106 protein-coding genes and 3 pseudogenes (2 of these 109 only partly in view) are annotated in these 112363 nt (G+C 71.1%); 52 read left to right on the top strand and 57 right to left on the bottom strand.

What is annotated here, in order from left to right:
- A protein-coding gene (locus tag PX701_RS11845) for a DeoR/GlpR family DNA-binding transcription regulator (protein ID WP_231431893.1) crosses the window boundary here: on the top strand, positions 1 to 725 show its 3' portion. 25 nt of this gene lie to the left of the window's left edge; the window shows 725 of its 750 coding nt (coding positions 26-750); its start codon lies beyond the left edge, outside the window; its stop codon occupies positions 723 to 725.
- Entirely contained in the window at positions 722 to 2053 is a 1332-nt protein-coding gene (locus PX701_RS11840) for a 6-phospho-beta-glucosidase (RefSeq protein ID WP_275506393.1), read from the top strand. The genes PX701_RS11845 and PX701_RS11840 overlap by 4 nt, the downstream gene beginning before the upstream one ends.
- Here the strand turns inward: PX701_RS11840 and PX701_RS11835 are convergent.
- Positions 2043 to 2672 (bottom strand): VOC family protein, encoded by a 630-nt coding sequence (locus PX701_RS11835; protein WP_275506392.1) that lies wholly within the window; start codon positions 2670 to 2672, stop codon positions 2043 to 2045. The two genes, PX701_RS11840 and PX701_RS11835, sit on opposite strands and share 11 nt — an antisense overlap.
- A 192-nt stretch (positions 2673 to 2864) precedes the next feature.
- On the opposite strand from PX701_RS11835, the pseudogene PX701_RS11830 reads away from it, so the two are divergent.
- Positions 2865 to 3578 (top strand): annotated as a pseudogene (locus PX701_RS11830) (DUF2306 domain-containing protein); the annotation flags it as partial.
- A gap of 120 nt (positions 3579 to 3698) precedes the next feature.
- On the opposite strand, the gene PX701_RS11825 reads toward PX701_RS11830, so the two are convergent.
- Positions 3699 to 4466 (bottom strand): DeoR/GlpR family DNA-binding transcription regulator, encoded by a 768-nt coding sequence (locus PX701_RS11825; protein ID WP_231431896.1) that lies wholly within the window; start codon positions 4464 to 4466, stop codon positions 3699 to 3701.
- A 47-nt stretch (positions 4467 to 4513) separates the two neighbouring features.
- Between PX701_RS11825 and PX701_RS11820 the strand changes: the two genes are divergently transcribed.
- Positions 4514 to 4903, top strand: coding sequence for a DUF4406 domain-containing protein (locus PX701_RS11820; RefSeq protein ID WP_275506391.1), 390 nt, complete (start codon positions 4514 to 4516; stop codon positions 4901 to 4903).
- A 16-nt stretch (positions 4904 to 4919) separates the two neighbouring features.
- Here the strand turns inward: PX701_RS11820 and PX701_RS11815 are convergent, their stop codons facing one another.
- Entirely contained in the window at positions 4920 to 5543 is a 624-nt protein-coding gene (locus PX701_RS11815; RefSeq protein ID WP_275506390.1) for a CGNR zinc finger domain-containing protein, read from the bottom strand.
- A 63-nt stretch (positions 5544 to 5606) separates the two neighbouring features.
- Here PX701_RS11815 and PX701_RS11810 point away from each other — a divergent pair, with 63 nt between their 5' ends.
- Positions 5607 to 6935 (top strand): MFS transporter, encoded by a 1329-nt coding sequence (locus PX701_RS11810; RefSeq protein WP_275506389.1) that lies wholly within the window; start codon positions 5607 to 5609, stop codon positions 6933 to 6935.
- Between the two features lie 24 nt (positions 6936 to 6959).
- Here PX701_RS11810 and PX701_RS11805 read toward each other — a convergent pair whose 3' ends face one another.
- Positions 6960 to 8357, bottom strand: coding sequence for a hypothetical protein (locus PX701_RS11805; RefSeq protein ID WP_275506388.1), 1398 nt, complete (start codon positions 8355 to 8357; stop codon positions 6960 to 6962).
- A gap of 10 nt (positions 8358 to 8367) precedes the next feature.
- A complete protein-coding gene (locus PX701_RS11800; RefSeq protein WP_231431901.1) occupies positions 8368 to 8826 on the bottom strand; it encodes a MarR family winged helix-turn-helix transcriptional regulator in 459 nt (152 codons plus the stop codon).
- 96 nt (positions 8827 to 8922) lie between these two features.
- On the opposite strand from PX701_RS11800, the gene PX701_RS11795 reads away from it, so the two are divergent.
- Entirely contained in the window at positions 8923 to 9576 is a 654-nt protein-coding gene (locus PX701_RS11795; RefSeq protein ID WP_275506387.1) for an FMN-dependent NADH-azoreductase, read from the top strand.
- 71 nt (positions 9577 to 9647) lie between these two features.
- On the top strand, positions 9648 to 10214 hold the full coding sequence (locus tag PX701_RS11790; RefSeq protein WP_275506386.1) for a hypothetical protein: 567 nt from the start codon (positions 9648 to 9650) through the stop codon (positions 10212 to 10214).
- Between the two features lie 122 nt (positions 10215 to 10336).
- On the opposite strand, the pseudogene fosX reads toward PX701_RS11790, so the two are convergent.
- Positions 10337 to 10768: pseudogene (gene fosX, locus PX701_RS11785) on the bottom strand (FosX/FosE/FosI family fosfomycin resistance hydrolase); the annotation flags it as partial.
- Between the two features lie 143 nt (positions 10769 to 10911).
- Here fosX and PX701_RS11780 point away from each other — a divergent pair.
- Positions 10912 to 11766, top strand: a complete 855-nt coding sequence (locus PX701_RS11780) for a class I SAM-dependent methyltransferase (RefSeq protein ID WP_275506384.1) — start codon at positions 10912 to 10914, stop codon at positions 11764 to 11766.
- A 204-nt stretch (positions 11767 to 11970) separates the two neighbouring features.
- Here PX701_RS11780 and PX701_RS11775 read toward each other — a convergent pair whose 3' ends face one another.
- Positions 11971 to 16488, bottom strand: coding sequence for a beta strand repeat-containing protein (locus PX701_RS11775; protein WP_275506383.1), 4518 nt, complete (start codon positions 16486 to 16488; stop codon positions 11971 to 11973).
- A 186-nt stretch (positions 16489 to 16674) separates the two neighbouring features.
- Here PX701_RS11775 and PX701_RS11770 point away from each other — a divergent pair, with 186 nt between their 5' ends.
- The 4 genes from PX701_RS11770 (at position 16675) to PX701_RS11755 (ending at position 20416) form a co-directional block, all read left to right on the top strand.
- The gene (locus tag PX701_RS11770; protein ID WP_231431906.1) at positions 16675 to 17070 is read left to right on the top strand and encodes a YybH family protein; all 396 of its coding nucleotides are present in this window, start codon (positions 16675 to 16677) and stop codon (positions 17068 to 17070) included.
- Between the two features lie 13 nt (positions 17071 to 17083).
- Entirely contained in the window at positions 17084 to 18472 is a 1389-nt protein-coding gene (locus PX701_RS11765; RefSeq protein WP_275506382.1) for an NAD(P)-binding protein, read from the top strand.
- Positions 18473 to 18612: 140 nt separating this feature from the next.
- Positions 18613 to 19428, top strand: coding sequence for a CPBP family intramembrane glutamic endopeptidase (locus PX701_RS11760; protein WP_275506381.1), 816 nt, complete (start codon positions 18613 to 18615; stop codon positions 19426 to 19428).
- 643 nt (positions 19429 to 20071) lie between these two features.
- Positions 20072 to 20416, top strand: coding sequence for a hypothetical protein (locus PX701_RS11755; RefSeq protein WP_275506380.1), 345 nt, complete (start codon positions 20072 to 20074; stop codon positions 20414 to 20416).
- Between the two features lie 101 nt (positions 20417 to 20517).
- Here the strand turns inward: PX701_RS11755 and PX701_RS18560 are convergent.
- Positions 20518 to 20682 (bottom strand): annotated as a pseudogene (locus PX701_RS18560) (hypothetical protein); the annotation flags it as partial.
- Between PX701_RS18560 and PX701_RS11750 the strand changes: the two are divergent.
- On the top strand, positions 20682 to 21362 hold the full coding sequence (locus tag PX701_RS11750; RefSeq protein WP_275506379.1) for a hypothetical protein: 681 nt from the start codon (positions 20682 to 20684) through the stop codon (positions 21360 to 21362). The pseudogene PX701_RS18560 and the gene PX701_RS11750 sit on opposite strands and share 1 nt — an antisense overlap.
- 131 nt (positions 21363 to 21493) lie before the next feature.
- A complete protein-coding gene (locus PX701_RS11745) occupies positions 21494 to 21868 on the top strand; it encodes a hypothetical protein (RefSeq protein ID WP_275506378.1) in 375 nt (124 codons plus the stop codon).
- A 113-nt stretch (positions 21869 to 21981) separates the two neighbouring features.
- On the opposite strand, the gene PX701_RS11740 is transcribed toward PX701_RS11745, so the two are convergent.
- Positions 21982 to 24546, bottom strand: coding sequence for an ATP-dependent Clp protease ATP-binding subunit (locus PX701_RS11740; RefSeq protein ID WP_275506377.1), 2565 nt, complete (start codon positions 24544 to 24546; stop codon positions 21982 to 21984).
- Between the two features lie 170 nt (positions 24547 to 24716).
- Here PX701_RS11740 and PX701_RS11735 point away from each other — a divergent pair, with 170 nt between their 5' ends.
- Both PX701_RS11735 and PX701_RS11730 read left to right on the top strand, forming a co-directional pair.
- Complete coding sequence (locus tag PX701_RS11735; protein WP_275506376.1) at positions 24717 to 25895, top strand: DUF262 domain-containing protein; 1179 nt, start codon at positions 24717 to 24719, stop codon at positions 25893 to 25895.
- A complete protein-coding gene (locus PX701_RS11730) occupies positions 25892 to 27280 on the top strand; it encodes an AAA family ATPase (RefSeq protein WP_275506375.1) in 1389 nt (462 codons plus the stop codon). Before PX701_RS11735 ends, PX701_RS11730 begins: the two co-directional genes overlap by 4 nt.
- A gap of 301 nt (positions 27281 to 27581) precedes the next feature.
- Here PX701_RS11730 and PX701_RS11725 read toward each other — a convergent pair whose 3' ends face one another.
- Positions 27582 to 28469 (bottom strand): hypothetical protein, encoded by an 888-nt coding sequence (locus PX701_RS11725; RefSeq protein WP_275506374.1) that lies wholly within the window; start codon positions 28467 to 28469, stop codon positions 27582 to 27584.
- 471 nt (positions 28470 to 28940) lie between these two features.
- Positions 28941 to 29795, bottom strand: a complete 855-nt coding sequence (locus tag PX701_RS18555) for a DUF6602 domain-containing protein (RefSeq protein WP_420831074.1) — start codon at positions 29793 to 29795, stop codon at positions 28941 to 28943.
- 311 nt (positions 29796 to 30106) lie between these two features.
- Between PX701_RS18555 and PX701_RS11720 the strand changes: the two genes are divergently transcribed.
- On the top strand, positions 30107 to 30502 hold the full coding sequence (locus tag PX701_RS11720; protein WP_275506373.1) for a hypothetical protein: 396 nt from the start codon (positions 30107 to 30109) through the stop codon (positions 30500 to 30502).
- A 6-nt stretch (positions 30503 to 30508) separates the two neighbouring features.
- On the opposite strand, the gene PX701_RS11715 is transcribed toward PX701_RS11720, so the two are convergent.
- The 3 genes from PX701_RS11715 to PX701_RS11705 form a co-directional block, all read right to left on the bottom strand.
- Positions 30509 to 31546 carry an IS481 family transposase gene (locus PX701_RS11715; RefSeq protein WP_275506372.1) on the bottom strand — a complete coding sequence of 346 codons (1038 nt, stop codon included), beginning with the start codon at positions 31544 to 31546 and terminating at the stop codon, positions 30509 to 30511.
- Positions 31539 to 32294, bottom strand: coding sequence for a dienelactone hydrolase family protein (locus PX701_RS11710; protein ID WP_231430149.1), 756 nt, complete (start codon positions 32292 to 32294; stop codon positions 31539 to 31541). Before PX701_RS11710 ends, PX701_RS11715 begins: the two co-directional genes overlap by 8 nt.
- 649 nt (positions 32295 to 32943) lie before the next feature.
- Positions 32944 to 33144, bottom strand: a complete 201-nt coding sequence (locus tag PX701_RS11705; protein ID WP_275506371.1) for a hypothetical protein — start codon at positions 33142 to 33144, stop codon at positions 32944 to 32946.
- A gap of 234 nt (positions 33145 to 33378) precedes the next feature.
- On the opposite strand from PX701_RS11705, the gene PX701_RS11700 reads away from it, so the two are divergent.
- The 3 genes from PX701_RS11700 to PX701_RS11690 all read left to right on the top strand — a co-directional run bounded on the left by PX701_RS11700 (position 33379) and on the right by PX701_RS11690 (position 36335).
- Positions 33379 to 33858, top strand: a complete 480-nt coding sequence (locus PX701_RS11700; protein WP_275506370.1) for a hypothetical protein — start codon at positions 33379 to 33381, stop codon at positions 33856 to 33858.
- 245 nt (positions 33859 to 34103) lie between these two features.
- Complete coding sequence (locus PX701_RS11695) at positions 34104 to 35540, top strand: HNH endonuclease signature motif containing protein (protein WP_275506369.1); 1437 nt, start codon at positions 34104 to 34106, stop codon at positions 35538 to 35540.
- Between the two features lie 204 nt (positions 35541 to 35744).
- Positions 35745 to 36335 (top strand): hypothetical protein, encoded by a 591-nt coding sequence (locus PX701_RS11690; protein WP_275506368.1) that lies wholly within the window; start codon positions 35745 to 35747, stop codon positions 36333 to 36335.
- Between the two features lie 23 nt (positions 36336 to 36358).
- Here PX701_RS11690 and PX701_RS11685 read toward each other — a convergent pair whose 3' ends face one another.
- Together PX701_RS11685 and PX701_RS11680 are read right to left on the bottom strand one after the other, a co-directional pair.
- A complete protein-coding gene (locus PX701_RS11685) occupies positions 36359 to 36937 on the bottom strand; it encodes a VanZ family protein (protein ID WP_275506367.1) in 579 nt (192 codons plus the stop codon).
- Complete coding sequence (locus tag PX701_RS11680) at positions 36934 to 37908, bottom strand: LysR family transcriptional regulator (protein ID WP_275506366.1); 975 nt, start codon at positions 37906 to 37908, stop codon at positions 36934 to 36936. The genes PX701_RS11685 and PX701_RS11680 overlap by 4 nt, the downstream gene beginning before the upstream one ends.
- Before the next feature lie 73 nt (positions 37909 to 37981).
- On the opposite strand from PX701_RS11680, the gene PX701_RS11675 reads away from it, so the two are divergent.
- On the top strand, positions 37982 to 38929 hold the full coding sequence (locus tag PX701_RS11675) for an EamA family transporter (protein ID WP_275506365.1): 948 nt from the start codon (positions 37982 to 37984) through the stop codon (positions 38927 to 38929).
- Here PX701_RS11675 and PX701_RS11670 read toward each other — a convergent pair.
- The 4 genes from PX701_RS11670 to PX701_RS11655 all read right to left on the bottom strand — a co-directional run bounded on the left by PX701_RS11670 (position 38926) and on the right by PX701_RS11655 (position 41542).
- Positions 38926 to 39096 (bottom strand): hypothetical protein, encoded by a 171-nt coding sequence (locus tag PX701_RS11670; RefSeq protein WP_275506364.1) that lies wholly within the window; start codon positions 39094 to 39096, stop codon positions 38926 to 38928. The genes PX701_RS11675 and PX701_RS11670 overlap by 4 nt on opposite strands.
- Before the next feature lie 138 nt (positions 39097 to 39234).
- Positions 39235 to 39849 (bottom strand): response regulator transcription factor, encoded by a 615-nt coding sequence (locus tag PX701_RS11665; RefSeq protein ID WP_275506363.1) that lies wholly within the window; start codon positions 39847 to 39849, stop codon positions 39235 to 39237.
- Positions 39846 to 41012: a sensor histidine kinase gene (locus tag PX701_RS11660; RefSeq protein WP_275506362.1), complete on the bottom strand. Its 1167-nt coding sequence runs from the start codon at positions 41010 to 41012 to the stop codon at positions 39846 to 39848. The genes PX701_RS11665 and PX701_RS11660 overlap by 4 nt, the downstream gene beginning before the upstream one ends.
- Before the next feature lie 56 nt (positions 41013 to 41068).
- On the bottom strand, positions 41069 to 41542 hold the full coding sequence (locus tag PX701_RS11655) for a DUF6069 family protein (protein ID WP_275506361.1): 474 nt from the start codon (positions 41540 to 41542) through the stop codon (positions 41069 to 41071).
- A gap of 297 nt (positions 41543 to 41839) precedes the next feature.
- Here PX701_RS11655 and PX701_RS11650 point away from each other — a divergent pair, with 297 nt between their 5' ends.
- The 4 genes from PX701_RS11650 to PX701_RS11635 all read left to right on the top strand — a co-directional run bounded on the left by PX701_RS11650 (position 41840) and on the right by PX701_RS11635 (position 45215).
- Complete coding sequence (locus tag PX701_RS11650; protein ID WP_275506360.1) at positions 41840 to 42487, top strand: hypothetical protein; 648 nt, start codon at positions 41840 to 41842, stop codon at positions 42485 to 42487.
- Positions 42484 to 43257: a PspA/IM30 family protein gene (locus PX701_RS11645; RefSeq protein WP_231431925.1), complete on the top strand. Its 774-nt coding sequence runs from the start codon at positions 42484 to 42486 to the stop codon at positions 43255 to 43257. Before PX701_RS11650 ends, PX701_RS11645 begins: the two co-directional genes overlap by 4 nt.
- 60 nt (positions 43258 to 43317) lie before the next feature.
- Positions 43318 to 43785: a hypothetical protein gene (locus PX701_RS11640; protein ID WP_275506359.1), complete on the top strand. Its 468-nt coding sequence runs from the start codon at positions 43318 to 43320 to the stop codon at positions 43783 to 43785.
- A 71-nt stretch (positions 43786 to 43856) separates the two neighbouring features.
- Positions 43857 to 45215 (top strand): low temperature requirement protein A, encoded by a 1359-nt coding sequence (locus PX701_RS11635; protein WP_275506358.1) that lies wholly within the window; start codon positions 43857 to 43859, stop codon positions 45213 to 45215.
- Positions 45216 to 45240: 25 nt separating this feature from the next.
- Here the strand turns inward: PX701_RS11635 and PX701_RS11630 are convergent, their stop codons facing one another.
- The 8 genes from PX701_RS11630 to PX701_RS11595 form a co-directional block, all read right to left on the bottom strand.
- Entirely contained in the window at positions 45241 to 45591 is a 351-nt protein-coding gene (locus tag PX701_RS11630; RefSeq protein ID WP_231431928.1) for a metallopeptidase family protein, read from the bottom strand.
- Between the two features lie 26 nt (positions 45592 to 45617).
- The gene (qcrB, locus tag PX701_RS11625) at positions 45618 to 47228 is read right to left on the bottom strand and encodes a cytochrome bc1 complex cytochrome b subunit (protein WP_338029118.1); all 1611 of its coding nucleotides are present in this window, start codon (positions 47226 to 47228) and stop codon (positions 45618 to 45620) included.
- 82 nt (positions 47229 to 47310) lie between these two features.
- Positions 47311 to 48105, bottom strand: a complete 795-nt coding sequence (locus PX701_RS11620; protein WP_275506357.1) for an SDR family NAD(P)-dependent oxidoreductase — start codon at positions 48103 to 48105, stop codon at positions 47311 to 47313.
- 128 nt (positions 48106 to 48233) lie between these two features.
- Entirely contained in the window at positions 48234 to 49136 is a 903-nt protein-coding gene (locus PX701_RS11615; protein ID WP_231431930.1) for a TerC family protein, read from the bottom strand.
- Between the two features lie 18 nt (positions 49137 to 49154).
- Complete coding sequence (locus PX701_RS11610; protein ID WP_231431931.1) at positions 49155 to 49634, bottom strand: nitroreductase/quinone reductase family protein; 480 nt, start codon at positions 49632 to 49634, stop codon at positions 49155 to 49157.
- 112 nt (positions 49635 to 49746) lie between these two features.
- Positions 49747 to 50622: an RNA polymerase sigma-70 factor gene (locus PX701_RS11605; RefSeq protein WP_231431932.1), complete on the bottom strand. Its 876-nt coding sequence runs from the start codon at positions 50620 to 50622 to the stop codon at positions 49747 to 49749.
- Positions 50619 to 51233, bottom strand: a complete 615-nt coding sequence (locus PX701_RS11600) for a carboxymuconolactone decarboxylase family protein (RefSeq protein ID WP_275506356.1) — start codon at positions 51231 to 51233, stop codon at positions 50619 to 50621. Before PX701_RS11600 ends, PX701_RS11605 begins: the two co-directional genes overlap by 4 nt.
- 159 nt (positions 51234 to 51392) lie before the next feature.
- Entirely contained in the window at positions 51393 to 51842 is a 450-nt protein-coding gene (locus PX701_RS11595; RefSeq protein WP_275506355.1) for a nitroreductase family deazaflavin-dependent oxidoreductase, read from the bottom strand.
- 81 nt (positions 51843 to 51923) lie between these two features.
- Here PX701_RS11595 and PX701_RS11590 point away from each other — a divergent pair, with 81 nt between their 5' ends.
- Together PX701_RS11590 and PX701_RS11585 are read left to right on the top strand one after the other, a co-directional pair.
- Positions 51924 to 52787: a sigma-70 family RNA polymerase sigma factor gene (locus tag PX701_RS11590; RefSeq protein ID WP_275506354.1), complete on the top strand. Its 864-nt coding sequence runs from the start codon at positions 51924 to 51926 to the stop codon at positions 52785 to 52787.
- A gap of 85 nt (positions 52788 to 52872) precedes the next feature.
- On the top strand, positions 52873 to 53175 hold the full coding sequence (locus tag PX701_RS11585) for a hypothetical protein (RefSeq protein WP_231431936.1): 303 nt from the start codon (positions 52873 to 52875) through the stop codon (positions 53173 to 53175).
- 32 nt (positions 53176 to 53207) lie between these two features.
- Here PX701_RS11585 and PX701_RS11580 read toward each other — a convergent pair whose 3' ends face one another.
- Entirely contained in the window at positions 53208 to 53948 is a 741-nt protein-coding gene (locus tag PX701_RS11580; protein ID WP_275506790.1) for an alpha/beta fold hydrolase, read from the bottom strand.
- Between the two features lie 73 nt (positions 53949 to 54021).
- Here PX701_RS11580 and PX701_RS11575 point away from each other — a divergent pair, with 73 nt between their 5' ends.
- The gene (locus PX701_RS11575) at positions 54022 to 54720 is read left to right on the top strand and encodes a helix-turn-helix transcriptional regulator (RefSeq protein WP_275506353.1); all 699 of its coding nucleotides are present in this window, start codon (positions 54022 to 54024) and stop codon (positions 54718 to 54720) included.
- A 22-nt stretch (positions 54721 to 54742) separates the two neighbouring features.
- Here PX701_RS11575 and PX701_RS11570 read toward each other — a convergent pair whose 3' ends face one another.
- Entirely contained in the window at positions 54743 to 55981 is a 1239-nt protein-coding gene (locus PX701_RS11570) for an ROK family transcriptional regulator (RefSeq protein ID WP_275506352.1), read from the bottom strand.
- A 346-nt stretch (positions 55982 to 56327) separates the two neighbouring features.
- On the opposite strand from PX701_RS11570, the gene PX701_RS11565 reads away from it, so the two are divergent.
- A complete protein-coding gene (locus PX701_RS11565) occupies positions 56328 to 58688 on the top strand; it encodes a glycoside hydrolase family 84 protein (protein ID WP_275506351.1) in 2361 nt (786 codons plus the stop codon).
- 216 nt (positions 58689 to 58904) lie between these two features.
- Here PX701_RS11565 and PX701_RS11560 read toward each other — a convergent pair whose 3' ends face one another.
- On the bottom strand, positions 58905 to 59807 hold the full coding sequence (locus tag PX701_RS11560; RefSeq protein ID WP_275506350.1) for an aminoglycoside phosphotransferase family protein: 903 nt from the start codon (positions 59805 to 59807) through the stop codon (positions 58905 to 58907).
- 53 nt (positions 59808 to 59860) lie between these two features.
- Entirely contained in the window at positions 59861 to 60397 is a 537-nt protein-coding gene (locus PX701_RS11555; RefSeq protein ID WP_231431940.1) for a dihydrofolate reductase family protein, read from the bottom strand.
- Positions 60398 to 60642: 245 nt separating this feature from the next.
- On the opposite strand from PX701_RS11555, the gene PX701_RS11550 reads away from it, so the two are divergent.
- The 3 genes from PX701_RS11550 to PX701_RS11540 all read left to right on the top strand — a co-directional run bounded on the left by PX701_RS11550 (position 60643) and on the right by PX701_RS11540 (position 62774).
- Positions 60643 to 61524 carry an RNA polymerase sigma-70 factor gene (locus PX701_RS11550; RefSeq protein ID WP_275506349.1) on the top strand — a complete coding sequence of 294 codons (882 nt, stop codon included), beginning with the start codon at positions 60643 to 60645 and terminating at the stop codon, positions 61522 to 61524.
- A complete protein-coding gene (locus PX701_RS11545) occupies positions 61511 to 61873 on the top strand; it encodes a sigma-70 family RNA polymerase sigma factor family protein (protein WP_275506348.1) in 363 nt (120 codons plus the stop codon). The genes PX701_RS11550 and PX701_RS11545 overlap by 14 nt, the downstream gene beginning before the upstream one ends.
- Positions 61874 to 62003: 130 nt before the next feature.
- Positions 62004 to 62774, top strand: a complete 771-nt coding sequence (locus PX701_RS11540) for an SDR family oxidoreductase (RefSeq protein ID WP_275506347.1) — start codon at positions 62004 to 62006, stop codon at positions 62772 to 62774.
- A 28-nt stretch (positions 62775 to 62802) separates the two neighbouring features.
- On the opposite strand, the gene PX701_RS11535 is transcribed toward PX701_RS11540, so the two are convergent.
- Positions 62803 to 63510, bottom strand: a complete 708-nt coding sequence (locus PX701_RS11535; protein ID WP_275506346.1) for a response regulator transcription factor — start codon at positions 63508 to 63510, stop codon at positions 62803 to 62805.
- Positions 63503 to 65593, bottom strand: a complete 2091-nt coding sequence (locus PX701_RS11530; RefSeq protein WP_275506345.1) for an ATP-binding protein — start codon at positions 65591 to 65593, stop codon at positions 63503 to 63505. The genes PX701_RS11535 and PX701_RS11530 overlap by 8 nt, the downstream gene beginning before the upstream one ends.
- Positions 65594 to 65788: 195 nt before the next feature.
- Here PX701_RS11530 and PX701_RS11525 point away from each other — a divergent pair, with 195 nt between their 5' ends.
- Positions 65789 to 66289 (top strand): hypothetical protein, encoded by a 501-nt coding sequence (locus tag PX701_RS11525; protein WP_231431946.1) that lies wholly within the window; start codon positions 65789 to 65791, stop codon positions 66287 to 66289.
- Complete coding sequence (locus PX701_RS11520) at positions 66273 to 67808, top strand: multicopper oxidase family protein (protein WP_275506344.1); 1536 nt, start codon at positions 66273 to 66275, stop codon at positions 67806 to 67808. Before PX701_RS11525 ends, PX701_RS11520 begins: the two co-directional genes overlap by 17 nt.
- Before the next feature lie 142 nt (positions 67809 to 67950).
- On the opposite strand, the gene PX701_RS11515 is transcribed toward PX701_RS11520, so the two are convergent.
- The gene (locus PX701_RS11515; RefSeq protein WP_275506343.1) at positions 67951 to 69543 is read right to left on the bottom strand and encodes an ABC-F family ATP-binding cassette domain-containing protein; all 1593 of its coding nucleotides are present in this window, start codon (positions 69541 to 69543) and stop codon (positions 67951 to 67953) included.
- 274 nt (positions 69544 to 69817) lie between these two features.
- Here PX701_RS11515 and PX701_RS11510 point away from each other — a divergent pair, with 274 nt between their 5' ends.
- Together PX701_RS11510 and PX701_RS11505 are read left to right on the top strand one after the other, a co-directional pair.
- Positions 69818 to 71788, top strand: coding sequence for an ABC1 kinase family protein (locus tag PX701_RS11510; RefSeq protein ID WP_275506342.1), 1971 nt, complete (start codon positions 69818 to 69820; stop codon positions 71786 to 71788).
- 41 nt (positions 71789 to 71829) lie between these two features.
- The gene (locus tag PX701_RS11505) at positions 71830 to 72486 is read left to right on the top strand and encodes a CatA-like O-acetyltransferase (protein WP_275506341.1); all 657 of its coding nucleotides are present in this window, start codon (positions 71830 to 71832) and stop codon (positions 72484 to 72486) included.
- Between the two features lie 9 nt (positions 72487 to 72495).
- On the opposite strand, the gene PX701_RS11500 is transcribed toward PX701_RS11505, so the two are convergent.
- Positions 72496 to 73566 (bottom strand): winged helix DNA-binding domain-containing protein, encoded by a 1071-nt coding sequence (locus PX701_RS11500; protein WP_275506340.1) that lies wholly within the window; start codon positions 73564 to 73566, stop codon positions 72496 to 72498.
- Positions 73567 to 73667: 101 nt separating this feature from the next.
- Between PX701_RS11500 and PX701_RS11495 the strand changes: the two genes are divergently transcribed.
- Positions 73668 to 74153: a hypothetical protein gene (locus tag PX701_RS11495; RefSeq protein ID WP_275506339.1), complete on the top strand. Its 486-nt coding sequence runs from the start codon at positions 73668 to 73670 to the stop codon at positions 74151 to 74153.
- A gap of 11 nt (positions 74154 to 74164) precedes the next feature.
- On the opposite strand, the gene PX701_RS11490 is transcribed toward PX701_RS11495, so the two are convergent.
- The gene (locus PX701_RS11490) at positions 74165 to 74959 is read right to left on the bottom strand and encodes an SDR family NAD(P)-dependent oxidoreductase (protein WP_275506338.1); all 795 of its coding nucleotides are present in this window, start codon (positions 74957 to 74959) and stop codon (positions 74165 to 74167) included.
- 62 nt (positions 74960 to 75021) lie between these two features.
- Between PX701_RS11490 and PX701_RS11485 the strand changes: the two genes are divergently transcribed.
- From PX701_RS11485 to PX701_RS11475, 3 genes are all read left to right on the top strand, one after another.
- Positions 75022 to 75612: a TetR/AcrR family transcriptional regulator gene (locus PX701_RS11485; protein ID WP_275506337.1), complete on the top strand. Its 591-nt coding sequence runs from the start codon at positions 75022 to 75024 to the stop codon at positions 75610 to 75612.
- Between the two features lie 90 nt (positions 75613 to 75702).
- Positions 75703 to 77787 carry a galactose-binding domain-containing protein gene (locus PX701_RS11480; RefSeq protein ID WP_231431955.1) on the top strand — a complete coding sequence of 695 codons (2085 nt, stop codon included), beginning with the start codon at positions 75703 to 75705 and terminating at the stop codon, positions 77785 to 77787.
- A gap of 70 nt (positions 77788 to 77857) precedes the next feature.
- Positions 77858 to 79225: a glycosyltransferase gene (locus PX701_RS11475; protein ID WP_275506336.1), complete on the top strand. Its 1368-nt coding sequence runs from the start codon at positions 77858 to 77860 to the stop codon at positions 79223 to 79225.
- Here PX701_RS11475 and PX701_RS11470 read toward each other — a convergent pair.
- The 3 genes from PX701_RS11470 to PX701_RS11460 form a co-directional block, all read right to left on the bottom strand.
- Positions 79200 to 79517, bottom strand: coding sequence for an ArsR/SmtB family transcription factor (locus PX701_RS11470; RefSeq protein ID WP_275506335.1), 318 nt, complete (start codon positions 79515 to 79517; stop codon positions 79200 to 79202). The genes PX701_RS11475 and PX701_RS11470 overlap by 26 nt on opposite strands.
- A complete protein-coding gene (locus tag PX701_RS11465; protein WP_231431958.1) occupies positions 79514 to 79996 on the bottom strand; it encodes an SRPBCC domain-containing protein in 483 nt (160 codons plus the stop codon). Before PX701_RS11465 ends, PX701_RS11470 begins: the two co-directional genes overlap by 4 nt.
- A gap of 121 nt (positions 79997 to 80117) precedes the next feature.
- Positions 80118 to 81179 carry an NAD(P)-dependent alcohol dehydrogenase gene (locus PX701_RS11460; protein ID WP_275506334.1) on the bottom strand — a complete coding sequence of 354 codons (1062 nt, stop codon included), beginning with the start codon at positions 81177 to 81179 and terminating at the stop codon, positions 80118 to 80120.
- A gap of 101 nt (positions 81180 to 81280) precedes the next feature.
- Between PX701_RS11460 and PX701_RS11455 the strand changes: the two genes are divergently transcribed.
- Both PX701_RS11455 and PX701_RS11450 read left to right on the top strand, forming a co-directional pair.
- The gene (locus PX701_RS11455) at positions 81281 to 81973 is read left to right on the top strand and encodes a TetR/AcrR family transcriptional regulator (protein ID WP_231431960.1); all 693 of its coding nucleotides are present in this window, start codon (positions 81281 to 81283) and stop codon (positions 81971 to 81973) included.
- A gap of 80 nt (positions 81974 to 82053) precedes the next feature.
- Positions 82054 to 82521: a VOC family protein gene (locus tag PX701_RS11450; RefSeq protein WP_231431961.1), complete on the top strand. Its 468-nt coding sequence runs from the start codon at positions 82054 to 82056 to the stop codon at positions 82519 to 82521.
- A gap of 273 nt (positions 82522 to 82794) precedes the next feature.
- On the opposite strand, the gene PX701_RS11445 is transcribed toward PX701_RS11450, so the two are convergent.
- From PX701_RS11445 to lysA, 4 genes are read right to left on the bottom strand one after another with little or no spacing between them, the layout of a single operon-like run.
- Positions 82795 to 83604 (bottom strand): amino acid ABC transporter ATP-binding protein, encoded by an 810-nt coding sequence (locus PX701_RS11445; RefSeq protein ID WP_231431962.1) that lies wholly within the window; start codon positions 83602 to 83604, stop codon positions 82795 to 82797.
- A complete protein-coding gene (locus PX701_RS11440; RefSeq protein ID WP_231431963.1) occupies positions 83601 to 84578 on the bottom strand; it encodes an amino acid ABC transporter permease in 978 nt (325 codons plus the stop codon). Before PX701_RS11440 ends, PX701_RS11445 begins: the two co-directional genes overlap by 4 nt.
- Entirely contained in the window at positions 84575 to 85507 is a 933-nt protein-coding gene (locus PX701_RS11435; RefSeq protein ID WP_231431964.1) for an ABC transporter substrate-binding protein, read from the bottom strand. The genes PX701_RS11440 and PX701_RS11435 overlap by 4 nt, the downstream gene beginning before the upstream one ends.
- Positions 85508 to 85550: 43 nt before the next feature.
- Positions 85551 to 86861, bottom strand: a complete 1311-nt coding sequence (gene lysA, locus PX701_RS11430) for a diaminopimelate decarboxylase (protein ID WP_231431965.1) — start codon at positions 86859 to 86861, stop codon at positions 85551 to 85553.
- A 94-nt stretch (positions 86862 to 86955) separates the two neighbouring features.
- On the opposite strand from lysA, the gene PX701_RS11425 reads away from it, so the two are divergent.
- Positions 86956 to 88551: a PucR family transcriptional regulator gene (locus PX701_RS11425; RefSeq protein WP_275506333.1), complete on the top strand. Its 1596-nt coding sequence runs from the start codon at positions 86956 to 86958 to the stop codon at positions 88549 to 88551.
- A 51-nt stretch (positions 88552 to 88602) separates the two neighbouring features.
- On the opposite strand, the gene PX701_RS11420 is transcribed toward PX701_RS11425, so the two are convergent.
- From PX701_RS11420 to PX701_RS11410, 3 genes are read right to left on the bottom strand one after another with little or no spacing between them, the layout of a single operon-like run.
- Entirely contained in the window at positions 88603 to 89676 is a 1074-nt protein-coding gene (locus PX701_RS11420; RefSeq protein ID WP_231431967.1) for an epoxide hydrolase family protein, read from the bottom strand.
- A 56-nt stretch (positions 89677 to 89732) separates the two neighbouring features.
- On the bottom strand, positions 89733 to 90113 hold the full coding sequence (locus PX701_RS11415) for a cupin domain-containing protein (RefSeq protein WP_275506332.1): 381 nt from the start codon (positions 90111 to 90113) through the stop codon (positions 89733 to 89735).
- A 29-nt stretch (positions 90114 to 90142) separates the two neighbouring features.
- Positions 90143 to 91513, bottom strand: a complete 1371-nt coding sequence (locus tag PX701_RS11410; RefSeq protein ID WP_231431969.1) for an NAD(P)/FAD-dependent oxidoreductase — start codon at positions 91511 to 91513, stop codon at positions 90143 to 90145.
- 167 nt (positions 91514 to 91680) lie between these two features.
- Between PX701_RS11410 and PX701_RS11405 the strand changes: the two genes are divergently transcribed.
- Positions 91681 to 92289 (top strand): TetR/AcrR family transcriptional regulator, encoded by a 609-nt coding sequence (locus PX701_RS11405; RefSeq protein ID WP_231431970.1) that lies wholly within the window; start codon positions 91681 to 91683, stop codon positions 92287 to 92289.
- 60 nt (positions 92290 to 92349) lie between these two features.
- Here the strand turns inward: PX701_RS11405 and PX701_RS11400 are convergent, their stop codons facing one another.
- Positions 92350 to 92844: an FBP domain-containing protein gene (locus PX701_RS11400; protein ID WP_231431971.1), complete on the bottom strand. Its 495-nt coding sequence runs from the start codon at positions 92842 to 92844 to the stop codon at positions 92350 to 92352.
- A gap of 278 nt (positions 92845 to 93122) precedes the next feature.
- On the opposite strand from PX701_RS11400, the gene PX701_RS11395 reads away from it, so the two are divergent.
- Both PX701_RS11395 and PX701_RS11390 read left to right on the top strand, forming a co-directional pair.
- The gene (locus PX701_RS11395) at positions 93123 to 93698 is read left to right on the top strand and encodes a GNAT family N-acetyltransferase (RefSeq protein ID WP_275506331.1); all 576 of its coding nucleotides are present in this window, start codon (positions 93123 to 93125) and stop codon (positions 93696 to 93698) included.
- Positions 93695 to 94843, top strand: a complete 1149-nt coding sequence (locus PX701_RS11390; protein ID WP_231431973.1) for a DNA glycosylase AlkZ-like family protein — start codon at positions 93695 to 93697, stop codon at positions 94841 to 94843. Before PX701_RS11395 ends, PX701_RS11390 begins: the two co-directional genes overlap by 4 nt.
- On the opposite strand, the gene PX701_RS11385 is transcribed toward PX701_RS11390, so the two are convergent.
- Positions 94836 to 96440, bottom strand: coding sequence for an aminotransferase class I/II-fold pyridoxal phosphate-dependent enzyme (locus PX701_RS11385; protein ID WP_275506330.1), 1605 nt, complete (start codon positions 96438 to 96440; stop codon positions 94836 to 94838). The two genes, PX701_RS11390 and PX701_RS11385, sit on opposite strands and share 8 nt — an antisense overlap.
- A gap of 93 nt (positions 96441 to 96533) precedes the next feature.
- Between PX701_RS11385 and PX701_RS11380 the strand changes: the two genes are divergently transcribed.
- Complete coding sequence (locus PX701_RS11380) at positions 96534 to 97412, top strand: LysR family transcriptional regulator (RefSeq protein WP_231431975.1); 879 nt, start codon at positions 96534 to 96536, stop codon at positions 97410 to 97412.
- A 146-nt stretch (positions 97413 to 97558) separates the two neighbouring features.
- Complete coding sequence (locus tag PX701_RS11375; protein WP_275506329.1) at positions 97559 to 100756, top strand: glycosyl hydrolase family 95 catalytic domain-containing protein; 3198 nt, start codon at positions 97559 to 97561, stop codon at positions 100754 to 100756.
- 63 nt (positions 100757 to 100819) lie between these two features.
- Here PX701_RS11375 and PX701_RS11370 read toward each other — a convergent pair whose 3' ends face one another.
- Positions 100820 to 101332: a GNAT family N-acetyltransferase gene (locus PX701_RS11370; protein ID WP_275506328.1), complete on the bottom strand. Its 513-nt coding sequence runs from the start codon at positions 101330 to 101332 to the stop codon at positions 100820 to 100822.
- Positions 101333 to 101436: 104 nt separating this feature from the next.
- On the opposite strand from PX701_RS11370, the gene PX701_RS11365 reads away from it, so the two are divergent.
- Positions 101437 to 102414, top strand: coding sequence for a hypothetical protein (locus PX701_RS11365; RefSeq protein ID WP_275506327.1), 978 nt, complete (start codon positions 101437 to 101439; stop codon positions 102412 to 102414).
- Positions 102415 to 102421: 7 nt separating this feature from the next.
- Here the strand turns inward: PX701_RS11365 and PX701_RS11360 are convergent, their stop codons facing one another.
- Positions 102422 to 103411, bottom strand: coding sequence for an ArsR/SmtB family transcription factor (locus tag PX701_RS11360; protein WP_275506326.1), 990 nt, complete (start codon positions 103409 to 103411; stop codon positions 102422 to 102424).
- Positions 103412 to 103563: 152 nt separating this feature from the next.
- Here PX701_RS11360 and PX701_RS11355 point away from each other — a divergent pair, with 152 nt between their 5' ends.
- On the top strand, positions 103564 to 103959 hold the full coding sequence (locus tag PX701_RS11355) for a cupin domain-containing protein (protein ID WP_231431979.1): 396 nt from the start codon (positions 103564 to 103566) through the stop codon (positions 103957 to 103959).
- A gap of 38 nt (positions 103960 to 103997) precedes the next feature.
- Positions 103998 to 104288, top strand: coding sequence for a DUF4287 domain-containing protein (locus PX701_RS11350; RefSeq protein ID WP_231431980.1), 291 nt, complete (start codon positions 103998 to 104000; stop codon positions 104286 to 104288).
- Positions 104289 to 104383: 95 nt separating this feature from the next.
- Here the strand turns inward: PX701_RS11350 and PX701_RS11345 are convergent, their stop codons facing one another.
- Positions 104384 to 105037, bottom strand: coding sequence for a response regulator (locus tag PX701_RS11345; protein ID WP_231432390.1), 654 nt, complete (start codon positions 105035 to 105037; stop codon positions 104384 to 104386).
- Positions 105037 to 106740 (bottom strand): sensor histidine kinase, encoded by a 1704-nt coding sequence (locus tag PX701_RS11340; RefSeq protein ID WP_275506325.1) that lies wholly within the window; start codon positions 106738 to 106740, stop codon positions 105037 to 105039. The genes PX701_RS11345 and PX701_RS11340 overlap by 1 nt, the downstream gene beginning before the upstream one ends.
- Before the next feature lie 235 nt (positions 106741 to 106975).
- On the opposite strand from PX701_RS11340, the gene PX701_RS11335 reads away from it, so the two are divergent.
- On the top strand, positions 106976 to 108466 hold the full coding sequence (locus PX701_RS11335) for a CitMHS family transporter (protein ID WP_275506324.1): 1491 nt from the start codon (positions 106976 to 106978) through the stop codon (positions 108464 to 108466).
- Between the two features lie 33 nt (positions 108467 to 108499).
- Here PX701_RS11335 and PX701_RS11330 read toward each other — a convergent pair whose 3' ends face one another.
- From PX701_RS11330 to PX701_RS11315, 4 genes are all read right to left on the bottom strand, one after another.
- Entirely contained in the window at positions 108500 to 109507 is a 1008-nt protein-coding gene (locus PX701_RS11330) for a CPBP family intramembrane glutamic endopeptidase (RefSeq protein WP_275506323.1), read from the bottom strand.
- Positions 109508 to 109618: 111 nt separating this feature from the next.
- A complete protein-coding gene (locus PX701_RS11325) occupies positions 109619 to 110704 on the bottom strand; it encodes a C45 family autoproteolytic acyltransferase/hydrolase (RefSeq protein WP_275506322.1) in 1086 nt (361 codons plus the stop codon).
- 56 nt (positions 110705 to 110760) lie between these two features.
- Positions 110761 to 111588 (bottom strand): ABC transporter ATP-binding protein, encoded by an 828-nt coding sequence (locus PX701_RS11320; RefSeq protein WP_231431985.1) that lies wholly within the window; start codon positions 111586 to 111588, stop codon positions 110761 to 110763.
- A protein-coding gene (locus tag PX701_RS11315; RefSeq protein WP_275506321.1) for an ABC transporter ATP-binding protein crosses the window boundary here: on the bottom strand, positions 111585 to 112363 show its 3' portion. The gene runs 52 nt beyond the window's last position; 779 of the gene's 831 nt are visible here — the last part of the coding sequence; its start codon lies off the right edge, out of view; the stop codon is at positions 111585 to 111587. Before PX701_RS11315 ends, PX701_RS11320 begins: the two co-directional genes overlap by 4 nt.

Below are 112363 nucleotides of genomic sequence, written 5' to 3'. Positions count from 1 at the left end.
ACATCCTGAACTCCCTGCGCACCGACGGTGAGGTCACGGTCGAAGAGCTCGCCGAGCAGTTCGGCGTCTCGCTCTCGACGATCCGTCGCGACCTCAACGCGCTGAGCGCCGAGGGCCTGCTGCGTCGCGTGCGCGGCGGGGGCAGCATCGAGCCCGACCAGATCCCGTTCACCGACGTCGAGCGCCAGCACGCGCCCGAGAAGTCGCGGGTCGCCGAGCGTGCGGCCGAGCTGGTCGCCGAGGGCGACGTCGTCATCATCGACATCGGCACGACGACGGCCCTGCTCGCGGCGCAGCTGCGCGGCCGGCGCATCACGGTCATCACCGCGAGCCTCGCGGTCATCGACGAGCTCCGCGACGACGACGTGGTGGAGCTCATCGTGCTCGGCGGTGCCGTGCGCAAGAACTACAACTCGATGATCGGCACGCTCACCGAGCAGGCCCTCGCCCAGATCCGCGCGACGACGTGCTTCCTCGGCACGAGCGGCATCCGCGCCGACGGCACCATCTCCGACACCACCGGCATGGAGGTGCCGATCAAACGGGCGATGATCGAGTCATCCCAGCGCACGGTCGTGCTCGCCGACGGCTCGAAGTTCCCCGGCGTCGGCGTGCTGAGCGTCTGCGGCCCCGACCAGATCTCGGCGGTCGTGACGAACGACGATGCGGATGCCTCCACCCTCGATCTGCTCCGCGAGGCGGGAGTCGAGGTGATGGTCGCGTGAAGCTCACCATCATCGGCGGCGGCGGGTTCCGCGTGCCGCAGGTCTTCGAGGCGGTCGCGGCCGACGACGCACCCGTGCGCATCGACGAGCTCGCGCTCTACGACGTGTCGGCGTCGCGACTCGAGACGATCGGGGCGATCGTGTCGCGCCTCGCGCAGGAGCGCCGGCACGTGCCGGCGATCACGACGACGACCGACCTGGAGGAGGCGCTGCGCGGCGCCGACTTCGTCTTCAGCGCCGTGCGCATCGGCGGCACGCAGGGCCGCATCCTCGACGAGCGCACCGCCCTCGACCTCGGCGTGCTCGGCCAGGAGACCGTCGGCCCGGGCGGCCTCGCCTACGCACTGCGCACGGTGCCGTTCATGACCCGCCTCGCCGAGACGATCCGCAGGGTCGCCCCCGACGCCTGGGTCATCAACTTCACGAACCCCGCGGGCATCGTCACCGAAGCGATGCAGCGCGTGCTCGGCGACCGGGTCGTCGGCATCTGCGACACCCCGATCGGCCTCATGCGCCGCGCCGCCGCTGCGACGGGCAGCTCGGCCGACGCCATCGCGTTCGACTACGTCGGACTCAACCACCTGGGGTGGTTGCGATCGATCACGGCCGGCGGAGACGAACTGCTGCCACGGCTGCTCGAGTCGGACGCCTCGCTCGAACGCATCGAAGAGGCGCGGCTCATGGGCTTCGACTGGGTGCGTGCGATCGGCGCCCTGCCGAACGAGTACCTGTACTACTACTACTTCACGCGCGAGGCGACGGCACGCATCCGTTCGGCGGCGGCGACCCGCGGCGAGTTCATCGACCGCCAGCAGTCGGCGTTCTACAGCGCCCCCGGCGACGACCCGCTCGAGACGTGGATGCGTGCGCGGCACGAGCGCGAGTCGAGCTACATGGCCGAGAGCCGAGACGACGACGAGGAGCGCCACGAGTCGGACGTCGACGGCGGCGGGTACCACCAGGTGGCGCTCGACCTCATGGCGGCGCTCGCGAGCGGGCGCTCGGCGACGATGATCCTCAACGTGCGCAACAACACGCTGGTTCCGCAGCTGCCCGACGACGCCGTCGTCGAGGTCGGCTGCGTCGTCGACGTCGACGGCGTGCACCCGTGGTCGATCGCGCCGGTGGCGGGCGAGATGCTCGGCCTCATCACGCAGGTGAAGTCGGCCGAGCGCCTCATCATCGGCGCCGTGCACGAGCGCTCGCGCGAGCTCGCCTGGCGCGGCTTCGCCGCGCACCCGCTCGTCGACTCGGTCGGCGTCGCCCGATCGCTCGTCGACCGCTACGGCCAGGCGTTCCCCGAGATCGGCGAGCTGCTCACGGCGTAGGCGCCCAGGCGAATCCGTCGGGGTCGACGAACGCCGCGGCATTCCCGTTGATCTCGACGCGGTGCGAGCCGGCGCCGTCGGCAGGGACGCCGACGGTCTTCGCGAGTGCGCGTCGCTTGTAGAGGCCGAACCCGATCGGACTGCCCGGCATCGCGAAGTCGACGTAGCCGCCGATGCTCTTCGCGACCGAGAGCCCGCGCTCGGAGTAGAAGCGCTTGCTCGCCGACACGTCGTCGGCGCCGATGAGCAGCACGACGTTCTCGATGCGGTGCGTCGCCGGCCCGGTGTCCTTCTTGGCTTCGCTCGCCATCTGCCAGATCGTGCCGTCGGGCGCCTGCACGACGCCGCCGAACCCCCACAGCGACTTCTCCGCGGGCTTCAGCACGGTCGCGCCTGCGGCGACGGCCGCGTCGAACAGGTGCACGACGTCGGTCGGTTGGCCCACGATGAGCGACATCGTGAATCCGCGGAAGCCGCTCGTCGAGGCATCCGACGGCCTGAGACGCAACCGTTCGCCGAGCCCGAAGGCGCCGTCGTAGAACCGCGCGGATGCCTCGGGGTCGTCGACCTCGAGCGTCACCGAGTCGATCGACGTGAGCTGTTGCTGGTCGGTGTTCATGCCGCCGATGTTTCACGGGCGCGCGTCCGGCGTCAACCCCGGCGTACCCGCACCACATGACCACACGAACACACCCGGCACGGCCACACGACCACACCCCGCGCCACCGACGGCCGAACGGGCGAGAACCGCCTCCGCGAATCGGGGGTTCGCCCCCTGTCGGCGCGATCGGCGCGGTCGTAGCTTGCCGCTGTGACCACCGACACCACCCAGAAGACCGCCGCTCCCGACCGCCCGAGCACACCGGGCGACACCTCCGAGGCCTCCCCGGCACCGCGCCGCACCGGCACCCGCATCGCCTGGACGTGGGTGCTGCTCTCGTCGCTCGGCATCGCCGCGTTCGCGGTCGTGCCGTATCTCACCGCGCCGCTGCGCGAGCTCGCCGAGTCGCCGTCGGGCGGGCTGGCGGGCAACTACGCCGAGCAGCCGCTGCCGATCCGGATCGCGTTCTACGCGCACATCGTGGCCGGCGGCATCGCGCTCGTCCTGGGACCGCTGCAGTTCTGGCGCGGCCTGCGCGAGCGGCGCCCGCGCGTGCACCGCTGGACGGGCCGGGTGTATCTCGCTGCGATCGGCGTCGGCGGCATCGCGGCGCTCGTCATCGCACCCGTCAACGATGCCGGACTCGTCGGTCTCTTCGGCTTCGGCGGGCTCGGGGTGCTCTGGCTCGTGACGGGATGGCTCGCCTACCGCGCGATCCGACGCCACGACGTCGACACCCACCGCGCCTGGATGATGCGCAACTTCGCCCTCACCTACGCGGCCGTGACGCTGCGCATCTGGCTGCCGCTGCTGCTGCTCGTGCAGCTGCCGTTCATCGCCGACGGTACCGATTTCGACGCCGTCTTCGCGAACGCGTACGCCGCCGTCCCGTTCCTCTGCTGGGTGCCGAACCTCATCGTCGCCGAGTGGCTCATCGCCCGCCGCGGACTGCCTGCGCTCTGGCGGCAGCCCGAGCGCGGCATCCGTCAGCCGTCGTCGTCCCGGCCACGGCCGACGCCCGGCGACCGACGACCGACGACGCGGTCAGCGCGCGTGCGCGTCGGCCGAGAGGATCGGAACTCCCGCCGCGGCGAGTCCGCTCAGCGTCCGGCTGCCCGGCTCGCCGTCGGTGATGATGCCGGCGACGGCGTCGAGCGGCACGACCGCGTAGCGGGAGGCGGTGCCGATCTTCTCGGCGCTCGCGAGCACGTAGGTCTCGGCGGCGCGTGAGGCGAGGGCGCGCTTCATGGCCGCTTCGTCGGGGTCGCCGGTCGTCAGGCCGGCGGTCGGATGCACTCCGGTCACGCCGAGGAAGAAGAGGTCGGCGCTGATCGTGCCGGCGGCCTCGACCGCGGCTGCGCCGCAGGCGACGGCCGAGTGCTTGAACAGGCGACCGCCGATCAGGAACACGTCGGCCGCGTGGTCGAGCAGGCTGGCCGCGATGGTCGGGCTGTGCGTGATGATCGTGCACTCGAGCGTCTTCGGCAGGGCATCGACCATCGCGAGCGTCGTGGTGCCGCCGTCGAGGATCACGGTGGCGCCGGGCTCGATCATCGCAGCGGCGGTCGCGGCGACGCGCCGCTTGCTCTCGGGCGCCACCGATTCGCGGCTGGTGTAGTCGGCGACGGCCGGGGATGCGGGCAGCGCACCGCCGTACACGCGCACGGCCAGGCCCGCGGCGTCGAGTTCGCGCAGGTCGCGGCGGATGCTGTCCTCCGACAGCCCGAGCTCGACCGCCACCTCCTTGGCGACGATGCGTCCGTCGCGTCGAAGGCGCTCCAGGAGCAGGTCTTTGCGTGCAGCGGCGAGCATTCGGGTTCCTTCCTGTTTTTGCACGTTTCTGCTGTATTGTGCCCGATATGACCAAGCCTATGTTGATTCTGATCGCCGGACCCTACGCCTCGGGCACCGGCGGTGATCCCGAACTGATGGCGAAGAACCTGCGGCGGCTCGAAGAGGCCGCCTGGCCGATCTTCCAGGCCGGACACGTACCGATGATCGGCGAATGGGTGGCACTCCCCGTGCTCGCGAGCGCAGGAGCGAGCGGCCCGTCCGATCCACTGGCGGCCGAGGTCATGTACCCGACCGCCGAACGGCTCCTCCAGCACTGCGATGCGGTGCTGCGCCTGCCCGGAGCGTCGCGCGGGGCCGACCAGGACGTCGCGATCGCACGGGATCGCGGCATCCCCGTCTACTTCTCGCTCGACGAGGTGCCGGCCGCGATCCCGGCCGCGGCGCCGACCGCATGACGCGCCGGCCGGCGCGCTACCCGACGGTCGCGCCGGCGCCCGCCGCCTGCCGGCGCGCGTAGAACTCGCGCACCCGGTTGCGGTTGCCGCAGTCGGAGGCGACGCACCAGCGCCGGTTGTGGCGCGGCGAGGTGTCGAGGAACACCCAGCCGCACTCGGCGTCGGCGCACTGCGCCAGCCGATCGAGGTCGTCGCGCAGCAGCAGCTCGACCGCGGCGAGCGCGAGGCGTCGGCGCGGGAGCGCCAGGTCGACGTCGAAGCTCCACCCCCATCCGTCGCCCCCGCGCGCGAGCATGCCGGCCGCAGCGGCCTCGGCGTGCTCGCGCGCGACCAGGTCGGTCGGCCCGCCCTCATAGCAGGCCGCGTAGAGCGCCTCGCGCAGTTCGCGCACCCGCTCCCACTCGGCGGCGGCCTCGTCCGGGTGCTGAACCGAGAGCCCGTGCAGCACCGTCTCCTGCGCGGCGTCGACGAGCCCCGACTCGACGGCGAACCGCACGACCTCGTCGTAGTCGACCAGGTAGTCGACGATGCGGTCGAGGGCGAGCCGCTCGGACATCGTGTTCATGAGGTCGAGCCCGACGGCGCCGCCGATCTGCGCGAAGGGGGTGTCGCGCCGGCGGTACGTGACCGGATTCGCCATGCATTGATTCTAATGCACACTTCGGGCTTTACGCATTCGATCATTTCTGCCAGTGTGTAATGCATGCTTGCACGATCATCCGTTAGCAGCCGCGGAGCTGCGGTCCGCGACATCCAGCGCCGCGCACCGCTGTCCGCCGACTTCTCGCGCCTGTGGGTCGCGCAGGGCGCCGGCGTCGCCGCCGCGCAGGTCGCCGAGCTCGCGCTGCCGCTGCTCGCCGTGCTCATGCTGAACGCATCCGCGCTCGAGCTCGGCCTGCTCGGCGTCGCACGCTGGCTGCCGTTCCTGCTGCTCGCACTCCCCCTCGGCGTGCTCGTCGACCGGCACCGGCGGCGCCCGATGATCGTCATCTCCGACTGGGGCCGTGCGGCCCTGACCGTCGCGATCATCGCCTTGGCCGTCGCCGGCGTGCTGACGACGCCCGCGCTGCTGCTGCTCGCCGCGGCGATCGGCTGCTTCACCGTGCTGTTCGAGGTGTCGTACCAGTCGATCGTGCCGAGCGTCGTGCCGCCGTCGGGGCTCGAGCGCGCGAACTCCCGCCTCGCGGCGACCGCGGCCGCCGTGCAGGTGGGCGGCCCGGGCCTCGGCGGCATGCTCGTGCAGCTCATCTCCGCCCCGCTCGCCCTGCTCGTCACGGCGGTCGGCTACGTCGTCTCGGCGGTCTCGGTCACCGGCATCCGCGCGCCCGAGTCGCCGTCGACCAGCCGCGCCGGGTTCGCCACCGAGCTGCGCGAGGGCATGTCGTACGTGCGTCGCGACAAGTACCTCGTCGCCAACCTCGGGTTCTCGGCGCTCTACAACCCGTTCATCCAGTGGGTCATGGTGCTGTTCCTGCTGCACGCCGTCGAGCAGCTCGGCCTCGATGCCTTCCAGGTCGGCCTCATCCTCGCGATCGGCGCGACCGGCGCGCTGGCCGGGTCGCTGCTCGCGGGGCCGCTCGTGCGACGGTTCGGGGCGGGCCGCCCCATCCTGTGGACCGCGGTCGCCGAGTGCTTCGTGCTGCTCCTGCTTCCGGTCGCGGATGCCTCGTGGGGGGCGCCGGCGCTCGTGATCGTGCTCGGCCTCGTGTTCGCGGTGGGCGACGCCGGTGCGACGCTGTCGAGCGTCATCCTCATCACCATCCGCCAGCTGCGCACCCCCGACCACCTGCTCGGCCGGGTGAACGCGAGCATGCGCTGGGTCTCGTACGGCACGATCGCGTTCGGCGCCGCCGCGGGCGGCATCGTCGGTGAGCTCGTCGGCACGCAGCTCGGCATCCTGATCGGCGTGCTGCTCACCTTCTCGGCCGTGATCTGGGTCGCGCTCGGACCGCTGCCGCGCGTCGGCGACCCGACCGACCTCGCGATCGCCGAGCGGCGCGAGCAGGAGGCATCCGCCCTCGCCGCCGGGTGAGGAGCGGGCGGGCGCCGGCCCTGCTCAACCGGCCGGGGCGCGCCGCTGCGCGCGTCGATCGCGCTTCGAGCGCCGACGCTGTTCGGCGAGCCGGCGGGCCGCGAGCGACGACTGGTCGGGGTCGCCCGGCGAGAGCGCGGCGCGCAGCAGGTTGCGCTCGCGGGCGGCGGCACGCAGGTCGGCCATGCCGACCGACGTCGCAAGCACCGGCGCGGCCACGACCACGGCGACCGCGACCGCGAGCGCGACGCCGGGGCGGGCGGTCCCGAGGTCCGTTCCGGCGAGCCCCGCGATCACGAAGAGCGCGAGCGGCATGATCGCGGCGACGATCGCCGACGACGCCCAGCGCCCGGCGCGCGGATCGAGCAGGAGCGCGTCGGCCACCTCCTCGGGGGCACGCCTCGGGCCGCCGTCGGCGACCCAGCGCACCGCGGCCAGTTCGACGCGGCGCATCATCGCGAGCCGGGCGATGCCGAGGGCGGCCGTGATCACGAGCACACCGGCGATCGCGACGCCGCCCCAGAGGCTCAGCCCGTCGATGAACCGCTCGACCGGTTCGTCGAAGTAGCGTTCGTCGCAGCGCTTGCACGGCTGCCGCAGCCAGACGGAGACGAACCAGATCGCCCCGACGGCGAAGAGCGCGCACACGGCGATGACGAGCAAGCGGTCGACGCGTTCGAAGAACCGGGGGTGCAGCAGCGCGGGCGGGTCTGCGACCGGGGATGCCTCGCGCCGACGCTCCTCGGCGAGGTCGGCGGCGACGACCGAGCGCGCCCAGCCCACCTCGAGCTCGGCACGGCGGGCCTCCTGCCCCTCCTCGACGCCGAGCAGCAGCGACCGCACCACGAGCCATGCGACCACCAGTGCCGCGCTGACGCCGACGACCGTCCACACGACGGGGGTTCGTCCCTCGTCGTCGACGAGCGCGAACAGCAGGCAGAATCCGCCGACGGCCATGGCGATCACCGCGACGGCCAGCACCGCACGGCGGAGGTGCCGGGCCGGAAGGATCGCGAGTCGGCCGCGATGCGCCGCCGACGGCACCTGACCGGGATTCGCGGTCACGTGGCGTTCGAGCAGCCGCAGCGCCGTCGCGGCATCGAGGGCTCCGAGCAGCGGGATCGCGAGCGCCAGCACCGCGGCGAGTCCGAAGAGCGGCAGCACCGTCGCGCGGAGGAACTCGTCGAACTCGAGGGCGCGCGACAGGTCGCCCAGCGCTTCGTCGCCGACGATCGCGGCGACGAGCAGCAGCAGCCACGTCGCACCGGCACCGACCGCGAAGGCGTTCACGAGGCCGACCGCGGTGCGGGCGAAGGCCGACGCGTGCGTCTCGGGCACCTCGACGAACCTGAGGTCGCGCAGTTCGCGCCCGGCGCGGGCGCGCTCGGCGCGGCGTCGCACGGTGCGGTCCCTTGCGGTCATGCCCGTCAGGCTATCGGCTGCGGATCGGCGCGCTCGGGTCGATGGCGGCGAGCGCCGCCTCGAGCGCCTCGGCGAGCGCGTGCACGCCGTCGGCGCCGGCGGGCGCGAACTCGCGGTCGATCGCCGGCAGGTAGGCCTTCGCCCCGTCGAGGAAGCGCCGACGCCCCGCGGCGGTGAGCACGGCGTAGGCGGAGCGCCGGTCGTCGGGGTTCGCCTCGCGGGCGACGAGCCCCGCGTCGACGAGGTCGTCGACGAGCCGGCTCACGCGGGTGCGGCTCAGCACGACCCGCTCGCCCAGCTGGCCCATCGTGAGCGGCCCGCCCTCGTCGTGCAGTTCGAGCAGCACGTCGTACCAGCTGAGCGGCAGGCCGCCCTCGGTCGCGACCGCCCGCTCGAGCCGGGGCAGCACGGCGGCGTGCAGGCGCAGCAGGGACTCCCAGGCGCGTTCGGCATCACTCGGCTTGCTCATGTCCCGAACCCTACCACTTGCGTGCGTGCGCACACATATGCCAGACTCGCCCTCGTCGATTTATGTGCGCTTGCACACACTTGAAAGGATCGAGCCATGACCACGCTCCTGCACATCTCCGCTTCGCCTCGTGGTGAGGCCTCGCACTCGCTCGCCATCGCCCGGAGCTTCGTCGAGTCGTTCGCGGAGGCCTCGCCCGAGGCATCCGTCTCGCACTGGGACCTCTGGGACGGGTCATTGCCCGCCTTCGGCCCCGACGGGGCCGGCGCCAAGATGCGGGTGTTCGCGGGCGACGAGCCCGAGGGCGCCGAGGAGATCGCCTGGCACCGCGCGCGCCTCGCGTTCGAGCGCTTCGCCGCCGCCGACCTCTACCTGTTCAGCCTGCCGATGTGGAACTCGGGCGTGCCGTACATCGCGAAGCAGTTCATCGACGTCGTGAGCCAGCCGGGCTGGGTGTTCGGCTTCGACGGCGAGACGGGGTACTCGGGCCTGCTCGAGGGCAAGCGCGCCGCAGTCGTCTACTCGAGCGCGGTCTACGGCGAGGGCCGTCCGCCGTCGTTCGGCGCCGACTTCCAGCAGCCGTTCTTCGACGGCTGGCTGCGCTGGGCGGGCGTGAGCGAGATCGACTCGATCGAGTTCCGTCCGAACCTCGCGATCGCCGACGCCGAGCCGGGTCGCCTCGCCGCGCACGCCGAAGCGCGGCGGCTGGGTGCCGAGTTCGGGCGCGACGCCCGGGCCGCGGCGGCCTGACGCGCCACGCGCGAGGCATTCGGGGGTTCACCCGATACCGCCCGCCCGCGCGGGTCCGCTTGGCTCGAGGCATGTCTCTCGTCACGTTCCTGCGCGGGTGGGCGGCGGTCGCCGTCGGCTGCCTGCCGCTCTTCGCCCTCATGCTCCTCCCCCAGCTCATGCGCAGTCGCGCGGGCAGCGAGTCGCTGCTGATGGTGGGGATGCTGCTGCTCGTCGCCCTGCTCGCCGCCGCGATCGTGTTCGCGCCCGTGTTGAACGCGATCGCCGCACCGGTGGCCGGCACATGGGAGCCGCGCACCGCGCTGCGATCCGCCCGCGAGGTCTGGCGTCGCCGCACCGGGCAGGCGTGGCTCGCGTTCGGACTGCTCGTGCTCGTCTACGGCGCGGGCCAGGCGGCCGGCTACCTCGTCGGCGAGGCGGTGCCGTACGTGCACGACAACCCGGCGGCCGCGACCGATCCGACCGCCCCGCTGTGGACCATCGACTACCCGGCCTACGCACTGCAGGCCGTCGTGCTCTACGCCGTCACGACGGTCGCGATCGCGCTGTACGCGGCTCGCCTGCGCTCGCTCGCGCTCGGCCGTTCGGCGCCTTCGGCGGACGGCGCCCCACGTGGCGCCGGTGTCGCCGCCGACTGACCGACGCCGGTACCGGTCGCGCTTCACGGCACGGTCGGTTGCGCCTCATCGTGAGGCGCAAGCGACGTTGCTGGATCGGAGACCCACGCGAGTTTCCGACACGCGTTCGTCGCTTCGCGCCTCGGTCGTTCGGCGGCAGGCGGCGCGTACACCGCGAGGCGCTCGCGCAGCGATCCCGCGTGCAGCTCGAAGAGGTGCCCGTCGTCGTCGTAGAAGTAGACCGACTCGCCCTCGCCGTCGACGCGCGACCGCGGCGGGCGCACGTCGAGGCCGAGCCCCGTGACCGTCTTGCGAAGCGCGGGCAGGTCGGCGCGCTCGACCTGGAACGCGACGTGGTTGTAACTGCGCGGCAGCCCGCCGTCACCGAGCATCGTCGCCACCCAGGTCGCGGCGTCGCCCTCGCCGACGAGGAAGAACCGCTCCTCCGACAGCGAGAAGGTGTCGCGGCCGCTGTCGTAGACGCGCACCGCGCCGAGCACCTCGGTGAGGATGCGCTCCATGCGGTCGAGGTCGCGCACGATGAATGTCACATGGCTGAGTCCGCTGCTGGTCACCGGGTCAGGCTACGCGAGGCGCACCACGCCCTTCGCGGCAACCTGCCGCCCCGAGCCCGATCTCCGTGCGCGCACGGATGCGGCGACGTCGCACCGCGCCGACACTCGCTCCTGTTGTCATCACCCGACCGAAGGAGCCCCCGATGACCGAATCGAACCCGACCACCTCCGCCGGCGTCGGCAGTGATGCCGACCGCGAACTCAAGTCCCGGCACCGCAGCATGTGGGCGTCGGGCGACTACCCGGCGGTCGCCGCCGACCTCGTCTGGCCGCTCGGCGCGAAGCTCGTCGACGCGACGGGCGTGAACGCGGGCGACCGCGTGCTCGACATCGCGGCGGGAACCGGAAGCGCCGCCATCCGGGCCGCCGAACAGGGCGCCGTCGTCGTCGCGAGCGACCTCGTGCCCGAACTCTTCGAGGCGGGCCGCCGCAACGCGGCCGACGCCGGCGTCGAGCTCGAATGGGTCGAGGCCGACGCCGAACGGCTGCCGTTCGACGACGCCGCCTTCGACGCGGCGATCTCGGCCATCGGCATCATGTTCGCGCCCCACCACGAGGCGGCGGCGGGCGAACTGCTGCGCGTCGTGCGCCCCGGCGGCCGCGTCGGCGTGCTCAGCTGGACGCCCGAGGGGTTCATCGGCCGCATGTTCCGGGCGATGAAGCCGTTCGCGGCGCCACTGCCCCCGGGCGCGCAGCCCGCCCCGCTCTGGGGCGACGAGTCGCACGTGCGCGAACTGCTCGGCGACGCGGTCGACGGCGTCGAGGTGCAGCGCGACTCGGTCGCGATCGACCGCTTCGCCACGGGCGCCGAGTTCCGCGACTACTTCAAGGCCAACTACGGCCCGACGATCGCGGTCTACCGCCGTATCGCCGACGACGCCGACGCGGTGCGGGCGCTCGACGACGCGCTCGCGGCGCTCGGCGACACGCAGTTGAAGAGCGACGGCGACGGCACGATGCGCTGGGAGTACCTGGTCGTCACGGCGACCCGTCGCTGACCCGCTCGTCCGGTTTCGAGACGCTTCGCCGCTCCGCGTCGGCGCTTCTCAACCAGCGGAATCGCTCTGCGTCGGCGTCACTCGACCAGCGCAGCGACGAGCACGTCCGCCCCCGTGAGCCGTGTTCCCAACCGGCTCACGGGGTTGCTCCCGTCTCGGCTCGTCGGGCGCCGGCCTCGTCCGGCCACCCGAGGCGGAAGCTCATCATTGCGCGGTGCAGCTCGTGAAACCGGTCGTCGCCGGTGCGAGCAGTGTTCCGTTGACGCCGATGCTGCCCGACGCGCTCGCGTTCAGTCCGTTGACGTAGTTCTCGACCCCGGGTGTCCCGGTCACTCCGGCCGGCAGCCCGTCGATGCCGAAATCGTTCGTCGTGGGGCTCGTCGAGTTCTTGGCGAGGTGGATGCCGGGAGCGACCACGCCCCCTGTGCTGGTGCCGCCCTTGGTGGTGTTGCCCGAGATCTTCACGCAGAGTCGGGCGTCGTCCGACGCCGTCGCGCCCGACTCGATCCGGATTCCACCGTACGCGCCCCCGGTCGGGGCCTGCACGGTGTTGTTGAGGATCTGGGCGGTGACTGCTGAGACGCCATACGCGTCGACTCGCACACCTGGTCCGCTGGTCGCGCCGACGTTGTTGTTCGTCATGCGCGCCGCGAGCGTCGCGCCGACGTTCTCGAACGACAACGCCGTCGCACTGATGCCGGCGCACCCGCCCGTGTTGCCCGCTGCGATGACGTTGGCATCGAATTCGGCGGTGACGTTCATGGGCCCGCCCGCCCGCAGGCCGATCCCGTCGCAGTCGAGGTGACGGATCGGCTCCGCGATCGTGCCGTTCTCCGAGACGTCGAGGTTGCCGTCACCGGCACCGAACAGCTGGACGTCGACGAATCGATCGGGCTGGTGCTCGAGCCCGCCGGCACCCCCGTCCATTCGGTTGCCGGTGATCGCGATGACGTTCGTCGAGTTGCCCGGCGTGCCGAGCACCGCTTCCGTCGGGCCGTTCTGGTTTCCACCGACCACGCGAACACCGTATCCGTCGCGGAAGTCGGTGATCACGTTGCCCGAGATCGTCGCCTTCGTGATCGTCGCCGCACCGACGGAACTGCCGGTCGCCGACACGAACACGGCCGAGCCCGGCGTGAGTTCGTCGCCGGAGTCCGCGATGCGGTTGCCGCTGATCGTCGCCCCGGAGATGGTGCCCCCGCGGTTGGCGATCGAGATGCCGGATGCCTCGTTCGAGGTGAGCACGTTGTTCGAGATGTCGACCGCGCCCGAGAGGTTCACCAGGTTCGCCCCGTCGAACGCGATGCCGTCTTCGCCGTCGCCGTCGCCTGCGCCGGTGACGGTGCCGTTCGTGAACGAGAACCCGTCCACGCTGGCGCCCCAGACGCCGTCGCCGGCGCTGTTCTCGATGCGCATGTTGCGGAGCGAAGCATCGACCGTGTTCTGCAGCGAGATGCCGTGGCCCGTGGCGGCCGCGATCGTGCCGCCCGAGGCATCCCCACCCTGAATCGTGCTGCCGCCGCCGGTGACGTGCAGGCCGCCCGCCGAGCCCGTGCCGGCGAGCACGATGCCCGAGGTCGCCCCGTTCGACGAGATGCGCTCGAACGTGACGTCGTCGGCCCCGATGCCGGTCAGCGCGATGGAGAGCGCGGTGCCGGTCGTGCTCGCGAGCTTGTTCCCCGTGCCGGTGACGACGATGGTGCCCGAGGTGGAGACGTCCAGCGCTCGGCCGCTCGTCGTGGTGACGTCGAGGCCGCCGCCCGTGATCGAGAGGCTGTGCCCGCTGGAGGATCCGAACTCGATTCCGTCGACGGCGCCGGTCTCGAGGTGCTTCGACGGGCCGGACAGCACGGTGGCGCCGCCGGTGTTGTTCGCGACGATGATGCCGCCGCCCGCGTCGCTGCCGTCGGTGATCGAGCCCGAGAGCGTGACGGTGCCGCCGGTGCGGCTCTGGATGTCGACGCTCGCGGTCGCCGGGCCGTCGGTGATCGAGCCGCCGTAGGAGATGTCGCCGTTGCCGCCGCGCACGCGGAACTGGGTGAGACCGGACCCGCCGCCCGAGAGCTCACCGGTCGCCGCCGAGAACGTGCCAGCGCCGATCTGGTCGATGTTGATGCCGTACGGGCCGCTCTTCGTCGCGGTCACCTCGTCGAACGAGAGGTTCGAGCCCGACGAAGCGCCGACGTGGACGGCCGGACTGTTGGTCGCGACGATCTTCGCGGTCGCGCTCGCGGGCACGGTCACCGGGCCGGTCAGGCTGAGGCTGAATGCTGCTTGGCCCGTGCCGTTCGTGCGGATGTCGAGGTCGCCGAACGTGAGGGCGCCGGTCGTCTGCTGCAGGTTGACGCCGCCGCCGTTGGGCACACCGGCGGTGACGACCCGGTCGATCTGGCTTCCTTCGAGATTGCAGAGTCGCGCGAGGAAGGTCCACCCGGTCCCCGTGGTGCGGATCTTGACAGTCGATGCCGGGTCGAACACGACCTTCGGGGTGGAGTCGACGAACACGCCGAAGCCGACGACGTCGACCTCGAGGTCGCCGATCAGGTTCGTGCCGGTCATGCCCTGCAGCGCGAGTGCGATACCCCCTTCGACGGTGTCGACGATGCGCACGTCGTCGATGGTCGCGTCACCGCCCGGGTCGCCTGCGATGTCGACGACGCCGATGCCGCCGCCCGCAGTCATGGGGTGCACCTCGATCCCGGCGATGCGGTTGCCGACGCCGAGTCCGACGACGTACACCCCCGAGGCCATGGTGATCGTCGGCCGTTTCGCCGGGTCGCCGGTGTGCAGGGTGCGGCCGCCGACGACGAGGTCGGATGCCTCGCCGATGAGCTGCTGGTCGTCGTCGAGCGCGATCGCCGTCGAGTACCCGGTCGTGGTGCCGTCGCCGTCGAACACGAAGATGTCGTCGCCCGCGCTGCTCGCCGCCGCAGCCTGCGCGATCGTGTCGAAGGGCCGGCTCACATTGCCGCTGTTGCCGTCGGCGGCGTTGTCGACGTACCAGACGCAGTCGCTGATGGCGATGGTCACGTGCCCGGTGTCGGTGAGCGCGCCGTCGGTGACGGTGTAGTCGAACCCGTCGGTGGTGGCGGTGCAGCCGTCGGGCGGAAGGTAGGCGACGTCGCCGTCGGCCTCGAGGGCGACGAGCCCGCCCTGCTCGGTCACGGTGACGCCGGCCACGATCGCGAGCTCGGTGCCGGGGTCGGCGTCGGTGTCGCCGTCGAGCAGATCGCCGATGACGACGAGGTGCGGGCGGGCGGGGTCGATCGCACCGTCGGTCGGGTCGTCGATGACGAGGAGGGTGTTGCCGACCGCTGCGCTCGAACCGTCGAAGGTCTCGTCGTCGGCATGCGGCGCGTCGGCGATGCAGGTCACCGTGACCGAGACCTGCGCGTTCGCGTCGCCCGGGGTGAGCGTGTAGCTGAACACGTCGGGGTCGCCGCCTGGAGCGGTGCAGTAGTCGGGGTCGGGCTGGTAGGTCAGCCCGGTGCCGGCGCCCGTGATGACGACCGCGCCGTGGTCGGGCTGCACGACGCTCGTGATGCTGCGGGGACCGCCGTCGGCGTCGGGGTCGTTCGAGAGCACGTCGATCGCCGTGGCGGAGGCATCCTCGTCGATCATCGCCGCGTCGTCGACGGCGTCGGGCAGGTCGTCGACGCACGTGACGGTCACACCGACCGTCGTGGTCGACCCGCCGGGCGCGAGCGTGTAGGTGAAGTCGTCGGTCGTGGTGCCGGGCGGGTCGTTGCAGAACGCGGGATTCGGTTCGTAAGTGAGCGACGCCTCGCCGTCGGCGACCTCGACGGTGCCGTGGTCGGGCTGGGTCACCTGGTCGATCGCGATGGGCCCGCCGTCGGTGTTGCTGTCGTTGGCGAGCACGTCGATGGCCGAGGCGCCGCTGTCCTCGTCGACGGTCGCGGTGTCGGCGACCGCCGTCGGCGGTATGTCTTCGTCGACGTCGCCGACGTGGATCGTGAACACCTGCTCGAGGCTGCCGCCGTAGCCGTCGGTGCCGCGCACCCGGATCGAGTAGCTCTGCTTCGCCTCGTAGTCGAAGCTCGAGGCGGTCTTCAGCGTCGAGCCGGTGATCGTGAAGCTCGCGTTGTCGTCGTCACCCGTGCCGCTCACGAGCGCGAACGCGGCCGTCGCGGCGGGGTCGCCGTCGACGAGGGCGAGCGTGCCGACGACGGTGCCCGCCGGCTCATTCTCGAGCACGTCGTCGTTCGAGAGGGTGAGGGCGCTCGGGTCGTGGTTGCTGATGAGCCAGCGCTGCTCCCCGGCGAGGCAGGCGGTCGAGGCATCCACACGGCGCAGCACGCCCGAGCTCGGCGCGCAGAAGGAGATCGGCTCGCCCGTCGTGGTCGGCACGACGAGCTTGGTGCCGGCCGGCTTCGTGCCGGTGCACGACTTCGCGGAGGTGAAGCGGCGCACCGAGCCGTCGGGCTGGACGCAGAGCGCGGTCGGCCCGGGCCAGATCGTGACGACCGTCTCCTGCTTGGGGCGGCAGTCGCCGGCGCCCGAGGCCGCGCGCAGCAGCCCGTTCGACTTCTGGGCGCACGCGTAGCGCAGCTGCGTCGCATCGTCGGCGGCGTAGGCGACCGACGGCGCAGCGAGCACGAAGACCATCGCAAGCACGGTGAACAGCACGAGGGCGAGTCGCGCCGGCCGCCGCGCCTCGAGGGTGAGCACCTCGACGGTGCGCGGGCGGGACGCGTGGGACATGGGTCCTCCTCGAGGCGGCGCCAGCGCCGTCCATCCGCGATCGTCGGGCTCGATGCGGAACTAGGGCCGATACTCGCCCCCGTGGGGCACCATCCGCTAGCCCCGAGAACGGGGGTCGCGGCTGACCACCGACACGCGGGCGCGCTGCTCGTTGTGCCGGGCCGCAGACCGGAGGATCCTGAGACCATGAGCGATCGTGAGGATTTCTTGATTTGGCTGCACGAGGACTTCGTGCGGGCCGAGCGGGCGATGTTCAACGGCGACGACGGGCCCCGGCGCGCGATCTGGGCCGAGGATGAACCCGTGAGCGTGCTCGGCGCCTGGCGCAACGCGACGAATCGCGCCGAGCTGATCGAGGCGTTCGAAGAGCTCGCGACGAGCTTCTCGGACTGCACCGACTACGCGTTCGACCTCGTCTCGTTCGACGTCGGCGGCGAGATGGCGTACACCGTGGGCTACGAACGCGTCGCGGGGTCGGTCGACGGCCAGCCGCGCACCTTCACGCTGCGCGCCACCCAGGTCTACCGGCGGGGCGACGACGGCTGGCGGGTCGTGCACCGGCACGCCGACAAGGTCGGGTAGCCGGGAGGGTCGCATGTCCACCCCGGTCGAGGCCGACTACCTCGTGGTCGGCGCCGGCGCCATGGGGATGGCCTTCGTCGACGCCCTCGTCGACCACGCGCCCGACGCGCGGGTGGCGCTCGTCGACCGACGTCACAGCGTCGGCGGGCACTGGCTCGAGGCCTATCCCTTCGTGCGCCTGCACCAGGCCTCGGCGCTCTACGGCGTCGCGTCGACGCTGCTCGGCGGCGGTCGCGTGCAGCACCGCGGGCCCGAGGCGGGGCTGCAGGAGCGGGCGACGAAGTCGGAGATCTGCGCGTACTACGAGCGGATCCTCGCCGAGCGCCTGCTCGAGTCGGGCCGGGTCGAGTTCTTCGCCGGCTGCGAGCACCTCGGCGACCATACGTTCGTCTCGCGGGTCTCGGGCGAGCGTTTCGCGGTGCCCGATCGCTGCCGCGTCGTCGACGCGCATTACCTCGCTCCGCGGGTGCCGGCCGAGGTGCCGCCGCCCTTCGAGGTCGGCGACGGCGCGCGGGTCGTGCCGGTCAACGAACTCGCGCACCTCGACGAGCCGCCGAGCCGCTACGTGATCGTGGGGTCGGGCAAGACCGCGACCGATGCGTGCGTCTGGCTGCTGGGGCGCGGCGTCGCCCCCGACGCGATCACGTGGGTGCGACCCCGCGACCCGTGGATGCTGAACCGCGCCGTCGTGCAGCCCGTGCCCGAGGTGTTCCTCGGTTTCGTCGCCGACATGATGGAGGCCGCCGAGGCGGCGAGCACGCTCGACGACCTGTTCCTGCGGATGGAGGACGCGGGCATCATGCTGCGGGTCGACCGTTCGGTGACGCCCACGATGGCGAAGGCTCCCACGCTCGCGCTGTGGGAGCTCGAGCTGCTGCGCACGATCGAGCACGTCGTGCGCCTCGGGCACCTCCGGCGCGCGGAACGCGGAAGCATCCACTTCGACGACGGCTCGATCACGATCCCTTCCGACGCGCTCGTGGTGCACTGCGCCGGCGAGGGCCTCGTCTACCGCCCGCTCGTGCCGGTCTGGTCGCCCGGCGCGATGACGCTCCAGCCGATCCGGGCGGGGTTCCCCTGCTTCGGTGCGGCGATCGCCGGCTACGTCGAGGCCACGCGTTCCGACGACGACGAGAAGAACCGGCTCTGCCCGCCGTCGCCCTACCCCGACTCGATGGCGTCGTGGGCGCGGATGACGGCAGTTGGCACCCGCAACGCGGGATCGTTCGGGGCTGAACGCGACATCTCCTCCTGGGCGTCGACGGTCGCGATCAATCCGGCGCGCATCCCACGGGATGCCCCGCGCTCGGCCGTGCTCGACGACATCATCGATCGCGTGAAGACCCACTCGGGGCCGGGGGCGGCCCGCCTCGCGGAGTTGAGCGAGCACTCGCCTGAGTGAGTTCGTCGCGCGCTGCCCGGCCCGTCGGCCGTGATTGTTCGTGCGGCGGCCGCTGCACCCGCACGCCGAGCGTCCTGAAACGGCACGCGCGATACGGTCGACTCGACGCCCCGTCGCCTCGACCCCTCGAGAGGAAGCCCATGACCGCGAACGCCGCAGACCAGTTGAAGGTCCGCCCTCGCATCTGGATCGGCCTGGCGATCTGGCTCGCCTACGTCGCGATCATCTTCGCGATCCAGTCCGCGAGCGGCATCCGGTACGACACCTGGGGCGACAGCGCTGGCAACCTCTTCTTCGGCGGCGGCATCTCGCTGATCATCGCGACGGCGCTGCTCGCGATCACGACGACCCTGCTCGGCTGGTGGCGTCCCGCGATGTTCGACCGTACGCCGAGCCGGCACCGCTGGCCGATCTTCGTGCCGATCCTGGCGGCGATCGCGGCGGTGATGAACCTCGCGGGCACCGATTGGAGCGCATACCCCTTTGCATTCTTCGGGGCGTCGCTCGCGCTGCTGCTCGTGGGCTTCACGGAGGAGCTCGTGAACCGCGGCCTGCTGCTCACCGCCCTGCGGGGCCGGCTCGGCGAGGGCTGGGTCTGGTTCATCACCACCGCGCTCTTCGCGCTCATGCACTTCGTCAACGTGCTGCTCGGCGCGTCGGTCGAGGCCACACTGCCCCAGGTCGGTGCGGCGTTCCTCGGCGGCACCGTGTTCTACATCCTGCGCCGCACGACCGGGTCGCTCGTCTGGGCGATGCTGCTGCACAGCCTGTGGGACTTCTCGGTCTTCGCGACCGGCGTCGGACATGCGGGCGACGTCGCCTCGATCGCAACGGTGCTGTACCTCGTGGCCGGCCTGCTGGGCCTTGGTTGCGTCGTGTTCGTCATCCGCGGCTCGAACGAGCGGCCGGATGCCGCCTCCGCTCCGACGTCGACTGCGGCGAGCGCGGCCGTCTGAACGAGGAGCGCCTGGCCCCGCGCGCCTGAGGCTTGGGCGCCGTCACCGCGAACGCGGGCCCTACGGCGATCCTGCTCCAGCCCGGCGAGCTCGGGTGCAGCCCGGGCACCGCGCTGCTTCCGGCCGAAGAACTCCAGTCCCCGCACTGACGGCCCGGCCGCTGATCGATTCGCGACTCCGACGTTCGCGCCGTCGGGGAGGGGACCCGGCGGCAACTGCGAACGGCGATCGCGCTCCGCGCAAGACCACGGCAAGCTTCCAGGTCAACACGACGCCCGCCTACGTGAACGTCAACTCCTTCGACAAGTGAGGCAAGCCGCTCGCTCTCTGCACGCCGGCGTCGTCAGTACCGTCACCGGCATCGGTGGAGGAGCCGGCTCCTGGACGACCTCGTAGTCCGGCTCCGTCACGGAGGCGCACGCTGCCGCTGACGCGGCGAACACCCGGTCCTCGATCACGAGGGCCGGGTGTTCGATCGAGGTGGGGCGTCGCCGTGCCTATTGGGTGATTGACTGGGTCGGTGCCCGACATTCCCACCCATCTGAACATCGCCGGAACCGAGTTCGCACGCATCGACTCGCCCGATTCGATCGCATGCTGGACGGCGACCCTCGATTCCGCAGGCGGGGACGATGATCGATCGGTGAGCATCGTCATCGAGCCGGCTGCCTCGCCCGAGCAGGGCGTGTTGCAGCTCGCCGCTGTCGTGGTGGCGCGATTCGACGAGTTCACCGATCTCGCCGCCGAGTATCTGCAGCAGCGACTCGGTGAACCGGAATACAGGCTGAGCGACGTCGAGCTCCTGGCTCTGCATGGCGCTGAACCGCCGTTCGGTGAACCCGAGGCGGTGATCTGGGCTGATGGCAGCTGGATGCTCCGGTTCGCGGAGTCACGGCTCGAGATCGCGGACCCGTACGGGATCGGGGTGCTCTTCGACGGGACGAGTCCGTGCGCGATCGAGGACCTCTCCGACGCCGACTCGGCCTAGCTTCTGCTCCTGGAGTCGCGGCCGGTCGAGGAGCGAAGCGTATCGAGCCCCTCACGAGGTCTCGATACGCTCCTTCGTCGCCACTCGACCGGCAGACGTGGTTACGCCGCCAGCGGCACCACTCCCGCTGCCGCGACGACGAACTCCCCGTCACGGGCGTCGACGTGCACCGCTCCCCCGTCGCCGAGGGCGCCGGAGACGAACAGGTCGCTGATGCGGTCGTCGACCTCGCGCTGGATGACCCGGCGCAGGGGCCGCGCACCGTATGGTCGCCGACGTCTTCGAGGCGGCCGAGTCGTCGGCCTCGCTCGACGACTTCTTCCTGCACCTGGAGGATGCGGGCATCATGCTGCGCGTCGACCGCTCGGTGATGCCCACGATGGCCCGGGCGCCGACGCTCGCGATGTGGGAGCTCGAGCTGCTGCGCTCGATCGAGCACGTCGTGCGGCTCGGCCACATCCGCCGGGTCGAACGACGACGGATCGAGTTCGAAGACGGCTCGATCGAGACCGCCGACGACGCCGTCGTCGTGCACTGCGCGGGCGAGGGCCTGCTCAACCGGCCGCTCGTGCCGATCTGGTCGCCCGGCGAGATCACGCTGCAGCCGATCAGGTCGGGGTTCCCCTGCTTCGGGGCGGCGCTCGCGGGCTACGTCGAGGCGACCCGCACCGATGACGACGAGAAGAACCGGCTCGCCGCGCCGTCGCCCTACCCCGACTCGATGGCCGCCTGGGTGCGGATGACCGTGGTGGGTGCCCGCAACGCGGCGGCATTCGGTGCGGCGCCCGGCATCGCCGCGTGGGCATCGACGGTGGCGATGAACCCGGCGCGCATCCCGCCCGGCGAGCCGCACTCGTCGCAGCTCGACGACGTGCTCGTACGCATGCAGGCGCACGCCCGCCCCGGCATGGCACGCCTCGCCGAACTCACCGCCACCACCGCTTGAGGAGCGCCGCCCACCCGCTGGTTGAGCAGCGCCCGACGAAGTCGGACGCGTATCGAACCGCCCCCGCCGGTTGAGTAGCGAGCGACGAAGGAGCACGCGTACCGAAACCATGTGACCCGTAGGCTCGCATCATGGCCGGCAAGTACCGCTACGACACCGAGGTCGTGCGAATCTTCTACGACTTCGCGGAATCGGTCGTGTGGTTCCCCGATCCCGTCGACTACGACGAGAGCCGACTGAGCAGCGCTCTGGTCGCCGACCTCCGTGCTTGGGGCAGCCTCCACGAGACCGGCCGCGATGAGGACTACGAGTGGCGATCGCCCGATCTTCGCCGCCAGGCGGAGCTCGCGCTGCGGGAGCTCGCGCGTCGGTTGGGTCGCGAACTCGGATCGGCCTTCGAGATCGAGTACGACGTCGATCGGGCGACGTATCGTTCGCCCCATGCGCCGACGAATCGCGCGGCGGCGGCAGCGTTCGCGGCGCGGGCGGCCGGCGCCGAATGGTGACGAACGCCCGGCCCTCGGGGAACGAGGGGCCGGGCGTTCGGATCTGCAGATCGGGTCACCGGGTTTCGATACGCGTCCGACTTCGTCGGGCGCTACTCAACCAGCGGTAGGCATTACGCCGCCATCGGCACGAGGCCGGCGGCGGTCACGACGAACTCGCCGTCGCGGGCGTCGACGTGCACCGCTCCCCCGTCGCCGAGGGCGCCGGAGACGAACAGGTCGCTGATGCGGTCGTCGACCTCGCGCTGGATGACCCGGCGCAGGGGCCGCGCACCGTACTCGGGCTCGTAGCCCCGTTCGGCGAGCAGCGCGACCGCGGCATCCGTGACCTCGAAGCCGACCTCGCGCGACGCGAGGCGACGCGCGGTCGCACCCAGCATCAGCTTCACGATCTGCGCGAGCTGCGGCTGGTCGAGCTTCTGGAACAGCACGATCTCGTCGATGCGGTTCAGGAACTCGGGGCGCATGGCCTCGCGCACCTTGCCCATGACGCGCTGGCGCACGTCGTCGGCCGAGCTGAAGCCCGAGGCATCCGCGCCGGCGACGAAGCCGAGCGCACCCGACCGCGACGCGAGGAACTCCGAACCGAGGTTCGAGGTCATCACGACGACCGTGTTGCGGAAGTCGACCGTGCGGCCCTGGCCGTCGGTGAGGCGTCCGTCGTCGAGCACCTGCAGCAGCAGGTTGAACACGTCGGGGTGCGCCTTCTCGATCTCGTCGAACAGCACGATCGAGTACGGGTTGCGCCGCACGCGCTCGGTGAGCTGGCCGGCCTCGTCGTAGCCGACGTATCCGGGAGGGGCGCCGACGAGTCGCGACACGGTGTGCCGCTCGCCGAACTCCGACATGTCGAAGCGGATCACGGCGGTCTCGTCGTCGAACAGGCGGTCGGCGAGGGCCTTCGCGAGCTCGGTCTTGCCGACGCCCGTCGGCCCGAGGAACAGGAACGACCCGACCGGCCGACGCGAGTCGCCCATGCCGGTGCGGTTGCGGCGCACGGCCTTGGCGACCGCGGCGACCGCGTCGTGCTGCCCGATGACGCGCTGGTGCAGCTCGCCCTCGAGGTCGGCGAGGCGCTCGCGCTCGGTCTCGGTGAGGCGGTTCACCGGGATGCCGGTGGCCCGCGAGATCACGGCAGCGATCTCGGCCTCGTCGATGACGGTGGCATCGGATGCCGCGGCGCGACCCTGCTCGGTGACCTCGTCGAGCTTCGCCTGCACCTTCGAGATCTCGTCGCGCAGGCGCGACGCCTCCTCGTAGTGCTCGGTGCGCACGGCGGCGTTCTTCTCCGCCTCGAGTTCGCCGAGTCGCGACTGCAGCGCAGACACGTCCACCTTCACGCCGAGTCGCAGCCGCAGGCGCGCGCCGGCCTGGTCGATGAGGTCGATCGCCTTGTCGGGCAGCACGCGGTCGCTGAGGTAGCGGTCGCTGAGTTCGACGGCGGCGCGGATCGCGGCATCCGTGTACTCGACGCCGTGGTGCCCCTCGTATGCGGGCTTCAGGCCCTGCAGGATGAGCACGGCGTCTTCGATCGACGGCTCGCCGACCCGCACCGGCTGGAAGCGGCGCTCGAGCGCCGGGTCCTTCTCGATCTTGCGGTACTCGTTGAGCGTGGTCGCGCCCACGAGGTGCAGCTCGCCTCGCGCGAGGCGCGGCTTGAGGATGTTGCCCGCGTCCATGCCACCGTCGCCCGCACCACCGGCGCCGACGACCGTGTGCACCTCGTCGATGAAGACGATGAGCTCGCCCGTGTTGGCGGCGATCTCCTCCATCGTCTTCGTGAGGCGCTCTTCGAAGTCGCCGCGGTAGCGGGTGCCGGCGAGCATGCCGGGCAGGTCGAGCGCGATGACGCGCTTGCCGAGCAGGGCCTCGGGCACGTTCTCCTCGACGATCGCGCGGGCGAGGCCCTCGACGATCGCCGTCTTGCCGACGCCCGCCTCACCGACGAGCACGGGGTTGTTCTTCGTGCGGCGCGACAGGATCTCGATGGTCTGCTCGATCTCGTCGGCACGCCCGATCACCGGGTCGAGCTCGCCGTTCGCGGCGCGCTCGGTGAGGTCCATGCCGAACTTGTCGAGCATCGGCGTGGTGCTCTCTTCCGCAGGTTGAGTAGCGCCCGACGAAGGAGGACGCGTATCGAAACCAGCCTCCGTGCCGTCGTGCTCCCGCATCCCCTGCGTCAGCGCCTCAGCCGTCACCCCGGCCCGAGCCAGCACCTGCCCCGCAGGCGCATCCTGCCCCAGCACGAGCGCGAAGAAGAGGTGCTCGGGGTCGATGTACGTCGCCCCCGACGATCGCGCCACCTGGTAGCTGTGGAACAGCGAGCGGGATGCGCTCGGGGTGATGGTGGCCGCGTTGATGTCAGCCGTCTCGGATGCCGCGGGCAGACGCGCCTCGGTCGCCGTGATGATGCGCTCGGGGCTCGCCCCGATGCGTCGGATCGCCTGCTGCACGCTCTCGTCCTCGACGATCACGCGAAGGATGTGCAGGGCGTCGAGCTCGGTCTGTCCGCGCTCGAGGGCGAAGCGCCCGGCCTGCTGAAGAATCGATTGGGTGCGCGCGGTAAGGAACCGGCTGAGGTCGATCGACCGCGCCTGTCGCGCCTGCTCACCCGCGAGGTATCGGGCGAGGAACTCGTCGAACGAGCTCGCGCCTGCCTCGTTGAAGTCGTTGGGCACCTGGCCTCCTGGTTGAAGTTGAGTGTGGTTCGCTCAAGTTCAACGCAGGCCGCGTTCGACTATTCCCGCGGAATTCTCGACGGCGCAGTGACAGACCCTCTTCCGATATCCGCAAGAACGACTGAGCGATCCACTAGCTTGGCCTAACACACCCAGAGAGAACGAGGGTCATGAAGCTTGAAGCCTGGGAACCCGACCTGCAGAGCCTCTACGCCCGGTACGTAGACGGGTCGCTCGACCTGCAGCCAGCCTTTCAACGTGGACTCGTTTGGTCGCGTGAGAAGAAGGCGCGCCTCGTCGATACCATCCTCCGAGGCTGGCGCATCCCGCCCGTACATCTCATCGTCCAGAGCGACGAGAGACTGTCCGTCCTAGACGGTCAGCAGCGACTGCAATCCCTCTTCGACTTCATCGACGGAGGATTCGCGGTTCAAGAGTTCCCGCCATTCGACGAGGCTGTGTCGACGTATGCGGGCCACCGCTTCAAGTCGCTTCCTGTGAGTGTTCAACGCAGGGTTCTGTCCTCACGCGTTAGTTCCTACCGGCTCTTCGACTACGCAGCCGATGAACCCTATGAGCTCTTCTTTCGATTGAACCTGCCTACCGGACTCACGCAAGCCGAGAAACGCAACGCCCTCGCGGGGCGAGCCCGGGAGCAGGTACGCGACCTCGTGGCATCCGCGGAACGAGCAGGTTGGGGCAAGGATCTGCTCGGATTCTCGGACGGTCGGCTCGCCTACGACGATGTCATTGCTCGATTGTGCGCCTACCTCGAGCGGCAATCGATCGCGATCCCACTCACGGTTCGAGACATGGAGGACTTCTATCGTGAACCCGCTGGCTTTTCGGTCAGGACTGAGGAGCTGGCGCGGATCGCCCTCGAAACGTTCACATACGCCGCCCGCTCGGCAGACAACCGCATCCGACTCAACAAGGCCACACTTCTGACCTGGCTCATCGTGGCTGCCCGGGCGAAGCTCAGCGACGTGCAAGGCCGAGTGAAACTGACAGGTGCAATGGAAGAACTAGAACTCGCCAGGCTTTCGTATGGTCGGTCATCGCAACACCGAGCGGTTCGACAGGTCACCGATCCTGCGTACTTTGCGCCGATTGCGGCGCTCTATCTCGACCGTTCAAGTCTTCGGGTGGCTGACGTCCTATCTGTTCAGGCGCGAGACGCGGTGGCATGGCTTGCTGTCGCGTACTTCAATGCTGACCAAAGTCTCCCCCCTATCGTGCGCGAGCTACGTCAGAACGTTGCCGCGCTTCCCTTTCAGGGAAGCGAGTCGTTCGAAGACGGGCTCCTCTCGCTTGTTTCCGCGTGGCCGCAATGGAGTGACCTCCGGTGAAACTCTCCCAAGTTGCGCATAGCTGGCGCCGAGTCCTGGACGATTGGGACGGCACAACCCGGTTTGTCCGCGTCGAATCAACCGACGACTTAGGCTTCCATGCCAGCGCCGTCGACCTGCGTGGCGGTCTCTTTGTTTTGGCAGGTGTGAACTCCGGAGGGAAGACGCGACTCCTGCGCTCTCTCGCCGACACGATCAACAAGGGTGGTTCGGGGCCCGCCACAATGGAGTGGGGCGGCAGTCCCCCAAGCAGAGCAATCTATGTCGACTTCTTTGAGCTGCTCACCCGTCAATGGATGACGTTATCGGCGGGAGTTGATCTCGACGAGCAAATCGAAGCTGCCGGTCTTACACCGGTCCGGGAAGCCGATCGCCGCGACATCTCATTCGTCGTGGGCCGAGACTACACTCGCGTGTCCGTCGCCGAGCTGGACAATACGATCGCGCCTAGCCCAATCCATGGAGACCCGGCGGAGGTCGGCCGGTTCTTCCGCCCCGAAGTCGTACCATTTTTTGCGGTTGAGTCCGGTGATCGCCAACACGACTCTCGAGAGCTCAGTCGCGGGGAACTCTCCGCGCTCACGCTCTATTGGGTTCTTCGCCAGATGGAAGCAGGAACGGTGCTCTTACTAGACGAGCCAGATGTGCTGCTCTCCCCGATGTCCGCCGCAAGGGCGCTCGACCTAGTTGTTGACCGCGCAAACTCCTCCAAGACACCAGTTGGTATAGCGACCCACTCTTACCTCGGTCTCGCAACGGCTCCTCGATCAGCACAGGTCCTCTTGCGCCTCGACACTGCGGGACGAAGCACCCTGACTACTCCCAGCACCCTGTCGTTGTGGAAAGCCCTACGTGTCGCGGCGCCACGGCAGATTGTGTTTGTCGTAGAGGATGAGATGGCGAAGCATCTCTTTTCTGAGTTGCTTGGACTGACCTCGTTTGCCTACCTCGACTTGGCGGAGATCTGGATCGGAGGGGATGCGCAGAATGTGCGTACGGCGGCCAGTCTCCCTCGCCCCACCGACGCAAGCATCGCGATCTGGGGGGTGCTGGACGGTAACGAAACAGTACGACCAGGTTCCCTACGCGCAGGCCTGAAGCTCCCTGGCGAGCTCTCGCCCGAAGAAGGAGCAATCAAGATAGCTTCCGATCACCCCGAGCTCTTCGCGGCCAACCAGAAATCGATCGCCGACGCCCTTGACGCGACCACCGGCGACAACCCGCATGATCGAGTAACCAAAGTGGCTGCCTCAATAGGTCAGACTGCCAAGAGTTTCGTAGCGGATGCATGGAAGCTCTGGCTGCTCCAAATCGATGAGGGAAGGGTCGCACTCTCATCCTTCCGCGATGCCATTGAATTGGTCACGCCGCCGTCATCCACCTAGGTCGTGCTCTGCGCGAAAGACGTGCGGCAACGATGCGCTATTCATGCGGCACCGGACGCTGCGGCCTTTTGTGACGTATGGAATCACATCGTCCAGTCGGGACACCCCGCCCCACGAAACTGCGCCTGACCTGGCCACCATGTTCATCATTTAGAGCACGAGGAATCGAAGCAGCGCAATTCCTGTGGTCACAACGAGCCCGACCAGGATCGGAACAGCAAGGATCGCGATGAGGCGAAAGGTCGGACCCCATCCGCCATCCACTGCCCGCTCGATGACAGCCCACTTCAGTCGCCCCGACTCAGGGAGACGGCTCGTCCGGTTCTTCGCCATTGGCAAGCGCCTCCTTCCCCTTCAGCGCAACACTCCGGTTCGCAGCATCCCGCAGCTCCCGCCGCTCCTCCGTGGAGTACGGCGACGAAAGGCGGTGGAGCGACGCCAGCCGTCGCCCTTCGGGATGGTCAACGTCCGCCACCCGCCGCTCAGAGGAGAGGAGGAGACCGCGTGCCCTCAACTCCGACAGTCCAGACTCAGCAGTCGTGCGCGAGATGCCGTAGTACGCCTGAGCACGGTCAATCGCCAACTCGGTCACGGGGTACTGATTCGTTTCCTTCAGGAGAATGAGCAGAACTGCAAGCCCCGGCCAGCTGAGCGTTGCGTGGTGTTCATCGAGCCAGAAGCGCTTCGGTAGCGCAAAGTAACTGTCACCGCCCTTGCCCGTCGGACTGGCATAGTCGCCACCGCTGCCATCTTCCTTCAGGGGACGAACGTTCACGAGCCGGCCCTTCCGCTGACGCTCGACGAGTTTCAGTTCCTCGAGAACACCCCACGCGTGCGACAGCGCTTGGGGGGTCCAGGTCAAGCTGCCCCGCTGCTCGCTACCCAAGAAGCGAATCCACGTTGCTGCCGGCAGGGGGGCAGCCTGGCGTCGCAGCCATGGCCAGTTGGCGAGCAGCGCAAGGTAGAGCACGGCTGCTCGATGATTGCGCTTCAGGTGCGGCAGCATTGACGGCTGGCTGCCCTTACCTCCGCTTGGCGGACGCTGGATCAGAACGTGCCGGACTTTCGCGTAGGAGCTGGTTGCGCGTTGAAGGTAGACTTCGCGCGTGTCGCGCGAGTTCGCAGCAGGGGCGTCTTCCGGGAAGAGGCCAGCTTCGCTTGTGAGCGCATTATCGATCGGTGCCACCATGCGAGAACGATATCACCCGCAGGGTCCTACCATTCCGTTTTCACGGCACCTTGATTCGCGAGTGGCGTCACAATTATGAGATAGCTTAGATAGCGTTGAGACAGCATTGAGATAGCTAGACAGCTTCGATGGGCCACTTCGCCGTCACTCCGTCGCCCCTTCCTCCCTCGCGACCTTCATCATCACGAGTTCGCGGCAAGTTCCGAATAGGGGTTGTTGTCTCTGCGTTACCTGACTTCTTCTGGCACGCTCACCACTGTGTCGTCGCCTGCAGCCCACAGCAGGTTTCTTGCGTGCGCGTCCCTGTGCGTGTACGCGCGCATTCCCGAGGCGACTCAGAGGCCGGTGACAGCCGCAATTCCAGCCGGAGGCAGATTATCCTGGCCAGCAAGGCGTGCGCTTGGGAGGTCTACCTACCGTCCTCCCCGAATCGATCGAGTTCGCCGCCGCTTCACTTGGATAGATCGGCCTCTAGCGTGCTGAATCGGTGGGTTCGGGGCGGCCCGCCCGGATGTAGTCCCACACAGCTCGCCCGGTTCTGTTCGTGCTTGGAGGTAAGGTCGTGATTCTTGGGGCAAGCGGGAGCCACTTGCGGTCGACAGCCTCCTCGTAGTAACTCCACGGTACTGGCGCACGTCGATCGGCTTCGCGGACCAAGAATCCCAACAGCGCGAAGTACCACATGCCGAGAACGCCACGGTGGTCCGGTTCGAGGGCGACAAGGCCTTCTGCGGGCCGGATCATGCCGCGCGATAGAACTGCGACCGAATGCAGGTGTGCCACGTGTACAGACTGGTCGGACGCGACTCTCCGGAGCCTAAGGAGTTCGTCTACCGACCAGTCGCTTGTCAGGTCCGAGTCGAGCGCCAGGCATGTGGCCAGAACCCGCGGTTTGGCTGCGGCCGAGTCTCCGCGTCGGACCCAACCCCAGCTCGATCCCCACGGTTGGAGTTGATAAAGCTTCTGAGCTCCTACGAGCGCCTTCCGAGATTCTTCCTTCGTAAGTGTCGTTTTGACCTCGATGGCAGCGAGTAGCGCTTCTGCCGGCAGTAAGACCGAACCGCCTGTATCGGCATTCAACGGGACGTTCATGTGTTGATCAAAAATGACCACGTCAACCTGGCCAGTGCGCTTCCCCCCGATGTCGATGACCTCGCCGCGCGCGACCCCGAAACGAGTCGGTAGGCGCCTTCGCAGGAAATCGATGAGCGCGTCCTCACGGCTGGTGCCCACCGTTGGTCGATGGTCGAAGGCGCCAGCCGCCTTGAAGTCCGCCCAGAGCCGTTCCTCAGCCGTCTTTAGGAGGTAAGAGACAGGTTGACTCACACTCGGACTCTAACGACGAAAAGCTCAACTGACGAGGACCACAAGCCATGAAGAACGAGGTCGACAGAGGCTCACTCGATTGAGGCCGGAGCCGGGAACGACTTGCTCCAGCTCAATACAGGCGGCATACGGATGGTCCGAGCCTAAATCGCGTGCCCGGTCTCCCGAGATAGACCTTTCGCGAATGGATGTCGGCGTGTCGGCGCCTGCGGTTCGAGAGGAGACTCATCAAGCTCGCTTCGCCGCGAAGCACATTGACGCACCTGTCCCACCGGCGTAGACCTAAACCAGCCCGAGAAGGAGGTGCCGTCATGGCGAAGGATCTCTTGGTCACCCTCGAGGATCAGCCCGGCGAGGGGGCACGACTCGGCGAGGCGCTCGGCAACGCGGGCGTCAACATCGAGGGCCTCTGCGCGCTCATGGAGGGCGGGCGGGGCGCCGTCCACATCCTCGTCGAAGACGTCGCGGGCGCCAGGGCGGCGCTCGAGAAGGCCGGCATCGCGATCGATGCCGAGACCGACGTCATCGTCAGTCCGGCGCTGCCCGAGCCCGAGCTGGACACGCCTGGCGTGTTCGGTGGGATGGCTCGCGCCCTAGCCGAGGCGGGCATCAACATCTCGCTCGTCTACGTGGCATCCCGAAACCGCGTCGTGCTCGCGACGAGCGACAACCAGAAGGCCACGCAGCTGCTGCAGTCGATGATGTAGCGACGACTAGCTGTAGGAGGCCAGGACGTTGTTGACGCGCAGGTGTGTCGCGGATGCTGGCGGTAGCCCGTTGTGCGCACCGTGGGGGCGGTGGTAGTTGTAGTGGGCGTTCCACGCCATGACGGCGTTGAATCGTTCTTGCTCTGAGCGCCACGCCTGGGCATAAAGCAATTCCTCACCGAGGATGCGGTTGTAGCGCTCGACCTTGCCATTGTGCTTGGGGGTATAGGGCTTGGTTCGCCGGTGTTGACTTTCCCGCATGGCTTCGGCGAACGCGTGAGACCTATAGCAAGCTCCGTTGTCAGTGACGATTCGTTCGATCTTCACGATGCCGTGCGCAGCGAACCAGGCGCGGGCTCGGTTCAGGAACGCGACAGCAGTTGTGGCCCTCTCGTCAGGGAGTGCTTCGGTGTAGGCCAGGCGGGTGTGCCCGTCGATCGCGGAGTGCAGGTAGGTATAGCCAGTGCGTGCACCCTTCTTGGCACGATCGACCGCCTTCGCTTCCGGGCTACCTCGTCCGTGAGCGCGCCAGCCTCCGCCGTCGGGGATTCGGCCGACCTTCTTCACGTCGATATGGACCATGTGACCGGGATGTCGTGCCACGATCTTCTGCGGTTCACGGTTGCTCTCTCCGCTCGGGTCAATAAAGCGTCGACGATTCAGTCCGAGTTGCCCGAGGAGGCGCGTCACGGTGCGCCGGCTGATGTGGATCTGTTCTCGTTGGAGTTCGAAAGCGATTCGAGATGCCGACCACTTGTCTTCACGGCGCATTCTTTCGATCCGAGTCACCACGTCGCCTCTAGTCGCAGTGGGCTTCCGGTCGGGAGCGGATGACCGGTCGAGAAGTCCGACCGCGCCGAACTGCCGGTATCGATTAACCCACTTGGACGCGGTTGCCCGCGAGATCCCCATCTCGCGGGCAACGTGAGCGATCGGGCGACATCGGCAGCGTTCGACAAGCCGATGGCGTCCCTCAACTGTCAGTGGAGCGTTCGCGTGGGTGCTCGACTTGCGGCTCCGCGGAACCGGCGCTCTCTCAGTCAACGGCTGAGCCGAGATGCCGGGCGAAGAAGCGGGCGGCATCCTCGCCCGCGAATTGCGGGACGCCTGTGTGGCCGCCCATGTTGGCGTAGAGCGTCTTCTCGGTAGATGCGAAGGCGTCGAAGAGATCGAGAGCCATTCCCCGGTCATTCCCCTCGTCATCCCACTGGAGGAGAACGTGCAGCGGAATGGTGACCTGGCGCGCCTCTTCCATCGTTACGCCTGGCACGTAACTACCAGCGAAAAGTCCGGCTGCCGCGATTCGTGAGTCGATGGCGGCGAGGCGTGTGCCCATCGCTATGACTCCGCCCGAGAATCCGACCTTCTCGCCGATCTCAGGGCGGTCGAGGACCTCGTCGAGAGTGATCTGCCACTCTGGCACCGCCTGATCGACGAGCGGAAGGATCAGCCGGTCGATAACGTCCGCTCCGGGCCGGTCGCCAGCGGAGATTGCACGGATAAGGTCCGCTCGAGCCTGCTCCACGCCGGGTAGCGGGGTGCGTTTGCCCGCCCCAGGCATCTCTATGGAGACCGCAGCGAAGCCTTGCGCAGCGGCGCTGAGTGCCCGTGTAACCAGACGGGGATACATCCGTCGGATTCCAAACCCGCCAGGCTGGCCCATCAGGATGAGTGGAACAGGCGTGGACGAGGAAGCGACTGCCGGCGTCCACAAAATGCCGGAAAAATCACCGAGAGTGAACTCACGCTCGGTGATGCCCTCGTTGAGAATTTGTTGAGAAGTGAAGTGCATGGTCGTGCCTTTCGGGAATGCAGCAAATATGCGGCGCTCCCAGACGACCTATCGCCCGACCGTGACTCCCCAGAGGAGCACCAACGTCAATTCGTTCACGGGTACCACCTCCTCAAATCCTGCACGGAAGCCACAGCGTATCAGCGTCCAGCTGAGCTCGCGAGAGCGCATAGGTCAGACGTCAACAACCTCATGGCCAACAACAACTAGCCGCCTCAAGATCAGTCGCGAACGCCGCGGCGATCGGGATCGTACGCCCTGGTCTCGAACTCGCTGGGCGGGGGCAGCTGCGTCATGCTGTCGCCCTCGTACCAGAAGCACTCCATACCGGCGAGCACCTCCTGGCCAGCGTTGGTGAGACGTGTGAAGAGAATGACCTCCCCGGTCCGTCACGGTGGATCGCCTCGGTGATGATCCGCATCCCGGGTCGGACAGCGGGGAGCACGAAGTCGACCGAGGCGCACCCACAGGCGCAGGTACCACTAACCTGAGCGACGGCCGCCTGCCGGCGGAGTTCGTCTGCGCCTGGGAACTCAGGCTCGACGAGCGCGTCGAGGAAGGCCCGCTCACGGCTGGTCAGCGAGCGCGGAATCGGAATCGCCACATCTCCCATCTTGCAGCCTCATGAGGCCCTTCGGGCTGACTGCGCTCAAGCTGCCGCACTACGCATTGATCCCGCCTCCTGAGTCGGCGACGCCACCGAAGCCACCGGCGAACTGACGTTCCCTTCGATCCGCATCGGCCCGCGCTCACGGCGTTCGGTCGCGAGCGGAGGCACCGGCTCCCGAGTTGCTTCCTGCGCGACGCCGGTGGTCGACTCGGCGAGCCGCTCGGCCACGAGCGTCCACATCGAGAGCCTCCGCCCCCTCGCCCCCCGGCCCATGCCGGCACATCGTGACAGGTCATGCGGGCTCGTCGCCCTGATTCGTACTCCCCGCGAACTGGGGAGTACGCCGTGAGAACGGCGTCGATAGGCTCACGTGAAGCCGACGTCTCCGCTTCGACTGACCCGGACCCTTCGCTTGAAGCGACGGTGGCGATGCTCGCTGCCGTCATCGTCGACGATTGAATGGAGAAGCGCCCTGTGTTCGTGATCGAACCGGATCCCGAGCGGCCTCGGAAACGCCGTGTCGTCGATCGAGAACGAGATGCCGCGCTCGTACCCCTCGGCATGCGCGCGTACGAAGCGATCCGGCTGATGAAGCTCGTGTGGGGCGAGCGGGTGATCCCGTTCGAATACGAGCTCGAGCCCGTCGCCGCCGAAGCCGGCAAGCGCTTCGTCGGTCGCGTCTCTGGCTTCGGCACGAGCCCGATCGCCGCTGAGCAGGCCGGCACCTCCCGATACCGCTTCGCCAATGATGAGGAACGACGCGCTGCCGAGCAACTCGTGGCCGAGGCGCTGCTCGTCTACGGGGACTTCTACGACGGCCTGGACCACCCCGACGGAGTCTTCACCGTCGAGGTGCCGACGGAGGCGTACGGAACCTTCGCCTACACCCTTTCTTCCTTCGGTTACGTGACCAACGCGACTTCGCCCGGCACCACGGCTGGGAGCACCCGATGAGCGGCGAAGTATGCGATCATCGCCGACTCGCCTCCGAAGCGGGCGGATGCCGCTCCTGACCAGCCTCGGAGTCCGAGTGACGCTCGCACCCGGCAATCGGGGTGCAACGCCGAATGATGGATGCCACGGCGCGCGACTTCTCCTCCACAGGGCCACGTGTACGTCGATTATCCACAGGCAGAATCCCAGATCATCACTGATTTCCAGCGATCTCGAATGTCAGTGGGTGGGTACAGGATTGAACCATGGAAGAGACCTCGCCACCCGGGCACACCGCACCCGCGGCGCAGGCTGCGCTGCACGCGCTGGCCGCCCTCGAGCGCGAGGTGGCGAGTCTCCGTGAGGCGTGGACCGGTGCGATGCCGGCGTGGGGCGCGAGCTTCGGCTCGACGCAGTTCGACCTCGAGCAGATGAGCGACCCAGGTCTCATCCGGGTCACCGACGCCCTCGCGAAGACGCGGCGCGACATCGACGCCGTGCTCGCCCGGGTCGCCGCCGAGGTCGCGCGCCGCTCCGGGCCCGAGTTCGGCGAGACCGGGCTCGCGAAGGCGCAGGGGTTCCACAATCCGACCCGGCTCATCGCGGCATCCACCGGGGCATCGCGCACCGACGCGCAGCGGTTGATCGCGGTGGGCACCGCCACCGCCGAGCGGCACACCTTCAGCGGCGAGCGGGCGCCCTCGAGGCATCCGCACGTGGCGGCTGCGCTCGCGACGGCGGCGATCGGTCTCGACGCGGCATCCGCGATCACCTCGATGCTCGACCGGGCGTGGGCGAGGGCCGACGCCTCTCGAATCGATGTCGTCGAAGCGGCGCTCGTCGAGCTGGCGGCGCAGGTTCCGCTCGAGACCCTCCTGCGCGGAGTCCGCGAGGCTGAGGCGAGGCTCGACCCCGACGGCGTCGAACCCCGCGACGACGAACTCCGCACCGAGCGCTCGTTGACGATGCGCGAAGACCGCCACGGCATGGTGCACCTGCAGGCCCGGCTCGACCCAGAGAGCGCCGCGCCGGTCAAGGCCGCGATCGAGGCGCTCGTGAGCGATGCGCTGCGCCGACGTCGGCCGGTCGACGGCGACCACGCGCCCGTCGTCGACGACGACCGCTCGATCCCGCAGATCCAGGCCGACGCACTCGCCGCGCTCGCGCGCCACACACTCGGCTGCACCCAGACCCTCACGCCCCTCGCGAAGACCACGGTCGTCGTGCGCGTCGACCTCGACACGCTCGTGAGCGGCCTCGGGCACGCCAACATCGACGGGCTCGACCAGCCCGTCCCGGCGTCGACCGTGCGCCGCATGGCCGCCGACGCCGAGGTCATCCCCGCTGTGCTCGGCGGCGAGAGCCTCCCGCTCGACCTCGGTAGGGCGGCCCGGCTCTTCACCAAGGCGCAGCGCCTCGCCCTCGGCGAGCGCGACGGCGGCTGCGCCTCGTGCGGCCAGAACATCTCCTACGTCGAGGCCCATCACATCCGCTGGTGGGAGCGAGATGCCGGCCCGACCGACCTCTCGAACGGGGTGATGCTCTGCAGCTTCTGCCACCACCGCGTGCACCGCGACGGGTGGAGGATCGACGCGGGCCCGAGCGAGGTGTGGTTCATTCCGCCACCGCACATCGACCCCGATCAACTGCCGCGGCTCGGCGGGCGGGCGCGATTCGAGCTGCGCGACGGTCGGGCGGCCTGACCGCGCGCGGTGCGGTTCGTGGCGCCCGCCTCGCGCGGCGCATGGGTTGCCGCCCGCCCAGCGCCACCGGGCAGGGCCTGACCGCACGCTGCTCGGCTCGTGCGCCCCCAGTCTGAACGACGCGTCGGCGGAACCCGGCCCGGCGCCACCCGGGCGGACGCCAACGCTCGCCCACCGCACAGGAGTCCCTCCTAGGCTGAGAGCGTGCCCCGACTCCACGCAGAACCCGACCGCTCCAAGTGGGTGCCCGTCACCGACTCCCTCGGATTCCGTGGCCGTCGCGCCCGCAAGCAGGCGATCGGCATGCTGCTGTCGCAGGCGAAGGGCCCGGGCGCCGAGCCCACGAAGCGCGGCGGCGGCTTCAGCGCCTGGGCGATGAGTCAGGCCGTGCCGTTCCTGATGCGCAAGGCGGCGGGGCGGGTGCTCGTCTGGGTCTGGAAGGCCGAGCCCGACCTGCTCGTGGTGATGGCCCAGGTTCAGGCGGCGACCCCCGAGATCCGCATCGCGCGAGCCTCGATGCCGATCGAGTACGACGACACCGAGGAGTTCCGCGGCACCTACCTCGGCCTGGGCGAGAAGCTCGCCATGCCGCTTCCGCCGGGCGGTCGCCCGCCGTTCGCCACGTACACCTGGGATCTCGGCACGCACCTCGTGACCGTCACCGCCGTGTGCAGCGACCGCGAACGGTTCGGCACCGTCATCGGTGCGGTCGATGACCTCGCACGCGACATCCGCATCGTCGACGACCTCACCGTCGGCGAATCGGCGCCGGTGCTGCGCATCGACCCGGCCTGAATCGCAAGCCGCATCCGCACCGGTTACGGCGTCGGGTTCGAGCGCTCCACGACGACGTCGCGTTGCGGGCCGTACTCGAGCGGCGATGCCACGAACGCGATCACCGCGACGAGCGAAAGGGCCGAGACAGCGACGCAGACGCGTGACATGACGACCGAGGTGCATTCGCCTGCGACGCGGCGCACGGCGACGAAGATGCTCCAGCCGATGAGTGCGCCGGCGGTGTTGACGATGAGGTCGGTGGTGTCGAAGCTGCCCGTCGAGATGACGTGCTGCACCGTCTCGAGCACGAGGCTCGTGGCAAGCGCGGCGAGGCCGGTCTTCCACCACTTCCAGGCCGGCGCGAGGGCTCCGGCGAACAGCCCGAACGGCACGAAGAGCACGAGGTTGATCAGCAGCTCAGCCGGTTTGCTCGCCCCGTCGTCTCCGGCCGGTACGAACGGCACCAGCTTGATCGGCCGGGCGAGGCCTGCGGCTTCGCCGATCCACGGCACGTCGAGCTTCCACAGCACCACCCATGCGAGGAGCGCGAGGTACACCGCGAACGCGACGATGAGGATGCCGCGGCCTCGGTTCGTTCGCGGCTGGTTCGAAGAGGTCACAGGGCATTCTCTCGCTGCGAGCCTCGGGAACCGCCGAGCCCGGCGGTCGCAACCTCGCGCACCGCATCCAGCACCACTTGCAGCGCCGGCGAGTCCGCCTGGCTCCGCCGATGCACCGCCGACACCCCGCGCGTCGACGCCGGGCGAACCGTCGGAATCGCCACGAGATCCGGGTGCAGAGCCGGTCGTCCCATCCGCGGCACGAGCGCGACCCCGAGCCCGGCCCGCACGAGCTCGAGATGGTTCTCGAACTCCATCGACTCGTGCACGACCCGCGGCGCGTTCGAGACGCCGTCGAAGAGGCGCCTCAGCCACTGCCGGCAGATGGTCGAGTCGAACGTCGCGATCCATTCCTCGTCGGCGAGATCGGCCGGCGTCAGTTCAGTGACCCCGGCGAGCGCAAGCTTGTGGTCGCGCCGCAGGATCACGTCCGCGACATCCGTGAACAGGGGTGTCTCTACGAGGTGATCGGGCATCGCGAGCGCGACCCCGCCCCACCGGTGCACGATGCCGAGGTCGCGCTGGCCCGACGCGACGAGCGCGATGGTCTCCCACGGCTCGCTCTCGCGCATCGGCACCCGCAGGTCGGGGTGCTCCGCCCGCAGCCGCGGCAGCACGTCGACGAGGATGCCTCGCACGGCGGTGGAGAACGCACCGATGCGCACCTCGCCCGTGACTCGGCGGGGCGCACCGTCGGCAGCACTCACCCCGCCGGCCAGGTGCAGGTCGGCCTCGAGGCGCTCGAGGTCGGCGAGCACGGTCGCCGACGACGTGACGAGGTGGCGCCCGGCGTCGGTGAGCACGACGCCGCGGCCGGCCCGCTCGAGCAGGGCGACGCGGGTGCCGCGCTCGAGGCGCTTGATCTGCTGCGACACGGCCGACGGCGTGAAGCCGAGCGCGTCGGCCGCGGCGGCGACGCTTCCGTTGGTGGCCACGGCGCGCAGCGCGACCACGGCTTCGAGATCGATCATGTACGGATGCTACCGAATCAAGCGCAGAAATGATCGCTGGTGTTTCCGGATGCCTCGGCGCGAAGCTGGTTCCATGACGAGACGCGACATGCTGCTGGCCGCCCTGGTGGCGACGATGTGGGGCTTCAACTTCGTCGTGATCGACTGGGGCATGGCCGGCATCCCGCCGCTGTTCTTCGTCGCCGTGCGCTTCGCGGTCGTCGCCCTCGCCGTGGTCGTCGTGCCCCGCCCGCTCGCGAGCTGGAAGACCGTCGTCGGCGTCGGCCTCTTCATGAGCCTCGGCCAGTTCGCCCTGCTCTACACGTCGATCGCGCTCGGGCTGCAGCCCGGCATCGCGGCGCTGCTGCTGCAGGCGCAGGTCGTGCTGACGATCGTGGTGGCGGCGCTCGCCCTGCGCGAGCGCCCGAGCCGCATGCAGACGATCGGCGTGCTCGTCGGCACCGTCGGGCTCGGCGTCGTGGCGCTCGGTCGCGGCGGCGATGCGCCGGCGATCGCGGTCGTGCTGTGCCTGCTCGCCGCGCTGTCGTGGGCGATCGGCAACGTCATCTCACGCAAGGCCGGCCCGGTCGCGCCCGCGAAGCGCTTCGGCGCGCTGTCGCTGACGGTGTGGTCGTCGCTCGTCGTTCCGCTGCCGGCGCTCGGCCTGTCGGCGCTCATCGAGGGGCCCGATGCGATCGCGGCGGGCATCGCGGCGTTCGGCTGGCGGCCCGTCGTGTCGACGCTCTACACGGCCGGGCTCTGCACCCTCGTCGGCTACGCGATCTTCAACGCGCTGCTCGCGCGCAACCGCTCGGCGTCGGTGGTGCCGTGGGTGCTGCTCGCGCCCGTCGTGGCGATGGCGTCGGCGGCGCTGCTGCTGGGGCAGATCCCGAACGTGTGGGAGACCGTCGGCGGGCTCGTGCTCGTCGCCGGGGTGATCATCGCGAATGCGCCGGTGCGGCGGCGCGCAGAGCGGGCGCTTGCCGCGCCCGAACCGGTCGCAGCATCCTCGTCGTCAGCCGTCGGAGGGCACGCGCACTAGGTTCTCGCGAGCCGAAGCCCCTTCTCGGTGAAGTAGCTCACTTCGCCATCGGCATCCTCGATCCCGAAGACGAACTTTCCCGAGGCGGTCGCGCGCACATCGACGACTTGGCCGCGTCCGCGCGGCGTGACCACCTCGGCTCCCGGTGTGAAGATCGTTTCGCTCATGCGCCCGATCATGCTGGCACGCCGCGGGGGCCGGCCTCCCCCGTGCGGCGGATCATCTCGCTCGACGATGACGTAGATCGCCGCTCGCGCGGTTGGTCTCGATACGCGCTCCGCGCTACTCGACCGACCAAGTGCTCCTCACAACCACCCGCGGTCGCGGGCGATCGTGAGCGCCTCGATGCGGTTGCGGGCGTCGAGCTTGCCGATCGCGTTCGAGAGGTAGTTGCGCACGGTGCTCGTCGACAGGAAGAACCGTTCGGCGATGTCGTGGATCGTCGCCCCATCGGCCGAGGCCCGCAGCACCTCGGCCTCGCGCGCGGTCAGCGGGTTGTCGCGCACGCCGAGCGCCTCGGCGGCCAGCTTCGAGTCCACGACCCGCTCCCCCGCTCGCACCCGCCGGATCGCCGCGGCGAGCTGCTCGACGGGGTCGTCCTTCACGAGGAATCCGTTCGCCCCCGCAGCGAGCGCCCGCGCGAGGTAGCCGGGCCGGCCGAACGTCGTCACCACGACGACGAGGCAGCCGGGCACCGCCGACCGCAGCGGCCCGATCACGTCGAGGCCGCTCGCGCCCGGCAGCTCGATGTCGAGCAGCACGACGTCGGGATGCAGGCGCTCGGCGGCGGCCACCACCTCGTCGCCGCGCTCGACCGCGCCGACGACCGTGAGGTCGGGCTCGAGCTCGAGCAGGGTCGCGAGCGCCGATCGCATCATGCGCTGGTCCTCGGCGATGAGGATGGTCGTCGCCCCGCTCACCGTCCCGCCTCCCCGGGAAGGGGCACGACAGCAGTGACACGGAACCACGGCGAGACCTCGACCGCGAACTCGCCACCGGCGGCCTCGACGCGCTCGCGGAGTCCGCGCAGCCCGTTGCCGGGCACGAAGGTCGATCCTGCCGCGTCCGTCGACGACACCGCGCGAACAGCCCGCCCGGGCCCGTCGTCCGAGACCTCGACGATCGCGCGGCCGTCGACCACCGAGACCGCGATCACGCACTCGCGCGCCACCGAGTGGCGCAGCACGTTCGTCGCACCCTCGCGCACGACCCACCCGAGCACGGCATCGACCGTGACCGGCAGCGGCCGGTCGGGCAGGGTCACGGATGTCGCGACCCCGGCCTGCTCGAGCGTGCGACGCGCGTTCGCCACCTCGTCGCCGAGGCTCGCCGACCGCGAACCGGCCACCACCGAACGCACTTCGCCGAGCGCCTCGCGCGCGATCTGCTCGACGTCCGAGATGTGCTCGGCCGCGGCATCCGGATCCGGGGTCATCAGGCGGCGCGCCGCCTCGGCCTTCACCGCGATCACCGACAGCGAGTGCCCCAGCAGGTCGTGCAGGTCGCGCGAGAACCGCAGCCGCTCCTCGCCGACGGCCGCGACGGCGAGCCGCTCGCGGGTGCGATCGAGCTCGTGGGCCAGCGCCACGTAGTACTGCACGAGGTAGTTGCCCGCACCGCCCGCGAACGCGGCGAACCCGACGAGCACGGCCGCCTCGAGCGACCACGACTCGAACCCCACGGCGAGCGCACCCGTCACCGCGATCGAACCGACCACGCCCATCGCCCACCGCCGGCGGACGGCGAGCGAGGCGGCCACCGCGAGCAGGGGGAACAGCAGCGCCTGACCGCCCTGCTGGAGGAAGAAGTAGCCGGCGCAGAGCAGCAGCAGGGCGACGAAGGCGAGCTCCGTCGCGGCACTCGGGCGACGGCCCGCCCCGAACGGGCGGGAGACCGCCAATCCGAATGCGACGCCGATGAGCACGACGTACGCGACGCGCGCCGCATCGCCGGCGACGATCGCCGAGACGAACGGGGCGACCAGCAGCAGCGGCGCCGCGATCAGCGCGAGCCACGCGGCCGGGCGGTAGGCGAGCCACGCCGCGGTCCGCGGGGTCGGCTGCGGTTCATCGATCGTCGTCATCACGTCACGCATCCCGGTTCGACTCCGAATGGGGCTCGGTCCGTCAGCCAATCTACTCAGAGCTCCGTCGCGGTCGGGCGGCGCCGGGCGGCGATCGGCAGTCCGACCATGAGCGTCGCACCCGTGACGAGGTGCATCGCGATGAGCGCGACGATCACCGCCCCAGACCCGCCCGCCCCGATCGGGCCGAGCAGCGAGAGGGCGAGCATCGTCCACCCGACGATGCCGAAGATGCGGGCGCTGAGCCGGGTGAATCGCTCGAGCAGCGCGAGGAACCCCCACGCGGCGAGACCCGCGAAGAGGCCCGCGACGACGATCGACACCGGGGTGATCGTCTGCGCGGTCGTCCCCGAACCGGCGACGAGGTCGAGTCCGGCGAGCGGTACCGCGAAGACCCAGACGATGAGCGGCAGGACGATCGCGACGGCGACGGTCGCCGCCCGTGCGAGCCGGCGGCGGGATGGCGGGGCGTCGACACCGATGCGGTCGGCGACGGCGTTCGGCTGGACTGCTGGTGCGGTCGTGTTCATGCCTTCGACGCTACGAATCGGCGTCGGGCCTCGGCAGAGACGAATGTCACGACTGTGCGTGCGCTGCGGGCGGCTCGCTCGCTCAACCGCCCCGAACGCGACGGGCGCCCACGCTCCGAATTCGCAGGGAGCGCTAGGGCTTCGGCCGAGTCGAGCGTAAATTGCGTTATATCGCGTTTGCGATGCGGTGAGGATGCCGCCTCGCAACTGGACGAAGGCGGGGGCCATGAACCTGAATCTCGAACGGCGCGGCACCGCGCCCGACCGCCACGACCATGCCGACGGGGGGTGGTGATCGTGGAGGTCCTCCTCGGCATCTTCATCGCGTTCCTGATCTTCGTCGCGGTCGCGATCACGACGGTCGCGCTCGTCGTGCGAGCCGTCTACCGGCGCATCCGCCGCAACAGGGCGGTCGCCGCCACAGCGCTGCGCACCCGTGCCGGCTTCAGCCACGGCCCGCGCCGCAAGGTGCTCGCCCTGCGCGTGCGACTCGGCGACACCCTCGACAGCGGACAGGCCGCGATCGACCTCGCCGCGCAGAGCGGCGGCGGGCACGGCGAACTGCCGCGGCTCTTCCGCCGCATCAAGACCGAGGGCGAGGCGCTCGGCCTGCAGCTGCGACTGCTCGAGAGCGAGACCGACCAGGCCGTGCTCGCCGCCGAGCTTCCGCTCGCCGCCGATCGTGTCGACCAGGTCGCGGGGCTCGTGCGCCGGCTGCGCTCGGCCGTCGCATCCGGTCTCTCCGGCTCCACCGACGACACGCTGAGCGCCCTGCGCGCCGACATGGAACGCGAGGTCGCCGCCCTCGCCGTCGGCGTCGACGAGCTGCAGCGGCTCAACCGTCGCGAAGAACGCGTCGCCCCGACCCGGCCGCCGGGTCACCCCCAGAGCACGCCCGCACGCCGACCACGTCAGACGTTCGACCTGAAGGAGACCCGACCATGAGCGACAACACCTCGCGCGTCCGCACCATCTTCCGCAGCAAGACCAAGAAGGCCCTCGACAAGATCGAGGACCCGCGTGAGACCCTCGACGACAGCTACGAGCAGCAGGTGAAGCTGCTGCAGCAGGTGCGTCAGGCGGTCGCCGACGTGGCGACGGCGAAGAAGCGCATCGACCTGCAGGGGCAGGAGATGGGCGCCCGCTTCCAGCGGCTCGGCGAGCAGGCCCGCGAGGCCATGGCACAGGGGCGCGAAGACCTCGCCCGGGCGGCCCTCGAGCGCCGTGCGCTGCTCGAGTCGCAGGTCTCGAAGCTGCAGGACCAGTACTCCGCGCTGCAGCAGCAGACCGCGCAGTTGCAGCAACGCGAGCGCCAGCTCTCCGAGCAGGTCGCCGCGTTCCGCGTCGAGAAGGAGACCATCAAGGCCACCTACACCGCCTCCGAGGCGCAGGTGAAGGCGAACGAGGCGGTCGCCGGCATCGGCGCGAGCATCAACGACGTCGGCGCCAGCCTCGACCGGGCGAAGGATCGGGTCGCGCAGATGCAGGCGCGCGCCGCCGCCACCGACGAGTTGCTCGCCAGCGGGGCGCTCAAAGACCTCACCGCCGCCCCCGACGCCGACATCGAGCGGCAGCTCGCGACGCTCTCGGCGAAGGCCGAGGTCGACCGTCAACTGCAGGCGATGAAGGATGGCTCGGGCGCGACCTCCTCGCAGCAGCATCGCGAAGGCCCCGACGGGTGGCTGGGCATCGGGCAGGGGTCGAGCACCAATTGAGGTAGCGAGGCGGCGCCTGCCGCTGCCATGATGCCGGTAGCCCGAACCGAGGGAGACCGGATGTCCGAGACGCTCGACCGAACACCCGCCGGCGTCGCTTCGCCCCTGCCGGGCGCGACGATCATCGGCCGCATCCGGGGAATGCTCCTCTCGGCCCTGGGCGCCGCGCTCGGGTACTCGATCCTCGGAACGGCGAGCAAGGGCGGCTGCTTCGACGCGGTGAGCGAAGAGGCCGCCGCCGACTCGGCGTGCGTGAACCTCACCCTGCATCCGAGCCCCATCGTGTTCATCGCGATCGCGGTGACGGTCATCGTCGCGATCACCCTCGTGCTGCGGCCTGGCCGCTCCGAGGCATCCGCCCTGCGCATCATCGACCGCGCGGTGGACATCATCATCGCCGGCACGCTCGCCTGGGCGGCGCTGACGATGGTCTCGTTCTTCGCGATTCCGCTCGAGCCGCCGGGCCCGGGCGAGCCCTTCACGATCCCGTTCACGTTCGGCAACGTCGACATCGACATCACGCCCTAGCCGGCGCGATTCGACCGACGGAGCAAGCCGAGGGTCTCGACGCGCGGCGCGCACCGGCGCATCATTTCCCGATGACGACGCCGTCCCTCACTGCGCAGCTCAGGCTCGACCTCAGGCATCGCCTGCGCCCCATGCGGGGCCGCAACCCCGACGAACCGCATCGTGCCGTCACCCCGCTCGAGCTGCTCTACGACCTCACGTACGTCATCGCGTTCGCCGCCGCGGCCGACGAGCTCGCGCATGCGCTCTTCGTCGGCGAGGTCGGACCGGGCATCGGCGCGTACCTGTTCGCGGTCTTCGGGGTGTCGTGGGCGTGGCTCAACTTCACCTGGTTCTCGTCGGCCTACGACAACGACGACGCGCTCGTGCGGGCCGCCGTCGTCGCGCAGATGGTCGGGGTCGTGATCTTCATCTTCGGGCTGCCCGTCAGCTTCGAGGATGCCGCGCACGGAGCCAGCCCGAACAACATGCTGCTCGTCGCCGGCTACATCGTCATGCGCGTCCCGCTGATCGCGCTCTGGCTGCGCGCCGCGCGCGAGGACCCGGCGCATCGGCGAACCTCCCTCGCGTACGCGGCCGTGATCGCGGTCGCGCAGGTCGGCTGGCTGCTCACGACGATCCCCGGCATCCCGACGGGCGCCACCATCGCCGCGATCGTCGTGCTCGCGACCGCCGAGCTCATCGCGCCGGTCGTGCTCGAGCGCCGCTTCGGTCGGGCGCCGTGGAACGCCGGTCACATCGCCGAGCGATTCGGACTGCTCACCCTCATCACGATCGGCGAGGTCATCGCCGGAACGGTCGCAGCCGTCGGCGCTCTCGTCGCTGAGCAGGGATGGTCGATCGCGGCGGTCGCGATCGTCGCCGCAGGGCTCGTGATCGCCGCCGGGCTCTGGTGGGCGTACTACCTCGTCCCGTCGCGCACGATCCTCGAGCGCTGGCCCGAACGCACCTGGGGCTGGCGGTACGTGCACCTGCCCCTCTTCGGCGCGATCGCGGCGGTCGGCGCGGGACTCCACGTCGCCGCGGTCGGCGTCGAGCACCAGGAGCTCAGCCTGCTGCAGATCACCCTCGCGCTCGCGGTGCCGGTCGCGTGCGTGGTCGTGCTCGTCTTCCTCATCTGGAGCGTGCTGATGCACTCCATGGACTTCACGCACGTGCCGCTCTTCATCGCGAACCTCGTGCCGCTCGTGGCCGCGGTCGTCATCGCCACGGTCGTCGACGCCGGGGCGCCGATCGACCTCGAACCCGGTGGCGACCTCACCGCCCTCGTCACGGTCATCGGGCTCGTGTCGCTCTCGTGCGTGATCGAGGTCGTCGGGCACGAGCTCGTCGGGTACTCGCACACGCTGCAGGCCGCGAAGCGGCACCTGCTCGAGCCCGAGATCGCCGCCCGGCACGCCGAGGCCGACGCGGCCGAGGCATCCACCTGAACCTCGCCCGCCCCGGCGAAGGGGGCTACGCCCAGCCGAGCTCCCCGAGGCGCGCGTCATCCAAGCCGAAGTAGTGGCCGATCTCGTGCACGAGCGTGATGCGCACCCGGGTGCGCAGTGCGTCGAGGTCGGGGCTGTAGGCCTGCATGTTGTTCTTGAAGAGCGTGATGCGGTCGGGCAGCTCGCCGTAGCCGTAGACCCCGCGCGTCTTCAGCGGGCGCCCGCTGTACAGCCCGAAGAGCCGCGGCCGCTCCCCCGGCGGCTGGTTCGCGATGAGCACCGCGACGTTCTCGAGTCCGCGCACCATCTCGTCGGGCAGCGCGTCGTAGACCTCTGAGACCATCTGCTCGAAGTCGTCGTCCGAGATCTCGACCATGTACCGATTCTGAACCCCGAACGGGCTCACCCGACCGGAATGCGCAGATCCGAGGCATCCCGTTCGCTGTCGACGGAATCGTGCGGCGGGTCGGCCGGTTCGAGGCGGCTGTCGAAGAAGACCCGCGCGAGGCGCGCACGGAGCCGCTCGAGCGGGCGTCCGCGCGGTGCGGTCGTGGCCGCCGCGATGGCGGCCGTGGCGGGTCGGTCGACGTCGAGCAGGCGCCGGCGCTCGTCGCGGTCGAGCTCCTCGTGCACCTCCACGTACTCGCCGCCCGGCAGGCGCACGATGCGCCCCGTCTCGAACCCGTGCAGCAGCATGTCGCGGTCGCGTCGCTGCAGGCCGAGGCACACTCGCCGCGTGAGCGCGAACGCGACGGCCGGGCCCGCCAGCAGCAGGAGCTGGAACACGAGCACCACGCCCTCGATGCTGACGCTGAACGCGGCCGCGATGACGTCGGCGCTGGCCGCGCCCCAGAGCACGCCGTAGAACACGACGCCCGCCACCCCGACGCCCGTGCGCGTCGGGGTGTTGCGGGGGCGGTCGAGCAGGTGGTGCTCGCGGTGATCGCCGAGGATCCACTCCTCGATGAACGGGTACGCGGCGACGAGCAGGAGGTAGGCGGTGACGACCGCGAGCGGGGCGAGCACGGCGAGCGTCCAGGTGCGGTCGAACGCGACGAGCTCCCAGCCCGGCGGCACCAGGCGCAGCGCCCCGTCGAGGAACCCGGTGTACCAGTCGGGCTGGCTCCCGGCGCCGGCGTCGCCCGGTGAAGCGGGCCCGTACAGCCAGATGGGGTTGATCGTGACCGTCGCCGAGATCAGCATCAGCACCCCCATGACGATGAGGAGCAGGCCGCCCGCCCGAGCCGCGGCGGTCGGCAGCAGCGGCACGCCGGTGCGGCCCGGCCCCGCGAACCGCGGAGGGCGGTGCCGGAGGAGCAGGGCGGCGCGCACCGCGATGAGCACCGCCATGAGCGGCACCACGGCGAGGTGCAGCGGGTACAGGTGCGCGATGATCTCGCCGGGGAAGGCACCGCCGAACAGCAGGTCCTTCAGCGGGGTGCCGACGAACGGGATGCCGAGCACGATGCCCTCGACGATGCGCAGCCCCGTGCCCGACAGCATGTCGTCGGGCAGCGCGTACCCGCTCCAGCCGCCCGCGAGCGCCGCGACGAGCAGCAGGAACAGCAGCACCCACCCCGCGCGCCGCGGCCGCCGGAACGCGCCCGTGAAGAACGTCACGAGCAGCTGCGCGATGATCGCCGCCGGCAGCAGGAGGGCCGCCCAGTGGTGCGCCTGCCGCACGAGCAGGCCGACGGGCACCTCGAACGAGATGCGCATCGTCGACGCGTAGGCCTCCGAGGCCTGCGCCCCGAGCAGCGTCGGGTAGGGCCCGTCGTAGGTGACCGTCGCGTTCGACGGCGTGTACCAGAACATGAGGATGACGCCCGTCACCGTGATGACCACGAGGCACGCCATCGCGACCACCCCGAACAGGTTCGTCCAGTGCACCGGCACGACACGACCCCGCAGCTCCGCGACGAACGCCGCACCACGCCGTCCCGCGGTCGTGCGGCCCAGCCGCTCTGCCGCCCGCTCGGTGAATCCCGTTCGACGCTCCTGCGTTGCCGACACGTCGGTCTCCTCTCAGGCCCTCTGCACATACGACGCCGCAGCGGCCCGATTTGTGACAGGTGCCCTCGAGGAGCGTGCCGGTTCAGTCGACGAGCGCCCCCGCCGACAGGTTCGCGATCGCGCCGGTCATCGAGCCGGCGCGATCGGAGGCGGCGAACGCGAGGTACTCCGCGACGTCGTCGAGCACCGGCAGCCGGCCCAGCACCGTCATGCCCGCCAGCCCGGTGAGCCATTCATCGATGGGGATGCCTCCGGCCGCCGCGGTGCGGCCGAACATGTCGCCCGTGTACGAGGTCTCGAGCGCATCCGACATGGCGTGCGGGCGCACGCAGACGACGCGGACCCCGTCGGGCCCGAGCTCGCCCGCGAGCGCGCGCGAGAACCCCTCGAGCCCGGCCGACTGGGCCGCGTTGCCGAGCAGCCCGCGACCGGTGAGCCGGGCGCCCGGCGTCGAGATCGTGAGGATGACGCCGCCGCCCTGCGCGATCATGTGCCGCGACGCGGCCTTCGCGGTCACGAAGTTCGTCTGCAGGTAGCCGACCACGGGGTGCAGGTAGTCGTCGAGCGAGGTCTCGGCGATCGGCAGGCCCTGCACGTGGTCGAAGCCGACCGCGTTGAGGGCGATGTCGATGCGACCCGCGATCTCGGCCACCTCGTCGACGTGCCGGTCGACCTCGGCCTGGCTCATCGCGTCGACGACGGCGATCGAGACGGCCGCGCCAGCTGCACGGGCGGCGGATGCCGCGGCCTCGAGCCGTGGCAGCGACCGGCCCGCGAGGAAGAGGCGTGCGCCCTCGCGGGCGAACACCCGCGCTGCCGCTCCCCCGATCGAACCGCCACCGCCGTGGATCACGGCCACCTTGTTCTCGAGCAGCATGTCACGACCTCCGAATCTCGTTCTGAATTGTGCAACTTGATAGTTGCACTATTCAGAACAGAGTGCAACCTTTCGATTGCACTTCGGAAGCGAATGCCCGAGACGAGGGGTCGCTCGTCCCGGACCGATCAACCGAGCCCGGCGCGCTCCTCCGAGGCATCCTGCTCGCCCTCGACCGGGCGGCCCGACAGGCCGACCGATCCCTTGCCGGCCCCCGTCGAGAGCGCCGCGGCCACCGCCACCGACTCGTCGACGTCGGGGTACTGCGGCCGCAGCCGCACGGGCTCGCGGCGGCGCTGCTCGCGCTTCGCCTTGCGCGAAGCGGCGAGGAGGTTGAGCGCCTCGACGAGGATCGCGAACGCCATCGGCGCGTAGATGAGGGCCTTGTCGATGTGCACCCCGAAGCCCTCGGCGATCAGGAACACGCCGATCAGCAGCAGGAACGACAGGGCGAGCATCTTCACCGTCGGGTGGCGGTTCACGAACGTGAAGATGAAGCGCGCCGCGAACAGCATGATGCCGAACGAGAGCACGACGACCGTGACGATGACGAGCAGGTTCTCGGTCATGCCCACGGCCGTGATCACCGAGTCGAGCGAGAAGACGATGTCGAGCGCCAGGATCTGCGCGAGCACCGAACCGAACGTGATGCGCCTCGGCGCGGCACCGTGCTCCTCCTCCGCGCCCTCGAGCTTGTGGTGGATCTCGGTGACCGCCTTGTAGACGAGGAAGAGGCCACCGGCGATCAGGATGAAGTCCTTCACCGAGAAGCCCATGCCCCACAGCTCGACGACGTCTTCCTTCAGCGTGATGATCCAGCCGGCGAAGAAGACGAGGATGACGCGGATCACCATCGCGAGCGTCAGGCCGAGGTTGCGCGCCTTGGCCTGCTGCTCCTTCGGGAGCTTCGACGCGAGGATCGAGATGAAGATGACGTTGTCGACGCCGAGCACGATCTCGAGCACGAACAGCGTGACGAAGACGGCGATGAGGTCGGGGGTGAGGGCGAAGGAGAAGTCCACGCCGCCCATCGTAGGGAGCCGCGCGCGTTATGCGGCGCCATCCGTGCGGGGCGTGCGGCGTGGCGTCAGCCGGATCACGGGGATCTCCCGATCGGTGACGCGCTCGTACCTCGCGAAGCCGTGCGCCGTCGACGTGATCTGCGCCCACGCCGCCGCGCGCTCAGCACCGTGCAGCTGCTCGGCGGTGACGTCGATGCGCTTGCCCGCGAACTCGATGCGCACCCGGTCGGGATGCGCCGCGATGTTGTAGTACCACGACGGGTTCTTCGCGGCGCCGTTCGCCGACGCGACGATCAACCGTGCGCCGTCGCCCTCGGGAAACCAGCGCACGGGTGTCACGCGCTCCCGCCCGGTCTTGCGGCCGATCGTCACGAGCGCGAGCTTGTTGCCGCGCCGGTCGCCCTTGCGGCGGATGTGCTCGGCCATGCGCTGGTTGCCCCACCGCTCGAGCCGGGTGCCGGCCGGGCTGCGCGCGCCGCGGGTGCCGTTCGGGGTGTCGAAGGCCATGGGGATCGCCTCCCTCTGGTGGCGAGTGCTTCCCCTCAATCATCCCGCGGATCGGGCAGCGCAGGGGCCCCGAGACGCTCCTTCGTCGCTCCTCGACCACCGGGGTCGGCGGTCAGCGCGACAGCTCGGCCTCCTCGTCGAGGTGGCCGAGCTTGTAGGGGTTCGCGATCGAGAAGATGCGGGTGATGCGCCCGTCCTCGATCTCGAAGCTGATCGCCCCGGCGAGCGCGCCGTCGATCTCGCCGCGGATCGCCGGCTGGCCGTTCACCCAGGTCGGTCGCGCCTCGAACGGCAGGCCGAGCTTCGCGAGGCCGCCGATCAGGTACCGGGCGATCTTGTCGGCGCCCACGATCGGCCTGGGCGCGGCGCCGCGCACGAAGCCGCCGCCGTCGGCGACCGACACGACGTCGGGTGCGAGCACGTCCATGAGGCCCTGCAGGTCGCCCGAGTTGATCGCCGCGACGAACCGCGCGACCACCGCCTCCTGCTCGGCGCGGTCGACCGCCACCCGCGGCCGCCGGGCCGCGACGTGCGTCTTCGCGCGGTGGGCGATCTGGCGCACCGCGGCCGGCGTCTTGCCGACCGCGTCGGCGATCTCGTCGTACGACACGTCGAACACCTCGCGCAGCACGAACACGGCGCGCTCGGTGGGTCCGAGCGTCTCGAGCACGGTCAGCATCGCGATCGACACGCTCTCGGCGAACTCCACGTCCTCCGCGACATCGGGGCTCGTGAGCAGCGGCTCGGGCAGCCACTCGCCCACGTACGACTCCCGGCGCCGCGACTTGGTGCGCAGGTGGTTCAGCGCCTGGCGCGTGACGATCCGCACGAGGTAGGCGCGCTCCTCGCGCACCTCGGATCGGTCGACGGCGTTCCACCGCAGCCACGACTCCTGCAGCACGTCTTCGGTGTCGGCCACCGAGCCGAGCATCTCGTACGCGATCGTGAAGAGCAGGGTGCGGTGGGTGACGAACGGGTCGTCGGTCATGATGCCGAGCCTACGACCTCGGCCGCGGCATCCGTCGTCGTCGCCCTCGTCGCGAGCGGCGGCAGGGCGCACGCATCGGCGTAGCCCTCCGAGTGGATGCCGAGGGCGAGGTTCATGCGCGAGCTCATGTTCATGAAGGCGACCTTCGCCGTGAGCTCGATGAGCGCGGCCGGGCCGAGCTCGTCGAGCAGCGCCGCCGACAGCTCGTCGGTGACGGCGGGCGGGGTCTGGCTCATCGCCTCCGCGTACTCCATGACGTTGCGTTCGAGGGGCGTGAAGACGGATGCCTCGCGCCAGGCCGGCACCTGCCGGGCCTTCGCCTCGTCGAGGCCCTCGTTGTGCGCCTTGTAGTAGTTGAAGTCGAGGCACCAGCTGCACCCGATGTAGGCCGCCGTCGCCATCACGGCGTAGCTCGCGAGGTTGTCGTCGAGCTCGTCGAGCGCCTCGATCTTGCGCCCGATGCCCATCGACGCGCGCATGAGCGCGGGATGGTGCGCGAGCACGCCCATCGAGTCGGGCACCTGGCCGAGCATGCGGCGGGCCGCGACCTTCACGACCGTGCCGAAAACACCCGTGAGCTCGGTCGGCGGAATGCGGGTCTGGGTGGTCATCGTGTCCTCCTGCGGTGGTCGACGGCCGGTGTTCGGTTCCCGGAACATTCCGTCGATGCAGGTAAGACACCGGCCCGCGCTCGCGTGTGACAGGTGCGGCGAAAACTCCTCGTCGATCGTCGATCGTCGACCGGCGGCGGCCGGGCAACCGCCGCGTGCCTACTCGACCGGCGGAGCCGCCCGGTCGAGCACGATCGCCGCGGGGAAGCGGCCCAGCACCCGGCGGAAGGGCGCCTTCGCGAGGCGCTGCGCCACGGCGGCGTCGACGATGCGCGGGTGCACGAGTTCGACGTCGCGCGCCTTCCAGCGCAGTGATGCGCCGCCGGCGGCGACGACGTTGCGCGCCCAGTTCGTGTTGACGCCCCACGGCAGGCCGATCATCACGATCGCGGCGTCGATCGTCGGAACGATCGCGATCGGGGTCGCGTAGGCGGTGCCGCTCTTGCGGCCCCGGTGGCGGATCACCGCCCAGATCGGCATCCACCTCCGGCCGGCGAGCGCCCGGGCGACCGGCTCGGTCGCATGGACCAGGCGCATGGGCGGTCCGCCCGAGGCATCCTTGCCCGACCGTCGTGAGTCGGCCGGTCGTGCGGAGAGCATCTCGTTCATACCAGGGAGACGATCCAGGCCTCGCGAACGTGACATCGGCCCTTGCCGTCACACCGGGCCCGGGTGGATCGTCGTACTGACATGACCGAATTCGCAGAGCTGTGGACCGAGCACCGACGCGTGGTGCGCGACGTCGCCTACCGGGTGCTCGGCTCGGTCGCCGACGCCGAAGACGTCACGCAGGAGACGTACGTGCGCCTCCTCGCCCGCGGCGACGAACCGCTCGACGACCCGCGCGCCTGGCTCGTCACCGTCGCCTCACGGCTGGCGATCGACCGGCTGCGCGCGCACGAGCACTCGCGGCGCGCCTACGTCGGCCCGTGGCTGCCAGAGCCGATCGTGACCGACGAGCGCACCCTGCCCGAAGACCGCGTCACGCTCGACGACTCGGTGCGCATGGCGCTCCTCGTCGTGCTCGAGCAGCTGACGCCCGCCGAGCGGACCGCGTTCCTGCTGCACGACGTGTTCGACCTCGGCTTCGACCAGGTGTCGGAGGTGCTCGGGGTGAGCGTCGCGAGCGCGCGGCAGTCGGCGTCGCGGGCGCGCCGGCGCATCGCCGCGCACGGCGACGCCCGGTTCTCGGTCGACGCAGGTGTCGCCCGACGGCTCTCGGAGCGGTTCGCCCGCGCCGCCGCCGAGGGCGACCTCGACGGGCTCATCTCGGTGCTGGCGGGCGACGCGCAGGGGCACTTCGACTCGAACGGCTTCTATCCGGATGCCTCGACCGAGGTCGTCGTCGGCGCCGAGACGGTCGCGCGGCAACTGCTGCGCGGCGTCGGCGGGCGCGGCCTCGACTTCGAGACGGCCGAGGTGAACGCCGCGCCTGGCATCGTCGTGCGCCGTCGCGGCCGAGTGGTCTCGGTGCTCGCACTCGAGTTCGCGGGCGACCGCATCGCGGCCATCCACGGCATCGGCAACCCGAAGAAGCTCGAGCACCTGCAGTGAGCGGCGGACCTCCTGCCGACCCGTCCGCCTCCACCTAGACTCACCACGTGACCCACGCCTCCCCCGCACCCGCCGCCGCCACCCGATGAGCCCGGTTCCCCAGGCCGCCCGACGCATCGAGCTGACGCTGCACAAGCCGTGGTTCGCGCTCTACTGGGGTGTCAGGCCGACCGTCGTCATCGGCGGGCGCGGCCAGCCGAGCCAGTGGGGCGTCGGCACCTGGCAGGTGCCGGCCGACCGGGCGACGACGATCGGGGTCTACCTCTACAACCGGGTGTGGCGATTCGGGTCGGCGGAGTTCGGGCTCGGGCCGGGGCATCCGGAATCGCTCGTGTACGTCGCACCGGTGCTGCCCTTCACGCGAGGGCGGATTCGCGCGCGGGAGTAGCTCGGGCGGGCAGGCGGGCAGTCCGGTGCGGACTACCGCGTCGGGGAGACTGCCGAGGCGATGACCTGCGCAAGGTCTGCTGGCCGACTCCACATGGGCCAGTGGCCGGTGGGGAGGTCGACGAGATCGACGTGCGTCAGCCGGGCCACCTCGGCGAACATCGGATGCCCTGCGGCGGCCAGCTCCCGGATCTGGTCACTCGAGATGGAGCAGCACACGAGCGTGGTGGGGATGTCGAGGCGCGCGTCGTCGGTGAGGGTGACGGCCTGGCGCAGGACGGGCCCCGGCTCGGGCACGGCGCGGCGACGGAAACGCTCGAGGTCGTCGGGACTCAGCCCGTCGAGGCTGGCTTGCGCTGCGAGCGCCTCGAACGGGGGCAGGGCGAGCTCTTCGAGGTCGGCGGGGGCGTCGGGGGCGAAGACGCTGCCCGGTGCGAGCGGGCCGCTGTCGACCCAGACCACGCGGCGGACCCGTTCGGGGTGCCGGTCGAGCACCATGCTCACCGGCGCGTTGGCGCCGCTGTGCGCGACGATCACCGCCGACCGGTGGGCGGTCGCGGCCTCCTGCGCCAGCGCACGCTCGATCGCGTCGACCTGGTCGTCCAGGGTCCGTGACGACCGCTGCGCGTCCTCGGAATCGAGCCCGGGCAGGGTCATCGCGATGGCGCGGTGTCGGGCTGCACGCAGGTGTTCGACGACGTCGTCCCAGGCCCAGGCCCCCAGCCAGTGGCCGGGGATCAGGAAGATGGTCGGTTCCGTTTCATCACTCGTCATGCCTCCCACTCTCGCTGACGGCATGGACAGCTGGGTGTCACTGTTTCTGGCATGAATTTGGGATGATTCACTGGTGAAGAGAGCTGAACGCCTGCATGCGCTCTCGGAGATGTTGCGCCGTCAAGGGTCTCGCGGTGCGACCGCCGACCTACTGGCTGCCGAGTTCGGCGTCTCGGTCCGCACCATCAAGCGAGACCTGGCTTCCCTCGAACGCAGCGGCGCGGCCCTGTGGTCCCGTCCTGGCCCCGGCGGCGGCTACGGGCTGTCTGAGATCGCCTCGCTTCGACCGGTGAGCCTGAGCCCCGCGCAGGCGGTCGCGATCCTGGCTGCGGTGTCCGCCGCCCCGGATGCCCCCTACTCCGACCTCGCCTCGTCCGGAATGCAGAAGATCCTCGACGTGCTCGATCCCGCCGCCCGGGCCAGAGCCCGACGACTGGCGGATCGCGTCTGGGTCGACGCGCCGGCCCCGCCGCGGCGGGCGGTCAGGTCGGCGCTCGAGGAGGCGATGACCGAACAGCGGGTGGTCCGCATCCGCTACACCTCGGCCGACGGCACGAACACCTCGCGCGACGTCGAACCGGTGCTGTTCGCATCGACCAACGGCCAGTGGTACCTGGTCGGCTGGTGCCGACTGCGCGACGCGATGCGCTGGTTCGTGGTCGCTCGAGTCCAGCAGGCCCGTGTCACCGCGATCCCGTGCACCGAACACACCGTCGACGAGATCGGCGTTCCGCCGGCCACGGCACGACCGGTGCACAGACGTGACGACTGACCGACCCGACCGACGTCTTCGGTCAGTGCACCTCACCGATCACCGGGGCGAGGCCTGCAGCCGGGCGCTCCGTCAGCGGCAGGGCGTCACCGAGGATCGGCGCGAGCGCCGAGCGCGCCGGGCCGAGGTACCGGCCGAGCTCGGGCCGGCCGTAGCGGATCGGCACGGGCGCGGTGCCCTTGGCCGGGTACATCTCGAACTCGTCGCGCACCGTGCCGAGGAAGTGCGGGCCGAGGGCGGGGGCGGCGCCGGCGATGACGACCTCCTGCGGGTCGAGCAACGCCGACATGATGCGCAGGGCACGAGACAGGGCGCGCGCGCCGAAGGCCATGCGCTCGCGCGACTCGGCGGTCGAGGCGAGCAGGCTCGTGTCGTGCTCGTCGAACTCGTCGGTGTAGGCGTCGCCGAGCATCGCGCTCATCGAGGCGGCCGACTCGAGGCATCCCGACAGGCCGCACCGGCACGTCGCCCGCGCGCCCTCGAAGACGACCCGCACGTGACCGATCTCGCCGGCCCGGCCGGTCGCGCCGGCCATGAGGGTGCCGCCGTTCGTGACGGCGGCGCCGACGCCCTCGCCGAGGTGCACGACGAGGCGGATCGCGCCGTCGGCAGCGTCGGCGGCCTCGGTCAGCGCCTCGGCATCGACGTCGTTCACGACCGAGGTCGGTGCGCCGATCGCCTCCTCGAGGAGGCTCGCGAGCGGCACGCCGAACCAGCCCAGCTGCACGCTGTCGACGACGACCCCGTCGGCCGTGACGCCGGGCACCTGCACGCACGCGGCGAGCACGCGCGACTCGGCCCCCTCAGCGCGCAGGAGCGAGCGCACGGCGTCGACGACCGCCGAGACCTCGACCTCTCCCGCGAGCTCGACCCGGTTGCTCGCGACCGTGCGCCCTGCGAGGTCGACGAGTGCGACGTCGATCGCGCGGGTCCGCACGACCGCGACCACGATGAGGTGCGTCTCGGTGTCGATCTCGAGACGGGTCGCGCGCTTGCCGCCCGTGCTCTCGGCCGGGCCGGTCTCGGTGACGAGCCCGAACTCGATGAGCTCGGCCACGAGCGACGACGCCGTTGCGGAGGTGAGCCCGGTGCGGCGCGCGATGACGGCGCGGGTGACCGGGGCCGGCTCGCGAGCGATCAGTGCGAGCGCCCGCAGCAGGTTCTCGCGGCGGATCGCCGTCTGCGCGTCGAGTCCACCCGTACTCGCGAAGCGGCGCAGGAGGTCGGACTTGCGCTGCGGGCCGGCGTTGCTCACGGTCATGGTCTCCTCGATCGGGCGAAGTGTGTCGCGGGCGGCACCCGTGATGCGGTCGCGCGGGTGACATCGGGGGGCACGAGATCATCTTGCCCCTTGACGCCTCGACGACGAATCGCATAGGTTCGAACCAACTTAGTTTACTAAGTCAACAAAGTGGGCCTGATGCTCGGGATTTCTTCCCGTGGCGCGAGTCCCGCGGTCGGGGATTGGCCGCGGGACTCCGGCTCCGTCTGCGCGTTCCCTACCGCGATGCGTCGTGCTGCGCGCCGACGGCCGGCGGCATGCGCCGCTGCATCCGAGGCCCCGAACCGCGTCACCCAGAGACAGAGTCGTCGAGAAGTTGGAGGCAATGATGCAATCGATCCGCAAGACGTTGGCCACGGCGGGAGTGTGCGCCGTCGCCCTGGCCGGGGTGCTCGTGCCGCTCCCGGCCGCGGCGGCCCCACCGGCCGGTGCCCTGCCCACGGTGAGCCCGACCCCGCAGTCGATCGATCGCGCCGGCTCCGACCTCAACGTGCCCGCGCGCGTCGAGGTCGTCGTCGACGGCGGCACCGACGCCGCCGCGCTCGCCGCACTGCGCGACACCCTCACCGCCCACGGCGTCGACCGCATCGACGAGCGCGCGAAGCGCTCGGGCACCGCCCCGCTCACGATCGAGTTGGGTGCGGCATCGCGTGGCGACATCCAGGCCGCGCTCGGCGAGACCGACGTTCCCGACCACGCAGAGGGCTACGCGATCCGCGCCGACGCCACGGGCGGTCCGCTCGGCACCGTCGCGCTCGGCGGCGTCGACGCGGCGGGCCAGTTCTACGCCGTCAAGACGCTCGAGCAGCTCTTCGTACCGAAGGACGACGGCGGCTACCGCATCGCCGGCGCCTCGGTGAGCGACTTCCCGTCGATGCCGCTGCGCGGCACGATCGAGGGCTTCTACGGCAACCCGTGGACCCACGAGGAGCGCCTCGACCAGCTCGGGTTCTACGGCGACGTCAAGGCGAACACCTACATCTACGCCCCGAAGGACGACCCGTACCACCGCGACAAGTGGCGCGACCCGTACCCCGCCGACAAGCTCGCCGAGCTCGGCGACCTCGTGCAGACGGCGACCGACAACCACGTGCGGTTCACGTTCGCCCTCTCCCCCGGCAACACCGTCTGCTACTCGAGCGACGCCGACTACCAGGCGCTCACCGGCAAGCTGCAGCAGATGTACGACCTCGGGGTGCGGGCGTTCAACATCCCGCTCGACGACATCGACTACGGTCGCTGGCACTGCGACGCCGACCGCACGAAGTTCGGTGCGCCGAGCGGCCGCACCGCCGGCATCGCGCAGGCCTGGTTCCTCGACCGGGTGCAGAAGGAGTTCATCGAGACCCACGAGGGCGCGTACCCGCTGCAGATGGTGCCGACCGAGTACTACAACACGACCGACTCGGGCTACAAGACCGCCCTGCGCGGCATGGACGAGGACGTCGTCGTGATGTGGACCGGTGAGGGCGTCGTGCCGCAGGAGGTCACGGTCGCCCAGGCGCAGAAGGCCGCGACGGTCTTCGGCGGTCCGACCTTCCTCTGGGACAACTACCCCGTGAACGACTACGGCCAGACCTCCGGTCGCCTGCTGCTCGCACCGTACGACAAGCGCGAGGCCGGCCTCGGCGAGTACCTCTCGGGCATCGTCTCGAACCCGATGAACCAAGCCGCGGCGAGCAAGATCGCGATCTTCGGCGTCGCCGACTTCACGTGGAACGACGAGGCGTACGACGCCGAGCACAACTGGTCGCAGGCACTGCGATTCATCGCGAACGGGGATGCCTCGACCGCCGCTGCGCTGCGCGTCTTCGCCGACCTGAACCACCTCGCGCCGAGCTTCGGAGCGCCGTGGCAGCCGCAGTCGCCCGAGCTGAACGCCCGCATCGCGGCCTTCTGGACGAGCTGGGAGGCCGGCGACAAGGCCGGCGCCGTCGCCGACCTGCGCGAGTACGCGGTCGCCATCGCCGAGGCGCCCGACGCGATCCGGAGCGGACCGACCGACCCGGCGTTCCTCTCCGACGCGAGCCCATGGCTCGACGCGACGACCCTGTGGGGCGAGGCGACCGTCACGCTGCTCGACGCCGTGCAGGCGAGGATCGACGGCGACGAGGCCTCCTCTGCCTCGCTCGCGACCGCGGCGAAGGCGACGGCCGCCGAGGCCGCCGCGATCGTGGTCGATCCGGCCGACAACACCTGGGGCAAGGCCAAGGTGCGCATCGCCGACGGCGTGCTCGACGTGTTCCACGGCCGCATCGGGTTCACCCTCGCGATGTGGGAGGCCGGTGACGTCGTGAACGTCGCGCCCAAGGGCACGGCGACCGCGTCGAGCGTCGAGGTGCCGCAGTTCGGCACCAAGAACGTGAACGACGACAACCTGTCGACGCGCTGGGCATCGGGCTACAGCGACGACTCGTGGGTGCAGGTGAAGCTCGCCGAGCCGACGGTCGTGCGCGGCATCACCCTCAACTGGGAGTCGGCCTGCGCGAACGCCTACGAGCTGCAGACGTCGAACGACGGCGTGACGTGGACGACGATCCGCACGGTCGACGACTCGACCTGCGCGCTCGACCTGTTCACGGTCGACGAGGCCGACCCGGTGCAGTACGTGCGCATGCAGGGCATCGACCGCAAGACCACGTGGGGCTACTCGATCTGGGAGTTCGGCATCTACGCGGCGAAGTAGCACTCCGGTCGGTCGAGCAGGCGCGCGGCGCCGTTTCGACACCACCGGCTGAACCGGTGCCCTTCGGCTCGTGCGAGCGGAAGGGCACCGGTCGTCCGACCGCGGGTCGTCCACTCGAGCTGTGCCGGTTCCCCCTCACGATGAGGCGGAACCGGCACAGGTGGTCGGACCATGCCGGCGCCGACCTCGCGGGCCCACCGGGTCGGGAGCGGCGGCTCAGCGCGAGCGGGCGAGCACGGCGTGCAGCCGCGCCCGGCACTCCGCGACGAACTCGGGGAACGTCTCCCAGTAGTACGCGACGCCCGAGACGGCGACGCCGATCGCCCAGGCGCGGGCTCGCAGCCAGGTCGCCTCGTCGAGCTGCGCCGCCGCGAAGTAGGCGTCGCGGGCCTCGGCCGGCAGGTCCCAGACCGCCGCGTGCTCGGCGTCGGGTGCACCGACCGAGAGCGCGCCGAAGTCGATCACGGCGTGCAGGCGGCCGCCGCGCACGAGCAGGTTGCCCGGGCGCAGGTCGCCGTGCAGCCACACGGGGCCGGCCGTCGAATCGGGCAGCTCCACCGCCGCGCGCCACCATCGTTCGAGCAGGTCGATGTCGAGGTCGTGCCCGACGAGCGGTCGGCACTCGTCGAAGTAGCCGCCGATCCACCGGTCGGCATCGCGAAGGCTTCCGCCGCGGTACCAGCTGAGGTCGCCGTCTCGGGTGGCGCCCATCAGGTCGATCGCGTGCAGCTCGCGGACGAACGTCGCGAGGTCGGCGCCGAACGTCGCCCAGTCCTCGACGTTGTGCGCGTCGGGCACGGCGCCGTCGATCCAGCGCACGACGGCCCACTCAGACGGGTACTCGCCGCTCGGCTCACCCGCGTGCTCGGGCGACGGCACGCGAAGCGTCAGCCGCGGCGCGAGCCGCGGCACCCATTCCCGCTCCTTGCGCAGCGACGCCGCCTTGTCGCTCGTGCGAGGCATCCGCACCAGCAGGTCGTCGCCCAGGCGGAACATGCGGTTGTCGGTGCCGGCGCCCACCTCGACGATCGGCAGCTCGGCCCACGCGGGCCGGTCGCGGCGCAGCAGCGCAGCGACGAGCGCGGCGTCGATGTGCAGTTCGTCGTCGTGCAGGCGCATCCGCCCATTCTGCCGGTCAGCGCTCGTCACTCGGCGGCGCGGTCGCCTCGAACTCAGCGCAACGGCGCGTACTTCGCCGCGATGATGCCCGAGTCGTACACCTGCGTGTCGAGCAGTCGCAGGCCGACGGGATGCGGCGAGCGCAGCCGGTCCTCGGCGTTGCCGACGATGAACGGGTGGATCCCCGCGTGCACCTCGTCGACGAGCCCCGCATCGACGAGGGCGGCCGCGACATCGCCGTAGCCGTGCGAGATGATCGAGTCGTACCGGTCGAGGAGCCCGCGCACGTACTCGGCGACATCGCCCTCGATGAGGGTGCAGTTCCAGTCGAGCGGCTCGGTCAGCGTCGTCGACGCGACGTATTTCGGCAGCGCGTTGTAGTGCGCGGCGAATCCCCGTTCGTCGGTCTGCGCCGGCCAGTACTCGCGGAAGAACTCGTAGCTGCGTCGTCCGAGCAGCACGGCGTCGGCCCCGAACACGAGTTCGTCGCTCGCCCGCTGCAGCCCCGGATCGTTCTCGTCGAACCAGTGCTCCATCTGGTCGAAAGCCCCGTCGAGCGTCATTTCGAATGAGATCGTCACTTTGCCCATGCGCCCCAGCCTGCCCCGCACCCCGGTCGATGTCACGGACGGATGGCACTGAAGACCGCGAGATCCCGAACGCTGTGCCGCGCGCCGGTGCCGGGATGCCTCGGGCCCGCGCCCGAGGCATCCCGACGTATCATCCGGAATATCTCCCACACCGAGTCCGGCGAAGCCGTCACATTCGCACGAGGCATCCGGTCTCAGTCAGCGAGACGGCTGCAGTCCCACCCCTCCGACCGACGGGAGCCCGCATGGAGGCGAACCTCGACGACGCCCTGACCGCGTTCGAGCGCGTGCGCGGAAGGCTGTTCGGCATCGCCTACCGCATGCTCGGCAGCGCAAGCGAGGCCGAAGACCTCGTGCAGGACGCGTGGCTGCGCTGGCAGGGCACCGACCGCACGGTCGTCGACGATCCGGCGGCGTTCCTCGCGACCACGACGACGCGACTCGCGATCAACGCGCTGCAGTCGGCGCGCGCCCGCCGCGAGACCTACGTCGGGCCGTGGCTGCCCGAACCCGTCGACACGAGCGCCGATCCCACGCTCGGCGCGGAGCGTGCCGAGGCGCTCGGCTTCGCGGTGCTCGTCATGCTCGAGAGGCTCAGCCCGACCGAACGCGCCGCCTACGTGCTGCGCGAGGCGTTCGCGTACCCCTACGACCAGATCTGCGAGATCGTGCAGGTCTCGGAGGCTGCGGCGCGCCAGCTCGTGAGCCGGGCCCGCAAGCACCTCGCGGGCGACCGTCGCCGCGCGGTGCCGGCGTCGGAGCAGCGGCGGCTGCTCACCGCCTTCCTCGCCGCGGCGAAGACGGGCGACCTCGTCGCGCTCGAGCGACTGCTCGCCGAGGACGTCGTGTCGTACTCCGACGGCGGCGGAGTCGTGCGCGCATCGAAGGTGCCGGTCGTGGGGCGAGAGCGCGTGGCGAAGTTCGTGCGCGCGTTCCACGCCCATTTCTGGGACGGCGTCGACCTCACCGAGGCCGAGACGAACGGTCAGCCGTCGGTGCTGCTCTCGAAGGAGGGCGCGACGTTCGCCGTGATCACGATCGTCACGGGTCGCGACGGCATCGACCAGGTGCTCTGGATGATGAACCCGGACAAGCTCGGCGCGGTGGCTTCCCGTGCCGCCTCGTGAACCGGCCGTCCGGCTTCTCGCGGCGCTGCGAACGGGCGATGACGTCGCGCTGACGGCCTGCCTGCACCGCGACGTGCGGCTCGTCGTCGACACGGGCGACGAGACGGGCGGCGAACTCGTCGGGCGCGGCGGCGTGGTGCGCGCCCTCGTCGAGCGGCTGACGAACGGGGTGGATGCCTCGCTGGAGGCGTCGCAGGTCAACGGCTGCCCGGGACTCGTGCTGCGACAGGTCGACGGCGAAGTGATCGGCGTGCTCGGCGTCGACGGCGGCGACGCGATCGACGGGCTGTGGCTGTCGACGGCGCCGTCGAAGCTCGCCCACTGGAACGGCCGGCCGACGGTCCGGTGAACGGCGCGGTCGACGGCCGGCCGACGAGATCGACCGACTCCGTCGACTCCGTCACAACCGCGCGGCGTGTCCGGTCAGAGCTGTGTGAGGGCGGCGGATCGGCCGCAGCCCGGGACGGAAGGCACCAGTCATGAAGATCGTCGTCATCGGAGGAACGGGCCTCATCGGCTCGAAGGTGGTCGAACTGCTCGCCGAGCACGGACACGAAGCGGTCGCCGCCTCGCCAGGCACGGGCGTGAACACCATCACGGGCGAGGGCGTCGCCGCGGCGCTCGCCGGCGCCGATGTCGTGGTGGACGTCTCGAACTCGCCGTCGTTCGCCGACGACGACGTGCTCGCCTTCTTCACGACCTCGACGAGCACGCTGCTCGAGGCCGAGCGCCGAGCGGGCGTCGGCCACCACGTCGCGCTCTCGATCGTCGGCGCCGAGCGCCTGCCGCACAGCGGCTACCTGCGCGCCAAGGTGGCGCAGGAGCACCTCATCGAGGAGTCGGGACAGCCGTACTCGATCGTGCGGGCCACGCAGTTCTTCGAGTTCGCGACCCGCATCGCCGACGAGGCGACCGTCGACGGCGTCGCGACCCTGTCGACGGGGCTGATGCAGCCGATCGCCGCCGCCGACGTCTCAGCAGCGGTCGCCCGCGTCGCCGCAGGCGCACCGTTGAACGGCACCCTCGAGATCGGCGGGCCCGAGCGAATCGGCCAGGACGAGTTCGTCCGTGCCGGCCTCGCCGTGAAGGGCGACGCGCGCATCGTCGTCGGCGACCCCGAGGCGCCCTACTTCGGCACGAAGCTGCGCGGCACCGAGCTCGTGCCCGAGAGCCCCGGCGCACAGTTGTCGACCCTGACGTTCGCCGAGTGGCTCTCGGCCCAGGCGGATGCGCCGGCGCCCGCGAAGTAGCCGTCGGGCGCGCCGGCTGCGCCCGGACTCACCGATCCCGGCCCTCGTCGGCGCCCCCGGCGCCGTCGTTCTTCAGGAAGGCGAGCACCGCCGCCACCCGCCGGTGCACGCCGGACTCGGGCAACCGCAGCTTCGTGAAGATCGCGTTCACGTGCTTCTCGACGGTCGAGGTCGAGAGGAACAGCGACTGCTCGATGCCGGCGTTCGTCTTTCCCGCGGCCATCTCGCGGAGCACCTCGAGCTCACGGGCCGAGAGCCGCGCCAGCGGGCTCGATGCCCCTGACGCCGTGCGGCGGCGCACGAGGGTGTCGACGATCTGCGGGTCGATCACCGAACCGCCGGTGCACACCTCTCGGAGCGCGTGCACGAGGTCCTCGAGATCGCCGATGCGATCCTTCAGCAGGTAGCCGAGGCCGGCCGAGCCGTCGGCGAACAGGGCGAGCGCGTAGCTCTCGTCGGCGTGCTGCGAGAGCACGACCACCCCGGTCGAGGGCGACGACGCACGGATGGCGTGCGCGGCCTCGACGCCCTCCATGTGGTGGCTCGGCGGCATCCGGATGTCGGTGAGCACCGCATGCGGCGCGAGGCGGCGCACCGCATCGAGCAGCTCGGTGGCGTTGCCGACCGCGGCGACCACGTCGACCTCGCCCGAGTCCTCGAGCAGGCGCCGCAGTCCCTCGCGCACGAGGTAGTTGTCCTCGGCGATCACGACGCGCAGCACGCCCGGGTCATCCATGCACGCCTCCCTGCGCCGCGGGCGGCTCCTCGCCGGCCACCCCGTCGACCGGCAGCTCCACGAGCACGGTCGTGCCGGAGGGTTCGCGTGCCGACACGCGCACCGTCCCCCGGAGTGCGGCGACCCGGTCCCGGATGTTCGCGAGCCCGCCGTGCGACACCGGCTCGGCGCCGCCCGCCGGCGCCCCGATGCCGCGACCGTCGTCGCTGATCGAGATGCGCAGCTGCCCGTTCGACCGTGCGAGCACCACCGTCGCGTGCATCGCGTCGGCGTGCTTCGCCGTGTTCGCGAGCGCCTCGCGCACGACGTAGTAGGCGGTCGTCTCGACATCCTCGGGGTACCGCTCGGCGCGCACCGCGGCGTCGGCGTCGACCGAGAGCGCGATCGGGTACCGCGCGACACCCGACTCGACGGCGGCGACGAGCCCGTTGTCGCTCAGCACGGGCGGGTGGATCCCTTGCGCGAGCTCCCGCAGGTCGGTGAGCGTCTCGCGGGCCTGGTCCTGCAGTTCGGTGAGCTCGGCCGGGGTGAGTTGACCGCGCTCCAACCGGTTGCGGGCGAGGCGCAGCCCCGCGATCTGCGCCACCACGTTCTGCTGGATGCCGTCGTGCAGGTCGCGTTCGAGACGCCGGCGCTCGTCGTCTTGCGCAGCCACGAGCCGCTCCCTCGAGGCGGTCAGCTCTTCGAGCTGCGCCGCGAGCTGCGCCGTGAGGCGCACGTTCGCCACGGATGCCGCGGCCTGGCCGGCGACCGTGCGCAGCAGTGCGCGCTCGGCGTCGTTGTAGTCGCCGTGGTGTCGCGGCCCGACCTCGATGCTGCCGAGGGTCTCGTCGCCGCGGACGAGCTCGGCGGCGAGCGCCGGCGAGGCGGCTCCCCCGTCCTCGCCGGCGACGCCGAGCGGTTCCGCGTCGAGCCCGCCGTCGCCCGACGCGAGCCGGATGCGCACCCACGAGGCATCGAGGCCGTCGCGCACCGCCTCGGCGAGCCGGTTCAGGAGGTCGCGGGGCTCGCCCGCCTCCTCGAGGCGCGCACCCAGTTCGCTGAGCAGTTCGAACTGCCGCTCGCGGTCGCCGAAGAGCCGGCGGTGGATCCAGCGCTGCATCCACGTGCGCACCGGCAGCAGCGCGATCGCGACGAGAGCGGTGATGAGCACCGCGGGCACGACGCGCAGCCGACCCGACAGCAGGATCGCCGGCGTCGCGACCGCGATGCCGTAGAAGACCGTGATGAGCAGGTTCGACGAACGCGAGACGGCTCGCCCGCGGTCGTCGGGGGCGACGTCGAAGGCGCCGTAGCGGAAGATGCCGTGCACGGCGACGATCGGGATGGCGATGAGGGTCGCGTAGACGATCACCTCGCCGACTCCGGGCCACGGCAGCACCGGCCACAGGAGGAACGCCGCAGCCGAGGCCACGACGGTGATCGCCATCGATCGAGTGCGGGCACGCACCTCGGGCGCGCCGAACAGCGCACGCGAGCCGAGCACCGCGAGAGCGAGGAGAACCGCGGGCCACGACTGGACGAAGACCGCGTACACGAACGGCGCCGCCCACTCGAGCCACGGCACGGCGTACTGGTTCGGGATGCCGTCGCCCGAGATGCCGATGTAGGGCGACATCACGAGGTGCGGCGAGGTGAGCAGCGTCAGCGGCCCCACGAGCATCGGCATCCAGAGGAAGGCGACGACGACGCGCTGCCAGCGCCGCTCGGGCACGCCGTCGGGGAACGTCGCGAAGACGATGAGGAACGCCGACGTGGCGGCCGCGTCGGCCGTCAGGCCGATCATGTTGAAGAGCGGGAACCACGGCTCCACGATGAGCTCGATGTTGCGCTGCACGAACGTCTCGTAGGCCGAACCGACGAGGATGGCCGTCGCCGCGAGCGCGATGAGCACCGCCGTTCGCGACCTCGAGACGGTGAGCAGCCACAGGCCCAGCACGAAGAGCGGCACGGCTCCGAGGATGGGCCATGCGAGCCCGTGGTCGGCGTCGGCCTCGACGAAGCCGCGCTGCACGACGATGTAGACGAGCGCGGCGACCCCGATCGGGCCGAGCGTCGCGAGACAGACCCACCTGCGGTTCACGGTTCCATCGTCCTCCTGTCGGGCATCGCGCGGGAGGGGGCGGTCCGTACCCGCCCTTGGGGGCCAGCCTCCATCCGGCGTGCGGTGCACCGCCACGAGGCATCCGGCCCGCCGTGTTCCGGCGCCGACCGGACTCCGCGACCGTCGAAGGCGAGCGGATGCCGCGGACCGGCGCCGCACGAAGGAGAAGGCATCATGCGCAAGCTGTACTCGGGCCTCGCCTGGACCGTCGCGGGCGCCGTCGTCGTGCAGGCCGCGGCGATCGCGTTCGCGTTCGGCGGCATGCTCAATCTCATCGCCGAGGGCGGCGTCGTCGACAAGGCGCTGCTCGAGAGCTTCCAGGCCGGCGGCGTCGGCGAACTCGGCTTCATGATCCACGGGCTCGTCGGGGGCCTGCTGATCCCGCTCGTGGCGCTCGCCCTCGTGATCGTGTCGTTCTTCGTGCGCGTGCGCGGGGCGAAGCTGTGGGCGGCGCTCACGCTCGGGCTCGTGGCGCTGCAGGTGACGCTCGGCTTCGCGATCGTCGGCTCGCCCTACCTCGGACTCATCCACGGGGCGAACGCGCTCGCGATCGTGGTGGCGGCCTCCGTCGCCGCGCTGCGCGTGCGCCGGGCGCGGCTGGCCGATCGGGCGAGTGCCGACGCCGCGTCGGGGTCTCGCTCCGAGGGGGCGAGCACCGATGCCGTCGCGGCGTGACCTCCTGCGGTGCGCCGTCGTCGGCGTCGCGGTCGCGACCGCGCTCGGCGCCGGTGCGCTCGCGTGGAGCTCCACGCTGCTGGGCGAGTATTCCGTCATGGGCATGGGCTCGGGAGGTACGACCGGCGGAGCCGGGCACGCGGGCCACGGCGGGCAGGGCGCCGCGGCGGGCGGCGCCGCCGAGGCATCCGGCCTGCTCGACACCGTGAGCGTGACCGACCTCGCCGCCGACCCCGACCGCCCGGCCGACGTGCGCGTCGAACTCGTCGCCCGGCAGGGCACCGTCGACGTGCCCGGCGGCCGGTCGATCGAGGGCTACACGGTGAACGGCACGTCACCGGGGCCCGAGATCCGCGCCAGGCAGGGCGACCTCGTCGAGGTCGTGCTCGTCAACGAGTCGGTGGCCGACGGCGCGACGCTGCACTGGCACGGCATCGACGTGCCGAACGCCGCCGACGGCGTCGCGGGCATCACGCAGGACGCCGTGCCCGTCGGTGGCCGCCACGTCTACCGGTTCGTCGCGGCCGACGCCGGCACCTATTGGTACCACTCGCACCAGGTGTCGCACGTGCAGGTCGAGCGGGGACTGCTCGGCGCGATCGTGATCGAACCGGCCGAGCCGGACGGGCGGATCGCCGCGCCGACCGACGGCTCGCCGCTCGACGTCACCGCGCTGCTGCACATCTACGGCGGCCAGCACACCCTGAACGGCCGCGTCGCCGACGAGCGCGTCTCGGCGCCGCCCGGTTCGACGGTGCGGGTGCGCGTCGTGAACACCGACCAGGGCACCGCCGCCGTGTGGGCGGGAGCACGGTTCCGCGTCGTCGCCGTCGACGGCCACGACGTGCACGAGCCCGGCGAGATCGAGGGGCAGCGCGTGCTCGTACCGGCGGGCGGCAGGGTGGATGTCGCGGTGCGGGCGCCCGACCGCGGCGCTGTGCGGCTGCACGTGGGCGGCGCCCGCAGCATCGTCATCGGCGACGCGTCCGCCGAGGCATCCGCCCCGCCGGTTCGCCAGCCGTCGACGAGCCTCGACCTGCTCGCCTACGGAACGCCGGAGCCGCTCACCTTCGACGCGGCCTCGCCCGACCGCAGCTTCGACTACGTGATCTCACGCCGCTTCGGCATCATCGACGGCCGCCCGGGCAACTTCTGGACGATCAACGGCCGCATGTTCCCCGACGTGCCCATGTTCGAGGTCGCCGAGGGCGACGTCGTCGCGATGCACGTCCGCAACGACTCGGGCGACGTGCACCCCATGCACCTGCACGGCCACCACGTCGTCGTGCTCGCGCGCGACGGGGTCGCCGCCTCGGGCAGCCCGTGGGTCGTCGACACCCTCGACGTGCACCCCGGCGAGACGTACGACCTCGCCTTCGTCGCCGACAACCCCGGCATCTGGAGCGACCACTGCCACACGCTCCCCCACGCGGTCGACGGGCTCGTCGCGCATGTCATGTACGAGGGCGTCACGACGCCGTTCACGATCAACGGCGAGGCGGGCAACCGGCCCGAGTGACCGCGGGCGCGCTTCTCGCGTGCCCCGGGTGCCGGGCGGCGGCGGGCGGCGCCTGGCGGCGGGCGGCGAAACCGTTGCGTGTCGCGGCCGACATCGCGGGCGTGCCCCGGTCGACGGCCGCGGGCGCCGTGGGTTGCCGGCCCTACAGCGCTCCGGTCGCGGGCTTCTCGACGACGCGCCCGCCGCCCTCGAACACGAGCAGGCGGTCGGCGAGCTTGTCGACGAAGAACCGGTCGTGCGACACCACGACCACGGCGCCCGGGAAGTGCGTGAGCGCGCGCTCCATCACCTGCGTCGAGGTGATGTCGAGGTGGTTCGTCGGCTCGTCGAGCACGATCACGGCCGCACCCGAGAGCAGGCACTGGGCGATCGCCACGCGCGCCCGCTGGCCGCCCGAGAGGTTGCCGATCTTCTGCTGCAGGTCGGCGTCGGAGAACTGCAGCATCGCGAGGAACCGGGCGACGCTCTTCTTCGTCGCCGTGAACGCGAGCGAGTCGGGGTAGGCGTTCACGGCGTGGCCCACGGTGTCGGTCAGGTCGAGCTCGGCGTAGACCCGGTTGTACGACACGAACCGCGCGCCCTTCGCCCAGCGCACCGAGCCCGCGTCGGCCGCGGCATCCTCGGTGAGCACGTCGAGCAGGGTCGACTTGCCCGAGCCGTTCGAGCCGATGATCGCGACCCGGTCGCCGCGTTGCAGGTCGAACGACACGCCCTCGAAGAGCGGGTCGCCGCCGAAGCCCTTCGTCAGCCCGGTCACGGTGAGCAGGTCGTTCGAGACCTTGAGCCCGTCGTAGATCGAGGTGATGATCTGGTCGATGGGGCGGGGCGCCTGCCGCTTCTTGATGTCGGCGAGCCGGCGCGCGACGGCGTTCGATGGGTTGCGCGCCGCCTCGCGACGGGCGGACGCGGCGGCCTGCTCGTACGCGAGCAGCTCCTCTTCGTGCGCGAACTGCTTCTCGAGCATCTTGAGCCGCGACTGCTTGGCGTGCACGTAGGCCGAGTAGTCGCCCTCGTACTCCTGCAGTCGATAGTTCTCGATCTCAATGATTCGGTCGACGACGCCGTCGAGGAACTGCCGGTCGTGCGACACGACGAGCACGGCGCCCGCGAACGTCTGCAGCCAGTTCTCGACCCACTTGACACCGTCGAGGTCGAGGAAGTTCGTCGGCTCGTCGAGCAGCAGCACGTCGGGCGCCTGCACGAGGATGAGCGCGAGCGCCGCCCGGTTTCGCCATCCGCCCGAGAGCCGATCGACCGGCAGGGCGCGCCGCTCGTCGTCGAAGCCGAGCCGGGTGAGCACCGTGTCGATCGTGGTCTCGTAGGTCCAGCCGCCGATGTGGTCCATGCGCTCGAACAGCTCGCCCTGCTCGGTGAGGAGGCGCGTCATCTCGTCGTCGCCCATGGGCTCGGCGAGCGCGAGCCCGATCTCGTCGAGACGGGCCTGCGTCTCGTGCACGTCGGCGAAGTGGGCGCTCAGGGTCTGCTGGATGCTCTGCTCGCCGTCGAGCTCGGAGAACTGCGAGAAGTACCCGATCGTCGTGCCGAGCGTGACGTCGCGCGTGCCGCCCGACGGCTCGCGGCGGCCGAGCACGACCTCGAGCAGGCTCGACTTGCCGGTGCCGTTCTTGCCGATGAGCCCGACGCGGTCGCCCTTCTTGAGCTTCAGGAACGCCTCTTTCAGCACGGGCCGCCCGTCGAACTCGATGCTCACGTCGTTCAGGCGGATCAGGCTCACGAGGGTCCTCGGTTTCGGGGGTCGGGGTGCGTTCGGCGCGCTGCGGCCGAATGGCGAGACGGATGCCTCGAGCCGGCGTCGAGTCTACCGACGGTGCCTGCGCGCCCCGGATGTTCCGACGACTCGCGTCGACCGTTCGTCAACGTGCGAACGCGGCGTTGCGGGTCCAACTTTCGATGGTCGTCTGAGTCCCACGCCGTGTGCAGCGCCGGCTTCGCGCCGCGTTGGCTAGCGTGAGCGGTGGCGGCCGCCCGGCCGCAGGCGGGAGTCGGGGATGAACGTCGGCGACGTGCTGCTCAACGTGGCGCTCATGGTCGCGCTCACGCTGCTGTTCCTGGCCGTGCTGACCGCGTTCGTCCGGCGCGTGCTCGGTGTGCGCGTCGGCATCGTGCGCATCGTGATCGCCGGCTTCGTCGGCCTCGCCGCCGAGGTCGGGTTCGAGTCGCAGGTCGTCTGGGGCAAGCAGGACTACAGTGCCGCGCTCCTGCCGGTGCAGCTCGGCATCGTCATGTTCGCGGCGGTCGCGTTCCTGGTGATCGCCGAGATCATCGTGCCGCCCGGATCCATCCAGCGGCCTGACCAGTGGCTGCCGTCGTTGCGGCGCAGCGCCGCGCGCACCCGCCGCTACACCGAGATCTCGCGCATCGCCGTTCGACATGGACTCGTGCCGTTCCGGCCCAACGCCGAGCCGACGGCCGCCGGCCACGCCGAGCGCACCCGGCAGGCCATCGCCCTTCGGGCCGCGCTCGAAGACGCCGGTGGCGCGTTCGTGAAGCTCGGCCAGGTGCTCTCGACGCGCAGCGACGTACTGCCGCCCGAGTTCGTCGCCGAGCTCAGCCGGCTGCAGCAGCGGGTGCCCCCGGCCGAATGGGCCGAGGTGCGCGCCCTGCTCGAGGCCGAACTGCCGCGGCCGATGGGCGACGTGTTCGGTGCCTTCGACGAGACCCCGCTCGCCGCGGCATCCATCGGGCAGGTGCACCGGGCGACGCTCGCGTCGGGCGAGCCCGTCGCCGTGAAGGTGCAGCGTCCTGGCATCGTGCCGCTCGTCGACCGCGACCTCGACATCGTGCTGCGCCTCGCCGACCAGCTCGACCGGTCGACGGAGTGGGGCCGGTCGCTCGGCGTACGCGGGCTCGCCGAGGCCTTCGCCGCGAACCTCCGCGAGGAGCTCGACTACCGCATCGAGGCGGCGAACATGGCGGCGATGCGCGCGACGCTCGCGACGCATCCGGCGCGGGAGCGCGTCAGCGTGCCCCGCCACCACGCCGAGCTCAGCGGTGAGCGCGTGCTCGTGATGGACCTCGTCGAAGGCCGCACGCTCAGCGATCCGGCTGCCCTGCAGGGACGCTCCGGCGACGAGCGCGCCGAACTGGCCGACCGTCTCTTCTCCTCGGCCATGACGCAGATCATCGACGACGGCGTCTTCCACGCCGACCTGCACCCCGGCAACATCGTGATCGTCGACTCGGGCGAGATCGTGCTGCTCGACTTCGGTTCGATCGGGCGGCTCGACTCCGAACTCCGGCGCCAGATCGGCGAAGTGCTGCTCGCGTTCTACCGCGGCGACGCCCGCAGCTTCGGCGACGCACTGATCGGGCTGGTCGAGCTCCCCGACGACCTCGACGAGGTCGCCCTGCGCCGGCGGATCGGGGCGTTCATGTCGCGCCGGCTCGGCCCGGGCGGCACGGTCGATGCCACCGTCGTGACCGAGATGGTGCGACTTCTCGCCGAGAACCGCATCGCGGTGCCCGGCGATCTCGCCGCAGCGTTCCGCGCCATCGGCACGCTCGAGGGGACGCTCCGCCTCGTGAAGCCCGGGTTCGACCTGCTCACCGAGGCGGAGGGCTTCGCCAAGACCCGGGTCGCCGAGGCGACGCGCCCGTCGGCGCTCTTCTCGACCGCCGTCGACGAGATCGGCGGCCTGCTGCCGATGCTGCGCCGCATGCCCCGGCGCGCCGACCGCATCAGCGCGGCGCTCGCCGACGGACGCCTCTCGTTCAACGTGCGCCTGTTCGCCGACCGTCGCGACCGCTCGCTCGTGCGCGATCTCGTGAACCTCGTCGCCGTCGCGTTCCTCGCGGGGGTGTTCGGCATCATGGCGGCGATGCTGCTCGTCAGCGAGGGCGGGCCGGCGGTCGCGCCCGACTTCACGCTCTACCAGCTCTTCGGCTACCTCCTCGTGATCGTCTCGGGGCTGCTGACGCTCAAGGTGCTGTTCGACGTCTTCCGGCGGCGCACGCCCTGAGCGACGTCGATCGGCGGGGTCGGCGTGGAAGGATCGAACGCATGCCGACGCCCACCCCGATCGACCTCGACAGCTGGCCCCGCCGCGAGGCCTTCGAGCACTACCGGCACCGCGTGCCCTGCACCTACGCGATGACGGTCGAGATCGACGTCACCGCGCTCGTCGCGGCGCTCCGCGCCTCGTCGCGCAAGACCTATCCGGCGCAGATCTGGGCGATCGCGAACGTCGTCAACCGGCATCCCGAGTTCCGCATGACGCTCACCGACGACGGGGCACCCGCGACGTGGCCGGTCGTGCAGCCCGCGTTCACGGTGTTCAACCCCGAGCGCGAGACCTTCGCCGCGGTGTCGGTGCCGTACGACGCCGACTTCGCGCGGTTCCACGACGCGGCGGCCGAGGTGCTCGCGAGTGCGTCGTCGGCGACCGAGATGTTCCCGCAGGGCGGCCTGCCCGCGAACGGCTTCGACGTCTCGAGCATCCCGTGGGCGAGCTTCACCGGGTTCACGCTCCAGCTCGACGGCGGCTCGAACCACTTCGCGCCGATCTTCACGCTCGGCCGGTACGTCGAGCGCGACGGGCGCACGCTGCTGCCGCTGGCGGTGCAGATCCACCACGCGTCGGCCGACGGATTCCACACCGCGCGCCTCGTCGGCGAACTCGAGCAGCTGTTCGCCGACCCGTCGTGGGTCACCGCCTGAGCACGTCGCTCAGGCGGCGTCGAACGTCACGCGGGGTTCGAGCCCGAGGAAGGCGGCGTAGCGCGCGGCAGCGTCGTCGATCGCCTGCCGCTCGCGCGCGTCGAGCGCCCGATGCGGCCGCAGCGCGAAGGTGACCGCCTTCGCCGTGACCGTGCGCTTCATCGCCGCGACGAGCTGGGCGTCGACGAGGGCCATGCCGATCGCCGTCTCGCGCTCGCGCGGCACGACCCCCTCGGAGTCGATGACCCAACGCGAGTCCTGGTAGCCGCGGTACATCTCGTCGAGCACCTGCAGCAGGTGGCCGGCCGGTACGAGCGCCCCCGCGGGCGGACCGCCGGGTGCGTGCCAGAAGGTGCGCCCGTCGTGCTCGAACGACTCGAGCCGGTCGGCGGCAGCGGCGATGCCGCGGCGCGCGTCGGTGACGGTGAGCGTCGCCCAGTACGCGAGATCGCGCTCGGTCGCCGGGCCGTGGGACGTGCAGTAACGCAGCGCGAGTTCGGCGAGCGCCTCGTCGCGATCGAACGGACGCGCGGGCGGCACCCGCTCGCTCATGAGCGCGTACGTGTGCTCGCCGTCGCGCGGCGCACCGCTGCAGACGAGCCCGAGCATCTCGAGCTTGCCGACGACGAGCATGAGCTGCTGCCCCGTGAGCTCGGTTCCGCGTTCGGCGAGCGCGGCGCCGAGGTCGGCCCTGGTGCGATCGGATGCCTCGCCGAGCACCCGCTCGATCGTGTCGGCGATCGCCGTCATGCGATCGGCCACCTGCGTCAGCTGCTGGTCGAACACCGGCAGCACCCGCGGCGCCGTCAGCTCGAGGAGCCAGCGCACGTCGTCGGCGTGCACGTAGTGCCAGGTCGGCCGCAGCACATGGGTGCGGATGACGCGCCCCGACGCGAGCGCATCGGCGAGGTCGGCGGCCTCGGGCGCCGAGGTGCGCGTCGCGACCGCCCACGCCGACTGCGAGGCGTTCTCGGCCTGCAGGGCGAGCAGCGATCGCACGACCTGCTCGGCGTCGTCGCGGGGCGTGGCGAGCGACTGCGATCGCAGCCTCCAGCGGGCGATGTCGCGATCGGTCATCATCTCTCGAGCGTAGGGCGAGCCGCCGTCATCCCGGCAGGCGGAAACCGTTGCGACCGCAACCGGTGCGCTGCCAACATGGGCTGACCGCAGAACGGAGTCCGATGACCGACGCAGCCGCGCCCGCGAACGCACCGACGTCGCCGCCCACCCGGCAGTCCGAGCCGCCGAGGTGGGCGATGCTGCTGCTCCGGGTTCGCGGGCTGCTGCTGAGCGGCGCGTTCGCCGCGATCGTCTACGGCGCGCTCACGCACGCGAGCCGCAGCGCCTGCCCGACGCAGACCGGCGACGTCTCCGCCGCGCAGTGCCAGACGTACACGCTCGGTCCGAGCTGGATCGTGGTCGCCGCGATGGCCGTCGCCTTCTTCGTCGGGCTCGGGGCCGCCGCGCGGCGTCCCGATCCGCTCGCCGCGCTGCGCTCGCTCGACCGCACCCGGGTGGTCATCATCTCGATCGCGCTCGGCTCGATCGTCATCAGCCTGGTGTGGTTCTGGATGCTGCCGGTGCAGCAGGTGCTCGACCAGGGCGGCAGCCTCTGGTTCCCCTTCCCGTTCGGTGCGGTGACGAGCGACTTCACCACGATGGGCTGACGCGCCGATCGTCACCGCGACGACGACAGGACGCGCCCGCTGGCGCCCAGCGCGAGCCTTCGGGGCATGAACCCGACGAGCCTGCTGGTCAGCGCGTTGGCCCGGCCCGAGACGACGCTCGCGGGAGTGCGGCGCCGGTCGAGGCGACGCAGGGCGAGCGAGACGACCTGCTCGGTCGTGCGGAAGCGGCCGACCGCCGCGTTCTCGGTGCCCACGACGTCGAAGAACTCGGTCCGCGTGGCTCCGGGGCTCAGCGCGAGCACGCGCAGGCCGGAGCTCCTCGTCTCGTACGCGAGCGCCTCGGTGAAGCTCAGCACGAAGGCCTTCGACGCCCCGTAGACCGCCATGTTCGGGCACGGCTGGTACGCCGCGGTGCTCGCGATGTTCACGAGCGCACCGCGTCCGTCGCGCACCATGTCGGGCAGGAACTCGCGGGTGATCGACACGAGCGCGGCGACGTTCACCTGGACGAGCTCGGCGATGCGCGAGGCATCCGCCTCGGCGAAGGCGCCCTTCATGCCGAAGCCGGCGTTGTTGACGAGCGTCTGGACGCGGATGCCCCGCCCCTCGAGTTCGGCCCGCAGCGTCGACGCGACGTCGGGTCGCGCGAGGTCGAGCGCGATCGGCGTCGCCGTCACGCCGTGCTCGTGCTCGATGCGCCGGGCGAGGTCGCGCAGCCGGTCGTCGCGGCGGGCGACCAGTACGACGTCGGCGCCGCGGCGGGCGAGTTGCGTCGCGAACTCGGAGCCGAGGCCCGAGCTCGCGCCGGTGATGAGAGCGGTGGTTCCGCTGAAGTCGGTGGTCATAACCGCAAATGTAGACAGTGCCAGCATTGTTGTCAATGCCTACTTTCGGATAGGGTGCAGGGGTGACCGAACGCGCTTACCACCACGGCAACCTGCGCCAGGAGCTCCTCACCCGCGCTTGGGAGACGATCGACGCCGACGGCCTCGACGCCCTCTCGCTCCGGCAGCTCGCGCGCGACGTCGGCGTCAGCCACGGGGCATCCGCCCGCCATTTCGCCGACCGCACCGCCCTGCTCGACGCGATCGCCGTCACCGGCTTCGAGCGCATGAACACGGCGCTCGAGGCCGCCGTCGCGACCGAGCCGGGCTTCGACGGACGGCTGCGCGCGGCCGGCCTCGCCTACATCGGCTTCGCGGTCGAGCACCCGGCGATCCTCGACCTCATGTACAAGGCGAAGCACCACCCCGACGCCTCCCCCCGACTGCTCGAGGTCAGCCGCGCGAGCATGGCCGCGGTCGTGGCGCTCGTCACCGAGGCACAGGCGAAGGGCGAGATCCGCGAGGGCGACGTGGAGCGCCAGGCGCTGGTCGTCTTCGCCGCGGTGCACGGCGTCGCCGCGCTCGCGACCGACGACCTGCTCGACGGCGTCGCCTGGCAGGACGCAGCCGACGCGACGATCGCGGTCGTGCTCGGGGCATTCACCGCCGCATGAGCCGACCGAGCCCCACGCGAATACTCTGGGACGCTTGACTGGGACGATCGACCCACAATACGCTGCGTGCCATCGAGCAAGGAGGCTCACATGGCGCACCACGTTCACTCGAGATCCGCCGCAACACCGCTCGCCGACCGTCGGCGACGACGCTCCATCCGCTCCATCCTCGGCATCGCCGCGATCGGCGCACTGCTCATCACCATCCCCGTCGCTCCGGCGGAAGCCGCCGAGAACTGGTGGGATGCCCCCGCCCGCCCGGCCGTCGACGTCGAGCTCAACGTCACCGGGGCTCCGATCACCGGCGCACCCGGCGGCGAAGTGCGCGGCTTCATCGACTCGCACACCCACCTCAACTCCAACGAGGGCTTCGGCGGCCGCATGATCTGCGGCGCCCCGTTCTCGCCGAACGGCGTCGCCGACGCCCTGAAGGACTGCCCCGAGCACTACCCCGACGGCAGCGGCGCCCTCTTCGAGAACCTCACGAGCGACCCCGACGGCCACCACGACCCGGTCGGCTGGCCGACGTTCGAGGACTGGCCGAAGACCACCTCGATGAGCCACCAGGCCTCGTACTACGCCTGGATCGAGCGCTCGTGGCGAGCAGGCCAGCGCGTGCTCGTCAACGACCTCGTCACGAACGGCGTGATCTGCTCGCTGCCGATCATGCCGAAGGACCGCTCGTGCGACGAGATGGGCGCGATCCGCCTCGAAGCGCAGAAGGTGCGCGAGATGGAGTCGTACATCGACGGCATCTACGGCGGCCCCGGCAAGGGCTTCTTCCGCATCGTGACGACCCCCGACGAGGCGCGGGAGGTCATCGAGAGCGGCCGGCTCGCCGTCGTCATCGGCGTCGAGATGAGTGAGCCGTTCGGCTGCAAGATGATCCTCGACGTCGCGCAGTGCTCGAAGGCCGACATCGATCGCGGCCTCGACGAGTTCAAGGCGATGGGCGTGTCGAGCATGTTCCTCTGCCACAAGTTCGACAACGCGCTCTGCGGCGTGCGCTTCGACACCGGCACGCAGGGCACGATCATCAACGTCGGACAGTTCTACTCGACCGGCACGTACTGGCAGACCGAAGCCTGCACCGGGCCCGCGCACGACAACCCGATCGGCAACGCCGAGGTGCCCGAGGAGCTGCCCGGCGCCGACCCGCCCACCTACCCGTCGGGGGCGCAGTGCAACACCCGCGGCCTCACCTCGCTCGGCGAGTACGCCCTGCGCGCGGCGATGTCGCGCAGCATGATGATCGAGCTCGATCACATGAGCGTGAAGGCCGCGGGCCGTGCCCTCGACATCCTCGAGGCCGAGGACTACCCGGGCGTGCTCTCGAGCCACAGCTGGATGGACGACACCTGGACCGAGCGCCTCTACCGCCTCGGCGGCTTCAAGACTGGCTACCCGCATGCGGCCGAGGGCTTCCTCGGCGAATGGCGCGCGAGCGCCGCGCTGCGCGAGCAGTACGGCAAGGGCTACGGTTTCGGCCTCGACTTCAACGGCGTCGGCAGCCACCCGGCGGGAGGAACCGCGCCCGTGCCGGTCTCGTACCCGTTCACCGCGGCCGACGGCCGCACCACGGTCGACCGGCAGGTGAGCGGCGAGCGCACGTTCGACATCAACACCGACGGGTTCGCGCACTCGGGCCTCACCCCCGACTACATCGAGCAGCTGCGGCTCGCCGGCGGCGGGCAGGCCCTCGTCGACGACCTCATGTCGGGCGCCGAGTCGTACCTGCAGACCTGGCAGGCGACGCTCGACCACGAGAGCACGCAGAATCTCGCCACCGGCAAGCCGGCGACGGCGAGCTCGAGCGAGTGGAACCCGTTCACGAGCTACGCCCCCGGGCGCGCAGTCGACGGCAAGGGCAGCACCCGCTGGGCGAGCGGCAACTGGGGCGTGAACCCGCAGTGGTTGCGCGTCGACCTCGGCGAGTCGCTGCCGATCAGCCGGGTCACGGTGAACTGGGAGCGTTCGGCCGCGAAGAAGTACGACGTGCAGCTCTCCGACGACGGCCAGAACTGGCGCACGGCGTGGTCGACGACGTCGGGCGACGGCGGACTCGACACGGCCGCCTTCGCACCGACGAGCGCCAGGTACGTGCGCGTGCTGTGCACCGAGCGTACGACCGACTACGGCTACTCGATCTGGGAACTCGGCGTGTTCGGCGGGTGATGCGGGGCCGTGCCGCGGCTCAGCGTCAGCCCGGATGCCTCGGCACGGCCACCCCCGTAGGCTCGCGCCCATGAACGCCCGGGCGCCGGCCACCGCCTCGCACGCGTACCTCGTCGCGCTCGCCGACGGCGGCGGCACCGTTCCGGTCGAGCTCGGGGTCGTGCGCCGACTCGTCGAGCGCGGGCACCGCGTCACCGCGATCGTCGACGCGAGCATGCTCGAGGTGGCCCGCGGCACCGGCGCCGACGTCCGCACCTGGAGCGCCGCGCCCGCCCGCGTGTACCGCGACTGGGCGATCCGCAATCCATTCGAGATGGCGCGCGGCATGGCCGAGCACTACCTCGCCGGCCCGGCGGCCGGCCAGGCCGACGACATCGTCGCGGCCATCGACGCGGCGCGCCCCGACCTCGTCGTCACCACGTTCTTCACGGTCGGCGCGATGATCGGCGCCGAGGCTCGAGGCATCCCGTTCGACGTGCTCATGCCGAACATCTACATCGCGCCCGCTCCGGGGCGCCCGCCGGGCGGTGCCGGCCTGAAGCCGATGACCGGCCCGCTCGGCGGCCTGCGCGACCGGGTGGCGTCGAGCGGCACGACGCGGCTCCTCGACCGCTACACGCTCGCGACGCTCAACGACGTGCGTGCGGTCCACGGCCTCGCCCCGATCGGCACCACGTGGGACCAGCTGCACCGCGCGCGACGCGAGCTCGTGCTGACCACGGCCGAGTTCGACTTCGCCGGTGCGTTCGGCCCGAACGTGCGGTTCGTCGGCCCCGTGCTCGATGATCCCGCCTGGGCGGCGGACCCCGAGTGGACGCCGCCGCCCGGTGACGCGCCGCTCGTGCTCGTCGCGATGTCGTCGACCTTCCAGAACCAGGCCGACTGCCTGCAGCGCATCGTCGACGCGCTCGGCGCGCTGCCCGTGCGGGGGCTCGTGACGACGGGGCCCTCGATCGAGCCCGGTGAGCTCCGGGCTCCCGAGAACGTCGTCGTCGAGGCATCCGCCCCGCACGCCGCGGCGATGCACGCCGCGAGCGTCGTCGTGACGCACGGCGGGCACGGCACCGTCATGAAGGCGCTCGCGGCGGGCCGCCCGCTCGTGATCCTGCACCACGGACGAGATCAGGTCGACAACGCCGTACGGGTCACGGAGCGGGGCGCCGGCCTCGCCGTGCCGCGTCGCGCCGCGTCGCCGCGCATCGCGAGGGCGGTCGCCGAGGTGCTGGGCGACGGGCGCTTCCGACTCGCGGCCGAGCGGCTGGGCGCCTCGATCCGGCGGGATGCCTCGAGCGGCGCGCTGCTCGACGAACTCGAGCGAGTCGACTCGGCGGGCGCGGGCACGGTCTCGACCACGCCCGACGGTTCGCCGACCCGGGAATACCCGGGGGCATCTGCGAGAAGCCGGAGAGCCGTCACAGCCCCTCCGCGATCTCCTTGATCGCGGCCAGGCGGCGCTCCCACTCGCGCCCCACCGCGTCGAGGCGTGCCGCCGTGGCGCTGAGCGACGCTCCGAGCACGCGGTAGCGCACCTCGCGCCCGACGCGCACGGGCTCGACCACCCCGACCTCCTGCAGCACGGCGAGGTGCTTCGCGATCGCCTGCCGCGACACCGGCAGGCGCACGGCGAGGGCCGACGCCGAGGCATCCCCCTCGCCGAGTGCCGCGAGGATGCTCCAGCGCGTCTCGTCGCCGAGCGCCGCGAACACGGGAACCAGCGTCGCAGTGCTCATGCGTCGCCCTCGAGCAGGGCGACGAGCTTGTCGAGTTCGGAGACCCAGCCCTCGGCGTGGTCGGCCATGTTCGCCGCCGGGTCGCTCGTGCGGTCGAACCCGGTCTCGACGACCGTGAGCTCGGTGCCGTCGTCGACCTCGTCGAGGGTGAACGTGAAGACGGTCGTGGTCGTCTCGTCGATCGCGCCGCCCGCACGGCGCACCGCGTCGTCGTTGCCCCAGCGGTACGCCACGCTGCGCGGGGCGTCGATCGCCTCGACGCGGATCGGAATCACGCCGTACCCCTCGAACGTCATCGTTCCGGTCGCGCCGGTACCGGCGCCGTCGAGCACCGTCTGCCCGAACCACCGCGAGATGTGCTCGGGCTCGGTGACCGCGCGCCACACCTTCTCGATCGGTGCGGCGATGCGGATCGTGCGTCGCACCGTGAATGCGCCCTCGTCGACGACGGATGCCTCGTTGCGGGTCTGACTCACCATGGTCGCGCTCCTTCCAGCGGATGCTGCAGTGGATGTCTCGGCGATCGATCGATCACCTGCAACTTCATAGTTGCACAAGGTGGATCGGAGCGCAACCCCACGATTGCATGTCGCCGACGGTTCAGCCCATGCGCAGCACGACGCTCCCACGCTTGTGCCCGCCGTCGACGTAGCGGTGGGCCTCGACGATCTCGTCGAGCGCGTACGTGCGATCGATGACGGGGCGCAGCGCGCCCGTCTCGGCGAGGGCGACGAGCCGCTCCATGCCGTCGGCGCCCAGCTCGCCGCCGCGATGGTCGACGACGAGCCCGCTCCGGCGCGCCTGCCGACCCGCCCTCAGCATGCCGGCCAGGTCGGTGATCACGAGCAGCAGCGCGCCGCCGGGACGCAGCAGGTGCGCGACGCGGCCGAACGGCGCGTTGCCGACGCATTCGACGATCACGTCGTAGCGTGCCGGCCCGCCCGACGCGGCCCCCGAGTCGACGTCGCCCGCCGCGAAGTCCTCGCGGGTGTGGTCGACGACGCGAGACGCCCCGAGCGAACGCACGAGCTCGGCGTTGCGTCCGCTCGTGACCGCCGTGACCCGGGCCCCGCGCGCCGCCGCGAGCTGCACGACCGCCGAGCCGACCGCGCCGGAGGCGCCGTTCACGAGCACCTCGCTGCCCGGCCCGATCGCGACGCGGTCGAGGTAGCGGAGCGCCGTGTGTCCGCCGAACACGATGGCGACGGCCTCTTCGAACGAGAGGTTCGCGGGCTTGCGGGCGACCTCGCCGTCGGCCGCGATCGTGACGTACTCGGCGTGGCACCCCATGCGCGAGCCGCGCATGACGACGACCTCGTCGCCGACGGCGAATCGCACGACCCCCGCGCCGACCGCCTCGACGACGCCGGCGGCATCCATGCCGAGCACGCGCAGCCGTGGTCGGAAGAGCCCGATCGTCGGCGCCACGACGAGCGCGAGCCCGCGCGGCACCCGGCGGGTGCGCAGGCGGTGGTCGGCGATGCTCACGGTCGACGCCCGTACGCGCACGAGCAGCTCCCCCGGCCCCGGCTCGGGGCGAGGCACGTCGACGACGCGCGCGACCTCGGGCGCGCCGAAGCGGTCGATACGAGCGACCCGCATGGCGCCGCGAGTGGCGGCGGGTGCGTCGGACGTCGATCCCTGGCGTGATGCGGTGGACATGATGCGCTCCCTTACGTCGTAAGTCGTACGTCGTAAGATACGCCGTCACGGAGCCTACGTCCAGACCCTCCAGCCGATCACCTGACGTTGTACGGTGAACTATGGCCAGAACCGCGACGCGCAGCCCGCTCAGCCGTGAGCGCGTGCTGCAGACCGCGCTGCGCCTCGCCGACCGCGACGGCCTCGACGCCCTCACGATGCGCGCCCTCGCCGACGAGCTCGACGTCGAGGCGATGTCGATCTACTACCACCTGCCCAACAAGCACGCGATCCTCGACGGACTCGTCGAGCAGGTGTTCGCCGAGGTCGAGGTCGAGATCGGCGGCTTCGCACCGCCGACCGAGCTGGACGCCGCGGACTGGCCGACCGCGCTCCGCTCGCGGATCCTCGGTGCGAGGCGCGTGCTGCTTCGGCATCCCTGGGCGCCGAACCTCATGAACACGCGCGGTGCCCCGGGCGTGCTCGCCGTGCGGTACGCCGACGGCGTCGTCGGCATCATGCGGGCCGGCGGGCTCTCGCACGACCTCATCCACCACGGACTGCATGCGATCGGCAGCCGCATGTACGGCTACGTGCAGGAGCTCAACGACGACAACTCGGCCGACCCGCCCGGCGACCCCGCCGAGTTCGCCGCGCTGGCCCCGCACCTCGCCGCGATGCTCGCCGACGTCGTGCACGACGACCCCGACTCGACCCTCGGCTGGTGCGACGACCAGACCGAGTTCGAGTTCGGGCTCGACCTGCTGCTCGAGGGCCTCGAACGCCGTCGGGCGGCCGAGGCGTCCACGGCCTAGCCGCCACCCCCGGTATCGCGACCGACCCGACCGGCGTATCGTGGCCGCCGGAAGCAAGGGCCGAACAAGGGGGTTCCGACATGGCCGAGCTCGCACCCATCCAGCCGTGCCTGTGGTTCGACGACCAGGCACGCGAGGCGATGGAGTACTACGTCGGCGTCTTCCCGAACTCGCGCATCACGCGCATCGACGAGTATCCCGACGAGTCGCTCGACGAGCACTTCGCGGGCATGAGCGGCAAGGTGCTGAACGGGCAGTTCACCCTGAACGGGGTCGACTTCGTCTGCCTCGACGGCGGACCGCTGTTCACCTTCAACGAGTCGATCTCGTTCGTCGTCTCGTGCGCCGACCAGGCCGAGATCGACCGCTACTGGGCGGCGCTCTCGCACGTGCCCGAGTCGGAGCAGTGCGGCTGGTGCAAGGACCGGTTCGGCGTGAGCTGGCAGATCATCCCGGCGAACATGGGCGAGCTGACGAAGCGCCCCGAGCAGATCCAGGTGATGATGCGGCAGAAGAAGGTCGTGATCGCCGAGCTCGAGAACGCGTAGCGCGCACTGAGCAGGCGGCGGCCGGATGCCTCGGCGGTCGCTCGGCTCAGCGCCATGCCCGTCGCCGCGATCGTCCCCGCTCATCGCCGTGCTCGCTGCTGGGCCTGCTCGTCGCACTCGGCTGAGCCGACTCCCCCGATCGGTGACCGGCCGGCCGGATGCGCCCGCCGAGGCATCCGGCCAGGGTCGCGCGACGAGCCCGCACGCGATCATGGGCGACCGGCCGCGTTCCCCCTCGCGGTCGGTCGCCCGAGCCCTCCTGGCGGCGCTCCCCTAGCGCACGCTCTCCAGGAAGTCGCGCGTGCGCTGCCGCTGCGGCCGGTCGATCACGTCCTCGGGGCGGCCCGCCTCGACCACGACGCCGCCGTCCATGAACACGACCTGGTCGGCGACGCCCCGCGCGAACCCGATCTCGTGCGTGACGACGATCATCGTCATGCCGTCGTTCGCGAGCTCGCGCATGACGTCGAGCACGTCGCCGACGAGCTCGGGGTCGAGCGCCGAGGTCGGCTCGTCGAACAGCATGAGCTTCGGCCCCATCGCGAGCGCCCGGGCGATCGCGACCCGCTGCTGCTGCCCGCCCGACAGCTGCGCCGGGTAGTGCCCCGCGAAGTCGGCGAGGCCGACCCGGTCGAGCAGCTCGGTCGCCTTCGCGCGGGCCTTCGCCCGAGGCATGCCGGCGATGCCGACCGGTGCCTCGACGATGTTCTCGAGCGCCGTCATGTGCGGGAAGAGGTTGAACCGCTGGAACACCATGCCGATCTCGCGTCGCTGGCGGGCGATCTGCTTCGGCGTCATCTCGTGGATGTCGTGCCCGGCCTGGCGGTAGCCGATGAGCTCGCCGTCGACGATGATACGGCCGCCGTCGATCGACTCGAGGTGGTTGATGCAGCGCAGCAGCGTCGACTTGCCCGAGCCCGACGGGCCGAGCAGCACGGTCACGGTGCCCTCGGGCACGGCGAGCGACACGTCGCGCAGCACTTGGTGGGCGCCGAAGCTCTTGCGCACGCGGCGGATCTCGACGAGGGGGCGGGCGTCCACTGCGGCGTCCTGCGCGGTCCGGGTGGTGGTGATGGTGCTCATACGGCGCTGACCGCCTTCGTCTCCGGCGCGGGCGCGGGGCCGGGCCGGCGCGATGCGAACGCCTGGCGCAGGCGCTGGAACGGCGTCGGCGGCAGGTTGCGGCTCGAGCCGCGTCCGAACCGCCGCTCGAGGTAGTACTGCGGAACCGAGAGGATGCTCGTCATGAGCAGGTACCAGATGCTCGCGACGATGAGCAGCTCCACCTGCTTGAGGTTCTGCGACGAGATCACCGTCGCCTGCGTGTAGATCTCGAGCACGGCGATGACCGAGAGCAGCGAGGTGTTCTTGAGCATCGAGATCGTCTCGTTGCCCATGGGCGGGATGATCACGCGCATCGCCTGCGGCAGCAGCACCCGGCGGAACGTGTAGAGCGGCGACATGCCGAGCGAGTACGCCGCCTCGCGCTGCCCCTCGTCGACCGAGATCATGCCGGCTCGCACGATCTCCGAGGAGTAGGCCGCCTGGTTGAGCGTGAGTGCGAGGATGCCGGCGACCATCGCGGTGATCAGCAGGTTGGTGTCGGCCTGCCAGAACACGATGTCGGTGAACGGGATGCCGATCGAGAGCTTCTCGTAGAGGAGGCCGAGGTAGCCCCACAGCACGATCTGCACGAGCAGCGGGGTGCCGCGGAACGCCCACACGTAGAACCACGCGACGCTCGACAGCACGGGGTTCGACGAGAGCCGCATCGCCGCGATGACGACGGCGAGCACCGTCGAGACGACCATCGCGACGAGCGTGATGAGGAGCGTCAGCCAGACGCCGTCGATGATGCGGGGGTCGACGAGGAACTGGCCGATGGCCGCGAAGTCGATGTTCGGGTTCGTGAGCACCGAGTACGCGAACCCGGCGGCGAGCAGCAGCACGACGGCGGCGCTGATCCATCGCCACGGACGACGGAGCGGGATGGCCCGGACGTCGTCGTCGGTGGCCTCTGGTGCGAGCGCGACGCCCCGCGCCTCCACGGCCGTCATCCCTCGCCGCCCTGGTTCACCTCGGCGGCCTCCACGCCGTAGTCGGCGAGGCTGTTGCGCTCGAGCACCTGCTGGTAGGTGCCCTCGTCGATGAGCGCCTGCAGCGCCTGGCGCACGGCCTCGACGAGTTCGGCCTCGTCCTTCAGGATGCCGATGCCGCTGTACACCGGGCTGAAGCCGGCGGGGTTCTCGGGGTCCTGCACGATGTCGAAGGCGTCACCGCCCTCGACGGTGTCGGCGACGTAGCCGGCGACGAGGGCGTCGGCGACGTACGCGTCGCTCTTTCCCGCGCGCAATGCCGTCTGGGCGTCGAGGTCGCTCGGCAGCTCGGTGACGTTGACCGGGTCGCCGTCGCAGTCCATCGACCGCAGGATCTCGCCCTGCGCCGTCGCCTTCTGGATCGACACCGTCATGCCGCACAGGTCCTGCTGGGTGCCGATGCCGTTCGGGTTGCCCTCGGGCACGACGATCGCGAAGCCGCCGTACGTGTAGTCGACGAAGCTCAGCGTCTCCTCGCGCTCGGGGGTGTCGTTCATGCCGCTCATGATGAGGTCGTTCTTGTCGGCCTGCAGCGACGGGATGACCGAGTCGAAGGCCTGCTTGTTGAGCGACACGTCGATGCCGAGCTTCTGGCCGAGGAGGCGCGCCAGTTCGGGGTCGAAGCCGATCTCGCGGTTGTCGTCGCCGTACATCGCCATCGGCGGGTAGGGAATGTCGACGGCGACGTCGATGCGGCCCTTCTCGACGATGTCGTCGGGCAATAGATCGGTCAGCGACTCGTCGACGGTCGTCGAGACCTCGTCGCCGGCCGGCAGGTCGGGGCCGGCTGCGGCCTCAGCCCCGGAGCCGGAGGCTCCCGAGCAGCCGGTGAGGGCGAGGGCGACGGCGACGGCCGTCGCGCCGAGCAGGAGGGTGGTGCGTGCGATCATCGGTGACTTCCTTGTCGTGGTGGGGTGATCGGTCGGGGATGCCTCAGACGAATGCGTCGGCCATGGCCGGCGCGTGCGTGGCGAGCAGGTCGTCGTAGGTCTCGCGGCGGGTGACGAGGCGGGCGTCGCCCGCGCTCGCGAACACGATCGCGGGCTTGAGGGCGCCGTTGTAGTTGTTCGACATCGTGTAGGCGTAGGCGCCGGTCGCCGCCATGACGACGAGGTCGCCCACCTGCGCGGCCGGCAGGGCGGCGCCGTCGACGAGGAGGTCGCCCGATTCGCACTGGCGTCCGACCAGCTGCGCGGACTCCGTCCAGGGCTCGAGCAGCCGGTCGGCGACGACGGCCTCGTAGCGCTGCTGGGTGAGCGCGATGTCCATCTGGTCGGCGAGCCCGCCGTCGACCGCGACGAACGTGCGGCCCGTGCGCTTGACGGTCGTCACCCGGTAGAGCGTGACGCCGGCGCGCGCCACGACCGAGCGGCCCGGCTCGATCATGAGCTTCGCGTCGGCGGGCAGGTGGGCCCGCGCTGCGGCGACGATCGCGTCGAGGTAGTCGGCGACCTCCGGCGCCTCCTCGTCGTACGTGTAGGCGATGCCGAGGCCGCCCCCGACGTCGTAGGTGCCGAACGTGCCGACGCTCGAGATCTTCTCGACCGCCTCGCCGAACTGCGCGACGTCCAGGATCTGCGAGCCGATGTGCAGGTGCACGCCCTCGAACTCCATCAGCGGGTGCGCCTGCATGCGCGCGATCGCCCGGGCGGCCTGGTCGATGGGCAGCCCGAACTTGGAGTTCAGTCCGCCCGTCGCCTGCGAGGCGTGCGTCTTCGCCTCGACGCCCGGGATGACGCGGAGCAGGAGCCGCTGTGGACGGTCGAGCAGTCGCTCGAGCCGATCGAGCTCGTCGTCGTTGTCGACGATGATCGCGCCGATGCCGGCGTCGAGGGCGAGCCGGAGCTCGGCGTCGGTCTTCGCGTTGCCGTGGAAGTAGAGGCGCTCGGGGTCGACGCCCGCGGCGAGCGCGAGCCGCAGCTCGCCGCCGCCTGCGATGTCGATCGAGAGGCCCTCCTCGTGCGCGAGCCGGTACATGCCGACGGCAGGCAGCGACTTCGAGGCGAACAGCACCTCGGAGTTCGGCCAGCGGTCTCGGAGCCCTTCGACGAACCTGCGGATCTGGCGGCGCAACCCCTGCTCGTCGTAGACGTGCAGCGGCGTGCCGAACCGTTCCGCGAGCTCGGTGACGGCGACCCCGCCGATCTCGAGCACGCCGTCGGCGCTCGCCGTCGACTCCTCCGGCAGGATGCGCCAGAGCTCCCCGAGGCGGGTGCCCGCAGGGGCTGGACGGTTCGCGGTCATCGTTCCTCCTTCGCGCGGCGCCGTCGCCGTCGCGGTGGCCAGCCTAGGAAGATCTCGTTCACCATTGGTTGTCGATCTCGGATAGCTTTGCGGTGTGGATGCAGGTATTTCTCCAATCGAGCGCCCACCGCACCCGCAGGTGACGCTCGCCGAGCTCGTCGACCAGCTCGGACCGCGCACCGTGACGCCCATCGGGCCGCCCGCACCCGGCATCGCCGTGACGGGCACCGAGTTCGTCGACACCGCCGAGGAGTTCGGCGATGTCTCGTCGACCCTGCTGCTCGCGCCGTCGACCGCGTCGCTCAGCACCTCGCGCATCGCCGCGCTCGCCACCGGCGCCGCCGAGCACGGCGCCGCCGGCCTCGCCCTCAAGTGCAGCGCCGAGCGGGTGCCCGCCCTCGCGGCGATCGTCGAGGCGACGGGCCTCCCCCTCGTGCGCATCGCCGACCGCATCAGCTGGCGGCTGCTCGATGCGCAGCTCACTCGCCTGCTCGGCGAGGCCGAGACGCCGCTCGCCGCTCCGCAGCGCGGCGCCGAACCGCTCTTCGCGATCGCCAACGAGCTCGCCGAGTCCTTCGGCGGCTCGGTCGCGATCGAGGACCTCAGCCGGAACATCCTCGCCTACTCGTCGGTGCCCGGCCAGCTCATCGACACGCTCCGCACCCACGGCATCCTGGCCCGGCAGGTGCCGGCCTCCCCCTACAACGACGACCAGTACCGCACCGTGCTGCGCTCCGATCGCCCGATCAAGTACCCGCGGCTCGGCGACGAGGAGCCGCGGGTCGCGTTCGCCATTCGTGCGGGTGCACTGCCCCTCGGCAGCATCTGGGCGATCGACGCCTCGGGCGAGGGGCCGGTGAGCCCCGAGCAGGACGAGCGGATGCGGCGTGCGAGCGCCCTCGCCGGCGCTCACCTGCTCGACGACCTCCGCGCGCACGCGACCGACCAGCGACCGCGCGAGGACCGCTTGCGCACCCTGCTCACGGGCATCGACCTCACCGGCACCGAGTTCGCCGAGCTCGGCATCGACGAGGAGCGCGGCGCCGCGCTGCTCGCCTTCGAGGTGCCGAGCGCGGGCCCGACCGCGATCGCCCAGCTCCGTTCGACCGTCATCCGCCACCTCGTGCTGCACCGGCCCGACGCCGTGGCCGTCGCCCATCGCTCACGCGTCTACGCGCTGTTCGCCGCGCGCACCGTCGACGAGGCGACGGCCCTCGCCGAACCGCTGCTGCCGCTCGTCGACCGCCTCGTCGGCGAGGGCGCTCGCATCGCGGTCACGGGGCCGGCTCACCGATCCGGCGATGTCGCGGGGGTCCGCGAGCTCGCCGACCGGCTGCTCGACGTCGCGGGGCGCGACGCGGCATCCGGGCGCCGCATCGTCAGCGCGGCGAGCCTGCGGCCGCTGCTCGTCGTCGACCGCGTCGCCGAGCTGCTCGCCGACGGTGTCGAACTGCGCGATCCCGGGCTCGACGCCCTGCACGGGTCGGCGGCGACGCGGGCCGTCGCCGAGACCCTGCTCGTGTGGCTCGAGTGCTTCGGCAACGTCGCGCAGGCGGCAGAACGCCTGGGCGTGCACGAGAACACCGTGCGACATCGCCTGCGCCGGGTCGTCGAGACGCACGGCGTGCGACTCGAGAACGCCGACGAGCGGCTGGCCGCGTGGCTGCAGCTGCGCGCGCTCGCGCGCTGACCCGCGGACGCCTCGACGACGAGCGGCGCGCGCCGAGGCATCCGACCGCGGCTACCCCACCGACCGCATGAACGCGCCGAGCTCGTCGGCGACGAGCTCGGGCTCTTCGAACGCGAGGAAGTGCCCGCCGCGGCCCGGCTCGGAGTACTGCCGGAGGTCGGTCGCGGCGCGTTCGGCGATCGACCGCGGGAAACCCCGCATGCCCGGCTCGCTGCTGAGGGTGACTGCGACGGGCACCGTGATGTTCGGGCGGGTCGCGTTGTGCGGGTAGTCGAGGTACTGCCGGAACGAGGTGCCGATCGACCCGGTCGCCCAGTAGAGCGTGAGGATCGTGCAGAGCGCGTCGCGGTCGAACCGGGACTCGACGTCGCCGCCGCAGTCGCTCCAGTCGCGGTACTTGTCGACGATCCACGCGGCGAGCCCTGCCGGCGAGTCGGCGAGCGCGGCGGCGATCGTGTCGGGGCGGGTGGCCATGATCGAGCTGTAGCCCTCGTCGCCCTCGTCGTACGCCGCCTCGGCGTCGAAGAACGCCTGCTCGGCGGGCGTGATCGGCGAGGCGTCGAAGGCGGCCGGGAACGGCCCGTGGATCATGTGCAGGCCGGCGACCTCGTGCGGGTACATGGTCGCGAGCCAGCTCGAGGCCGCGCCGCCGATGTCGCCGCCGAACGCGAAGTACCGCTCGTAGCCGAGCGTCTCGGTCATGAGCGCGTGGAAGGTCTCGGCGATCGCCGCCCTCGTGAGCGGGCCGTCGACGAGCTCGGAGTAGAGGAATCCCGGCAGCGACGGGATCACGACGTCGACGTCGAGCAGCTCGGCGAGCGGCAGCATCTCGATGAAGCTGCTCGGCCAGCCGTGGGCGAGGAGCACCGGCGGCCTGGTTGCGTCGCGACGGAGGTGCACGAAGTGCTGCCCGCGGTCGATGAACTGCGGGGAGCGGTTGAGGCGCGCCTCGGCGGCGCGCCAGTCGAAGTCGTTCGCCCAGTAGGCGACGAGCGACGCGAGGTAGGCGGGGTCGACCCCGGCGCCCCACGCCGACGCGCTCGGGGTCGTGAAGCGCGTGCGGGCGAGCCGTGCGCGCAGGTCGTCGAGCACGTCGTCGGGCACGGAGATCGTGAAGGGTTGCATGAGCCCGACCGTATCGGGTCGGTCCGACGGGCGGCGGACCGGCCATGCGCTTCGCGCTACTCGGCCGGCCGGCGGTCGTCGATGACGACGTAGAGCTTGCGCACGGTCTCATGCACGTCCCACACCCCACGCCAGCCGCTCGGGGTGATGAGCGTGTCGCCGGCGCCGAACGTCACCGGCTCCTCGCCGTCGACCTCGATCGTCACGCGGCCGGAGAGGAACTGGCACACCTCGGTGTAGCCCTCGCGGGTGGCGGAGAATCGGCCGGGGGTGCACTCCCAGTACCCGACGTCGACGCCCGGCACCTCCCACAGCGAGCCGGATGCCTCGAGCACGCCCTCCGTCAGGGCGGTGGGCTTCGGCGCGGCGGGGCCGAGGTCGCGGGCGAGCGGGGCGAGCCCCGCGACGGTCGACGTGGCGGCGGGCAGATCGCTCATGGTGTCCTCCTGTGGTGGTTCGTCGCGCCTCAGCGGCCGGCGACGAGGTCGGCCATCTTCGCGATCGGCGAGGTCGTGGCGCGTCCGCGCTGCTCGCCGCGGTCGGCGGCGTGGTAGGCCGCGTAGATCGCCTGCACGGCGAGCCAGCGCAGCGGCTCGACCTCCCACTTGCGCGCGCGGTGGCCGACCCACGGCAGGCGGGTGAGCTCGGTGTCGTCGCCGAGCACGAGGTCGCGCAGCGTGCGGCCGGCGAGGTTCGTCGCGGTGACGCCCGTGCCGACGTAGCCGCCGGCCCAGCCGAGCCCGGTCGCCCGGTCGTGCCCGACGGTCGCCGCCCAGTCGCGCGGCACGCCGAGCACGCCCGACCACGCGTGGTCGATGGCGGCGCCCGCCGTCTGGGGGAAGAAGCGGTTGAGCAGCGCGGTGAGGCTCTCGATCGTGCGCAGCTGGGTCTCGCCGTCCTGGTCGACGTGCGAGCCGTAGCGGTACGGCACCCCGCGCCCGCCGAAGGCGATGCGGTCGTCGGCGGTGCGCTGCGCGTACATGTAGACGTGGGCGAAGTCGCCGAGGGTCTCGCGGCCGTTCCAGCCGATCTCGTCCCAGACCGCCGGAGCGAGCGGCTCGGTCACGATGAGCGACGAGTTCATCGGCAGCCACGTGCGGTGCTCGCCGCGCAGGTCGGGCGTGAAGCCCTCGGTCGCGCGCAGCACGTGCGGCGCCCGCACGGTGCCGTGGTCGGTTCGCGCCTCGCCCGGCACGATCTCGGTGACGGTCGTACCCTCGTAGATCGCGACGCCGAGTCGCTCGACGGCGCCGGCGAGCCCGAGCGCGAGCTTCGCGGGGTGGATGCGCGCGCAGTGCGGGTGCCAGATGCCGCCCTGCACGCCGGCGACGTTGATGCGGGCGGCGGCGGCCTTCGCGTCGAGCACCTCGACGTCGGTCGCGGGCCACGACTGCTCTTCGGCGGCGGCCGCCTTCAGTCGTGCGAGCTGCGCCGGGTTGAGCGCGACCTCGAACTCACCGCCCTTGTGGATGTCGGCGTCGATGCCCTCGGCGGCCGCGACGGCGATCACCTCGTCGACGGTCGCGTTGAGCGCGCGCTGCTGGGCGATCGCGGCGTCGCGGCCGTGCGACGAGACGTACTGGCCGCGGCCGCCCGTCACCGAGTTCGTGAGCCAGCCGCCGTTGCGCCCCGAGGCCCCGTACCCGGCGAACCGGCGTTCGAGCACCGCGACGCGGAGGTCGGGCTGGTCGCGCTTCAGGTAATACGCCGTCCAGAGCCCGGTGTAGCCGCCGCCGACGATCGCGACGTCGACGTCGAGGTCGCCGGGAAGGGCCGGCCTGGGGGTCGGCACGCCGACCTGCTGCAGCCAGAACGAGACGCCGCCGTTGACCGTCATGCGAGGTGTGCTCCATCTCTCCGTCGAGGGTGCGGCCGCGAGCGGCGGCCGGCCGAGACATCCCGTTCGAGGAGCGAGATATCGGCGTGTTGTACAACAGTGTTTTGAAACGTACCCTCGCCATGGCAGGCTGTCAAACGAGCATCGAGCCAGCGGAGGGAGGGCCCGTGCCGATCGAGGTCGACCACGACGAACGGCTCGCCGACATCGCCCGCGCGACCGTCGAGATCGCGCGGGAGCGCGGAACCCGCGCCGTGACCCTGCGCGCCGTCGCCGAACGTCTCGGCCGTTCGACCGCGTTCATCACGAACTACGTGCCGTCGCGGGCCCACCTCATGGCGAACGCCCTCGAGCAGGCGCGCGGGCAGTGGGACGAGGAGCGCGCGGCCCACCTCGGCGACCTCGTCGGCGTCGAGCGGCTCGCGGCGCTCGCCCGGTGGATGTGCACCTCCTCCCCCGAGGAGAACGTGCTGCGGAGCCTGTGGATCGAGGTCATCGCCGATGTGCGCGGTGCGAACCGCCGCGCCTACGAGGTCGTGCGGGGCGTCACGGATGCCACGTACGGCAAGTTCCTCGCGGGCGCCGAGCACATCGCGCAGGGCGGCGAGCCGGTCGATCACGACGAGGCCGCGCACATCGCCGACATCCTCTACCTGTACTGCCGCGGCTACGAGGTCAAGGCGATCGAGGACCCCGGCGCGTGGACCGATGAACGCGTGCAGGCGTCGCTCGAGGTGCTGCTCGCGACGCTCGTGCTCGACCGGCGGCCCTCCTGAGCCGCCCGCCGGACCGGCTCACCCGACGCATCGGAGGAGCCGGCCTCGGAGAGAGGTCGCTCAGCCCTCGCCCGCGCCGACGGCGCGGATGAAGCCGAGCACGTTCTGGCGCAGCGTCTCGACGCGGCGTTCGCGGGCCGCCTCGACGTCGAAGCCGACGTAGGCGGTCGGCGGGCGCTTGCGGGCGTTCGCCGAGCACTGGAAGTCGGCGCAGACGAGCGTGCCGACCGTGTCGCCCTTGCGGCCGGCCTGGCCGGCTCGACGCGCGACGAAGAAGAGCACGTCGTTCGGCAGGTGCACGTCTTCGCACCAGGCGCACTGGGGCCGGGAGCGCATGCGACCCTCGGCGCGCCTCAGCATGACGCCGACGAGTTCGCCGTCGACCTCGGCGACGACGTAGGCGACGTTCGGCAGCTTGCGGTCGCGCCAGCCGAGGAAGTCGCGGCGCTCCCAGTCGAGCTCGGCGAAATCGGCGGGCAGGGTGAGCGTGTTGCGCTCGCGGACGGTGGCGTTGACGAAGGACGCGCGGATCTGCGCGTCGGTGATGGGACGCATGGAATCGGAACCTGTTCTGTTCGCCGCCCGCTCGGGCGGCCTGCTGACTCGAGACGACGACGGCCGCGGCGCTTCCGGGCGCGACCGTCGGCGGCCCAGGCGCCTGGCGCCGTGGACCGCGGGCGGGGTCATCTCATCGCGGCGCGCACGGCGCCCGATACCCCCTCACGCCCGCGAGCGATCGCGGGCAGGTCAGCACGATTCACGGTCGCCGAGTCTACCCCCGGCCGATGGGACCGTCATCGCCGAACGTCGGCGGCCTCTGGCACAGTGGAACCATGGCGATCGAGGTGCGACCGGCGACGGTGTTCGACGACGTGGCCGCGGTCATCGGCCCGAAGAAGCCGACCTCCAACGTGTGCTTCTGCCTCAGCTACCGGCTGCTCTCGTCGAAAGAGAACGTCGCGCTGCGCGAGCCCGACCGCTCGGCCCGCGTGCGCGAGCTGTGCGCCGAAGATCCGGCACCGGGCGTGCTCGCCTACGACGGCGACGAGCCGGTCGGCTGGGCGGCGGTGCATCCGCGTGCCGACACGAGCTTCGCGAAGAACCGGCGCATCCCCCATGTCGACGACGTCGACGTCTGGTCGGTGTGGTGCTTCCGGGTGCGCCCGGGCCACCGCAAGCAGGGGCTCGTGCACCACCTGCTCGCCGGCGCGGTCGACTTCGCCCGCGCGAACGGCGCGCCCGCGATCGAGGGCTACCCGGTCGACAACCGCGGCGAGAAGGTCGACCTCACGATGGCCTACGTGGGCACTCGCGCGGTCTTCGAAGAGGCCGGGTTCACGAAGGTCTCCGACACGACCTCGGTGCTCTCGGGCCACCCCCGCGTGATCATGCGGCTCGATCTCGGATGACCGGAACGACGGGTGCCCCGCACCGACTCGACCCCACCACGGCGCGGCGCCTCGCGGTGCGGGCGCAACGGCTCGAGGCGACCCGGCCGACCGATCTCGTCGGCCTCGTGCGCGACCTCGACCTGCTGCAGATCGACCCGACCGCGGCGATCGCGCCGAACGCCGACCTCGTCGCATGGAGCCGGCTCGGCGGCTCCTACCGGCCGAGCGACCTCGTCGAGGCGCTCGAGCACGACCGCACGCTCTTCGAGCTCGACGCCCTCATCCGGCCGATCGACGCCCTCGAACTGCTGCGGCCCGAGATGGCGTCCTTTCCCGAGTGGCCGCGCTCCCGCACCTGGCTCGAGCAGAACGACGACTTCCGTCGTGACGTCCTGAAGCTCCTCGAGGGCGCCAGGGAGCCGTTGCCGTCGCGCGACATCCCCGACACGTCGGCGGTGCCGTGGGAGTCGACCGGGTGGACCCACGATCGCAACGTCGGGCGCATGCTCGAGTTCCTCGCCCTGCGGGGCGAGGTCGCGATCGCGGGCCGGCAGGGCCGCGAGCGGCTGTGGACGCTCGCGGAGCGGGTCTACCCGACCGCCGAAGCGGCGAACGGCCGCGCGCTCACCGTCGAGGCGGCGACGGCCGAGCGCAATGCCCGGCGACTGTCGTCGCTCGGCATCGCGCGGGCCAAGAGCACGAAGATGCCGCTCGAACCGATCGACGTCGGGATCACCGGCGAGCCCGCGGTCGTCGACGGCGTTCCGGGCGAGTGGCGGGTCGACCCGGTGCTGCTGGAGGGACTCCGCGACGAGGCATCCGGCCCGCCGTTCGAGGGGCGCACCGCGCTGCTGTCGCCGTTCGACCGGCTGATCTACGATCGCAAGCGCGCTCTGCAGCTCTTCGACTTCGAGTACACCCTCGAGATGTACAAGCCGGCTGCGAAGCGGAGATGGGGCTACTACGCGCTGCCGATCCTCGCGGGCGACCGTCTCGTCGGCAAGCTCGACGCCAAGGCCGATCGTGCGGCCGGGGTGCTCGTCGTGAAAGCCGTGCACGAGGACGTGCCGTTCGATCGCGCGACGCGGCGAGCGGTCGACGACGAGATCGCATCGCTCGCCGAGTGGCTCGGCCTCGAGGTCGCGCGACGCGACGTCAGCTGACGAGCGACAGGGCGCAGTCGGCGGGCGACGCCGCGACCGCATGGCCGGTGGCGTCGGCGCCCGTCGCCCCGCGCACGACCCGCAGGGTCGCGAGGGTCGGATCGACCGCGCCGCGCACGTACCCGCCCGGCGTCGCGGCGATGCGCTGCAGGAACTCGACGACCTCGGCCGTGATGACCTCGCCCGGCAGCACGTTGGGGATGCCCGGCGGATAGGCGGCGAGCGCGTCGGTCGACACCCGCCCGATCGCGGCGGCGACCGGTACCGGCTCGCCCTGCGCCAGGAACGCCTCGCGCGGCAGCATCGCGAGCGGTCCCGGTGACGGCAGCGCGACGATGGGCCTCGCATCCCGCACCTGCGCCGGTTCGGGGGCGCCGGTCGACGCGCCGACCGCGGCCGGCCCACCCGTGGCGACGAGCGGCTCGGATGCCTCGCCTGCGGCCCGCTCGGGCGCGATCGCATGCAGCGCCCCGGCGATGCGGTCGACGTCGGGCACCACGCCGGCCCCGAGCACGGCGACGACGCACGAGTCGGTCGAGATCTCGAACGAGACGCCCTCGCGCTCGAGGCGGTCGCGCACGGTGTGACCGTGCAGGCCGCCGCGGGCGACGTCGATCGACACGCGCAGCGGGTCGGCGTCGACGATGTCGTCGAAGTCGCCGAATCCGTCGCTCACGATGCCGAACCGCCCGCGGGTCCGGATCTCGTCGCGCAGGCGGTCGGCCGCGGCGATCGAGGCGGCGATGCGCCCATGGCCCGTCTCGAGGGTCTCGCGGGCGAGGTCGAGCGAGGCGAGCAGCAGCGCGCTCGCGCTCGTCGACTGGGTGAGCATGAAGGCGCGCTCGACGAGCGGCTCGAGGTCGTCGGCGAACGGCCCGCCGGCGAGGTGCAGCATGGCCGACTGGGTGAGGCTGCCGCCGAGCTTGTGCGTGCTCGAGATGACGAGGTCGGCACCGAGCCGCAGCGGGTTCTCGGGCAGGTCGGGGTGGAAGCCGAAGTGCGCGCCCCATGCCGCGTCGACGATGAGGGGCGCGCCGGCGGCATGGGCGATGTCGGCGAGGGCGGCGACGTCGGCGACCGCGCCGAAGTAGCTCGGCGAGATGAGGTAGACGCCCTTCGGCGACTCGACGCCGGCGAGCGCGGCGCGCAGGGCGGCGGGCGACACCCCGTGGTTGATGCCGAGCCGCGGGTCGATCGCGGGCGCGACGAAGCGGGGCGAGAGCCCGGCGAGGATGACGCCGTCGATGAACGACGAGTGGGCGCTCCGCTGGCCGACGACCGGGGCCGCAGCATCGCGGTAGGCGCCGAGGGCGAGTGCGGCGATGCGGTTGCCCTGCGAGGCGCCGTTCGTGAGGAACCACGTCCGACGGGCGCCCCACGCGCGTGCGGCGAGCGCCAGCGACTCGGCGAGCGGGTTGCCGGGTCCCTTGTCGATGCCGGCGAGCAGCGGCGGCACGTCGCGGCGCAGCAGCTCGGCCCCGAACCATCCGGTGAGAGCGGGAGCGGCGTCGGGGTCGGCCGCGTGGCCGGGCACGTAGACCCGGGCGCGGTCGTCTTCGGCATAGCGGGCGACGGCGTCGGCATAGGGCGTGGGCATGCTTCCATCGTTCCCGCTCGGAATTCAATACGGAATAGCGATTCTTCTGTAATCATCAATATGACGTATTGATCATCGAAGATCGGAGCGAGCGTGATCGACCTGCGCCAGCTGCGCGCACTCCGTGCCATCGCCGATCAGGGCTCGGTCGCCGCCGCCGCGCGCGAGCTCGGCTGGAGCCAGCCGACCGTCGCGCACCACCTCGGCGGGCTCGAACGGGCGACCGGCGCGCCGGTCGTCGCGAGTTCGGCGGCGGGCACCCGGCTGACCGTCGCCGGCAGGCTGTGGCTGCCGCACGCCGCGGCGATCCTCGAGCGCACCGACCGGGCGCTCGACGAGGTCCGAGGCGCCCTCGACGACGCCCGGCGGACCGTGCGATTCGGCGTGTTCCCCACCGCGGCCGCACGCCTGCTGCCCGCACTCGTCGCCGCGTTCGACGGCGCGGGCCTCGTCGCCCACGTGACCGAGGCCGAGCTCGACGTGGTCGAGGCGGCGCTCGACCGGCTCGACCTCGACGCAGCGGTCGTGTACACCGCCCCCGGGGAGGCGCCTCGTGCCGCCCCCGGCCATGCCAGCACCCCGCTGTTCACCGAACGCTTCTCACTCGTGATCCCGTCGCGACATCCCCTCGCCGCCGCCGACCGCGTGCAGCTGCGCGATCTCGCGGGCGAACGCTGGGTGATCGGCACCCACGACGACGATCCGATCGACGCGGGGTTCCGCGCCGCGGCGCTGCGGGCGGGCTTCGACCCGGCCATCGGGCCGCGCAGCGACGACTACCGCGTCGTCGTCGAGTACGTCGCGGCCGGCCTCGGCGTGGCCCTCGTGCCCGAACTCGCGCTGCCGCCCGAGCGCGACGACCTGGCCGTGCTCGAGGTCACGGGCCTCGAACTCTCGCGGGTCGTCTCGCTCGCGACCGCGCCGACGCTCGACCCGGCGCTCGTCGCGCTGATGGCGCGGGCCCTCACCTGACAGCACTCGCTCGAACTCGTCGAAGAATCAGCGGCTATACATCGGATCTTTAATCGGGCAGGATGGGTCCAGTCTCACCGTTTGCGTCTGAACGTCGAGCACTACCCCACCAAACACCAGATCAATGATGCTCCGGAGGTTCCCCGATGCTCCAACGCGAGATTCCGCGCCGACGCGCCCTGCAGCTCGGCGGGCTCGTCGCACTGGCCCCGCTCGTGCCCCAGTTCCTCGCCGCCCAGCCCGCCGCCGCACTGATCGGCGGCCGAGCGGCGGCCGCCGCAGGCGGAGGCATCCCCGTTCCCGACCTCTCGCCCAAGGCGCTCTGGTACGGCACCCCCGCGACCGACTGGGAGACGCAGGCGCTGCCGATCGGCAACGGGCGCCTCGGTGCGATGCTCTTCGGCAACCCCGACGAGGAGGTCGTGCAGTTCAACGAGCAGAGCCTCTGGGGCGGGCTCAACGACTACGACAACGCCCTCGCCGGCAAGCCCGACGGCGCCTACGACACGAGCGTCACCGGCTTCGGCTCGTACCGCGACTTCGGCACCCTCACGATCGCGTTCGGCGCACGACCCAAGGTCACCGCGCCCGGCGGCCCCTACAAGATCTGGGGCGCCGAAGACGTCGACAAGAGCTACGACGGCAACCCGCAGACGAAGTGGTGCATCGACGGTCCGCCCGCGCACGTGCTCTGGCAGGCCGAACTGCCGAGCGCCGCCGTCGTCTCGTCGTACAGCTTCACGAGCGCGAACGACGTGCCCGCCCGCGACCCCCAGGAATGGCGGGTGCTCGGCTCGAACGACGGCGGCACGTGGGCGACGCTCGACAGCCGCACCGGCGCACCGTTCGAGCAGCGCTTCCAGACGAAGACCTACGAGTTCCAGAACACGACCGCCTACCGCTTCTACCGCGTCGACTTCGTGCCGAAGGCGGGGGTGAGCCACTTCCAGGTGTCCGAGATCGGGCTCGGCGGCGTCGAGCTGGCGGCGGGCGGCAGCGTCTACGTGTCGTCGCCGACGGGCCACGCCGATTCCCTCGTGGGCAGCGTCGACGGCGAGGCGTCCACCGTCTGGCAGGTCGCCGACGCCGGGTCGGGTGCCGCATGGCAGCTCGAGCTCGTCGCGAAGCGAGCCCTCACGGGGTATGTGCTGACGAGCGGACCCGACGCACCCGGAGCCGATCCGCGCGACTGGGTGCTCGACGCCTCGAACGACGGGCTCGCGTGGAAGACCCTCGACACGAAGTCGGGCGTCGCGTTCGCCGCCCGCGGCGAGGCGAAGGCCTTCACGTTCGCGAACTCGACCGCCTACACCCGGTACCGCCTCACGTTCACGTCGCCCGGGGCGTTCCGCCTCGCGGGCGTCGCGTTCACGGGCAGCGGCTACTCGACGCGCGGACAGCGCAACGTGGTCGGGTACCGGCGCGCACTCGACCCCACGGTCGGCGTTCACACCGCGCACTTCGCGACCGTCGGCGGCACCGTGCTGCGCGAGGCGTTCGCGAGCCGCGACGCCGACGTGGTCGTGCTGCGCTACACGAGCGACACCGCCGGCGCGCTGACGGGCACGATCACCCTCGCCTCCGAGCAGGAGAACTCGCCGACGTCGGTCGACGCCGCGGCACGGCGCATCGGCTTCGCGGGCACGATGGCGAACGACCTCAGCCACGCGGCGACGGTGCGCATCGCCGAGACCGACGGCGAGGTGACGGCCGACGGCGGGGGCTTGCGGGTGTCGGGCGCCTCGGTCATCACGCTCCACCTCGACGCGCGCACCGACTACAAGCTCAGCGCCGCCGACGGGTGGCGCGGCGCCGCGCCCCAGCCGGGCATCGACGCCGCCCTCGAGGCGGCGGGCGGGCGCAGCTTCGACGACCTGCACGACGAGCACGTCGCCCAGGTCTCGAAGCTCATGTCGCGTGCCGCGGTCGAATGGGGCGAGACGGATGCCTCGGTGCTGGCGCTGCCGACCACGACGCGCCTCGCACGCTACGGGGCGGGCGAGTCCGACCCGACGCTCGAGCAGTCGATGTACGACTTCGGACGCTACCTGCTGCTGAGCTCGTCGCGGCCGGGCGGCCTGCCCGCCAACCTGCAGGGCCTCTGGAACAACTCGAACCAGCCCGCGTGGGCGAGCGACTACCACACCAACATCAACGTCCAGATGAACTACTGGGGCGCCGAGACGACCGACCTGCCCGAGGCGCACGAGGCGCTCATCGCGTTCGTGCAGCAGGTCGCGGTGCCGAGCCGGGTCGCGACGCGCAACGCGTTCGGCGAGGACACCCGCGGCTGGACCGCCCGCACCTCGCAGAGCATCTTCGGCGGCAACTCGTGGGAGTGGAACACGGTCGCGAGTGCCTGGTACATGCAGCACGTGTACGAGCACTGGGCGTTCACGCAGGACAAGACGTACCTGCGCGACGTCGCCTATCCGATGATCAAGGAGATCTGCGAGTTCTGGCAGGACCGCCTCAAGGAACTGCCCGACGGCAGCCTGGTGGCGCCCGACGGCTGGTCGCCCGAGCACGGCCCGCGCGAGGACGGCGTGATGTACGACCAGCAGATCATCTGGGACCTGTTCCAGAACTACCTCGACTGCGCCGACGCCCTCGACGTCGACGCCGAGTACCGGGCGACCGTCGCCGACCTGCAGTCGCGGCTCGCGCCCAACAAGATCGGCAGCTGGGGCCAGTTGCAGGAGTGGCAGACCGACCGCGACAGCCCGACCGACATCCACCGCCACACCTCGCACCTCTTCGCGGTGTACCCGGGCCGGCAGATCACGGCGGCCTCGCCCGAGCTCGCGGCGGCGGCGCTCGTGTCGCTCAAGGCCCGCTGCGGCGAGAAGGAGGGCGTGCCGTTCACCGCGGCGACCGTGTCCGGCGACAGCCGGCGCTCGTGGACGTGGCCCTGGCGCACCGCGCTCTTCGCCCGCCTCGGCGACGCCGAGCGCGCCGGCGTCATGGTGCGCGGCCTGCTCACCTACAACACGCTGTCGAACCTGTGGTGCAACCACCCGCCGTTCCAGCTCGACGGCAACTTCGGCATCACCGGCGCGATCGCCGAGATGCTGCTGCAGAGCCACGACGGCGTCATCCGACTGCTGCCGGCGCTGCCCGCCGACTGGGCCGCGTCGGGGTCGTTCACGGGGCTGCGCGCCCGCGGCGGCTACTCGGTGAGCTGCGAGTGGAAGGCCGGTGAGGTCGTCTCGTACGACGTCGTCGCCGACCGTGCGCCGAACATGTCGAACGTCACCGTCGTGGTGGGCGGCGAGCGCCGCAAGGTGAAGCCCGCGAACCCGACGGCCGGCAACCCGATGCGCGACCTCGGACCGGCCGCCTGACGCTTCGCTCCACCCGCAGCGATGGCGGATGCCTCGGGCATCGACCCGAGGCATCCGTCATCGTCAGGCCGAGGTGAACAACTTGAACCCGACGTGGGATGCCGCGAAGCCGAGCCGCTCGTAGAAGCGGTGCGCGTCGACCCGGCGGGCGTCGGAGGTGAGCTGCACGAGCGCCACGCCGCTCGCGCGCGCTTCGTCGACCGCCCAGCTGATCATCGCGCTGCCGACGCCGCGGCCGCGCAGGTCGTCGGCGACGCGAACGGCCTCGATCTGCATGCGGAAGGCGCCGCCGCGCGAGATCCCGGGGATGATCGTGAGCTGCATCGTGCCGACGAAGCGGCCGGCGGCATCGTCGACCGCGACGAGCGTGTTGGCGGGGTCGGCGTCGATCGCCTCGAAGCCCCGCTCGTAGCGCGCGAAGTGCTCGGGGTCGGAGCTGTCGTCGTCGCGACGCAGCGAATCGGCGGCGGTCATCGCGACGAGCGCCGGCAGGTCGTGACGGGTGGCGCGGCGGAGGGTGTAGCAGTCCCCGCGGACATCGAGGTCGACGGGAAGCGCAGGTGCGGCAGGGAGCATGCAGCCAGTCTCGCAGCGGCGCACCCCCGCCTTCGACGATGAGCCCGCCCGCGAGGCGTCCGCAACCGCTGGCGGCTGTCGGCGGTTGCGGCCAAGATGACCGCATGGACGTCATCGACTGGCTGCTCGACGCCGACCCGGCGATCCGCTGGCAGGTGCTGCACGATCTGCAGGGCGACGCCGAGGGCGCCGCCGCCGAGCGCTCGCGGGTCGCGACCGAGGGCTGGGGCGCGCGCCTGCTGGCCCTGCAAGACGACCGCGGGTACTGGAACGACGATGAGTACGGCGAAGACGGAGACCGCCGCAGCGTCATGTGGTCGTTGCAGTCGCTGCACCGTTTCGGCGTCGAACCCGAGGCACCGCCGGTTCGTCGTGCGATCGCGCGCGTGCGCGACGGCGTCACGTGGCACTACTGGGGTGACCTGCCGTTCTTCCACGGCGAGGTCGAGGAGTGCATCAACGGCGGCGTGCTCGCCGCCGGCGCGTACTTCGGCGTGCTCGGCGCCGGCAGCGACCGCATCATCGCGCGGCTGCTCGACGAGCAGCTGCCCGACGGCGGCTGGAACTGCGAACCCCGCGAGGAGTCCGAGCGGTCGTCGTTCGACTCGACCCTCTGCGTGCTCGAGGGGCTGCTCCGGTACGAGCAGGCGGTCACGGGCGGCACGGGCACGGGGGCCGTCGCCGACGGCGCCGCGGCGCCCACCGCCGACCTCGCGGCCGTGACCGCGGCCCGCCGTCGCGGCGAGGAGTACCTGCTCGACCGCAACCTGTTCCGGCGGCGTTCGACCGGCGAGATCGTGCTCTCCCGATACCGCAACTTCTCGTTCCCGACCTACTGGTTCTACGACGTGCTGCGAGCGCTCGACCACTTCCGTTCGGCGGGCGACGCGCCCGATGCGCGTGTCGCCGACGCCGTCGACCTGCTGCTCTCGAAACGCGGCGACGACGGCCGCTGGCTCGCCGGGCAGCCGTGGCACGGCGAGGTGTACTTCGCGCTCGACGCCCCCGAGGGCGAGCCGAGCCGCTGGAACACGCTGCGCGCCCTCCGCGTGCTCCGCTGGGTCGACGAGGCGGCCATGTAGCCGCGGCTCAGAGCATCGCCCCCACGAGCGCCTCGCCGAGCGGCGTGCGCAGGTGCATCACGCGGGCGCCGTCGCGGGCGGAGGCGATGAGCCCGCCCTCCCGCAGCACGCCGAGATGATGCGAGGCGGTCGAGACCGCGAGCCCGACGTCGGCGGCGACCTGCGAGGTTGTGCGCGCGGTGTGCGCCCCGAGCAGGATCTCTGCGCGCGCGGGCCCGATGAGCGCTCCGAGCGCCGCCGCGGTCGACGCCGGGTCGCGCGCCCACGTCTCGGTGACGCCGCGCGCCGGGTAGAACACGGTGGGCTGCGCGGGCGGCTCGGTGAGCACCATGCACCCGAACGACGACATCACCGAGGGCACGAGCACGAGCCCCGACCCCCGGCAGTCGAGCACCTCGCGATGCAGGCGCAGCTCGACCCGCACGGCGTCGTCGCTCCAGCTCACCGAGGGATGCAGCTCGCCGGCCATCGCCCCGACCCCGGCGGTCGCGATGCGCCGCGAACGCACCGCGATGTCGGCCCGCAGCAGCCGCTCGAGCTGCGTCCACACGGGCGCGAGCACCGCCGCCCACACCTCGCTCCACGCGTCGGCGATCATCGCACGCGCCCGCTCGGGCTCGTCGATCATGCGCCGGATCGCCTGCTGCCGCGCGCCTTCCGACCGCGCGACCATCTTGTTGAGGTCGACGAGCATCGGCTCGACGGGCGCGACGCGCATCCTGGCCGCCTCCTCCTCGGGTTCGAGGTCCCAGCCCGGCTCCGAGGTGAGGAAGTCGGGCATGTACCCGTCGACGCCGATCACCACGGCGAGCAGTTCGAACGCCTCTCGGGGCACGCGGCCGCGCACCGCGCGGAGCCATCCCCACTGCAGCGGGTGGGCTTCGGGCCGCTGCAGCACGCGCACCGCGTGACTGAGCTCGTGACCGGGCGAGATTCCGAACCGGATCGCCGAGATGTCGCCCGGGGCCAGCCGGAACTCGACGAAGTTTCGATCCACATCGAAACACTACAGCGACGGGATGCCGCGGGCCGAGGCTGTTCGCAGACGAACCGCCCGATCGGCCCGAGCACCGCCCCCCCGCGACTCGCGCCGCGGCATCCCAGAACCGGACCAACCGAACCGAACCGAACCGAACCGAGGAGCAGAGCATGAACGCCGCCGAGATCACCCTGACGCCCACCATGACCCCGCCCGTCACGCCCGTCGTCGTGCCGGCCGACGCACTCCGCATCGGCACCGGTCGCACGCGCCGATTCGTCGGCCTCGAGCACGGCGCCCGCATCTCGTACTTCTTCGTCGACAACGAGCCCGGCCAGGGCGCCGACCTGCACTGGCACCCCTACAGCGAGACGTGGATCGTGCTCGAGGGCACCGCGCGCATCACCGTCGGCGACACCGAGCTCATCGCCCGCGCCGGAGACACCGCCACCGCGCCCGCCGGAGTGTGGCACGGTTTCAAGAACGTCGGCGAGGGGCGCCTGCAGCTCATCGGCATCCACGCCGCCGAGACGATCGTGCAGACCTGGGCCGACGAATCGGACTGAGTCACCCCGCACGCCGACCACTCGAGAAGGAGAACCCCATGTCGTTCCAGGCCTACCTCGACAACATCGAGACGAAGACCGGCCTCACGCCGCGCCAGTTCGTCGAGCTCGCGCGCGAGCGCGGCTTCGACGAGACCACCAAGGCGACCCCCATCGTCACGTGGCTGGCCGACGACTACGGCCTCGGCCGCGGCCACGCGATGGCGCTCGTGCACGTCATCACGAAGGGCCCGCAGATCAGCACCAAGCACGTCGGCACCGACGGCGTGCATCGCGACACGACCGACACGCTCTGGCTCGACGGCAAGGCCACGAACCCCAACCCCTGAAGACAGCGCATCGAGTGTGCACTCGTCGCCCGGATTCGGGCCAGGAGTGCACACCCGGGCGGATGAGGCCGGCGCGCGGGCACGCGCGGGTCGGCTCAGCTCGAGCCGCTGCGATAGCGGTGCTCGGGTCGGCCGGCGCTGCCGTAGCGGAGCGACACCGTGACCGCGCCGCGCGCGGCGAGCTCGGCGAGATGCCGCTGGGCGGTCGCGCGGGAGACCCCCGCGCGCTCGGCGACCTCGACGCTCGACGCCTCACCGCCGTCGGCCAGGGCGTCGAGGATCAACTGCTGGGTGCCCGAGCGCGACGAGGTCGGCGCCGCACCGTGCAGCACGCCGAGCGCCCGATCGATCGTGTCCTGCGCGAGCGGCGACTCGACCGCGAGCAGGTTGCGGTACCGCAGGTACCCGTCGAGACGCTCCTGCAGGGTGCGGGCCTCGAACGGCTTCACGAGGTAGTGCAGCGCCCCCGAGCGCAGGGCACGACGCACCGTCGCCGCGTCGTTCGCGGCACTCAGCACGAACCGGTCGAGCCCGCTCTCACGGGCGAGCTCGATGCCGTCGCCGTCGGGCAGGTAGACGTCGACGAGCAGCAGCTCGGGCCGCCAGTCGCGGATCGCGGTGCGCGCCGACGCGATGTCGCGCACGGGCGGCAGCGCCTCGAACCCGGGCCTGGCCGAGACGAGGTCGTGGTGGATCCCCGCCACCCTGAAGTCGTCGTCGACCACGAGCACCCGCACGTCTGCGGTCATCACCGCACCTCTCCTTCGTCTCCGTCGCCCGTCGGGCGCCGGTGCATGACGGCCGGCAGCCGGGCCGCGAACACGGCGCCACGACCCGCCCCGCCCGCATCGACGAGCCAGAGATCGCCACCCCGCCGGCGCGCGAAGCGTCGCGCGAGCGGCAGTCCGATGCCGCGGCCGTGCACCCGATCGGAGGCCTCGTCGGTGTCCTCCGCATCGTCGGCACCGTCGTCGGCGCGGCCGGCGAAGAGCCGCTCGGGGTCGGCGACGCCCCGGCCCGAGTCGCTGATCGTCACCGCGAGCGTGTCGCCGTCGTCGAGGAGCGAGAGCTCCACCCATCTCGGCTCGTCGCCCGCGACCGCGGCGGTGACCGCGTTGTCGACGAGGTTCCCGAGCACGGCGGCCACGTCCTCGGGCTCGTCGACGATGCCGACGAGGAGGGTGTCGTCGGCGACCCGCAGCTCGACGCCGCGCTCGGCGGCCTCGACCGCCTTCGCTCCGACGAGCGCCTGCAGGAAGGGGTCGTCGATCGCCTCGACCGCCGCCTCGGGCACGGCGCCGCGGCTCGACAGCTCGGCGAGGAACTCCTGGGCGTCGACGATCCGCCCGACCGCGAGCAGCCCCGACACGGCGTGCATGCGGTTCGCGAACTCGTGCCGCTGGGCGCGCAGGGCGTTGGTGGCCGTGCGCACCGCGTCGAGTCGCTCGGCGAGCGCGACGACGTCGGTGCGGTCGCGCACGACGGCGACGACCCCGAGGTCGCGGTCGCCGCGGCGCACCCGTCGCGCCTCGACGTAGCCGACATGGTCGGCGGTGACGAGTTCGCCGAGCGCGAGCGGCTCGCCGTCGAGTCCCCGGCGGATGGCCTCGACGAGCGCGGGCGGCAGCTCGAGCTCTGCGAGCGGGCGGCCGATCGCCGCCTCGTCGAGCGCGAGCAGGTCTCGCGCCGATCGGTTCACCGCGCGAACGACGCCGTCGCCCGAGACGGCGACGACCCCGTCGTTCACGCCGTCGAGCACGGCCGCCTGGTTCTGCAGCAGCGCGCCGAGCTCCTCGGGCTGCACGCCGAGCGTGAGCCGTTCGAGCCGGCGGCGGATGAGGAAGGCGGCGAGCGCGGCCACGCCGAACGCGAGCGCGACGGCACCGGCGATCGCGGCGACGAGCCCCGGCACCTCGGCGAGGACGCTGGCCGGGGCGAACCCCACGCTCACCTCGCCGACGATGCCGGCGCTCCCGCCGCCGGGACCGGTCGGGCCGGCGCCCGGCCGGTACACCGGCACCTTCGCCCTGGCGGACTCGCCGAGGGTGCCCCGCTCCCAGGTGACGATCTCCTCGCCGGCGAGCACCCGCTCGTACTCGGTGCTCACCCGCTCACCGAGCCGTGCGGGATCGGGGTGCGCGAGCCGCAGCCCGTCGTCGTCGGCCACGACGACGAAGAGCGCACCGGTGCGCCGGGCGATCTCCGTCGCCTGCCGCTGCACCTCGCCGTCGGCGAGCACCGCGGCGTCCAGCTCGGCGTCGCCGGCGTACTCGGCGACCGCCCGCCGCAGCTGCGGGTCGGAGGCGACGGTTCGCGCGATCGCGAGCGCGGTCGACTGCGTCTCCGTGCGCAGCTGCTGCACGCCGATCCACGCGAACGCCGCCGCGCACACCGCGATCACCGCCGCCGCGGCAGCGAGCTGGGTCACGAGCATGCGGGTGGTGAACCTCATGCGGCTCCCTCCGCGCTCGTCGGCCCGATGGTGCGCGATCCGATGATGCATCGTCGGCCGACGAAGCACGCGCCCCGAGGCATCCGGCCCGGCACGTCGTGAGCAGAATGCGCAGAACCAACGCTACGCGCAGAACGCGGCGCAATGCGAGTTATCGGCCGGCCGGCCTCCGCAGTCCGTACGCTCCTCGAGACCCACCAGCCCCGTGCGGGCGCTCACTGACAAGGACGTCACCATGCTCGTGATCCTCGGATTCGCCATGATCCTCGTGTTCATGGCCCTCATCATGACCAAGCGGCTCACGCCGATGGTCGCCCTCATCGTGGTGCCCACGATCTTCGGCCTCTTCGCGGGCGCCGGGCTCGGCATCGGCGACATGGTGATGGAGGCGATCGGCGGCATGGCCCCGACCGCGGCCCTGCTCATGTTCGCCATCATGTACTTCGGCATCATGATCGACGTCGGGCTGTTCGATCCGCTCATCCGCTTCATCACGCGCATGCTCGGCAACGACCCGGCGAAGGTCGTGCTCGGCACGGCGCTTCTCGCGGGTGCCGTCTCGCTCGACGGCGACGGCTCCACGACCTTCATCATCACGACCTCGGCGATGCTGCCGATCTACCTGCGGCTCGGCATGAGCCCGGTCGTGCTCACGTGCGTCGCCGGCCTCATGAACGGCACGCTCAACATCGTGCCGTGGGGCGGCCCGACCGTGCGCGCCGCGACCGCGCTCAAGATCTCGCCGACCGACATCTTCGTGCCGATGCTGCCGTCGCTCGCCGTGGGCCTCGCGATCGCGCTCGCCTTCGCCTGGATGCTGGGCCTTGCCGAGCGCAAGCGCCTGGGCACGCTCGCCACCTCGAACGTCATGATCGATGAATGGGCGGATGCCGCGGCCGACGGCCGCACGAGCGCGGGTCGCTTCGGCATGAAGGTGCCTCGGCTCGTGCGCGGCGCGCAGGGCTCGGTCGGCGCGCGGGCGACCCTCGCCACGACGAACATCGTCACCGTGAGCGGGTCGGGCACGCCCGCGCCCGTCGCCGTCGCCGAGGACGAGCGCGACACGGCGATGGCCGACACGATGCTGCACCCCGACCGGCCCACGCTGCGGCCGAAGCTCATCTGGTTCAACCTCGCGCTCACCGTCGCGGTGATGGTGCTGCTCGTGCTCGACGTCATGCCGCTCGCGTTCGTCTTCATGATCGGGTCGGCGCTCGCGCTCATCCTGAACTTCCCGAAGCTCAAGGACCAGTCGGCCGAGATCGTCGCGCACGCGCCGAGCATCGTCGGCGTCGTGTCGATGGTGCTCGCCGCGGGGGTGCTCGTCGGCGTGCTCGACGGCACCGGCATGGTCACGGCGATGGCCGAGTGGGTCGTCGACATCGTGCCGCCGGCGCTCGGCCCGTACCTGGCGATCATCACGGGCGTGCTGTCGATCCCGATGACGTTCTTCATGTCGAACGACGCGTTCTACTACGGCATCCTGCCGATCCTCGCCGAGAGCGCCTCGACCTACGGCATCAGCGCCGCCGAGATGGCGCGCGCCTCGGTCATCGGCCAGCCCGTGCACCTGCAGAGCCCGCTCGTGCCGGCGATCCTGCTGCTCGTGTCGCTCGCGAGCGTCAACCTCGGCGATCACCACAAGAAGGTGCTGTGGCGGGCGACGCTCGTCTCGCTCGTGATGCTCGTCGTCGGCGTGCTCGTCGGGGCGATTCCCTTCGGCTGACGCCCGCGCTGCCGCCGCTCGGCCCGGTTCGGCTCAGCCGAGCCGGGCCGAGAGGCGCGAGCGGCGGAACTGGCCCGCCGCGACGAGCACGGCGACGACGCCGGCGAAGACCGCACAGGAGATGAGCCCGAGCGGCCCGGACAGCCAGGCGGGCGGCACCGGCGACCCGGCGGCCACGAGCAGCGCGCCGAGCCCGGCCGAGGCGTTGAACGCCCCGTGGCCGAACACGGCGGGCCACACCGAGCCCGTTCGCAGGCGCGTCCAGCCGAGCAGCACGCCGAACAGGGTGCACGAGAGCACCATGAGCAGCACGCCCGTGACGTCGGTGAGGCCGAAGTTGTAGCCGAGCAGGATGAGCGGGGTGTGCCAGAACCCCCAGAACGCGCCCGAGACGATGAGCGCCGGCCAGACGCCGAGCGGGCGCAGGGCGGGCAGCAGCCAGCCGCGCCAGCCTACCTCCTCACCGAACGCGAAGGGGGCGTTGACGACGGCGCCGACCGGGATCATCGCGAGCTGCAGGGCGACGACGAGCACCACCGGGGGCATGGAGGTGCCGGGCGGCAGCTCGCCGGCGAGCGCCTCGGCGAACCCCGAGAAGCCGACCGGGTCGAGCACCGCGAGCCCCGCGATCCACGTGATTCCCAAGCCGATCGCGACGATCAGGGGCATGGCGAAGACCATGACGACGCTCATCCCGATCGTGCGCCGCGCCGGACGCAACGGCCACATGCCGAGACCCCGCAGGATGTCGCGCGCCGGGCGCCGCCCGCGGGTCCGCCGGTCCACGACGAGCGCCGCGAGCGTCGCCACGGCCGGCGTCAGCATCATGGCGGTCGCGACCAGCGGCAGCAACGGGTCGGCCATGCCCTCGCCGCGCGCCCAGAGCGGCCAGGCCACGAGCCAGGCGAGCCCGCACGAGACGACGGCGAACACCGCGACCGAAGCCCAGTGCACGTGCCGGTCGGCACCGTCGACCCGCTCGGCGCCCTCGGCTTCCTCGGCACCGACCGCCTCCGCCATGATCCTCGGCTGTTCGCTCATCTTGGCCACGCTACCGAGTCGTGCGCAGCACCGGATCCGCCGCAGGACGGAGATCGCCGGCGCATGAGCGCCGCCCCGAGGCATCCGTGCGGCCGTCGGTCGGCCGGCCGGTCAGGCGACGAGCTGCCGCCAGGCCCCCGCCCGGGCGTCGATCGGCGTGCCGTTCGAGATGCGAGCCGTGCGCGCGGCCGGGTCGAGCCGCACGGTCGCGAGCGTCGCCCAGCGCTCGCCGAACGGCAGCGTCAGGTCGGGGCGGTGGCAGAGCAGCGGCTGGCCCGGATCGGAGTAGAGGAAGGCGAGCAGCTCCTCGTCGGTGCGCGGCTCGGGGTAGTCCGCGAAGCGGGCGGCGATCAGGCCGTAACGCTCGTCGGAGTCGGGCTGGTAGATCTCGGTCTTCTCCTGTGCCTGCGCCTCGCGACTCAGGAAGTGGTTCGTGCGCACGACCGTGCCGTCGACGGGCTCGACGACGAACACCCCGATCGGAGTGATGTCGGTCGTCACGACCGTGTCGGCGTCGAGCAGCGTGAACGAGCTCGACGCGCTGCGCGGCGCGTCGCGCACGAGCTCGACCGCCTCGTCGACCGAGGCCGCCTCCTCGAGCACCGTCGCCGACAGCACGTGCACGGGCACGCCGCCCGCACCGTCGGTGCGGTGTCCGAGGATGTTGAAGTGCAGGGCGAGCCCCGCGCTGTTGACGCCGATCTTGCCGAGCATGCCGTGCTCGGTGAGGCCCGCGACGTCGTACCGGCCGCCGCGCGTCTCGTGCGTGTGCCACTCGCCGTCGAGCTGGTGGTGCCAGTCCCAGGTCTGCAGTCCGAAGGTGCGCACCGAACCGTCGGCGAACCGCACCCGCCGGCCGATCGTCGAGCACTCGCCCGGCGCGGCGCCCACGCCCTGCGAGAGGATCTCGGTGCGCGCATTGAGCGCGTACACGTGCCACGGCTCGACCCCCGCTCCGGCGGCCAGCCCGTCCATCTCGGCGAGCCGGGCGGGCCGCCATCCGCCGACCGCGTCGGCGCAGCTCAGGGCGAGGTCGCGCACGACGGCCTCGTCGAGCTCGTACTTCGCGAAGAGCTCGAGATAGGTCCGCAGCCCTGCGGGCAGGGCGTCGCGGAGTTGCGCGCCCCGTTCACGACCGCGTTCGAGCGGATCGGCGCCGTTCGCGACGACGTGCAGGCGGTCGGTGATGCTGTGCAATGGATCGTTCCTTCAGCGGTTGCGGTGGAGATGGCGCGACGGGTTCCCGACGCGGTTCAGAGCTGGTGGGCGAGCTGCTCGATGACGCCGCGCCGCGGCACCCAGCCGGGCTGGGGCGCGCACTCGAGCAGCAGTCTCGTGTACGGATGGGTCGGGCGGTCGAGGATCTCGCCGACCGTCCCACGTTCGACGATGCGGCCCCTGCGCATGACGATGACGTCGTCGGCGACGGCGCGCACGACGGAGAGGTCGTGCGTGATGAAGAGGTAGGTGAGCCCCTTCTCGCTGCGCAGCCGGGCGAGCAGGTCGAGCACCTGCGCCTGCACCGAGACGTCGAGCGCCGAGACCGCCTCGTCGAGCACGATGATCTCGGGCTCGGCGGCGAGCGCGCGGGCGATCGCGACCCGCTGCTTCTGGCCGCCCGAGAGCGCAGAGGGCTTCGCGTCGGCGTGCCGTTCGGTGAGGCCGACCTCGGCGAAGAGCTCGAGCAGCCGCGCCCGGCGCCCGGCGCGATCGAGGTCGGGCCGATGCACGCGCAGCATCTCGTCGATGGTCGCCGAGACCGGCAGCGACCGGTTGAGCGAGCCCTGCGGATCTTGGAAGACCATCTGCACGAGCTTCGACCGCGCGCGCAGGCGCGATCGCGACGTGGTCGGTCGCACCTCGTTCCCGTCGATGCGGACCGCGCCGGCCTCGGCCGTCTCGAGCCCGACGATCACGCGGGCGAGCGTCGACTTGCCCGACCCGGACTCGCCGACGACGGCGAGGCACGTGCCGCGGCGCACCGTGCACGAGACGTCGTCGAGCGCCGTGACGCTCGACCGGCGCCCGACATGGAAGGTGCGGCGGAGTCCCACCGCCTCCAGGATGAGGTCTTCGCTCATTCGTGCGCCTCCGTTCCGTTCGCGGGCACCGGCGCACGCCCCGCCGGGTGGAGCAGGGGTCGGGCGGCCATGAGCGCACGCGTGTACTCGGTCTTCGGCCGGTCGCGGATGTCGTCGGGCGTGCCGATCTCGAGGATCGCACCGTCCTTCATGACGGCCAGCCGATCGCACACCGCCGCCGCGAGGTCGAGGTCGTGCGTCACGAAGATCATCGAGAGCCCGTGCTGGCGGCGCTTCTCGTCGAGGATCGCCACGACCTCGGCCTGCGTCGTCACGTCGAGCGCCGTGGTGGGCTCGTCGGCCAGCAGCAGCTTCGGCTCGCCCGACATCGCCCCCGCGATCACGACGCGCTGCAGCATCCCGCCCGAGAGCTGGTGCGGGTAGGAGCCCAGCACCCGCTCGGTGTCGGTGATTCCCACCTGCCGCAGCAAGTCCGCGGCGCGGGCCTTCGCCGCCGCCTTGGGGATGCCGCGGGCATCGGCCATGCCCTCGACGAGGAACCGCTCGACGCGGAGCACGGGGTTGAGCGCGCCGTGCGGGTTCTGCGCGATGAGCGCGAGGTCGTTCGCCCGGATCCGCCGGAGCTGCTCGCCGCGCGCGGCGAGCAGGTCGGTTCCGTCGAGCTCGATCGATCCGCCGACGCGGGCGCCGCCCGGCTCGATGCCGAGGAGGCACTTCAGCGTCATCGACTTGCCCGAGCCCGACTCGCCGACGAGGCCGAGGGCCTCGCCCTGGCGGAGCGAGAACGAGTTGCCGCGCAGGATCTCGGTCTCCT

This window comes from Agromyces chromiiresistens (assembly GCF_029167465.1).
GTDB classification, from domain to species: Bacteria; Actinomycetota; Actinomycetes; order Actinomycetales; family Microbacteriaceae; genus Agromyces; species Agromyces chromiiresistens.
Note: the sequence above shows the minus strand (reverse complement) of the source record. Positions and strands in the feature narration are given on the sequence as shown.

Excerpts from the sequence above, each read along its gene's own strand:
- PX701_RS11835 (WP_275506392.1), bottom strand. The coding sequence starts at position 2,672 with ATGAACACCGACCAGCAACAGCTCACGTCGATCGACTCGGTGACGCTC.
- PX701_RS11825 (WP_231431896.1), bottom strand. The coding sequence starts at position 4,466 with ATGCTCGCCGCTGCACGCAAAGACCTGCTCCTGGAGCGCCTTCGACGC.
- PX701_RS11820 (WP_275506391.1), top strand. The coding sequence starts at position 4,514 with ATGACCAAGCCTATGTTGATTCTGATCGCCGGACCCTACGCCTCGGGC.
- PX701_RS11815 (WP_275506390.1), bottom strand. The coding sequence starts at position 5,543 with ATGGCGAATCCGGTCACGTACCGCCGGCGCGACACCCCCTTCGCGCAG.
- PX701_RS11810 (WP_275506389.1), top strand. The coding sequence starts at position 5,607 with ATGCTTGCACGATCATCCGTTAGCAGCCGCGGAGCTGCGGTCCGCGAC.
- PX701_RS11805 (WP_275506388.1), bottom strand. The coding sequence starts at position 8,357 with ATGACCGCAAGGGACCGCACCGTGCGACGCCGCGCCGAGCGCGCCCGC.
- PX701_RS11800 (WP_231431901.1), bottom strand. The coding sequence starts at position 8,826 with ATGAGCAAGCCGAGTGATGCCGAACGCGCCTGGGAGTCCCTGCTGCGC.
- PX701_RS11795 (WP_275506387.1), top strand. The coding sequence starts at position 8,923 with ATGACCACGCTCCTGCACATCTCCGCTTCGCCTCGTGGTGAGGCCTCG.
- PX701_RS11790 (WP_275506386.1), top strand. The coding sequence starts at position 9,648 with ATGTCTCTCGTCACGTTCCTGCGCGGGTGGGCGGCGGTCGCCGTCGGC.
- PX701_RS11780 (WP_275506384.1), top strand. The coding sequence starts at position 10,912 with ATGACCGAATCGAACCCGACCACCTCCGCCGGCGTCGGCAGTGATGCC.
- PX701_RS11775 (WP_275506383.1), bottom strand. The coding sequence starts at position 16,488 with ATGTCCCACGCGTCCCGCCCGCGCACCGTCGAGGTGCTCACCCTCGAG.
- PX701_RS11770 (WP_231431906.1), top strand. The coding sequence starts at position 16,675 with ATGAGCGATCGTGAGGATTTCTTGATTTGGCTGCACGAGGACTTCGTG.
- PX701_RS11765 (WP_275506382.1), top strand. The coding sequence starts at position 17,084 with ATGTCCACCCCGGTCGAGGCCGACTACCTCGTGGTCGGCGCCGGCGCC.
- PX701_RS11760 (WP_275506381.1), top strand. The coding sequence starts at position 18,613 with ATGACCGCGAACGCCGCAGACCAGTTGAAGGTCCGCCCTCGCATCTGG.
- PX701_RS11750 (WP_275506379.1), top strand. The coding sequence starts at position 20,682 with ATGGTCGCCGACGTCTTCGAGGCGGCCGAGTCGTCGGCCTCGCTCGAC.
- PX701_RS11745 (WP_275506378.1), top strand. The coding sequence starts at position 21,494 with ATGGCCGGCAAGTACCGCTACGACACCGAGGTCGTGCGAATCTTCTAC.
- PX701_RS11735 (WP_275506376.1), top strand. The coding sequence starts at position 24,717 with ATGAAGCTTGAAGCCTGGGAACCCGACCTGCAGAGCCTCTACGCCCGG.
- PX701_RS11725 (WP_275506374.1), bottom strand. The coding sequence starts at position 28,469 with ATGGTGGCACCGATCGATAATGCGCTCACAAGCGAAGCTGGCCTCTTC.
- PX701_RS11720 (WP_275506373.1), top strand. The coding sequence starts at position 30,107 with ATGGCGAAGGATCTCTTGGTCACCCTCGAGGATCAGCCCGGCGAGGGG.
- PX701_RS11710 (WP_231430149.1), bottom strand. The coding sequence starts at position 32,294 with ATGCACTTCACTTCTCAACAAATTCTCAACGAGGGCATCACCGAGCGT.
- PX701_RS11705 (WP_275506371.1), bottom strand. The coding sequence starts at position 33,144 with ATGTGGACGCTCGTGGCCGAGCGGCTCGCCGAGTCGACCACCGGCGTC.
- PX701_RS11695 (WP_275506369.1), top strand. The coding sequence starts at position 34,104 with ATGGAAGAGACCTCGCCACCCGGGCACACCGCACCCGCGGCGCAGGCT.
- PX701_RS11680 (WP_275506366.1), bottom strand. The coding sequence starts at position 37,908 with ATGATCGATCTCGAAGCCGTGGTCGCGCTGCGCGCCGTGGCCACCAAC.
- PX701_RS11675 (WP_275506365.1), top strand. The coding sequence starts at position 37,982 with ATGACGAGACGCGACATGCTGCTGGCCGCCCTGGTGGCGACGATGTGG.
- PX701_RS11670 (WP_275506364.1), bottom strand. The coding sequence starts at position 39,096 with ATGAGCGAAACGATCTTCACACCGGGAGCCGAGGTGGTCACGCCGCGC.
- PX701_RS11660 (WP_275506362.1), bottom strand. The coding sequence starts at position 41,012 with ATGACGACGATCGATGAACCGCAGCCGACCCCGCGGACCGCGGCGTGG.
- PX701_RS11655 (WP_275506361.1), bottom strand. The coding sequence starts at position 41,542 with ATGAACACGACCGCACCAGCAGTCCAGCCGAACGCCGTCGCCGACCGC.
- PX701_RS11645 (WP_231431925.1), top strand. The coding sequence starts at position 42,484 with ATGAGCGACAACACCTCGCGCGTCCGCACCATCTTCCGCAGCAAGACC.
- PX701_RS11640 (WP_275506359.1), top strand. The coding sequence starts at position 43,318 with ATGTCCGAGACGCTCGACCGAACACCCGCCGGCGTCGCTTCGCCCCTG.
- PX701_RS11635 (WP_275506358.1), top strand. The coding sequence starts at position 43,857 with ATGACGACGCCGTCCCTCACTGCGCAGCTCAGGCTCGACCTCAGGCAT.
- PX701_RS11630 (WP_231431928.1), bottom strand. The coding sequence starts at position 45,591 with ATGGTCGAGATCTCGGACGACGACTTCGAGCAGATGGTCTCAGAGGTC.
- PX701_RS11620 (WP_275506357.1), bottom strand. The coding sequence starts at position 48,105 with ATGCTGCTCGAGAACAAGGTGGCCGTGATCCACGGCGGTGGCGGTTCG.
- PX701_RS11615 (WP_231431930.1), bottom strand. The coding sequence starts at position 49,136 with ATGGGCGGCGTGGACTTCTCCTTCGCCCTCACCCCCGACCTCATCGCC.
- PX701_RS11610 (WP_231431931.1), bottom strand. The coding sequence starts at position 49,634 with ATGGCCTTCGACACCCCGAACGGCACCCGCGGCGCGCGCAGCCCGGCC.
- PX701_RS11605 (WP_231431932.1), bottom strand. The coding sequence starts at position 50,622 with ATGACCGACGACCCGTTCGTCACCCACCGCACCCTGCTCTTCACGATC.
- PX701_RS11600 (WP_275506356.1), bottom strand. The coding sequence starts at position 51,233 with ATGACCACCCAGACCCGCATTCCGCCGACCGAGCTCACGGGTGTTTTC.
- PX701_RS11595 (WP_275506355.1), bottom strand. The coding sequence starts at position 51,842 with ATGAACGAGATGCTCTCCGCACGACCGGCCGACTCACGACGGTCGGGC.
- PX701_RS11590 (WP_275506354.1), top strand. The coding sequence starts at position 51,924 with ATGACCGAATTCGCAGAGCTGTGGACCGAGCACCGACGCGTGGTGCGC.
- PX701_RS11585 (WP_231431936.1), top strand. The coding sequence starts at position 52,873 with ATGAGCCCGGTTCCCCAGGCCGCCCGACGCATCGAGCTGACGCTGCAC.
- PX701_RS11580 (WP_275506790.1), bottom strand. The coding sequence starts at position 53,948 with ATGACGAGTGATGAAACGGAACCGACCATCTTCCTGATCCCCGGCCAC.
- PX701_RS11570 (WP_275506352.1), bottom strand. The coding sequence starts at position 55,981 with ATGACCGTGAGCAACGCCGGCCCGCAGCGCAAGTCCGACCTCCTGCGC.
- PX701_RS11565 (WP_275506351.1), top strand. The coding sequence starts at position 56,328 with ATGATGCAATCGATCCGCAAGACGTTGGCCACGGCGGGAGTGTGCGCC.
- PX701_RS11560 (WP_275506350.1), bottom strand. The coding sequence starts at position 59,807 with ATGCGCCTGCACGACGACGAACTGCACATCGACGCCGCGCTCGTCGCT.
- PX701_RS11555 (WP_231431940.1), bottom strand. The coding sequence starts at position 60,397 with ATGGGCAAAGTGACGATCTCATTCGAAATGACGCTCGACGGGGCTTTC.
- PX701_RS11550 (WP_275506349.1), top strand. The coding sequence starts at position 60,643 with ATGGAGGCGAACCTCGACGACGCCCTGACCGCGTTCGAGCGCGTGCGC.
- PX701_RS11540 (WP_275506347.1), top strand. The coding sequence starts at position 62,004 with ATGAAGATCGTCGTCATCGGAGGAACGGGCCTCATCGGCTCGAAGGTG.
- PX701_RS11535 (WP_275506346.1), bottom strand. The coding sequence starts at position 63,510 with ATGGATGACCCGGGCGTGCTGCGCGTCGTGATCGCCGAGGACAACTAC.
- PX701_RS11525 (WP_231431946.1), top strand. The coding sequence starts at position 65,789 with ATGCGCAAGCTGTACTCGGGCCTCGCCTGGACCGTCGCGGGCGCCGTC.
- PX701_RS11520 (WP_275506344.1), top strand. The coding sequence starts at position 66,273 with ATGCCGTCGCGGCGTGACCTCCTGCGGTGCGCCGTCGTCGGCGTCGCG.
- PX701_RS11510 (WP_275506342.1), top strand. The coding sequence starts at position 69,818 with ATGAACGTCGGCGACGTGCTGCTCAACGTGGCGCTCATGGTCGCGCTC.
- PX701_RS11505 (WP_275506341.1), top strand. The coding sequence starts at position 71,830 with ATGCCGACGCCCACCCCGATCGACCTCGACAGCTGGCCCCGCCGCGAG.
- PX701_RS11500 (WP_275506340.1), bottom strand. The coding sequence starts at position 73,566 with ATGATGACCGATCGCGACATCGCCCGCTGGAGGCTGCGATCGCAGTCG.
- PX701_RS11495 (WP_275506339.1), top strand. The coding sequence starts at position 73,668 with ATGACCGACGCAGCCGCGCCCGCGAACGCACCGACGTCGCCGCCCACC.
- PX701_RS11490 (WP_275506338.1), bottom strand. The coding sequence starts at position 74,959 with ATGACCACCGACTTCAGCGGAACCACCGCTCTCATCACCGGCGCGAGC.
- PX701_RS11480 (WP_231431955.1), top strand. The coding sequence starts at position 75,703 with ATGGCGCACCACGTTCACTCGAGATCCGCCGCAACACCGCTCGCCGAC.
- PX701_RS11475 (WP_275506336.1), top strand. The coding sequence starts at position 77,858 with ATGAACGCCCGGGCGCCGGCCACCGCCTCGCACGCGTACCTCGTCGCG.
- PX701_RS11470 (WP_275506335.1), bottom strand. The coding sequence starts at position 79,517 with ATGAGCACTGCGACGCTGGTTCCCGTGTTCGCGGCGCTCGGCGACGAG.
- PX701_RS11465 (WP_231431958.1), bottom strand. The coding sequence starts at position 79,996 with ATGGTGAGTCAGACCCGCAACGAGGCATCCGTCGTCGACGAGGGCGCA.
- PX701_RS11460 (WP_275506334.1), bottom strand. The coding sequence starts at position 81,179 with ATGTCCACCGCATCACGCCAGGGATCGACGTCCGACGCACCCGCCGCC.
- PX701_RS11455 (WP_231431960.1), top strand. The coding sequence starts at position 81,281 with ATGGCCAGAACCGCGACGCGCAGCCCGCTCAGCCGTGAGCGCGTGCTG.
- PX701_RS11450 (WP_231431961.1), top strand. The coding sequence starts at position 82,054 with ATGGCCGAGCTCGCACCCATCCAGCCGTGCCTGTGGTTCGACGACCAG.
- PX701_RS11445 (WP_231431962.1), bottom strand. The coding sequence starts at position 83,604 with ATGAGCACCATCACCACCACCCGGACCGCGCAGGACGCCGCAGTGGAC.
- PX701_RS11440 (WP_231431963.1), bottom strand. The coding sequence starts at position 84,578 with ATGACGGCCGTGGAGGCGCGGGGCGTCGCGCTCGCACCAGAGGCCACC.
- PX701_RS11435 (WP_231431964.1), bottom strand. The coding sequence starts at position 85,507 with ATGATCGCACGCACCACCCTCCTGCTCGGCGCGACGGCCGTCGCCGTC.
- lysA (WP_231431965.1), bottom strand. The coding sequence starts at position 86,861 with ATGACCGCGAACCGTCCAGCCCCTGCGGGCACCCGCCTCGGGGAGCTC.
- PX701_RS11420 (WP_231431967.1), bottom strand. The coding sequence starts at position 89,676 with ATGCAACCCTTCACGATCTCCGTGCCCGACGACGTGCTCGACGACCTG.
- PX701_RS11415 (WP_275506332.1), bottom strand. The coding sequence starts at position 90,113 with ATGAGCGATCTGCCCGCCGCCACGTCGACCGTCGCGGGGCTCGCCCCG.
- PX701_RS11410 (WP_231431969.1), bottom strand. The coding sequence starts at position 91,513 with ATGACGGTCAACGGCGGCGTCTCGTTCTGGCTGCAGCAGGTCGGCGTG.
- PX701_RS11400 (WP_231431971.1), bottom strand. The coding sequence starts at position 92,844 with ATGCGTCCCATCACCGACGCGCAGATCCGCGCGTCCTTCGTCAACGCC.
- PX701_RS11395 (WP_275506331.1), top strand. The coding sequence starts at position 93,123 with ATGGCGATCGAGGTGCGACCGGCGACGGTGTTCGACGACGTGGCCGCG.
- PX701_RS11390 (WP_231431973.1), top strand. The coding sequence starts at position 93,695 with ATGACCGGAACGACGGGTGCCCCGCACCGACTCGACCCCACCACGGCG.
- PX701_RS11385 (WP_275506330.1), bottom strand. The coding sequence starts at position 96,440 with ATGCCCACGCCCTATGCCGACGCCGTCGCCCGCTATGCCGAAGACGAC.
- PX701_RS11375 (WP_275506329.1), top strand. The coding sequence starts at position 97,559 with ATGCTCCAACGCGAGATTCCGCGCCGACGCGCCCTGCAGCTCGGCGGG.
- PX701_RS11370 (WP_275506328.1), bottom strand. The coding sequence starts at position 101,332 with ATGCTCCCTGCCGCACCTGCGCTTCCCGTCGACCTCGATGTCCGCGGG.
- PX701_RS11365 (WP_275506327.1), top strand. The coding sequence starts at position 101,437 with ATGGACGTCATCGACTGGCTGCTCGACGCCGACCCGGCGATCCGCTGG.
- PX701_RS11355 (WP_231431979.1), top strand. The coding sequence starts at position 103,564 with ATGAACGCCGCCGAGATCACCCTGACGCCCACCATGACCCCGCCCGTC.
- PX701_RS11350 (WP_231431980.1), top strand. The coding sequence starts at position 103,998 with ATGTCGTTCCAGGCCTACCTCGACAACATCGAGACGAAGACCGGCCTC.
- PX701_RS11345 (WP_231432390.1), bottom strand. The coding sequence starts at position 105,037 with ATGACCGCAGACGTGCGGGTGCTCGTGGTCGACGACGACTTCAGGGTG.
- PX701_RS11340 (WP_275506325.1), bottom strand. The coding sequence starts at position 106,740 with ATGAGGTTCACCACCCGCATGCTCGTGACCCAGCTCGCTGCCGCGGCG.
- PX701_RS11335 (WP_275506324.1), top strand. The coding sequence starts at position 106,976 with ATGCTCGTGATCCTCGGATTCGCCATGATCCTCGTGTTCATGGCCCTC.
- PX701_RS11330 (WP_275506323.1), bottom strand. The coding sequence starts at position 109,507 with ATGAGCGAACAGCCGAGGATCATGGCGGAGGCGGTCGGTGCCGAGGAA.
- PX701_RS11320 (WP_231431985.1), bottom strand. The coding sequence starts at position 111,588 with ATGAGCGAAGACCTCATCCTGGAGGCGGTGGGACTCCGCCGCACCTTC.